Here is a 99,768-nt window from a genome sequence, read left to right as displayed (position 1 = left end):
CTACCTAAAAAAGCCCGGCGCTAAGACAGGCCGGGCTTTTGAGGTCAAAAGATCAGGTTTTCGGGAAGCAACTCAAGACTAGCCGGACATGCGGTTCCGTCGAAGCGCTACTCCATGCCTTGATTGCGCCCGCCGGCACCTAAGTCGGAGGCTTGAGACCTTTCTCTCCCAAACAAAAAAGCGCACCGTTTCCAGTGCGCTTTTTTTTGGGGCAATCTCAAATCTCAAGCCGCCATCATCCCCTTGAGATGCACCCGCGGCTTCGCAGCACCTGCCCGCTCGCGAAACGCCTCGCCGATCATCAGCAAGCTCGGCTGCGACGGATCCAGCCACGCCTGCGCCTCACCCAGCGCCATGCGCGCGAGCGTCAACGTCAGCGTGCGTTCGCGCGGGGTGCTGCACGCCTCGACGATCGCCACCGGCGTGGAACCCGGACGCCCCGCGTCGATCAACTGCTGCGCGATATCCACCGCGCTGTCGCGGCCCATATAAAACACGAGCGAATCCGCCTTCGCCTGCTCGCGGATTTCATCGCTGTCGGCGGCACGGGAGTGCGTCGCCAGCGCGACGCTGCGCGACACGCCGCGCAAGGTCAGCGAGCGCTTGAGCGTCGCCGCGCTCGCGAGCGCCGCCGTGATGCCCGGCACCACCTCGAACTCGATGCCCGCCGCTTCCAGCGCGCGCATTTCCTCGTCGGCGCGGCCGAAGAGCATCGGATCGCCGCCCTTCAGACGCACGACGAGACCATGCTCCAGCGCCGCATCGACGATCTGCTTGTTGATGAAGTGCTGGGCCGTCGAACGCTGTCCGCAGCGCTTGCCGACCGCGATCTTCTTCGCGTCGGGCGCGTAGGCGAGCATCGCCGGTTCGACGAGCGCGTCGTGCAGCACGACATCCGCCTGTTCGAGCAAGCGCATGCCGCGCACGGTGATGAGATCCGCCGCGCCCGGCCCCGCTCCGATCAGATACACCTTACCCATAGCTTTCATCGATCGACTCAGATGGTCAGATGGCTCATGCAGAGATCGCACGAATCATACCGGCCGCGACCGTGTGATGCGTCGCTTCGTCGATCAGCACGAACGCGCCGGTGCCCTGATGCGTATCGTACTCGTCCGCGACGATCGGCTTCTGCAAAGTGAGCGCCACGCGGCCGATATCGTTCATCGCGAGCGTGCTGCGGTCCACCGAATGCGACAGCGTGTGCACGTCCAGCACCTGCTTCACCGCGCCGATGCGCGCGAACACCGTGCTCGTCGTCTGCTTCAGCAGATACTTGCGCTGCGGCGAGAGCGGCTCTTCGTCGAACCAGCAGAGGTCGGCTTCGAGCTTCTTCGCCGGCTCGACGTTGGCAGCGGCCGGCACGAAGGTATCGCCGCGCGACACGTCGACGTCTTCCGTCAGGCGAATCGTCACCGTCTGGCCCGCGAACGCGCGATCCACCGGCGCCACGCCGCCCGGCACCGGCGCGATGATCTCGGCGACCGTCGCTTCGCGATTGGCCGGCAGCACGAGAATCGAATCGCCGACGCGCACTTCGCCGGCTTCGACACGGCCCATGTAGCCGCGGAAATCGTCGGCTTGCGAGCCGTCCTGACGCGCGACCCATTGCACCGGGAAGCGCAGCGCCTGATCGTTCGGCTGCGCGACGGGCAGCGATTCCAGCAGATCGAGCAGCGGCTCGCCCGCGTACCACGGCATGCGCTCGCTCGCCGTGACGATGTTGTCGCCCTTCAGCGCCGACACCGGCACGAAGCGCACATCCGACAGCCCGAGCTGACGCGCGAGCGCGACGTACGCATCGCGAATCTCGTTGAAGCGCGCTTCGCTGTACTCGACCAGATCCATCTTGTTGATCGCGACGATCACGTGTTGCAGGCCGAGCAGCTTGACGATCGCGCTGTGACGCTTCGTCTGCGGCAAGAGCTGCGCTTCACCGTTCTCGAACGTTACGCGCGTCGGGTCGACGAGAATGATCGCGGCATGCGCCGTCGATGCGCCCGTCACCATGTTGCGCGTGTACTGCTCGTGGCCCGGCGTATCGGCGATGATGAACTTGCGCTTGGCGGTGGCGAAGTAGCGGTACGCGACGTCGATGGTGATGCCCTGCTCGCGCTCGGCCTCGAGACCGTCGGTCAGGAGCGACAGATCGATTTCGTCGCCGACCGTGCGCTTGTTCTTCGCGCGCGAGATCGCGGACAACTGGTCCGACAGCACGGCCTTGCTGTCGTACAGCAGGCGGCCGATCAGCGTGCTCTTGCCGTCGTCGACGGAACCCGCCGTGATGAAGCGCAACACGCCCAGGTCTTCAGCTTGATAGATGCTCATGATTCTCTCGTTCCTCGGGGCGTGTTGCTTAGAAATAACCTTGTTTCTTGCGCTGTTCCATCGCGGCTTCGGACGCTTGGTCGTCCATGCGCGTCGCGCCGCGCTCCGTGATTTCCGTCACGGCCGTTTCGGCGATGATCTTCTCGACGTCATCGGCATCGCTCGCGACCGGGCACGTGCAGCTGATGTCGCCGACGGTGCGGAAGCGCACCTGCGCGATCTCGGCGGTTTCGCCCTCGCGCACCGGCGTGAGCGGCGTGACCGGCACGAGCAGGCCGTTGCGGCGCACGATCTCGCGGTCATGCGCGTAGTAGATATTCGGCAGTTCGAGCTTCTCGCGCGCGATGTACTGCCACACGTCGAGCTCGGTCCAGTTCGAGATCGGGAACACGCGCAGATGCTCACCGTTGTGCAGGCGCGCGTTGTAGATGCTCCACAGTTCCGGACGCTGGGCCTTCGGGTCCCACTGGCCGAATTCGTCGCGGAACGAGAAGATACGTTCCTTCGCGCGCGCCTTTTCTTCATCGCGGCGCGCACCGCCGATCATCGCGGTATAGCCGTATTCCTCGATGGTTTCGAGCAGCGTCACCGCTTGCGCGGCGTTGCGCGAATCGGTCTCGCGGCGCAGACGCACCGTGCCCTTCTTGATCGAATCCTCGACGTGACCGACGACCAGTTGCGCGCCGATTTCAGCCGCGCGGCGATCGCGGAAGTCGATCACTTCCTGGAAGTTATGACCCGTGTCGATGTGCACGAGCGGGAACGGCAGCGTCGTCTTGCGGTTGCCGCCGAGCCCGAACGCCTTGAGCGCGAGCGCCAGCACGACGACCGAATCCTTGCCGCCCGAAAACAGCAGCGCGGGCTTGCTGCACTCCGCGACGAGTTCGCGAATGATGTGGATCGACTCGGCTTCGAGCCAATCCAGGTGATCCATCCGGGTCGCCTTGTTGACGATCGGTGCGGTGACGGTAGAGTCGAGCGTCGTGCTCATGTTCGTCGATCCTTTTTTATGCAACGTCATGCGTTTTTCGCGGTGATGCTGCGTTCAATGACAGGGTTTTGAAGAAGCGTCTGGCGCGCCTCGTTCAGATCGCGGAGCTGGGTGCTTCCTCGACGATCTTGATATTCGTGATGTGCAGGCCGCATTCCTTCGTATCGCGCGACTCCCACCACCAGCGTCCGGCCCGGCTGTCTTCGCCGGGACGCACCGCGCGCGTACAAGGCTCGCAGCCGATGCTCGGATAACCGCGCGCATGCAGCGGATTCACCGGCACGTCGAAGGCCTTCAGGTAATCCCACACATCGGTTTCCGTCCAGTCCGCGAGCGGATTGAACTTCGCGATGTTGCGCGGCTCGTCGCGCTCTTCCTCGTGCAGTTCGGCGCGCGTCACCGATTGCTCGCGACGCTGGCCCGTGACCCACGCGGACACATCCGACAGCGCGCGATTCAACGGCTCGACCTTGCGGATATGGCAGCAGCTCTTGCGCAAATCAATACTTTCGTAGAACGCGTTCAGGCCGTGATCGCGCACGTAGGCATCGACCGCGTCCTGCTGCGGATGAAACTGCTCGATGTCGTAGCCGTAGCGTGCTTTCACGGTGTCGAGCATGCCGAGCGTTTCCGCATGCAGGCGGCCCGTGTTCAACGAGAAGATGCCGATCTTCACACCGCGCGAAAGAATGGCGTGCGTCAGAACCATGTCTTCGGCGGCGAGGCTGCTGGCTAGCTTGACGTTCTGGTGGCGCGCCGCGATCGAATCGAGCAGCGCGTCCAGGCGTTCAACCTTGGCTTGCAATTCAGGCGTCATGCGTCAGGCTCCGAGAGCTGCGATCAGCGCCGCGCGACGGCGGAACAGCGGTTCCGGATTGTCGGTCGCGCCCTGGTACAGCTCGGTGAATTCGTTGAACGCGTTGAGCGCGTCGTTGATGTCCTTGTCCGCGCGCACCGCGAATGCGTCGAAGCCGCAGCGCGCATGGAACGCGACCTGATCGCGCAGCACGTCGCCGATCGCGCGCAGTTCGCCCGTCCACTGATAACGCTCACGCAGCAGGCGGCCGATGGAGAAACCGCGGCCATCGCGGAACACGGGGAAGTCGACGGCGATCACGGCGACCTTGTCGAAGTCCGGCACGATGTCGGCGGGTTCGTCGTCCGGCGCGAGCCACACGCCGATGTCGTCCTTCGCACGCGATGCGACGATCGCGTCCTTGTTGTCCTTCCACAGCGCGAACGGCACGATGATCTTGCCGGCGGGCAACGCATCGACAGCGGGCAACGCGCCGTCTTCGGCGGCACGCACGACGGTGAAACTGTCTTCGACAACGGCGCGGTTCTTGATAATCAACGTCATTTGCAGATCCTTAAGCGTGAGCCTGGCGCGATGCGTACACGCGCTCCTTGAACGGCGCCATGCCGATGCGGCCGAACGTCTCGATGAAACGCTCGCCTTCGATGCGGTTATCGACGAAGGTATCGATCACTTGCGAGATCACGTCGGGCATTTCTTCCGCCGAGAACGACGGGCCGATCACCTTGCCGAGATGCGCGCCCGTTTCGCCCGAGCTTTGCTCGCCGCCGAGCGTCACCTGATACCACTCCGAGCCGTCCTTATCGACGCCCAGAATGCCGATGTTGCCGACGTGGTGATGACCGCACGCGTTGATGCAGCCCGAGATGTTCAGCGACATGTCGCCCAGGTCGTACACGTAGTCGAGATCGTTGAAGCGGTCCTGAAGCGCCAGCGCGATGGGGATCGACTTCGCATTCGCGAGCGAGCAGAAATCGCCGCCCGGGCACGCGATGATGTCCGTCAGCAAACCGATGTTCGCCGTCGCGAAGCCGAGCGCCTTCGCGCGCTCCCACACGGCGTACAGATCGCGCTTCTTCACGTTCGCGAGAATCAGGTTCTGCTCGTGCGACACGCGGATTTCGCCGAACGAGAACTCGTCGGCCATGGCTGCGACGTCGTCCATCTGCTTGTCGGTGGCGTCGCCCGGCGCGATCTCGCGCTGCTTCAGCGACAGCGTCACCGCAGCGTAGCCCGGCACCTTGTGCGGACGCACGTTGCGCTCGACCCAGCGCGCGAACGGCTTGCTGTCGATCAGATGCTTTTCATACGAAGCATCCGTGTCCGCGAGCTTTTCGTAGGCGGGCGGCGCGAAGAACTTCGACACGCGATCGACCTCTTCCTGCGTGATCGTCGACGGACCGTCCTTCAGATGCTGCCACTCTTCCTCGACCTGCTTGCTGAACTTCTCCGCCGACAGCGCCTTCACGAGAATCTTGATGCGCGCCTTGTACATGTTGTCGCGACGGCCGTAGCGGTTATACACGCGCAGCACGGCTTCGCAATAGGTGATGAGGTGCTGCCACGGCAGATCGCGCTTGATGATCGCGCCGACGATCGGCGTGCGGCCGAGACCGCCGCCCGCGAGAATGTCCATCACGACTTCGCCCTGCGCGTTCTTCTTCAGATACACGCCGAGATCGTGGATCTGCACGGCCGCGCGGTCTTCCGCCGAGCCGTTCACCGCGATCTTGAACTTGCGCGGCAGCCACGCGAATTCCGGATGGAACGTCGACCATTGACGCAGGATTTCCGACCACGGACGCGGATCGACGACTTCATCCGGCGCGACGCCCGCGAACTGATCGGCGGTGATGTTGCGGATGCAGTTGCCCGACGTCTGGATCGCGTGCATCTGCACCGAAGCCAGCTTGCGCAGGATTTCCGGCGTCTCTTCGAGCTCGACCCAGTTGAACTGGATGTTGGTGCGCGTCGAGAAGTGGCCGTAGCCGCGATCGTGTTCGCGCGCGATCGTCGCCAGCACGCGAAGCTGGTCGCTGCGCAGGTTGCCGTACGGAATCGCGATGCGGTGCATGTACGCGTGACGCTGCATGTACAGGCCATTCTGCAGACGCAGCGGACGGAATTCCTCTTCGGTCAATTCGCCCGACAGACGGCGGCGGACCTGGTCAGCGTACTGAGCGACACGTTCGTCGACGATGCGTTGGTCGATCTGATCGTATTGGTACATTCGGGGGCCCCAAGTTCTTGTAAAAAGCGCGGCGTCCTAGCTTACGTCGCGCGTCTCATCCAATCGAATATCCATTGAGTGCCTGTCGCGCGAGGCGTTCAGACGAAACGCTCATTTGCTTATGACAGATAGAGATATGGATATCGGAAAAATTGGACTGATAGTAAAGAACCTGCTATATATTGCAAACGACTGAAAAATTACTTTGATATGCGGCTGAGTTATAAATGAACCTGCATCAGTTCCGCTTCGTGCGCGAGGCCGTCCGGCAGAACTTCAATCTGACGGAAGCCGCAAAGGCGCTGTATACGTCGCAGCCGGGTGTGTCCAAGGCGATCATCGAGCTGGAGGACGAACTGGGCGTCGAGATCTTCACGCGGCACGGGAAGCGCGTGAGATCGCTGACCGAGCCGGGGCGGATCATCCTCGCATCGGTCGAGAAAATATTGCAGGAAGTCGAGAGTCTGAAGCGCGTCGGTAAAGATTACGCGGCACAGGATCAGGGCAATCTCGTCATCGCCGCGACGCATACGCAAGCGCGCTACTCGCTGCCGGCGGCGATCGCCGAGTTCAAGAAGCGTTTTCCGAAGGTTCACCTTTCTATTCTGCAAGGCAGCCCGACGCAGGTCGCGGAAATGGTCATCCACGATCAGGCGGATATCGCCATCGCGACCGAGGCCATCGCCAACTATAAGGAACTGGTGTCGCTGCCCTGCTTCCAGTGGCAGCACCTCGCCGTCATGCTGCCGGATCATCCGCTGCTGGAGCGCAAGACGCTCACGCTCGACGATCTCGCGCAGTACCCGATCATCACCTACGAGGCGTCGTTCGCCGGGCGCACGAAGATCAATCAGGCGTTCGCCCTGCGCAATCTGACGCCCGACATCGTCCTCGAAGCCATCGACGCGGACGTGATCAAGACGTACGTCGAGCTCGGGCTGGGCGTCGGCATCCTTGCGGATATCGCGTTCAATCCGGAGCGCGACCGGCATCTGCGCGCGATGCCCGTCGGCCATCTGTTCGGCACCAACGTCACGCGGCTCGCGCTGAAACAGGGCGCGTATCTGCGCAGCTATGTGTATACGCTCGTCGAGCTGCTGTCGCCGTCGCTGAATCGCAAGCTGATCGAACAGGCCCTTTCCGGCGAGCACGAAAGCTACGAGCTTTGAAAAACGGGCGGCGCACGCTGCCTCGAAAAAGAAAACCTTCCCCTGGAGACCTCCCTGATGACGTTGCCGAAGTTCACGCGCCGGCTCGCTGCCGGCGTCGCGCTGTCCGTTATTGCTGCCGCTGCGCACGCGCAATTGAAAGTTGGCATCGATCTGTCGAGCACCGGCCCCGCCGCCGCGATCGGCATCACCAGCAAGAACGCGATGCTCATGTGGCCGAAGACCATCGCCGGACAGAACGCGGAGTACATCATCCTCGACGACGGCTCGGACCCGGGCGCGGCAGTGCGCAACATTCGCAAGCTCATCAGCGAGGACCACGTCGACGTGATCGTCGGGCCGAACATCACGCCGGCGGCGCTCGCCGCGCTCGATCCCGTCGCCGAATCCGAAACGCCGATGATCACGCTGATCGGCTCGGCATCGGTCGTGGAGCCGCAGGAAGGCAAGAAGGTGTGGGCGTTCAAGATGGCCCAGACCGACCGCGCGATGGCCGACGTGATGACGCGCTACATGGCGAATCACGGCGTGAAGACGGTGGGCTTCATCGGCTTCGCGGACAGCTACGGCGATAGCTGGCTCAACGAGTTCACCAAGTTCGCGGATCTCCGGCATATCAGGATTGTCGCGAGCGAGCGCTTCAACCGCACGGATGCGAGCGTCACCGGCCAGATCCTCAAGCTGATGGCCGCGAAGCCGGACGCGGTGCTGATCGCGGGTGCGGGCACGCCGACGGTGCTGCCGCAGCGCACGCTCGTCGAGCGCGGCTACAAGGGCGCGATCTACCAGACGCACGGCATCGCGACGCCGGAGTTCATCAAGCTCGGCGGCAAGGACGTGGAAGGCACGCTCTTCCCGACGCAGCCGGTGGTCGTCGCGCGCACGCTGCCGGCGGATCATCCGTCGAAGAAGGCGGCGCTTGCGTTCGTGAACGCGTACGAGGAGAAATACGGCAAAGGCACGGTCACGCAATTCGCGGGCGATGCGGCGGGCGTGTACCCGCGCCTTCAGGACGCCGTGGCGCGCGCGCTCAAGACGGCCAGGCCGGGCACGAAGGCGTTTCGCGTGGCGCTGAGATCGGAACTGGAGCACGCGCATGAGCTCGTCGTGCCGAACGGCGTGGTGAATACGAGCGCGACGGATCACGTCGGTCTGGATCAGCGCGCGAGCGTGATGGGCGTGATCAAAAACGGCCAGTTCACCTATCTCGCCCAGTAATTTCCGACGTTGCGGTATTAGCGCCGTTGTCGCTTGCCGGCGACGGCGTTTTCGGTCATAATCGCCGACTCGATTGGTTCGTTGCTGTGCTTTATCCGGTACGAGCCAGTTCAGGCCCAGGTGGTGAAATTGGTAGACGCAGGGGACTCAAAATCGGACGCCCAACGGCCAACCCGAAAAGATAGAAGCCCAAAGCAATAAGGCTCTCCGCTCTTCACCACCCAAACCGCGCTCTCACTTTTCCGCGATTTTTCCGTAAAGCTTCTACGGAACGCCCGAATCCTACCCTGCCGTTACTGCGAAGAAAAGCCGCGCCTACTCCCGGTCGAGAGTCCAGCGCGGCCCGTTCTACGCCGTGCGCAAACAGCCCTTCCCTACCCCTTCCGTTCAGCCTCCTTCCGCGCGGCTTCAATCTCCCTCGCCTCCTTCAGCTTTGCCTTAAGCCACTCCCTGTGCATGCGGTAGGCGTCCTCCAGCGAATACCACTCTTGCAACTCGCGCCAACTCGCCTTCCCCTCCATGTACAGCCGCGCCAGAATCGGGTTCTCTCCGTCCGGGTCGTCTGGTTCCTCGCCCTTTGAACGGAAACGCCTGCTCACGTACAGCTGCGGCACCTTGAACCCGAAGTTGTACTGCTTCACGAGTCCCATGATCGATGCGAGCGCCTCGTGCGGCCGCAGGACTCCGCATACGTCGCGCACAAACCGGTCGATAGCGGAAGGCGCGGCGAGCGATACCCACGAATCCCCGTCCTTCACTTCGGTAAGCGCCAGCAATTCTGTCGGATGAATCTCGTCCAACTTCTCGAATATCTGTGCGGCGTAATATGCCGCGAAGTGCTTTGTACGGTAGTTGACGCCAAACGCGTTGAAGCTAGATTGTTCTCTCATATCCGTCTCCTTACGCTGGCGGGCACGCGAGCACGTGGCAATAGAACGCCGCGTCGCGGCTGGTCAATTCGTAGTCAATCGACATGACGATCCACTGACCGTCATTCATACTCTTATTCAGAACCGTATTGAGAGTCGCGGCTTGCGCACACTTGATGCTCGAATCGAAAAACGTCGTGAATTCCACGCCCCATTCGTTCCAGCAAGGCATGCCGATAAAGTCGCTGAGGTGAACGGTATCGGACGGATTCAGAACCTTGTATCGGTCCTTAACGATTAGGAAGTTATCGTCAATGTATGCCGCTACGTCTGGGTAAAAGTATTGTTCGAGATACAGCGGCAAGTCGCCTGCCGTATAGATCGAACGCGCGGCATTGTTGATGCTGTCGTTGTCATGACTCGTGTCGCAAGTCACGTGCGCCCGGTCGAATCCCATCTTATCTCCCGCCCAGTACACCAGTTCTTTGAAGTTCATTTCGAAGGGAGGCGCTTGGTCGAAGTAGCTGACCTTATCAACTTGGTGCGTATAGCAGGTGATCCGAACGACCATGTTGGGCGGCGAGGACATAATTCCGCACTCTACGACTTGCCCGTGGTAGATGACTGTGGACGTATCCTTGCCGTCCGTCTCGATGTAACCTGCGGTAATCTCCATGTCCAGATAGGCAGGCGATTTCTGCCCGGTGGCCGTCTTGCGGCGATTAAACGCCGTGAACTCTGAAAGGAGTTCTTGCCGCACAGATTCGGTCATGTTGCCGATTTCGATAACCGCGCGGTTTTGGGACGACATGCAATCCTTCTTGACGTGAACCTTAAGGTTGGTACTTTCGTCAAAAACCACATCGCCAGCCGGCATATGGAATGTAACCTTGAGAATGCGCTTTCTGAGTGCCATTGTTCATTACCTTTTAATATTTGATGCCGGTGGCCATCGAGTTGCCGAGCGTGCGATAAGCCTGCCCGTTCATTTGTTTAACTTCGGTGCGGACGTGCTTCAAGAAGTCGCTGTTAACGTCTACGACCACATGAACGGCCTGCTGACCGATTGTGTTTTCTCGACCGCCAGCTTGTGTAGTTCCCAGAATCTGCGGCATGTAGCGCGACATATTCAGAATCTGAAGATCGGTCGTCTTGAGATTCGCCATAAGGTTGCCGCGCTGAATATCGGTCAACCCTGCCGCGCCCAGACCCTGATTAATCGCGAATCGGCTGTTTGCGAGTTCAGACATATAGTTCTGCGCGGCGAAATTCACGTCACCGAACTTCGCGCCGCGATTCTGAAGCTGCGACAAGGAGACGCCCGCACGCGCGGCGATGGTCTTCTGAATATCGAGAAGCTGAATGCTTTCGAAGGACTCGCCCTTACCCGCCGCCAAACCGGACGGCCCGCTGAACTTCCACGGCCCTTTGTAGTTCGGGTCCATAGCGATAGCCTGCGGCCCGGTAAGGTTGTTCACGCCCAATACACGGCCCGGATACGCGGCGTTCTGCGCGCCCCATTTACTACGGTCGAATCCACCGTTGTAATACCGGAGCGCCAGAGTTTGATCGCCCTTCGCCTTCTTCAACATGTCGCGATAGATGGCCGCGCCCGCGTCAATGTTCTTGTCCGGGTCGGTCCAATTCGACTCGTTCAGGCCGTAGGCTTTCCAGTTGACTTTGTTGATGCCAGCGAGACCATAGGAACTGCCGCTGTGAGCGTTCGGATCGAAGGTGCTTTCCGCGCCCACGATGCCGCGCAGGACGTTCTCCGGGATGCCGTATTTGGCGGCCTTTGCCTTAATGATGGAGCCGTATTGGCCGCTGTCCGCGACACCCTTGTAAGCCGCGTTTGCGGCGTTCGAATCGAAGTTGATCGTGCCGGGAGTCTCGCCCACTCCGAGTTGCTTATGGCCGCTGGTCGAGATACCGCCCGCTAATCCGACCGTACCTGCCCACGCGGCTCTGACCTGCTGTTCGCTGACCGAGTGCCCGAATTGACCAACGAACGAGCCAAAAGCATTGATGGCGAGTGTCATCTCACCGACCGTTCCTTGGAAGTCGGAGTTGCTTTGATCCTCCTGTTTCGCCAATTCTTGCTTCTGGCGATTTTCTTCTGCGGCTTCCCGTTCCTTTTGTTTCTGCGCTTCCCGCTCCCAGCGCGCAGTCTCGTTCGCGGTTTGGGTTTCCTTCTTGGTCGCGGCTTCGCGGTTTGCTTTGTCTTCGATGAGCGCTGCGGCGATACCGCTGCCCGCGTCCTCTCCTGCGCCTAGCTGGTGATCCATGCTGGCCGCCGCGCCGCCCGTAGTCGTGGGCAGGTGCGCGTCATTGATCAGCTTCAGGAGCGTGGTAACGCTCGACAGAACCGGACCTGCGAACTTCTCGCCAAGCTGCGTGATCTGCTCGTTGAAAACGGCCAACTCGTCATTCAACTTGTGAACGTTCTTCGCCACGTCCAGATAGTTCTTCATCTGTTCGAGCGACATTCCGATCTCACCGAACGCCGCGCCCATCTCCTTCATCTTCAGGGCCACGTCCTTGTTAATTCCGACCATCTGTGCTTCCGCGCTCACGGTCGAATCGTTCTGGCCGTGCCACCTCGTCGCGAGGCGCGTGAGGAAGTCCGTATTGCTGATCGGAGCGCCGCCCGCTGCCGGGTTAATACCGAGCATGCCCAGGAGCCGGTTAGCCGGTCCTAGCCGCGAGGGATCAGCGTACGCGCCCCGAAGAAACGACTGCGACCCGGTAACGGCGTTCGCTACCATGCCGCGCGAGACGTTACCGGACGCCATGCGGCGTTGCCAGTCCTCCAGTCGTACCGCCCCTACACCCGCGTCGCGGCTTTGTACGCGCTGCTCGTTAATCTGCGTACGGACGCGCCACATGTTCGCCAGCGCGGCAGTCAGAGCCGTAGCGCCTGCCGTCATGAACCCGAGTTCGGAGGTGATCGCCTTAAGTCCGGTCTGGAGCCGCCCAAGTCCCGGAATCGCACCGCTCAGACCGTTCGCCAGCGCTTCGCCCAACTCCTTCGCGCCCTTCTCAGAGGCCATGAACGATTTGTTGGTCTTGGTCGTTTCCGCGTTCAGCTTCGCCAGATTTTGGAGCGCGGCATTGACCTGAATTTTGTAGTTGATCGTGAATTGGTCGAGTTCGCTCATTTTGTTTCTGCTCCTTCTTGTTCAGCCATCTTCCTGAGGGGGTCCAGAATCCGGTCGACAGACGTCACAAATGTCCTACCCATTTGGATGCCGAGAACGTGGATTTCATTCGACAGCGCGAAAGCCACGTTCATTTCGATTCCGTTGTGCTCCAGAACCGCGTCGAATACGGCTTGAACGTTCTGCCACTTCTCCAGTTGCTCGTTCTGAATCGCCGCGCTATCGAGCGCCACGCCGCCAATCGAAGCGTGCGAAAGGACGGCGTTTGTGAAAGCGTTGAACTTGTCGCGGTCAGGGCTGTAGAACTCCTTCGCGTAGCTCCGCAACTCCCAGCCGGTGAGCGCGCTGAACGTCCGAATGATCACTTCCACCGTGCCGCGCGAAGTTGTGATAACGGTCGTGGTCGTTTGCTCTTTGTCGAACAACTTCTGCGGTTCCGGTTCCGGCACTTCGGGCAGTCCGCTTCCAAAAATCTTGTTGAGCATGATTAATAGTTATCCTATGTATTAGCGGCGTGAAAGAATCACCCGCCCACACGATGAAGGTTGATAACAATACGCGCGGCAGTATCCGACTCTTCCAGAAGCCGCGTGGCCGCGCGAGCGATGAGCGGCCCTGCCTTTTCCAGATCATCCTCAGATGTGACGTCGAATACGCGTACCCTGTCTTCTGCCGGGTCAACGTACGTTGCGTAGTCTGTGGAGTTGTTCAGGTTGATGATCATGATGGTCAGTCCTTCTTTCTCAGCGAGTTGACTTGAGCGATAACAAACTTGTTCACGCTAAAGTGAATGTCTTGAGTCTCCACAATCAAGTTGTACAAAGCGTCAACATCAGAAATCCCTTCCGCTTCAGCCGCCAATTTCCTGTAGAACTCAGCGGCCTTGGTCTGACCTTCCGCGACTTGGTGTAGATACGCTTTCAAATATTCAAGGCTTTGTTCTCTGCTCAATCCGTCGCTCATTTCCAGTCCCGTTCTTGTTCGTGATATCTAGTAAATGAAACTGGCGGCCTTATCCGATATTCATGACTCTTGCTTTCGTTACTCAGCAGCCGATAGCAAATGTCGATGATTATCAATAAGCGAATGAATAGCCGCCAGTTCAATCGCTATTACTCGCTGGCTTCCGCAAGGCCGTCCGCTTTGGCCTTAACCGAGTCTGCGTAGGCCTGCGCTTCGTCCGCTTCCTTTTGGGTTGCGGTTGCGTTCGCTTCCAGCGCCTTCTGAACCGATTCGACCTTGGAAGCGTCCGCCTTCGCCTGAGCCTCGTCCGCTGCCGCTTGGGCGACTGCCGCCCGGTCTTGCGCGGCCTTGATACGGGCGTTGGTCAACATGCTAGAAAAGCCTGCGGTCGATTCAAGATTGGCCGCTGCCGCGATGTAGTCCGTCACGTCGTGATCCGCGATGAAGTACGGCTTGAAAGCCTGAGCGAACGAGTCGAGCAGGTTGTGACCGCTTGCGCGCAACGCGAAGTATTGCTCCACTGCTTCCTGCGAGGTTTCCGCGATTACGAACGCCGCGCCGTCATGCCCTTCGCGTGCCGGTACAGCTTCACGACCGTTGATTGCGGGTTCTTCGACAGTGGCATCACGATCCGCAAACATTTCGATGTTGATGCGGCGGTTGTAGCCGTTGTCCAGACCGATTTTCGAGAGAAGGGAATTCATTTTCAACGTACTCCTAAGCTATTTGATTAAGGGTGAAACTCTGGGAAGGTGAGATGCTCAATACTCGAAACGAATGTCGGGCACTCCCACGCCGTCAATTTGAAGTTCCGATCCGGTGGACGGAATGGAGAATCCGTTTCCGTGATCCTTCTGAGGTTTGAAGCCGCTGACGCGTTGGCGCTCGCTTCTTTCTTCGTCATCAACTTCGGGCGTGTGTTCGACTTTCTGATTCATGGCTTACTCCTTACAGTGGTGAGATTGATAAAACGATTTAGGCCAAAACGTACTGCCGCAGGCCCTTGTCCCAGACGGTACGGACGGGCGTGTACAAGCCGGTCTGCTTTTCCATATCTGCGGCAGCGTCCATCGCCGCGAGCAGCCTGCTCTTTTCGGTCGCTGCGTCCTGTGCCCGGATACCCTTCACCGTCACGTCTCCACGCTTCACAGACGGATTCAGGCGGTGGATAAGCGCGTCCAGCGCCTTCCCGAGCTTCGGCAGGAGGCTATCGAGGCCCGGAGCCGAACGAGCGCCGCGCTGGCCTTCTGCGGACGAAATCAGACCAGCCGCCACGAGCGGATCACCCTCTTGGCCGCGATTCAGGTCAAGACCCGTCTTGTCCATCGGAGTCGCTTCCATGCCGCGCGGCATCCAGCCGTCTGCGGTCTTGACTTGTCGAGTCTTCAGATTCGCGGTCTGGTGAAACTTCGGAACATTCGCTTTCGGTACGTTGAGCTCACCCGTCACAACTGCGGAGTCTGCCGCGCGGCTCGATGCGGCGGGCGTCTTTCCGTTCAGGGCGTTGCTCGCGGTCGTATTCGCATGAGCGGCTTTGAGTTGCGGATGCTTGGCGCGCAGAACCTTCCCCCACTTCTGTTCAAACGCGGGATTCTTGAGCGCTTCCTTCATCGACTCGATTGTGGTCATGTCGTCCGGATTGCCGGTCAGCACTCGATTCGGATACATCGGCGCGAAGGCTTCGATGGGCTTGCCGCTGGTGATGTTCATCTTCTGTTACTCCTGTTTAATCAGACTTCCGTTCCGCACGTTCGCGGTCGATCATGAATCCGAGCTTGCCGCGCGATTCGTACAGCGCGCGCAGGTCGTCCGGTTTGTTGGTGCGCTTAAGCTGGCGGTCAATCCAATCGATCCAAGTTTGATACTTGGCTTCTGCCGGTGCCGTTTCGACCAGCCGCGCGTACTCCGTCTTGAAGAAACGCGTGCCGTTGATGAAGTCTGCGCCGCGCTTCGCCCGGTCGATCAGTTCCGCGTTCCGCTCCGACTCGTCCGCAAAGGTCACGATATAGGCGACTTGCGGCATTACGCCTTGGACGCGGAGCATCGTGTAACTGAGCAATAGCGCGCGGTGAAGTTCGATATGCGCGTCCTTCAGTTTCGACAACTCGTCCTTGTTCGCCTTGAACGGGAATCGGATTTGATCATTCGACATTTCGCCGCGCGGCAGGTAGTAAGCGGCGGGTGACGACTTAACCTTCTGGACCTGATCGAAAAGGATTGCGTGGGCTTGTTTTCCGTATGCGAGTGTGAACTCTTCTGCGGTGTACGTGACGGACGGATCGTTGATCACGTTGATACGTCCTTTCTTGTCTGTGGTGAAAATAGCGGTCATGATTTAAACAGTTTCCTTTGCGGCCTGCCGCGCATCGTGCTCCGCTTTATTCAAGACCGCTTGCGGACGCGCTTTAACCAAATCGTGCTTGCTCTGAACGAGAAGCCAAACGTCAGCCGTCCAATCGCCGCACCACAATTCGAGTTGCGCGGCCACTTCAGGCGTAATCGCGGATTTGGCGTTGATAATGTTGTAGAGCATCACGTGGCTGATACCGATTTCCAAAGCGGCCTGCTTGACGGTGATGCCCTTTCCGTCAATCAACCGCTTTAGATTACTGCCGGGATGGTTATCGAACATTTTGATTTATCCGGGAAGGGATTTGGCGCGGGATTAAATCGCCGCTTTACAAGAAGTATACGCCGCGCCTGTATTCGACGGTACAAGAATTTTGTCCCGGCTTAAATAATCTAATGTCCGTGTTTAAGAGTTAGTTAAACTCTAGTTAAGTCGTGGTTAAATGGACCGCGATATTAACTCGGAGTTAAATCATAATGCCGCGCGATTATTTACTCGCCCACCCTCTCGTTCTTTTAATTCTGGCTAAGCTGTTTCCCGGCCAATTCGGATTATGTGTAATCGTGTACGGTTTATTGGTCGCGACTGCTTTGGCCGTAGCCATTAATCGGAATAGAATCGGGCGTACTAAATTTGGAGTCTTTAAATATGGACGCGCTCGATATTAATTCAGTTTGGTTCGGAATTGCGCCGGATAGCCGCGCGGCGATTATTGACGAATGCTCAATCGGCAAAGGCCGTACTTGGGTCCACGCGGACGGGAGTGCGGAAGCGTTACCGGAAGTTGAAGCGAGGCAGATTGAGCTTGACCCAGAGGTGAAAGCCTTACGCGCCGCATCGCTCGCTTATACGTCACCCGAATGCGTGCGCAAGGTTATGAGGCGCTTAGGGCCGCAACAACTCGCGACCGCTGGACCTACGGATGCCGAGAGGTGGGAACAGCGAGTCAGGGCCAAAGCCGCGCGTCTGGCGCAGAAGGCGAAAGAGGAAGCCGCGCAAAACGAACGTGCCGCCCAACGCGCTCAACGTCAGGCCGATATCGCCCGCTGCAAAGCAGACAAGAATATGTACCGCGCCATTCAATTCGGGCCTGTGATCGCCACTATTGAAGGCGAGACAATACGATTCAGCAGCCTACGCGCGGCCTTTCACCATGTCGGGATGGACGGAATGACGCGCTACTACTCTCCCGTCTTAGCGGAAAAGCGCCGATTCGATGTGGAGTGGCTGGGGAAAATGTACACCTTTGAAACCGGAGTGGAAATTGAAGAACAAAGCGCATAACGCGGACCGAATCGCACCAGTAATTAAGCCGCTGGAACACAAGCCGTATCCGTTGAATCCTGCCGAATCACCCCTGCCGCGCTACGGTGTTTACAAGATTAGCTTTCCGAATGGGGATTGCGTCGTTTATGGGTCTTGGCAGTATAAGCGCGATATTGAGCGGCACTTAGAGAAAGGCGATCAACAGAGCTTCAAGAATGCGTGGTTCCGAAAGGCGTATCAACACTTCGGACGCGCTAAAGCTGAGTTACTGTGCCAGCCGCTCCACTTCGATTATCTACATGACTTAGAAACGTTGCTGGCCGCCGAGCACAACGCGACACTAAACTTCAGGCCGCACACGTTCAAGATTAAATTGTGGCTGTTCTGCCGCAGGATGGCGCAGGAAGGTGTGCGCTATGAAGGGTTTGTGGGGAGTGAGGTTCAGGCGGTCGAGGCGTTTTAGTGAAAAAATGCCCGCTAGACTCCTGACAAATCTAGCGGGCGAACGCCCTTCATCAACCTACAACCAATCTATCCGTATTCTAGCCGGTCGTTTGTGCAGCGCAAAATAGCAGAATTCTCGAATTCGACAATTTCGAAATCCCACCAGCGAACGTTTGCGGTCTACTGTTACACATCGTTGCACTTCTCAGAAATGCGCTAGGAAGTGTCCTGTGGGCCTGCTACGGGCGTCGAGAGGCCGCGAGGACTCCTGCGGCGCGGCGGCAAAGGACATTCCCTAGTGCGAACGCGGTGCGGTTTCGTGGGCGTTTGCTGCGCAGGACCGTGCTTATCCCATCTTTGGGCGGGTGTGGGACGGGTATTGCGTCCGTATGTCGTTTTCTCCGATCATTCGATCTAACGCAGCGCGGCGTAACTCACTCGGATTAACAAATTCACGAATCGGAGAATCACAATCATGGAAACGAATACCGTTGTTCACCCTGGCTTCATCCTTCGCCAACTCTTGAAGAAGCGCAACATTAGCTCGAAGGACTTCGCGACAGAATTGGGCGAATCGCCCGCCGCTATCTCAAACATTATGACCGGCAAGAAGTCGATCAGCGTAGGACTCGCGCGCAAGTTATCCGGGTTCTTTGCGGATGAGGAGAATGCCGCAGACTACACGCCGTTGGCTTGGCTTACCGCTCAAGCGAAATTCGATATTGAACAACACGAACGCGAGCACGCTATTGAAGTTGCGGCGGACGAAAACCGGTTCGGTATGGCAGCGTGCGAAGGCGCTAGGGAGGCGCGATTTAACGGCTGATAATCGCTGGCGGACATATTAATACTGCTTATTTGCGGACAGGGCCGGTACGCGTAAAATTATTACGCGTAACTTCTAATTCGTTCAAGGAGAACGGAAATGTCCAGATATCAAGAAGTCTCGACTTCGATTGATCCGGCATTAAAAGCGAGTGCGTATGAGGTTCTGGCGGAAATGGATATTAAGGTCAGCGACTTCTTGCGCTCCGCGATGATTCATTTGGTCGAAAAGCGCGCCGTGCCTTTCGATATTAAGCGTGTGCGGCCCAGCACTCGCCGCGAGGAAGTGGCTGTTTGATTTTGATTTTGGGCGTTGCCGCAAGACCGAAGCTTGTTCATCCGGTAATAGGCAAAGAAAAGCCCGCAAGACCTGTTCTACTCTCTGGCGAGGGGGTGGGATGGTCAGTGCGGGCCGGATACAACGACAACTAGGTCTATATTACTATGAATCACCCGGAAAAGTCGAGCGAAATCAACGGTGTAGCACAGGACGATCAGGATAACGAAGAGTTGTTCGAGGAATTCGAAGAGGGGAAGGATTACGGCACGCCTTGGCCGGAAGTAGTTTCGAGTGACGCCCCCGCGACCGAAGTGACGCGCGGCAGGAGTCGCGGCCCGAAACCTGATGCGGGCAGTGGCGCCTCTGAGGTGGTAATCGACGACCCATACAAGGGCATGAGCTTCGCCGAGAGGAACGCCGCACGTAAGAAAGAGGCGCTTGAGACTGCCCTGCGACAAGGCACGGCCCGAATCCTTCAAGCGAAGGAAGGCGATAAGCGAGCGCCGGAAGGCTTCGTGATCGCGCCGAACGGTGACGACATTGTGCCGAATGGGACGATTCTGAACGGCGTTGTATATCACCTGCCGGACGGGGGCGGAACGTTGCTGGTTGACTCGTGGCCGTCCATCAAAAAGAGCCACGGAATCGGGATGCTGTCGCAGGGAATCCCGCCGCGCGAGAAGGCGTTTGTGACGGCGGGCGGCTGGAAGTCGATTGGCCACGGCTTCGAGTACACGAGCGATATGGCGGCTGAAGACCATAAGCTGGATATGAATGCGTTGGCGAATGCGTTCACAAGGGTTGAGCTTCAAAGCAGGTTCGAAGCCCTTATGGACCTTCGCCGCAACCAACGCCCTTTCACTTCTCACGAGCAAGCCCTGTTCGACAAGATTTGCGAAGCCGCCAAAACACGCGGCGAAATCGAAGCGAATCGAGACAAGGGGAAAGGCGCGATGAACGGTTATGCGCGATCCATGAAGATGGAGACGCTGCCTGAGGATTGGGTTTGGATGCCGAACAAGTCACAAAGCGGCGTGGCCTACTTCCATCTTGAAAGCCCGTTCACCTCCTACCAAGCTAAGGTTATGAACGCGCGAATCCCGATGAATCTTTGGGAGGATCAGCTTGATTCAAACGGCAAGCCCATCTATGGCCGCAACGGTGCGCCGGTCAAGGTTCAGCCTTCGGATTCGCACTTGAGTCGCCCGGACTACGAAATCCAGAAGCTGACGATGGACCCGTCGAAGGGCCGCATATATCGCGACTCGACAGGCGAAAGATGCCTTAACCACTGGCGCGACATCAAATTCCCGGCACGCCCCGAAGAGAAGTATTTCAAGGTCGTGAAGATTGTGAAGAACTGGCTCGAATTCATTTATCCGGGCCGCGCGGAATGGATGCTCGACTACTGGGCGCACGCGCTCCAACGCATGACCGAGAAGCCGTCCGTGGCGATGGTACTTGGCGGCGGGCAAGGTATCGGCAAGGACACGCTTCTGACGATTGCTAACTGGACCTTTCTCCAGCAAGGCAAGGTCGCCACGATCATGACGTCCCAACTCGCGGAACGTTTCAATGAGTTCCTGTTCTTTCCTATCGTGATCGTCAACGAATTGGATATCAAGCGTTCGGACAAGTCCTTTAATAAGCTGAAGCGCGACTACAAAACGTATACGGGCGGCTTGCCTTCACAATTGACGGTCGATCCGAAGGGTCTGCCGCTGCAACACGTCGCGAATATTCACCGCTTCTATACCACCACCAACTATGAAGACGAATTCCCGCGCGATCCGGACGACCGCCGCTACATGATCCTGCGCTCGCATGCCGTTCTCGCTGAGGTTCAAGCGAAGCGCCGCGAGTGGTTTGCCGATTGCCAAACGGAAGATGGCGAGCGATTCGACATTATGAAATGGCTCGCGGAAGGCTATGGTGACGCTTTCACCTGCTTCCTTCTGGATCGCGATATTTCCGCTTTCGACCCGTACAACCTGCCGGCCGATTTGATGAAGGACTATGACGAACTGAAGAAGGGCATCGACATCGAGCCGGTTATTGGCGCGGCGTTGAACGAGATTGCTTTGACGTTTGGCCGCTGGACGCACGACGATAGCTGCATGATCGAATGGCCTTCTGATGAAGCGGAAGTTTCGATGGAGCATTGGCCGGACTTCGTCACCTCGCAACAGTTGCTGTTCAGCCGCGCATCGTTTGATCCTGAGCTCGAAGGCGAGAAGGTCCAGCGCACGAAACAGCAGCGCGGCCACCTGGACGTTCTTATGAGGACCGCCGGTTACATTCCGGTGACGAGGCCGGAAGGGAAAATCCAATGGGTCGGAGCGAAGCCGCGCAAAAGTGATGTCGGCGTGACTCGCGTTCAATCTTCAACGTTGTACATTCGCAGAAGCAAGATTGACCACGGCGAGACTGTGGCCAAGAGGCAGGCGAGAGCGAAGGATTTCATCGAAACGCTGACCGAATTTCTGCGCACGACAGAGGGGAAAGAGGCGGTTTGGACGCAGCTTAGGTGGGATGACCAGATGTGATTTGATGTTTGTTGTTGGTCGTTTGACGATCTGAGGCCGGGAATTCGCCTTCTATTGGTGGATTTTCGGCCTTTGACGTTTGTTTTTCGCAGAGGGATTAGCGAAAGGGATTAAAAGGCTGTTTTGACTAATCCCTCGTAACTCGTTGATTATTAACGGTTTTTCGCCGCATTTTTCGCAGCGGGATTACGGGATTAACGCCGCACAAAACCAGAGCCGGTATCGCTGCAATTCTTCCTATTACAGTTTCGCTAATCCTGTTAATCCCTTAATCCCTCTTTGGTTTTATTCACGCGTAAGAGATAATAGAATCAAGGACTTAGAATGTGCGGCAGACGGGTTTAAGCACCTCGCGGCTGATAATCCCACGTAATCCCTGCGGCGACACCGAATAATCAAAGGTTGAAAAATAAAATGGCGCTCACCTCAAAAGATATGGCGAACTTCGATCCTGCTCTGCGGCAGGCATACGACAAGTACGTCGATAACCTCATGCGCGGCGCGGACAAAGGTGAAGCTGCTATGCGGGCGGGCGTCTCTATGAACGGCTGGCAAGAATGGGTGCGCGGCGCGGAGACTGACCCGTATGTCATTCAGCTTATGAAGGAGCGTTTGGAGGCTCTGAACGTTCACGAATTGTGGAACGACAAACTCGCCGTTTTGACTTTGCGGCGTATTGTCGAAAACGCTGTGAAGAGTTCCGACCAACTGAACGCGGCGAAAGAGTTGAACGTGCTTCTGAATATCACGGAAGTGGACGAAGCTGGCCGCACGCGCAAGGTGCCGACTCTGGAAGACTTGTACCCGGATTCGAAGCCGGAAGGCTCGGACGCGTAACTCGCGCGCCTCCCTGTTAGAACGTGTACGGCGGGCCTCCCGCCCCATCGGAGATAGTAGGACCCAAGGCCCGGAAACGGGCCTTTTCTACGCCTAGGGCGGCGCTAAAACGGTCGGTTGCGCGCCCCTACCAATGGCGCGGCGCTAAATACTGCGACTCGCTATTTAGCTCCGGGCGCTTTAATATCGAACTATCGCGCCGTCCGGTTCGATGCAAATAATCAATCCACTTAGGACTACCAAGCTATGTCTCGCATCTTTATGTATGCCCGCGTAAGCACGACCGAACAGACGACCGACAATCAAATAACGGAAGTCAAAAGCAGCGGCTTCGCTATCGAACCGCATCGCATCTTTAGCGAACAAGTCAGCGGCTCAACCCTCGCGAGTAAGCGCCCGGTATTCAAGGCTATGCGCGACAAGATGGAGAAAGGCGATGTACTCGTCATAACGAAGATGGACCGCCTAGGGCGCGATGCGATAGACGTAAGTTCAACCGTCAAACAACTCGCGGCAGACGGCATCCGCGTTCACTGCCTCCAGCTAGGCGGAACTGACCTTACCAGCGCGGCGGGCAAGATGGTAATGGACATAATCAATACGATGGCCGAGTTCGAACGTAACCTGATCATCGAGCGTACTAACGCAGGCCTTAAAACGGCCAAGGAGCGCGGCGCGTTGCCCGGACGTCCTCCTGCCTTCACCGACCAACAGAAGGCTGACCTGCGGGCCGCTCACGCCTCCGGGACGCCCATTCGTGAGCTCGCGCGGCAGACCGGCAAAGACAGGGCCATCGTCCAGCGCGCCATCCGGCCCACACAGCAAAAGTGATTTCGTTCAGAAGAGAATTTTGACCAGCCCCGACCGACTTTAAGTTTCAGGTCCAAATATTTGATACCCAGATCGAAAATTTTTCGTAGCTGTTTAAATTGCCTCTCACTTTTAGGAGTCCGACATCATGAAACGCCAAACGATCATCGCCGCAGCACTTCTCGCCTTCTCTACGTTAGCGAGCGCTCAAACCGCAGAGGACGCGGCGTGGGCATCGCGGATTCATATTCCGAAAACGACTACCACCTGTTCCACGAACGCCGAGTGCGCGTGGCTGCGGCAACCCGGACAACCGGCTGATAGCCATGACGTTCCAGTATCGGCTTGCGCGGCGGACAGATACGCGCTACTGGATAACTCTCCTGCAGCGGTGGCCTCTCGAAACAAATGCGCGGCAGAATCCGCCGCTCTTGTCGCTGAGGAAGCCAGGGTCAGCAGCACGGTCTTTTCCGCAGTTATGAAGATCAAGCTTAAGCCTGTGACATACATAGACCACTACGTGTATCGAACCGTATGCAATACCAATGGCTGGCAGACATTCTGCGAGTCCGGAAACGCTCCCGTATATAGGACGCGCACTGTTGACGTCCCGACTTACTTCGGCCAGTTCGCGGTGAATAACGGCCATGACAGCGCCCAGAACGTCTATTACCACTTTGACCGCTACGGATATCAGAAGACAGTCGTGCTTCCGCTCTGGATGGCCTTGGCACTCGACTACGACAAGACCGCTCGCGCGGCAGCTATGAAGAAACTGGGCGTCTACAACGCTCCGAAGCAGCCGCCCTTGCCCGAGGACGCGGCGCACGGTCGGATTGAACCGTGGGAAATGTGGTAATCGATTTCAACTCATCACTTAGGATTCCGACATGAAACCGACTACCACTAGCGTCTGTTTATTCGGCGCGGCTTTGCTGTTTATTTTCTTCTTGATCACCGGAGCATACGCATGAACAGGCAAGAGAGGGAAGCAAAACGCATCGCGGCGTGCCGGACAGACGAGTTCAGACGTAAGCAAGCGGAACTTGCTAGGGCGCAAATGAGCGATCCGGCCATGCGCACCTTGATCGCGGCGAACACACGCGCGGCGTACCGGCACAACACGGAGTTTCAAGCGAAACGTGCGGCAATCGAGTCCGACCCGGAATGGCTATCGAAGGTGACTGAAGGCGCGGCGAGAACGTGGGCCGATCCAGACGTGAAACGCGACCGTATGACGCGCGTATTCCCGAAGGTCACGGTGGACGGTGAGACTACAGGCCATAGAACAGTCCTCCTAGCCTTCGAAGCGCATGGCCTGCCCGTAGGCTCGCACAAGGGCGTCCGAAAGCGCCTGAAGCGCACCGGTCGCGATGTGTTTGTATTCGAGGGGAGGGAGTACGTTTTTGAGATGGCCGACTAGATGTGAAAACGCCCGCCCTAGATCACTCTAGCGGCGGGCGTTCAGTCCTACTGCGCGGCGTTAAATTTTGATCGCATCGTCCCCTTCCTCGCGGCGCTCACCCGCAATCTCGAACATATAGACCTTCCCGTCCGGCGCGGCGAACGCTTCGCGGAGACTCTTTTTCAGGACGCCGCGAAACTTGATATGTTTCTGGATCGGAAGGCGAAGCGCGGTGAAAGCCTCCTTAACGCTTCGGTACTCCTTCGTAGAGCCATCGAACGTCACGCGCACGCCGTTCTTGGTCGTCCGAGCGATACGAACGGCAGCGTCATTCCAGCTAGCCGACACCCCAGCGGCGTTACCAAATTTCGGCATTTTGAAGGCCGGAAGGACCAGCGGCTCAAGGCCAAAGTCCTCGCCACGCGGAAAGCGTTCCCACGCAGCGGCCATCACGACGGGCGACACGGTAGCAGCGGCTTTAGCGGTCAAAGTTTTGCGGGCCATTTTCAACACTCCTAATCAGTTCTTTCGGTTATCGGGTTCCGACTCAACGAGCCGGTAAGTTGATATTAGGGGACAGAACCAGCAGCGCAAACAACTTTCTGGACGACCGTTCAGATTTCTGAGGACAGTCCCGCGCGACGCAACTTCGCGGCTGTCTCATCGCTCATCCGCCGCTCCCCGACTAGCTCCAAAAGGACGCCCGCAGCCTCGTTCGATATAGCGCGGAGTGTGGCTAATTCGGTCTGTATATAACGGGCCGTAATAGCGCCGCGCGATACCGTCATGCCCTTCTCGTTAGTCGCCCAGTTATGGCCGAGTAGGACGGCAACCTTCGAATGGTCACTGCCGAAAGCGAGCGAACCGACCGTGGCCTTAGTCCGTCTCAGGTCATGCGCAGTGATCCGCTCGATGCCGGCCGCGTCACAAACCTTCGCGAGAGAATCGCCTACGCGAGTCATGTGCGGCGCGTCGCCCGTCCGAGCCGGAAACACCCACTCCTTACACTTCCGTCGCACATACCGTTCGCGTAGCAGGTCCGTCACGTAGTCGCTCAGCGGCATGACGCCCGAAAATCCCTTCCAGCCTTCCGTGCCCGGCTCGATGTACGCGAAGCCTCGCGCAAGATCGAGTTGTGACCACTTCAGCCCTAGCGCCGCGTTGAGCCGGAATCCGGTCATGAATATCAACCGTACCGCCTCGCGGCTGTCGCGGCGCTTGAGCGTCCTCCCGATGGCCGCCCAAAAGGGCTTAAGGTCCGCAGTTTCGATGTGCGACTCGCGCGGCGCAGGAGCGATAAATTGCCGCCCAAGCCTGACCTTCATGATCGGGTTCGTGTCGATCAGGTCAAGCGACATCAGGTAGGTGTACACGGCTGAGACGATATTGGACGCATACAGCGCCTTCGAAGCACCGTGCTTCTCGCGTACCGTCCGAAAGAACGCAACCCACTCCGCGACGCGCGAGGTGGCCAGCGACCAGTCTTTCACGGGAGCGAGCGCATACGCGTACAACTTCGCGTAATCGGCCTTCGTGCTCGCGGCGAGGGGCTGACCGCGTTTAGTGCGCCGGTTCTCTAGGAAATCGGTCCAGACGCTCCCGAGGGAAACGCCCGGAACGGGTGCGCGCTCGTGCGGCGCGGCTTCGGTCGGTATCGGTCTAGGCTCCGGGTTCGGCGCGGCGTTCCGAGCCGCTAGAACACTCTCGACCGCCCACGCCCGAGCGTGCTCATACGAATAGCTCAGCCGCCCGTCCCCATCCGGCGCGGCCACTCCGAGCGTATCGCGCTGCTCTACACCGTTCGCCCGGAACCGGATGAACCAGACCGCTTTGAGTTTTGGGGAGACTTGTAAACAGAGTGCCGGGAAGTCCCGGTCAACGTAGCGGCCCGGTACGCGCGAGACGGCCATAAATACTGCCTTGCGCACTAGCGCCTGACGGTTGCTTTCTGCTATACTCATTTTCCGCGATTTTTCCGTTCTAATGATTTAGAAATACGGAAAAGTAGGCGTTTTTCCGCAGGACTCTCTAACGTGTGTCGATAGAAAAGTACTGAGAAATCAACGCCCTACGCGCAGCCCAGGTGGTGAAATTGGTAGACGCAGGGGACTCAAAATCCCCCGCCGCAAGGCGTGCCGGTTCGATTCCGGCCCTGGGCACCAGGATTGTTCGAAAGCCGCTCCTTCGGGAGCGGCTTTTGCGTTTGGGGCGGGCGAAATTCACTGCGCACCCAGAAGCCTCGTCGCACCGACGGGTCGCGGCAGCCCATTTTCACTCGGCGCCAGAACCGGGTTTCGTTCCGCCCTGAGGCGCCTCCTTGGCGACGTTACGACATAACCAGTCCGCCAGAACCGGAGCGCCGAATCTTGCAAATGCGCAAGCTACGACGACCGGCCAATACTCCCGAAAGAAACCCAGTACGAAGTTCAACATCTTGACACCCCAGCCTTCCATTCATTCAACACGATTGATAACCCGTAGTACACCAAAGCATCCCTCAGAGGGTGCGACGGCAGGAGCCCGCGTACTTCCTGACTAAATGAAGCGACAAGCAAGTATATCCACAGAAGCATTCCAATCAGGGAGGCGAAAATTCCCAGATTTGCGATAAGGATCGCCTGACTGGTTCCTTGTCTCGAAGTCCACCGAGGGAAACCGCTGCGAAGCTCGGCCGGCAGCACTGCCAGTGCAGCATTCAGACTGACGCTCGAGGCAACGAGTGAAATCGGGAAGAAATCGTCCTTTCCGGGCTGGTTCAGCGCGACCCGCAGAATATATTCGATCGCGCCCATGAACAGCGGCAGCCCGACGATCAATTGCCGCGCCGTCGTGTCGAAGCCTTTCGTTTGCATGGTCATCATCCTTTCGTGCGTGATGCCACGCACTTTCGCCGATGGCGTGAAGGCACGGAAGTCGTCCGGTTGGCTACCCTCCTCCTTGCATTCTCCTGGTCCGTTCATCATCCAAATGTGCGCAATCGCGTAGACGCCCGTCACCGCGCGCCGCAAAAATGACCTCCGATCGGCATTCAGAACCCCGGCGCCCGGATCATCACGAGGATGCTCGCGCGCGCGGCAGCCGCATGTCGGGTTGCTCAGGACACGCCTGATGTCGTGACCCGCTCGCGCGACGCGGCGAGCCATAAATCGAACAAGGGTGCGAGATGAATCGACCTGAATATTCGCTGTCGCTCGACTCCGTGATTTGCCATCGTTGCAACACGGTATCCCTGGCTGAGGAAGACACCTGTCCGTCATGCGGATCGGATCGGCAAGGCGCGATTTTCACGAGCGGCGCCGATACGGCCGCGCCCGCGCCCATGCCCGGCGAACTCGACATCGTCGACTTGCGCGCCAGCGGCTGGCTGCAGCGCCTCGTGCGCCGCAAGATGCTAACGTCCTACCCGAGCCTCGCCGAGCCCGGCGACCTTCCGCCGGCTGAGCAGCGCAAGCCCGCGCGCAGGGGCATCGCGGTGCTGGTCGGCGGTGTCGTGGCCGGTATCGCGGCCGGCGCCTATTTCTATGCCGATCCGAACACCGCCCCCGGCGCGATGAGCGCGCGCCCCGCCGTCAGCGTGGCAGGCGCGGTTCACGATGGCGCCTCCGAGGCACCGCGCGCGAGCGATGCGCGGCATGCATCGTCGACGCGATCGAGTGCGAACGGGCACACGCCGGAGAAGGCAAGCCCCACGCGCGAAGCCCAGACATCGGAAGCGCTCGCCCGGAACGCCGGCGCCAAGGGCTCGCCGGCGCAGACTGCGATCACGTCGATGCACGCGGCGCCGAGTGTTCCGGTCGCAGCGCGGGCGGCGGCGGAAACCGCCTCGGTGACGGCGAGCGGCACGGTCGCGGCAAGCGTGTCCGCGAAGCCGCCGGTGCCCGCTGTGCCAACCGCAGTCGCGGCGCGGGCGTCGGCGGAAACCGCTTCGGTGACGGCGAGCGGCACGGTCGCGGCAAGCGTGTCCGCGAAGCCGCCAGCGTCCGCTGTATCGACCATGGTCGCGACGCGAGCAACGGCGGAAACCGCTTCGCCCGCATCGATCAGCACGCTCGCGGCAAGCACGTCCGCAAAGCCGCCGGTGCCCGCTGTGCCAACCGCAGTCGCGTCGCGAGCGCCGGCGGCAACCGCATCGGCTACGGCGAGCGGCACCGTCGCCGCAGTCGCGTCCGCGAAGCCGCCAGTGTTCGCTGCGTCAGCCACGGTCGCGGCGCGAACGCCGATGGAAACCGCTTCGGCGAGATCAAACAGCACGGTCGCGACGAGCGCGCCGGCAAAGCCGCCAGTGTCCGCCGCGTCAACCACGGTCGTGGCGCAATCGACGGCAAAGCCCACATCAGTCACAACGGGCACGCCCGCATCCAGTGCGCCCACGGCAGTCGCCGCAGCGAACGCGCCTTCGCACGCCGTCGCGACATCGGCTGCAATCGTCGCGACGAAGCCATCGACGACAGCCACGACGACGATCAACGCCGCCGCAGCGACAGCCGCGTCCGTAGCCGCCGCGACGCCTTCGATCAAACCCGCCATCGCATCGACGCAAAAACCGGAGCCGCGCGAAAACGCGACGCTGACGCTCGCAGCGCCGATTCCGGCAAAGCCCGTGACGCGCCCATCCGAACCGCCGCGCGGCGCGGCAGCGATCACGAACAAGGACAAGCCCGCCATTACACCGACGATCGCCGCGATCGAAAAACCCGCCCAGGAGCCGCTTCCCGCTTCCGTGGCGCACGACATCGCCGCGGTCCAGCAGGCGCTCGCCAATCGCGATCTCACGTCCGCGCGACGTCACATGCGCGGCCTCTATGCGAGCCAGCCACGCAGTCCGGAAATCCAGCAGCTTGCAGCCGAATTGTCGCGGCAGGAACGCGCGCGCGACGGCGCGATCACCAGCGCCCGCTCCTGCGCCGTGAAACAGGATCCGGCGTGCGCGCTGCGCAATGCCCGCCGCGCAGTGGCCCTCGACCCGCGCAATGCGCAGACCCACGCGACCTTGCGTCGCGCGCTCGCCGTGCAGAACGAATCCAATGCGGACTACTTCCGCCAGGCCAGCGCGATACCGAAGCCGATCGTCCCGGCCATGACCTTCGACGGCCGCTGGAGCGTGAATCCGAAGCACGGCGCGAAGGCGGGCGATCAGGACGACGCCCGCTTCACGCTTCTCGGCCTGGGCGTGCCGATGGTCGCAAAGGGACGTGGCGACGCGCACTGACGCGCATCGAAACAATCACGCGATTGCGAACGGAATAAGCCTCCGGGCCCATCCGTTTAGAGGTGACGAACGAACTGACGGCGCGCCGCTGCCGAAGGAGTCACCATCATGCAAACCGGATTGTGGAGCCGCCTCGTGGCTTCCGCCGCCGCGATCGTGACGTTGACGGGCCTCACCTCCTGCGGCGGCGGCTCGAGCGACAGCATGCCGTCGGCGACGCGCTTCAACATGACGATCGTCGTATCCGATGGCGCCGTCGCCGCGCCGCACACGGACCCGAACCTGAAAAACGGCTGGGGTGTCGCGTTCAATCCGAACGGCTTCGTGTGGGTCGCCGATAACGGCACGCAGAAGGCCACGCTCTACGACGGCAACGGCGTGGTTCAATCGCTCGTCGTAGCGATTCCGCCCACCGCGACGGGCCCCGCGAACCCGACCGGCATCGTCTTCAACAAGGGACCGGATCTGACGATCTCCCGCAACGGCAAGTCCGGCGTCGCGGCGTTCATCTTCGCGGGCGAAGGCGGTTCGATCACCGCGTGGGCGCCGGCCGTCGACACGACGCACGCGTTCACCGCCGTCGATTCGAGCGCGTCGGGCGCGATCTACAAGGGACTCGCGATCGCCACGACGGCGGCGGGCGGGCATCGGCTCTACGCGACCGATTTCCACAACAACAAGGTCGATGTCTTCGACGGCACGTTCACGCGGATCGTCGTGCCCGGCGGCTTCAAGGACACGCAGATTCCCGCGGGCTTCGCGCCCTTCGGCATCCAGGCGATCGGCTCGAAGATCTTCGTCACCTACGCGCAGCAGGACAGCGACGCCGAGGACGACGTGGCGGGCGCCGGCCAGGGCTTCGTCGACGTGTTCGACATCGACGGCAACCTGATGCAGCGCTTCGCCGCGAACGGCCCGCTGAATGCGCCGTGGGGCATGGCTCAGGCGCCCGGCAACTTCGGCACCTTCAGCAACGACATCCTCGTCGGCAATTTCGGCGACGGCACGATCAACGCGTTCGATCCGAATACCGGCGCGTTCGTCGGGCAATTCATGAACGCCGACGGCAAGCCGCTCGTGCAGCCCGGCCTCTGGGGCATCGCGTTCGGCAACAACCTGAACGCGCAGCCGTCGAACACGCTGTTCTTCGCCGCCGGTCCGAATGACGAGGCCGATGGCGTGTACGGACGCATCGATATGCAATGAAGCGCGCGCCGCTTTTCCCTGGGCGATGACGCCGGCCACGGACACCTCCTCGTCCGAAGTGCGCATCGCCACTCCGGGCGTCGTCCGTGGTTCGGGCGGCGCCCTTTTTATCGATGACGCGAGACGAGCGCACGAGCGCTGATCCGAAGCGCGGCTTGCTAGAATGCGCGCTTCAACTCCGCTCATCCGATGGACCTCGAAACCCTCCTCTTCTCCCAAGGCTTCGGGTCGCGCCGCCAGTGCCGCGGCATCGTCGCCGAAGGACGCGTGCGCATCGCGGGCGTCGTGCGCGACGATCCGCATGCCGATCTTCCCGTCGCGCCCGGTCTCGAATTCGAAGTCGACGATCATCGCTGGACGTATCGCGAGAAGGCGTACATCGCGCTCAACAAGCCCGCAGGTTACGAATGCTCGCGCGATCCGCAGCATCATCTGAGCATCTTTCATCTGCTGCCGCCGCAGCTTGCCGAGCGCGGCGTGCAGGCGGTCGGCCGGCTCGATCAGGACACGACCGGCCTGCTCCTGCTCTCCGACGACGGTGCGTTCGTGCACGCGTTCACATCGCCCAAACGCAAGGTGCCGAAGGTCTATCTCGCGACGGTGCGTCATCCGCTCGATGACGCGCAGCTCACGAAACTGCGCGAAGGCGTGCTGCTGCACGGCGAGTCGAAGCCGAACGCCGCGCTCGCGGCGAACCGGCGCGACGAGCGGCTGCTCGAACTCACCGTGCTCGAAGGCAAATACCATCAGGTGAAGCGCATGGTCGCGGCGGCGGGCAATCGCGTGGAGCAACTGCATCGCGAGCGCGTCGGCGGCTATGCGTTGCCTGAAACGCTTGCCGAAGGTGCATGGCGCTGGCTCGACGAAGCCGATCTCGCCGCGCTGCGCGACACGCCGCACAAAAACGCCTGACATCGCCGCGCCGACTGCGTTGCGCACGCACGACGATGACAGGTCGGACTGTCGGAGGCGCAGCGCACGATTTCGCCGATGTTCGCGGCCGTCATTGCATCGATCGACACGCATTCAGCATGCGAATCGGTAAAAGCCCTGAACAGCCGGCGCTGCGGCGCAGCATGCCTTCCGTGATCCGCCCTCATATACTGGTCTAACGGATACCGATAACGACTATCAAAAAAGCAGGAGGGCATCATGGTCCCCCACTCGACCGCCGCGCTGGTTGCGTTCGTTGCGCTGAGCGCTGTCCTCATCGGGGTGTTGGCCGTCGTCATGCACGTGCGTCACAAGGATTCGCCGAATCTCATCGGCGCATTGATCGGCGCGTTGATGTGCTTCGTCCTGCTCGAAACGATTCCCGCGCTGATCTAGCGCCGCGCGTTCGTCCGTAGGAAATCGTCGACCGTCGGATGGCGCAGCTCGTAGGCCAGCTCGCGCTTCAGGCGCGCGTTGGAGAGTCGCCGCGACTCGCGCATGAACGACAGCGTGATGGGTTCGAGGCGCGTTTGGGCCTCCGCTCGCGAAATGCGCGGCACGCGCGGGAGGCCGTACGCGTCCGCCACGCGGTCGAAATAGTCCGCCATGCGCAAATCGGTGTCGTCGGAGGCGTTGATGACGCGCTGCGGACGGCCGCGCGCGAGCGCGCGCACGAGAATTCCGGCGAGATCGTCGGCGTGAATGTGGTTCGTGTAGACATCGTCGGATTCGATGAGCGCCGGTTGCGCCCGCTCGATGCGCGCGAGCGGCAGGCGGTTGCCCGCGTAGATGCCCGGAATGCGCGCGATCGACACGCGCCAGCCGCTCTCCACGCCCGCCGCGCGAAGCTGCCGCTCCGCCGACACGCGCCGCCGCGCCCGCTCGTTCTCCGGCCGCGCGGGCCGCGTTTCGTCGATCCACGCGCCGCCGCAATCGCCGTAGACGCCCGTCGTGCTCGCATAGACCAAACGCAGGCCGGGGCGGAAGCTCGTTTGCCGGATGCTGGTCGGGAAAGGGCCGTCGGGTACAATGAAAGATGTTTTCGCGAACGAACTCGGGCGTTGGCCGGGCCGGCGCGAAGGCGCGCGTGACGGATCGCGCAACACATGCCGCGTTCGTGTATCGAAGGCCCGCATGTAGCCGCGTATCAGCCGCTGCGCCATGACCGGCGATTGCACTGCGCGCGCAATCGAACGGCGCGGCGCGCGCAAGGTGGCGATCAGGGCACGCGTGCGGCGGTCGTCGAGGCCATCGCGCGGCGGCGGGGCGAGATGCAGCACGCTTCGCGCAATGCCCGCGAGCCGTTTGAGGCTCTTGCGTGCATCGAGATCGCCGGGAATGGGCGTCGCGCCCGCCGCGCGCAACTCGCCCGCGCGCTCGGGATGATGCGTGAGCGCGATTACGCGGGGCGCCGCGGCGCGCGCCTGAAAGAGCGGCAGCGCGCGCATGCCGACATCGCCGCATCCGACGATCAGGACTCGCGCGCGACGAAGGTTTCGAGTGGCGATCATCCGGGCATTCTATCCGCCGCTCGAAACGGGCGTGCAGCGTCGAAAGAAACAACCCAAGAGACAACTCCACCCATCGCAGAATCGATCTATGGCTTTCAACGTAACGCTCCGGCAAAGCGGCCGGCAGTTTCAAGTAGAACCCGACGAACCGGTGCTCACCGCCGCGCTGCGTCAGGGCATCGGCCTGCCGTACGGCTGCAAGAACGGCGCGTGCGGCTCCTGCAAGGGCGCCGTCGTGAGCGGCGAAGTCGAGCAGGCGCCGCATTCGTCGTCGGCTTTGTCGAACGATGAAAAGACGCGCGGCATGGCCCTCTTCTGCTGCGCGACCGCGCAGACCGACCTCGAAATCGACGTGCGCGAAGTCGCGGGCGTCGGCGACGTGCAGGTGAAGAAGCTGCCGTGCCGCGTGAACGCGCTGGAACGCAAGGCGGACGACGTCATCGAGCTGAAACTGCAGTTGCCCGCGAACGAGCGCCTGCAATATCTTGCGGGCCAGTACATCGAATTCATCCTGAAGGACGGCAAGCGCCGCAGCTACTCGATGGCCAGCCCGCCGCATCACGAAGGCCCGCTCGAGCTGCATATCCGCCACATGGCGGGCGGCACGTTCACGGATCACGTGTTCGGCGCGATGAAGGAGCGCGACATCCTGCGCTTCGAAGGCCCGCTCGGCACGTTCTTCCTGCGCGACGAATCCGAGAAGCCCATCGTGCTGCTCGCGTCGGGCACGGGCTTCGCGCCGATCAAGGCGATCATCGAACATGCGGTGTTCAAGAATCTGAACCGCCCGATGACGCTCTACTGGGGCGGCCGCCGCAAGAAGGACCTCTACATGATGGACCTCGCCGCACAGTGGGCGAAGGACATCCCGAACTTCCGGTTCGTGCCGGTCCTCTCCGAACCCGATGCGAACGACAACTGGACGGGGCGCACGGGTTTCGTTCATCGCGCTGTCATCGAGGATCTGCCGGACTTGAGCGGCTATCAAGTGTACGCATGCGGCGCGCCCGTGATGGTGGAATCCGCGCAGCGCGATTTCACGCAGCATCATCGCCTGCCGGAAGACGAGTTCTACGCGGATTCGTTCACGAGCGCGGCGGATCTGGCGCATCCGGTCTGATGTTGCAGACAACCTGCACGCGGACAAAAAATCCGCGTGCACGGTTTACAGGCAGCAACCGCTTAACGTATCCTTCGCGAATGATCAAAACCCTGAACGCACTTCGACGTCGCCGCTCGCCGCTCCCCTAGGGATGCCGCTGGCTCGTCATGCATTTGCGCTCACGGTTCGGTTTGTTCAAGCGCACGAAATGAAGCCACGGCAATCCGTGGCTTTTGTTTTTTCCGCACCGTTTTCATCTTTCTCTCGCACTAGCCCTCGTGGAGCCCGCTGTCATGAATTTCAATGAGTACCCCGTTGATTCGCTGATGTACATCACGAACCGTCCCGAGATCGTGTTCACGCACGGCAAGGGTTCCTGGCTCTACGACAACACGGGCAAGCGCTATCTCGACTTCATCCAGGGCTGGGCCGTGAACGCACTCGGCCACTGCAACGAAGGCATGATCGAAGCGATCGAGAAGCAGGCGCGCACGCTGATCAATCCGTCGCCGGCGTTCTACAACGGACCGATGGCGCAGCTCGCGGACCTGCTCACCGCGAACAGCTGCTTCGACAAGGTGTTCTTCGCGAACAGCGGCGCCGAAGCGAACGAAGGCGCGATCAAGCTCGCGCGCAAGTGGGGCAGGAAGTTCAGGAACGGCGCGTACGAGATCATCACGTTCGACCACAGCTTCCACGGCCGCACTATCGCGACGATGTCCGCGAGCGGCAAGGCCGGCTGGGACACCATCTATGCGCCGCAGGTGCCGGGCTTCCCGAAGGCCGATCTGAACGATATCGCGTCGGTCGAGAAGCTCATCAACGAGAAGACCGTCGGCGTGATGCTCGAGCCGATTCAGGGCGAAGGCGGCGTGATCCCCGCGACGCGCGAGTTCATGCAGCAGCTGCGCGAGCTGACGAAGAAACACAACCTGCTGTTGATCGTCGATGAAGTGCAAAGCGGTTGCGGGCGCGCCGGGACCTTGTTCGCGTACGAGCTCTCGGGGATCGAACCGGACATCATGACGCTCGGAAAGGGCATCGGCGGTGGCGTGCCGCTCGCGGCGCTGCTCTCGAAGGCGGAAGTCGCGTGCTTCGAAGCAGGCGATCAGGGCGGCACCTATAACGGCAATCCGCTGATGACGGCGGCCGGGCATTCGGTGATTTCGCAGCTCGTCGCACCGGGCTTCCTCGAAAGCGTGCGCGAGAAAGGCGAGTATCTGAAGCAGGCACTGCTGAAGCTGTCGGCGGAGCGCGGCTTCAAGGGCGAGCGCGGCGAAGGCCTGCTGCGCGCGCTGCTGCTCGACAGCGACAAGGGTCCGCAGATCGTCGAAAAGGCGCGTCTGATGCAGCCCGACGGCCTGCTGCTCAACGCGGCGCGCCCGAACCTGCTGCGCTTCATGCCCGCGCTCAACGTGACCACGGACGAGATCGACCAGATGATGTCGATGCTGCGTTCGGTGCTCGATTCGCTGTGATCATCCGCGAGTTCGATGCAGGCGATCGCGATGCCGTGATCGCCCTGTGGCGCGATGTGTTTCCGGAATACGCGGATGCATCGCGGCCGCAGCGGGATCCTTCGTTATCGATCGATAACAAGATGAAGATGCAGCCGGAGCTGTTCTTCGTCGGCGCCCTCGACGGCAACGTGATCGGTACGGTCATGGCCGGCTACGACGGGCATCGCGGCTGGGTGTATTCGCTCGCGGTCGCGCCATCGCTGCGCGGACGCGGCTTTGGCAGCGCGTTGATGAAGCACGCGGAAGCCGCGTTGACGAAGCTCGGTTGTCCGAAGGTGAATCTGCAGATTCTGTCGTTCAGGACTGAATTGCGCGGGTTCTATGAAAAGCTCGGTTATCGGATGGATGAGGTCGTGAGCCTCGGCAAGCGGCTATGAAAAAAGCCGGCTGTCTTGCGACAGCCGGCTTTCTTCTTTCAGCAACCCGCGAACTTACTCGCCAAGATAGGCCGCGCGAACCTTCGGATCATCTAGCATGACCTTCGCGTCGCCGGACATCGTGACCATGCCCGAATCCATCACATAACCGCGATTCGCCGCCTGCAACGCGAGACGCGCGTTCTGCTCCACGAGCAGCACCGTCAGGCCTTCCTTCGAGATTTCACGCACCACTTCGAAGATCTTCTCGACCATGATCGGCGAGAGACCCATCGACGGTTCATCGAGCAGCAAGAGCTTCGGACGCGACAGCAGCGCGCGCGCCATGGCCAGCATCTGCTGCTCGCCGCCCGACAACGTGCCCGCATACTGCGACGCACGCTCCTTCAAACGCGGAAAGAAGCCGAACATGCGCTCGGTGTCCTTCTGGATGCCGTCCGAATCGTTGCGCAGGTACGCGCCCATCTGCATGTTCTCGAGAATCGACATGCGCGCGAAGATGCCGCGACCTTCCGGCACCATCGCCAAACCGCGCTTGAGCAGCTCGTGCGTCGGCACGCCCTTGATCGACTGGCCCATATACTCGATATCGCCGCCCGAGTAAGGCTTGAGACCGGTGATGGCCTTCATCGTCGTGGTCTTGCCCGCACCGTTCGCGCCGATCAGCGTGACGAGTTCGCCCTGCCCGACTTCCAGATCGACACCCTTCACCGCCTGGATGCCGCCGTAGTTCACCTGCAGACCCTTGACCTTCAACATTGCGCTTGTGGTCGCCATTTAGTGCACCCCCGCACCCAGATATGCCTCGATCACCTTCGGGTCCTTCTGCACGTCCTGCGGCAGACCTTCGGCGATCACCTTGCCGTAATCGAGCACCGTCATGCGGTTGCACAATCCCATCACGAGTTTCACGTCGTGTTCGATCAGGAGAATCGTCTTGCCGTCCGCGCGGATCTTGTCGAGCAGACGCGTGAGCTCGACCTTTTCCGTCGCATTCATGCCGGCGGCCGGTTCGTCGAGCGCGAGCAGCTTCGGATCGGTCGCCAGCGCGCGCGCGATCTCCAGACGACGCTGGTGACCGTACGACAGATTGCGCGACGTGTAGTCCGCGTATTGCAGCACGCCGACGTACTCGAGCAGTTCGAGCGCGCGTTCCTTGATCTCGCGCTCCTCGCGGCGCTCGGCCGGCGTCTGGAACACCGCGCCCAGCAGTCCGTGCTTCGTGCGGACGTGACGGCCGACCATCACGTTTTCGAGCGCGGTCATGCCGCCGAAGAGACGAATGTTCTGGAACGTGCGCGCGATGCCCGCCTTCGCCACCTGATACACGGCGGTCGGCGTGTACGCCTGACCGTCGAGACGGAACTCGCCCGAATCCGGCGTGTAGAGGCCGGTGATCACGTTGAAGAACGTCGTCTTGCCGGCACCGTTCGGGCCGATCAGACCGTAGATCGTGCCTTCCTGGATTTCGAGGCCGACATCCGACAACGCCTGCAGGCCGCCGAAGCGCTTGTTGACGCCCTTGACGGAAAGTCGTGTTTGTTTATCGCTCATGTTCTGAATCTCCGCCTTATGCGCGCACCGGCTTCTTGCCGCTGCGCTTTGCGATCTTCGCGATCTTGTCTTCGTGTTTCGCGGCCGGCCACAGACCTTCCGAGCGATACAGCATGATCAGCACCATCGCCAGGCCGTACAGCAGCTGACGGATGACTTCGGTATCCACGATCTGATGGCCGAAGATGGCGTGTTGCAGCGGACCCATCGTCGAGCGCAGGAATTCGGGGAACACGGCGAGCAGCACCGCGCCGAGAATCACGCCGGGGATGTGGCCCATGCCGCCGAGCACCACGCACGCCAGCACGACGATCGATTCCCAGAACGTGAACGATTCCGGCGACACGAAGCCCTGGAACGCGCCGAACATCGCGCCCGACAGACCGCCGAACGATGCGCCCATCGCGAACGCGAGCAGCTTCACGTTGCGGGTGTTGATGCCCATGGCCTTCGCGGCGATTTCGTCTTCACGAATGGCGGCCCATGCGCGGCCGATACGCGAATGCTGCAGACGCGTACAGACCCAGATCACGAACAACGCGCACAGCACGAACAGGTAGTAGTACAGGTAGACGGACGGGAATTTGAAGCCCAGGAACTCGTGCGTCTGCGCGAGGCTGAAGTCACCGACGTGCACCGGAGAGATGCCCGTGATGCCCTTCGGACCGTTCGTGATGTTGATCGGACGATCGAGGTTGTTCATGAAGATCCGGACGATTTCCCCGAAGCCCAACGTCACGATCGCGAGATAGTCGCCGCGCAGACGCAGCGTCGGTGCGCCGAGCAGCACGCCGAAGGTCGCCGCGAGCGCCATCGCGATCGGCACGATGATGAAGAACGGGAAGTGAAGCCCGGTCGGCGCGAGCGCCGCGATCCATTCGAACTGCGTCGAAAGCTGCGGCGACGACAACAGCGCGGCGGTATACGCGCCGACCGCGTAGAACGCGATGTAGCCCAGGTCGAGCAGGCCGGCGAAGCCGACCACCACATTCAGGCCCAGCGCGAGCATCACGTAGAGCATCGCGAAGTCGAGCACGCGGACCCAGTAGTTGCCGCCCGCTGCGCCGATGACCATCGGCGCGGCAATGACGAACACGGCGGTGAGAATGCCCACGACGAGCGTTTTCGTCATGTTCTTCTCGGGGATGAGCGTCGTGGACGGCTCGATCGGTTGAATCGAAGTCATTTTTATGAGCTCCTCTCAGTCTTTAAGCGCGGTCCGCGACACGTTCGCCGAGCAGACCCGACGGACGGAACACGAGCACGATGATCAGCACGATGAAGGCGAACACGTCCTGGTAGTTGGAACCGAAGACGCCGCCCGTCAGGTTGCCGATATAGCCGGCGCCCAACTGTTCGATGAGACCGAGCAGCACGCCGCCGACCATCGCGCCGCCGAGGTTGCCGATACCGCCCAGCACCGCCGCCGTGAACGCCTTCAGGCCGGGAATGAAGCCCATGTAGAAGTGTGCGTTGCCGTATTCCGAGGCGATCATCACGCCCGCCAGCGCCGCCAGCGCCGAGCCGATCATGAAGGTCGCGGAAATCACGAAGTTCGGGTTCACGCCCATGAGCGAGGCGTTAGCCGGATTCTCGGCGATCGCGCGCATCGCTCGGCCGAGCTTGGTCTTGTGCACGAGGAGCAGCAGGCCCGCCATCACGATGAACGCAACGACGATGATCACGATTTCGGTCATCGAAATAACCGCGCCCGGACGGGTTTCGTCGGCAGCGATCACGTTGATCGGATCGGTCGGCAGAAGCTGCGGGAACGCGAGAGGATTGCGGCCCCAGATCATCATCGCGATGGTCTGAAGCAGAATGGACACACCGATTGCGGTGATCAGCGGGGCGAGACGCGGCGCCTTGCGCAGCGGCCGGTACGCGACTTTTTCGATCGTGTAGCCGACGATCGCGCAGACGATTGCGGCAACGATGAGCGCGATCGTCAACATGATCGGCCCGGGCAGACCCGGGAAGTGGTTCTGCATGACGCCGATGGCCGAGAGCGCAACCATCGCGCCGACCATCAGCACGTCACCGTGCGCGAAGTTGATGATGCCGAGAATGCCGTACACCATCGTATAGCCTAGTGCGATGATGGCGTAGACGCTGCCAAGCACCAGACCGTTGAGGATCTGCTGGATGAAAATATCCATTTAAAGCTCCTTAGCCCCGTGCGATTCGATAACGCTTTATCACCGGCCGATAAACCGGTGTGAAGCGAAATCTGAAGCGGCACTGCGCGTACTTTTTAAAAAACCGGTAAGGGTCAATCGTCCGATCGTCCGCTCGCCGCCGGATGAGGCCGCGAGCGTTTCCCGGACGGATACGAAAACGGCGCTGTCGGTTTGGCGCCGCTGGCTTGCTGCTACTTACTGCCTGACGACGTCGAGCACGTCCTTCTTCTTGTCCTTGAAGTCGTAAAGCGTAATCGTCCCCGCCTTCAGGTCGCCCTTGTCGTCGAATGCGATATGCCCCGTCAGACCGTTGAAGTCGGTCGTGGCGATCGCAGCGAGCACCTTGGGCGCCTCGATGGAATTCGCGCGCTTCATTGCATCGACGATCACGTACATCGCGTCATACGTGAACGGCGCGTAAATCTGCACCGGCTGGTGAAAGCGAGCCTCGTACTTCTTTTCGAAGTCCGCTCCCTTGTCCATCTTCGAAAGCGCGAGTCCCGCCTCCGAGCAAACGATGTTCTGCACCGCGTCGCCCGCGAGTTCGGCCAGCTTTTCTGTGCAGACGCCATCGCCTGCGAGAATCTTCGATTTGATGCCGAGCGCCGCCGCTTCTTTCGCGAACGGGCCGCCCGTCACGTCCATGCCGCCGTACATCACGACATCCGGCTGAATGCGCTTGATCTTCGTCAGGATCGCCTTGAAATTGCGAGCCTTCTCGGTGGTCTGCTCGCGGCCGACGATCTTCACGCCGCCCGCCTGCACGGTCTTGGCGAACTCATCGGCCAGTCCCCGGCCGTAGGCGGTGGCGTCGTCCACCACGACGACCTTCTTCGCATGCAGCGTCTTCATCGCGTAGCCGGCCAGCACGGGGCCTTGCAGCGCGTCCGTGGCCACGACGCGAAACGTCGTCTTGTAACCTTGCTTCGTGTACTCCGGATTCGTCGTCGATGGCGAAATCTGCGCGATGCCCGCATCGCTGTAAATCTTCGACGCCGGTATCGACACGCCCGAATTCAGGTGGCCGATCACGGCGACCACATGGTCGTCGACGAGCTTCTGCGCCGCCTCCGTACCGACGCGCGGATCGGCCGCGTCGTCCTGGCTGTCGAGCTGGAGGCGAATGGAACGCCCGTCGATCGTCAGACCTTGCGCGCTGATCTCCTCCAGTGCGAGACGCGCGCCGTTTTCATTGTCCTGGCCGAGGTGGGCCTGCAAGCCCGTCAAAGGCGCCACATGACCGATCTTCACGACAGTTGCCTCACTCGCCGGCGCAGGCGCGGACGCGGCCGGCGCGGAAGCGGAACTCGCCGCCGACGCTGCCGTGCTCGCCCCGCTTTCGTCCTTCTTGCCGCATGCGGTCGTCATTGCAACCGCAGCCGCGATCGACACGGCGTGAGCAAACTTGAATCGCATCAAATAGGTCTCCTGCGCCCCTAAAAACTGTCGTCGTGAACCCTTCTGGCCTCAAGACGCGCGAATTGTAACGCTAAATATGAGACGAGCAATATTCTTGCGTGGCGGGGTTTTCCTGCATTGCAACCACCATTTTCCGGCGATTTTCCCGCGAAAGCGCAACCGGGTTGCGATTCGATTTTGTGCAGTAGTTGCACCATAACGGGAACAGGTTTAATCGCCGGGGTTCGAAGGGTTACGTTTGCTTATCGGATTTACGGGGAAACCCTGAAGTTTTTTAGAAGAAAATACTCAAACCGGCGAGTGCACCAAGACGGTGTTCACGCTTGGTTTCGTCTCGCGCGCCAGGGTTCCGCCGGGTGTCGCAAGGTCCTGTCGACGGGCGAAAAAAAAGCGCCCGGAGGCGCTTTTCGAGGAAGCCGACTAACTTATTGCGGCAGCGACAGCCCGCGCGGCAGCGGAAAGGAGATCGTCTCCTCGATGCCTTCGAGCGAACGCACGTTGCGCACGCCGAGCTCGCGCAAACGTCCGATGACGGCCTGAGCCAGCACTTCCGGCGCCGATGCGCCCGCCGTCACCCCGATGCGCTTCTTGCCCTCGACCCACGCCGGGTCGATCTGCGTCGGCGAGTCCACCATATAGGAAGGGATGCCGCGCTTCTCGGCCACTTCACGCAAGCGGCTCGAATTCGAGCTGTTCGGGCTGCCCACGACGATCACGACATCGCATTGCGGCGCAAGGAATTTCACCGCGTCCTGGCGGTTCTGCGTCGCGTAGCAGATGTCCTGCTTCTTCGGCTCCTTGATCTGCGGATACTTCGCCTTCAGCGCGTCGATGATCGCGGAGGCGTCGTCGACCGAAAGCGTGGTCTGCGTGACGTACGCGATGCGCTCGGGATCCTGCAGATCGAGCTTCAGCACGTCGTCGATATCCTCGACGAGATGCATGCCTTCGCCCGACTGGCCCATCGTGCCCTCCACTTCCGGATGGCCCTTGTGCCCGATCATCACGATGTCGAACCCTTCCTGGCGCATCTTCGCCACTTCGATATGCACCTTGGTCACGAGCGGGCAGGTCGCGTCGAACACGCGCAGGCCGCGCGCTTCCGCTTCGCCGCGTACCGCCTTCGAGACGCCGTGCGCGCTGAAGATCAGCGTGGCGCCTTCGGGCACGTCGGCCAGATCTTCGATGAAGATCGCGCCCTTCTTGCGCAGATCCGCGACGACATAGGCGTTGTGGACGATCTCGTGGCGCACGTAAATGGGCGCGCCGAAGAGCTTGATCGCGCGCTCGACGATTTCGATCGCGCGATCGACGCCGGCGCAAAACCCGCGCGGCTGCGCGAGCAGGATTTCGACGTCGGTCTGAACTTCGTTGAGGCTTTCAATCATGGTTACAGAATTCCGATGATTTTCACTTCGAAGACGAGCGCCTGGCCCGCGAGCGGGTGGTTGAAGTCGAACAGCGCCGCGGTTTCGCCGACTTCCTTCAGCACGCCCGCATAGCGGCCGCCGTTCGGCGCGTTGAATTCGACGAGATCGCCGGGAGAAAAATCCTCGCCGATCATGCTGTTTTCGCGCAGCGTCGCGAGCGACACCCACTGGACGAGCTCCGGATTGCGCGGCCCGAACGCCTGATCCGGCGTTAGCTGAAAGGTCGAATGGTGGCCGACCTTCAGGCCCAGCAGAATCTCTTCCAACGGCGGCGCGAGCTGGCCTGCGCCGAGCAGGAGGGTCGCGGGCTTGTCGGTGAACGTGTTGACGATGTCAGCACCATCGGCAAGCGCGAGCCGGTAATGAAGCGTGACGTGCGAACCGGGTTTCACCTCGGAGATATCGATGATGCTCATGAGTATTGGATGTGGCCGTTCATTTGAAGGCGGGGCGCGGGCCCCGCATGGGGCGGCTCTTCGGCGCGAGGCAGCGAACCGCGCGGCGCCGGTGCGAACCGGACGCCAAAACCGCTATTGTAAGACAGAGTTGTGTCGGGACGTGCCACACGGCTCAGTCCCGTGTGCTCTCGCGCGCGCGACAAGACGTCCCGGGAGGCTCAAATGAGTGCCGATCTGCGGCTCGTGCAGCCGCCCGATGCGCCCGACGCGCCCGACGTGATCGACGTGATCGACGCGCCCGAATCCGCACTCAGGTTGCCCATCCGCAAATGGGCGCGTACCGAGCGTCCGCGCGAGCGTCTCCTCGATGCGGGCCCCGCGACGCTATCGGACGCGGAGTTGTTCGCCTTGTTCCTGCGCACCGGCGTGTCGGGCGTGAGCGCGATCGATGTCGCGCGCCAGTTGTTGCGGCGTTTCGGCTCCCTGCGCGGCGTGCTCGATGCCTCCGAGCTGGAGTTGCGAGAGCAGCGCGGCATCGGGCCGGCGCGCGCGGCGACGCTGCTCGCCGTGTCGGAACTGTGCCGGCGCGCGCTCGCGGAAAAGGCGCGCGGCCGCGAACTGATGAACGCGCCGGGCGCGGTCGAGGATTATCTGCGGCTTCTGATCGGTACGCGGCCCTACGAAGTGTTCGTCTGCCTGTATCTCGACGCGCGCCATCAGTTGCTCCTCGCCGAGGAGTCCGCCCGCGGTTCGCTCACGCGCGTGGCCGTGTATCCGCGCGAAATCGTGCGGCGGGCGCTCACACTCAACGCGGCCGGGCTGATCGTCGCGCATAATCATCCGTCCGGTGGCGTCGAGCCGAGCGCGAACGACCGACGGCTGACCAAAACGCTCCAGGACGCGCTGACGCTCATCGACGTGCGGCTGCTGGATCATGTCGTCGTCGCGGCAAACGAAGTGTTTTCGTTTGCACGACAAGGCTGGCTGTGATACTGCCGAGCCATAAATGGTTTGATATTGCAGCGTTTTTCCTGCTACAATCCACGTTTGCTTTTCTCAACCCGCCTGCTCTGAGCTTACGCGGCCCTCATTGGCATAACCGTGCTGCCAAGTCCCCGATCGGCAAATTGGGCGATAAGAGGCATCGAACCGGAAGCGAGTGCTTTCATTCGAGCGTTCGACTCAGACTAAACGTGTATTAGGAGTGTCCTCATGGCACGCGTATGCCAAGTAACTGGGAAAGGCCCGATGTCGGGCAACAACGTTTCCCACGCAAACAACAAGACCAAGCGTCGTTTCCTGCCGAACCTGCAGAACCGCCGTTTCTTCGTTGAAAGTGAAAATCGCTGGGTGCGTCTGCGCGTCTCGAACGCCGGCCTGCGCCTGATCGACAAGAACGGTATTGACGCCGTGCTCGCAGACTTGCGCGCACGCGGTGAAATCTAAGGAGCACGCACATGGCCAAGGGCGCACGCGACAAGATCAAGCTGGAATCGACCGCAGGCACGGGTCACTTCTACACGACGACCAAGAACAAGCGCAACATGCCGGAAAAGATGGCGATCAAGAAGTTCGATCCCGTCGTCCGCAAGCACGTTGAGTACAAGGAAACCAAGATCAAGTAAGCCGCTTGATATTGAGTAGCCTGACGAAGACAGCAGAGAGCCCCGCAATCGCGGGGCTTTTTGTTTTTCGGCGCCGGATTTCACGCGATTTACACACGACCGTACGGGTGTTTTCGCTGTCACACAGGGTTCATGCGGGGTATGCTTGCCGGCTATCGACGGGCATACGGACGGAGAACGGGCAGCATGAATTTCGATGTAGCGATCGTGGGAAGCGGCCTTGCAGGCTTGAGCGTCGCGCTGAATCTGGCTGAAACGCGGCGTGTCGCGATTCTGGCGAAGCGCGCGGCGAGCGTCGGCGCAAGCGACTGGGCGCAAGGCGGCATCGCGGCCGTGCTGGACTCGGCCGACAGCGTCGACAATCACGTCGACGATACGCTCGTTGCGGGCGGCGGCCTGTGCGACGAAGCGGCGACGCGCTTCATCGTCGAGAACGGGCGCGCGGCGATCGAATGGCTCATCGACGAGGGCGTGCCCTTCACGCGCGATGTCTCCGCCGAGCTCGGCTTCCATCTGACGCGCGAAGGCGGCCATAGCCATCGCCGCATCATTCACGCAGCCGACGCCACCGGTCACGCGGTCGTCACCACGCTGAGCGAGCGCGTGCGCAACCATCCGAACATCACCGTTCTCGAAGATCACTACGCGATCGACCTGATCACGTCCGGTCGTCTCGGGCTGCCAGGACAACGCTGTCACGGCCTTTACGCGCTCGATCTCCACTCGGGCCGCACGGTGACGATTCAGGCGCCTCACACCGTGCTCGCGACGGGCGGCGCGGGCAAGGTCTATCTCTACACGACGAATCCCGACACCGCGACCGGCGACGGCATCGCGATGGCGTGGCGCGCGGGCTGCCGCGTCGCGAACATGGAGTTCATCCAGTTCCATCCGACGTGCCTGTTTCACCCCTACGCGAAGTCGTTCCTCATTTCCGAAGCGGTGCGCGGCGAAGGCGGCATTCTGCGCCTGCCGGACGGCACGCGCTTCATGCCCGCGCACGACGAGCGCGCAGAACTCGCGCCGCGCGATATCGTCGCGCGCGCGATCGACTTCGAAATCAAGAAGCGCGGCATCGATTGCGTGTATCTCGACATCAGCCATCAGCCGCGCGCGTTTCTCGAAGAGCACTTTCCGACGATCCTCGCTCGCTGCCGCGAATTCGGCATCGATATCGCGAAGGAGCCGATTCCCGTCGTGCCTGCCGCGCATTACACGTGCGGCGGCGTCGTCACGGATCTCGCGGGGCGCACGGATCGCCCCGGACTGTATGCGGTCGGCGAAACCTCGTACACCGGTCTGCACGGCGCGAACCGGCTCGCGAGCAACTCGCTGCTCGAATGCCTCGTGATCGGCCGCGCGGCGGCGCAGGCGATCGAAGCGGACGGGTTTTCGAACGGCTGTCACGCCGAATTGCCCGACTGGGACGAGAGCCGCGTGTCCGATCCGGACGAGGAAGTGGTCGTCGCGCACAACTGGGACGAGCTGCGGCGGCTGATGTGGAATTACGTCGGCATCGTGCGCACGGACAAGCGTCTCGCGCGCGCGCAGCATCGGCTCGCGCTCCTGCGCGACGAGATCCACGAGTACTACGCGAACTTCAAGGTGAGCCGCGACCTGCTGGAATTGCGCAATCTTGTGGATGTGGCGTCGCTGATCGTGGAAAGCGCGTGCTCGCGGCGCGAGAGCCGCGGCCTGCACTACAGCCGCGACTGGCCCGAGACCTTGCCGAAGGCGCTGCCGACGGTGTTGATGCCGCCGGCCGCGCGCCGCACGAGCCTTTAGAGAATACGCATCGAGAAGTCGGTCGCGCGCACGTCCTTCGTGAGCGCGCCGATGGAGATGCGGTCCACGCCGGTTTCCGCGATGGCGCGGACGGTGTCGAAATTCACGCCGCCGGACACTTCGAGCAACGCACGGCCGGCCGTGATGCGCACGGCATCGCGCATCATGTCGGGCGTGAAGTTGTCGAGCAGGATCGATTCCGCGCGATGGGCCAGCGCCGTTTCGAGCTGCTCCAGCGTTTCCACCTCGATCTGAATCGGCACGCCTGCGTTCAAGGCGAGCGCCGCATTCATCGCTGCGCCCACACCGCCCGCCGCCGCGATGTGGTTTTCCTTGATCAGCATGCCGTCGTAGAGCGCGAGACGCTGGTTCGCGCCGCCGCCCACCCGCACCGCGTATTTCTGCGCGAGCCGCAAGCCCGGCAGCGTCTTGCGCGTATCGAGGATACGCGCGCGGGTTCCTTCGATCGCATCGACATAGCGGCGCGTCGCCGTTGCGACACCCGACAGCAGTTGCAGGAAGTTCAGGCCATTGCGCTCCGCGGTGAGCAGCGAGCGCGACGGCCCGTGCAGCAGCACGACGGGCGAATTCGCCGCCATGCGATCGCCTTCGCGGTATTGCCATTCGACTTCGATCGTCGGATCGACGCGGCGCATCACTTCGTCGAACCACGGCACGCCGCACAGCACCGCCTCCTCGCGCACGATGATGCGCGCCGTGCGCCGCGAATCCGCGGGCACGAGACGGCCGGTGACGTCGCCGCTGCCGACGTCTTCATCGAGCGCATCGACGACATTGCGCGCGAGCGCTACGTCGAACGCTTCGCCGTATTGGGCGCGGACTTCTTCGAAGATCGGCGAGACAGCCATCACGCGGCTCCCACATTGGTGAACAGCGCGGTGTCCTTGGCCAGGTCGCCGCTCGTCTGCACGCGCTTCTTGTGACGCGCGGCGAAGTCGAGCATGCGGTCGATCGGCACGCGCGCGCGCAGCCCGATGGCCGGATCGACGTGAATCTCGTTGTGACCACGCTCCAGGACATCGGCGAGATTGGCGAGGCCGTTCATCGCCATCCACGGGCAATGCGCGCAGCTCTTGCAGGTCGCGCTGTTGCCGGCGGTCGGCGCTTCGATGAAGGTCTTGCCGGGCGCGGCGAGCCGCATCTTGTGCAGAATGCCGAGATCCGTAGCGACGATGAAGTGCTTTGCGTCCATGCGCACGGCGGCGTCGATGAGCTGCGTGGTCGAGCCGACCACGTCCGCGAGCGCGACGACGCCTTCCGGCGATTCCGGGTGCACGAGAATCTTCGCGTCGGGATACTCGTTGCGCAGCAGATCGAGTTCGACGCCCTTGAATTCGTCGTGGACGAGACACGAGCCCTGCCACAGCAGCATGTCCGCGCCGGTCTTCTTCTGAATGTAGTTGCCGAGGTGCCGGTCCGGCGCCCACAAAATCTTTTCGCCGCGCGCGTGGAGATCGGCGACGATTTCCAGACCGATCGACGATGTGACCATCCAGTCCGCGCGCGCTTTCACGGCCGCGCTCGTGTTCGCATACACGACGACCGTGCGGTCCGGATGCGCGTCGCAGAACGCGGAGAACTCGTCAGCGGGGCAGCCGAGGTCGAGCGAGCACGTCGCGTCGAGATCGGGCATCAGCACGCGCTTGTCCGGGCTCAGGATCTTGGCCGTCTCGCCCATGAAGCGCACGCCCGCCACTACGAGTGTCTTCGCCGCATGATCGCGGCCGAAGCGCGCCATTTCGAGCGAATCGGCGACGCAGCCGCCGGTTTCGTCGGCAAGCTCCTGGAGTTCGGCATCGACATAATAATGCGCCACCAATACCGCCTCTTCCCGCTTCAGCAGCGCGCGAATGCGCTCCTTCAGCTCGCGCTTCTCTTCCGGCGACGGCGCGCTCGGCACCCTCGCCCACGCCTCGCCAACTCCACACGTGAGGCCTTGCGGCCGGTCGTACTCGACGCTCCTGATCGCTTCCATGTCCCTGTCCCCTGCTCCATACCAACAACGTGACGCGAAAATTCGGCCGCCAAAAACAAAGACCCCGCCAGAGCGGGGTCTTGTGACGTCCATAAATTTTAACGGATATCGCGCGTCAGGCGTAGCGGCGCAGGCGCAAAGCGAAATCCTGCAGAGCCTTGATGCCGCTCTGTTCCGCGCGATGGCACCAGTCCTGCAATTGCGTGGCCAGTTGCTCGCGCGAGGCGTTGGAGCGGTCCCACATCGACGAAAGGTCCTTGCGCAGCTCGATGAAGGTGCGCAGCTTCTGATTGTCCGACGTGAGTTCCGGCAGTTGCTTGAGCTGCGGCTCGTTCAGGCCGTCCTCTTCCTTGTGGAACCACTTCCGCGCGCCGCGCATCAGCTGATACTTTTCGCGCGCGCCGGCTTCCTTCAGTTTCGCAAGTTCCTGCGCGTAGGCGCGCTTGAGCGCCTTGCCGTAACGCGCCATCACTTCGTAGCGGTTCGACAGCACGGCCTGCAGCGTGTCCTGATCCACGACGGCCTTGCTCGCGGCGAGCTTCGGCGTGGGCGCGACCTTCTTCACTTTCGCGAGGCCGACCATCGACATCATGCGGATGTACATCCAACCGATATCGAACTCGTACCACTTGCTCGACAGCTTCGCGGACGTCGCGAACGTGTGGTGATTGTTATGCAGCTCCTCGCCGCCGATCAGGATGCCGAGCGGGAAGATGTTCGTCGATGCATCGGACGAATTGAAGTTGCGGTAGCCCCACCAGTGCGCGAGACCGTTGACCACGCCCGCCGCCCAGAACGGAATCCAGATCATCTGCACGGCCCACACCGACAGACCGACGATGCCGAACAGCGCGACGTCGATCACCATCATGACGCTGATGCCGAGAATCGGATAACGCGTGTAGATGTTGCGCTCCATCCAGTCGTTCGGCGTGCCGTGACTGAATTTGCGCATGGTTTCTTCGTTTTTCGCTTCGGCGCGATAAAGCTCCGCGCCCTCGAGCAGCACCTTCCAGATGCCGCGCGTCTGCGGGCTGTGCGGATCTTCCTCGGTTTCGCACTTGGCGTGGTGCTTGCGGTGGATCGCCGCCCACTGGCCGGTCAGCATGCCTGTGGTCATCCACAGCCAGAAGCGGAAGAAATGGCTCGCGACGGGATGCAGGTCAAGCGCGCGGTGCGCCTGGCAGCGGTGCAGATAGATCGTGACGCCGGCGATGGTGACGTGAGTCATCGCGAGCGTGAACAGCAGAATCTGCCACCAGGAAAAGTCCAGCAATCCGTTGGCGAGAAATTCGAGGGAAGAATTCAGCAAGGCGGTTTACCTGTGTAGCTGTGAAATTCGGGAAAAATGGCCGGTCAAACTGGCTTCGGGCAACTTGTTGTGCGCATGAAAGGAACGTGCGCAAGTTCGATCGCATTCTACTGCATGCGTTCCAAGTCTTTGTACTAAAGGTGAAATTTTTTGAATCGTAGCAAAACGAGGAAAAACTGACGCCTCGAAATGGTGCTGATTCTCTTGCCAAATCGAAAGATTGCGCCTCCGCAGCCAATCAGGCCGCGGGTGCCGCACCGCGATCATCGATTTCGGCATTTAGTACCGATTCGCCGCCCGTTCGGGCGACGCCATCGATAATCCTTATCTCGCGCTGAGCGTACGGGATTTCAATGCCATGTTCCGAGAATAACCGCCAAACGGCACGATTCACGTGCGACTTTACGCCGCCCGTGCCCTTCGCGGCTTCCTCGATCCAGAAACTCAGCTCCAGATTGATGCCGTCGGCGCCGAAGCTCGCGAGCAGCGCGGCGGGCGCCGGGTCCTGCAGCACGCGCTCGACGCCTTGCGTCGCCTCGACGAGCAGTTGCATCGCGCGTTCGACGTCGCAGCGGTAGCTCACCTGCACCGCGATCTTGGCATTGCCGCGCGTGAGGTACGACGAATGGTTCTGCACCACGTCGGTGATGAGCTTTTCGTTCGGAATCAGGGTCTCGATTCCGTCCAGCCCGCGCACGACGGTGTAGCGCGTGCGGATCTGCGTGACGGTGCCCTGACTGCCGGCGACATTGATCATGTCGCCGAGGCGCAAGGAGCGGTCGAGCAGGATGATGAAGCCCGATACGTAATTGCTCGCGATCTTCTGCAAGCCAAAGCCGAGCCCGACGCCGAGCGCGCCGCCGAACACGCCGAGCACGGTGATGTCGATGCCGACGATCGACAGGCTCACGAGAATCGCGGCGAGGATCATCAGCGCCCGTCCGACGCGCGCGAGCACGACCTTCAGGTTCGCATCGAGGGAACGGGCGCGCATCAGGCGGTCGTCTAGCAGCGCGCCCGCCCACATCGCGACGATCAGCGTCACGCACACCCACAGCACGCCCGACGCGAGCGAGAGCAGCGTCATGTGCGCGTTCGCGAAGTTGAAGCGCACGCTCGCCATCCAGTGAACGACATCGTCCTGGATGCCCATCACGGTGAGCAGCATCGCGACCCAGACGATCGCCGTCACGAGCTTCTCGAAGAGATAGAGCAGCGCGTTCGCCTCGTGCTCCGCCTGGCCGCGGCTGAACACGCGCCGCGCGACGTAGAGCATCGTGTAGATGACGGTGATGCCGCACAGCGGCACGAGCGCGAGACGCAGGAACGACGTGTGGATGAACGGCGTGAGCGCCACCTGCGCGATCGACACGAACACCGTGCCGAGCAGCGGAAAGAGCGCCTTGTTGAGACTTTCCGCGCTGAAGCGCACCGCTTCGAAACGCGACTGGCGACGCGCGTCGAGCTTCTTGCGAAGCAGACGCGCGCACCACCAGGCGACCACGAGCAGGCCGAGCAGCACCGCGACCTGCCAGATCATCTCCGACTCGCCGAAATCGCGAAAAAGCCGTGTGGAGAGCTCGGTCAGGAAGCGGTTCTGCATTGCTTACGCGGTTTCTTCAGCCGCTTTGGGCGCTTTCGCGGCGTCCGGCACGCGCTCCAGCACCGCCGCGAAGAAGCCATCGGTGCCGTGCTTGTGCGGCCACAACGACAGAAATTCGCCCGTGTCGAGGTCGATGCGCTGTTCCGCGAGCACGTCGCGCGCGGGCACCACGCGGAAGTTCGGATGCGCCTCGAGGAACTGCTTCACGACGCCTTCGTTCTCCGCTTCGAGCATCGAGCAGGTCGCGTAGACGAGACGCCCGCCGGTTTTCACGAGGCGCGCGGCGCTCGTGAGGATCGAGAGCTGCTTCGGCGTGAGTTCCGCGACGGTCGCGGGCGACTGGCGCCACTTGAGGTCCGGATTGCGGCGCAGCGTGCCCAGGCCCGAGCACGGCGCATCGACCAGCACGCGGTCGATCTTGCCCGCGAGGCGCTTGATCTTCGCGTCGTGCTCGCTGTCGATCAGCACGGGATTCACGTTCGACAGCCCGCTGCGCGCGAGGCGCGGCTTCAGCTTGGCGAGACGCCGGTCGGAGACATCGAACGCGTAGAGGCGGCCGGTCGAGCGCATCATCGCGCCGAGGGCGAGCGTTTTGCCGCCCGCGCCCGCGCAGAAATCGACGATCATCTCGCCGCGGCGCGGGGCGATCAGCGAGCAGAGGAGCTGGCTGCCCTCGTCCTGCACTTCGATCCAGCCTTCCTGGAACGGCGCGAGACGCGTCAGCGCCGGTTTGCCGTCCACGCGGATGCCGAACGGCGCGAAAGGCATTTCGCCCGCGTCGATGCCCGCGCCGGTCAGCGCCTTCAGCACATCGTCGCGGCTCGCCTTGATCGGATTCGCGCGCAGGTCGAGCGGCGCCGGATAGTTCAGCGCGGCGGCCAGTTGCGCGAGTTCCTCGGGCTCGAAACGCTTGCCCATCGCGTCGTAGATCCACTGCGGCAGGTTCGTGCGCACGCGCACGGGCAGGCTCGCCGGATCGATCTTCGAGACTTGAGCGAGCCACTGGTGCTCGTCGGCGGAAACGAAGGGCTTGAGCGCCGACAGACCGGCTGTCTGCATCAGCCCGAGCAGCGCGAGACGGCGTGCCTGGTTGCCGCTGCCGCTTTCCGCGAGGTGCGAAAACTCCATCTTCCGGCGCAGCACCGCGAACACGGCTTCGGCGATCACGCCGCGCTCGCTGTGTCCGAGCTTCGGATGCGCGCGGAAAAAGCGGCTCGTCGCGGCATCGGCGGGGCCGGCGAAGCGCAGCACGTCCGCCAGCAATGTTTCGGTTTGTCCGATCAAAAATCCATGCAGCCTCATACGCCCTCCCCGGCAATGTCGGCAAAGAGCCATTGCGGCTCAGACGGCGTGAGCGCGACGCGCTCCCCTTCGATAGAAAGACGCCCTTCGATGAACCAGCGCACCGCGCGCGGGTAAATGACGTGCTCGACCTTCAGCACGCGCGCGGCCAGCGCCGCGGCATCGTCGCCGGCGATGACCGGCACCGCGCCTTGGGCCACGATCGGCCCGTGATCCAGCGTGGGCGTGACGAAATGCACGCTCGCGCCGTGCACGCGCACGCCGGCGTCGAGCGCCTGCTGATGCGTGCGCAGGCCCGGAAAACACGGCAGCAGCGACGGATGGATGTTGAGCATGCGCCCGGCATATTTCCCGACGAAGGCGTCGGTCAACACGCGCATGAAGCCCGCCAGCACGACGAGATCGGGCTCGAAGCCATCGATTTCACGCGCGAGCGCGGCATCGAACGATTCGCGCCCGTCGAACTGACGATGATCGACCACAGCGGTTGCGATGCCGTTCGCTTGCGCGAAGCCTAGCCCGGCGGCATCGGGCCGGTTGGAAATGACCGCGCAGATGCGGGCCGGCCAGCCTTCGCGCGCGCATGCACGCACGACGGCCTCCATGTTGCTCCCGCGTCCGGAGATCAGAATGACGATTTTTTTCATCCGCGGATTTTATCATTCGCGAGGTGCGAAAATCGTGCCAAACGGGATCGGCGCGGGCACCGGCCTGCCCGCGCGCGCCCGTCGGTCCGTGCGAGCGTTTATAATCTAACGCTTTGCGGCATCAGCCCCTCCCACCGACCAACGCCTATCGTGAGAGTCTTTCGCGGCCTCCCCAATGCCGAAAGCCGGGCGCCCTGCGCACTGACCATCGGCAACTTCGACGGTGTCCATCGCGGTCACCAGGCGCTGCTCGCGCACGTGCGGGCCGCGGCCGACGCGCGCGGCCTGCCGGTCTGCGTGATGACCTTCGAGCCGCATCCGCGCGAGTTCTTCAATCCGTCGGGCGCGCCGCCGCGCATCGCGATGCTGCGTGACAAGCTCGAAGCGCTGCGCACCAACGGCGTCGATCGCGTGGTGGTCGAGCATTTCAACAAGACGTTCGCGAGCCAGTCGCCGGATACGTTCGTGAAGAACGTCATCGTCGACGGCCTGCACGCGCGCTGGGTGATGGTCGGCGACGACTTCTGCTACGGCGCGAAACGCGCGGGCAATTTCGCTTCGCTGAAGGCCGCCGGCGAACAGCACGGCTTCGAAGTCGAGCAGATGGCCACCGTCGCGCATCCGAACGGCGCGCGCATTTCGTCGTCGTCGGTGCGGACGTCGCTCGTCGCGGGCGATCTCGACGCGGCGCAGGTCGCGCTCGGGCGTCCGTACATCATCAGCGGGCACGTCGTGCACGGCGCGAAGCTCGGCCGCGATCTCGGCTTTCCCACGCTGAACCTGCCGATCGCGCACAAGCGCCCGGCGCTCGCGGGCATTTTCGTCGTGCGCGTGCACGGTCTCGCCGATGAACCGCTGCCCGCCGTGGCGAGTCTCGGCCTGCGGCCGACCGTCGACGATTCCGGCCGCGTGCTGCTCGAAGTCTTCGTGCTCGACTGGCACGGCGACGCCTACGGCAAGCTCGTGCGCGTCGAGTTCCTCAAGAAGCTGCGCGACGAAGAAAAGTACGTCGACCTCGAAACGCTCGGCGCCGCCATCGCGAAGGACGTCGACAACGCGCGCGCGTACTTCGGCCTGCCGCCCGCGAGCAACGCCGGCAGCCGCGCCACGGGCTTCGCCATTTCGGCCACCGATCGAATTAGGTGAGCGCGCGGCGCTTCATGCGCCGCTCGCTGCCCCGCTTACCGATCATCGCGCGCCCAGACAAGCGCCGTCTCACCGAATTCACTGAGTCACCCATGAGCGACAAGAAAGAGAAAGCCTCCTCGAAGTACCCCGTCAACCTGCTCGACACGCCCTTCCCGATGCGCGGCGACCTGCCCAAGCGCGAGCCCGCGTGGGTCAAGGAATGGCAGGAAAACAAGCTCTACGAGAAGATCCGCGCGGCCTCGAAGGGCCGCAAGAAGTTCATCCTGCACGACGGCCCCCCGTATGCGAACGGTGACATCCACCTCGGCCACGCCGTCAACAAGATCCTGAAGGACATGATCGTCAAGGCGCGCAATCTCGCGGGCTTCGACGCCGTCTACGTGCCGGGCTGGGACTGCCACGGCATGCCGATCGAAATCCAGATCGAAAAGCAGTTCGGCAAGTCGCTGCCCGCCGCCGAAGTGATGCAGAAGGCGCGCGCGTACGCGGGCGAGCAGATCGAGAAGCAGAAAGTCGGGTTCCGGCGTCTGGGCGTGCTCGGCGACTGGGACAATCCGTACAAGACGATGAACTTCGCCAACGAAGCGGGCGAAATCCGCGCGCTCGGCAAGATCATGGAAAAGGGCTTCGTGTTCCGCGGCCTCAAGCCGGTGAACTGGTGCTTCGACTGCGGCTCGGCGCTGGCGGAAGCGGAAGTCGAGTACAAGGACAAGACCGATCCGACCATCGACGTGATGTTCGCGTTCGCGGAACCGGAGAAGACCGCGCAGGCGTTCGGACTGAACGCGCTGCCGAAGGCGGAAGGCGGCATCGTCATCTGGACGACGACGCCCTGGACCATCCCCGCCAACCAGGCGCTCAACGTGCATCCGGAGATCGTGTACGCGCTCGTCGATACGCCGCGCGGCCTGCTGATCCTGGCTCAGGAGCGCGTCGAGGCATGCCTGCAGACCTACGGCCTGACCGGTGAAGTCCTCGCGACGGCGGCCGGCGAGAAGCTCGCCAACCTGCGCTTCCATCATCCGCTCGCGGCCGCGCATCCGGGCTACAAGCGCACGTCGCCGGTCTATCTCGGCGACTACGTGACGACCGAAAGCGGCACGGGCATCGTGCACTCGTCGCCGGCGTACGGCGTCGAGGACTTCGTGTCGTGCAAGGCTCACGGCATGGCCGATTCCGACATCATCAATCCGGTGATGGGCGATGGCCGTTACATCGAATCGCTGCCGCTCTTCGGCGGCCTGTCGATCTGGAAGGCGAATCCGCAGATCGTCGAGGCGCTCGAAGGCGCGGGCTCGCTGCTCAAGAGCGAAAAGTACACGCACAGCTACATGCACTGCTGGCGCCACAAGACGCCGATCATCTATCGCGCGACCTCGCAATGGTTCGCCGGCATGGATGTGAAACCGAAGGACGGCGGCCGCACGCTGCGCGAGATCGCGCTCGAAGGCGTCGAGAACACGGCGTTCTATCCGTCGTGGGGCAAACAGCGTCTTTACAGCATGATCGCGAACCGCCCGGACTGGACGCTGTCGCGTCAGCGTCAATGGGGCGTGCCGATGGCGTTCTTCGTGCACAAGGAAACCGGCGAGCTGCATCCGCGCACGCTGGAGCTGCTGGAGGAAGTGGCGAAGCGCGTCGAGGAAGGCGGCATCGAGACGTGGCAGAAGCTCGATCCGCGCGAGCTGATCGGCGACGACGCCAACATGTACGAAAAGAACCGCGACACGCTCGACGTGTGGTTCGACTCCGGCACGACGCACTGGCACGTGCTGCGCGGCTCGCACAAGGATTCGCTGCAATTCCCAGCGGACCTGTACCTCGAAGGCTCTGACCAGCATCGCGGCTGGTTCCATTCGTCGCTCTTGACGGCATCGATGCTCGACGGCCGGCCGCCCTACGACGCGCTCCTCACGCACGGCTTCACCGTCGATGGCGAAGGCCGCAAGATGTCGAAGTCGCTCGGCAACGGCATCGATCCGCATGAAGTGTCGAACCGGCTGGGCGCGGAAATCATCCGCTTGTGGATCGCATCGACGGATTATTCGGGCGAACTCGCGATCTCCGAGGAAATCCTGAAGCGCGTGACGGAAACGTATCGCCGTATCCGCAACACGCTGCGCTTCCTGCTCGCGAACCTCTCAGACTTCGATTTCGACAAGAACGCGGTGCCGGTCCAGGACTGGCTCGAAATCGATCGCTACGCGGTCGCGCTCACGCGCAACCTGCAGGACGACGCCCTCTCGCACTACGAGAAGTACGAGTTCCATCCGGTCGTCGCGAAGATCGCGACGTTCTGCTCGGAAGATCTCGGCGGCTTCTATCTCGACGTGCTGAAGGATCGTCTCTACACGACGAAGCCCGATTCGCGCGAGCGCCGCAGCGCGCAGACGGCGCTGTTCCATATCGCGCACGGCTTGCTGCGTCTCGTCGCGCCGTATCTGTCGTTCACGGCGGAAGAAGCGTACAAGGTGCTCAAGCCGGGTCAGGAGACGATCTTCACCGAAGTGTTCGCAAGCTATCCGGACATCGCGAACGGCGGCGATCTGCTCGACAAGTGGACGCTCATCCGCAACGCGCGCGGCGACGTGACCAAGGCCCTCGAAGAAGCGCGCACGGCGAACCAGATCGGTTCGTCGCTGCAGGCGGAAGTCGTGGTGCGCGCGAGCGGCGCGCGTTACGACGCGCTGGCGAGCCTCGACGATGCACTGCGCTTCGTGCTGATCACTTCGTCCGCGAAGATCGAGAAGGTGGCGAGCGAAGCCGATGAAGGCGTGGACGTGACGGCATCGAGCTACATGAAGTGCGAGCGCTGCTGGCACTACTGCGCGGACGTCGGCTCGCACGCGGAGCATCCCGGCCTGTGCGGCCGCTGCTTCTCCAACCTCTTCGGCGCCGGCGAATCGCGAGGCGCAGCATAATGGCTCGAACGATGGCGAAACAAACTACCGGTAAAGCCGCGAGCAGCGGATCGCTCGCGCCGTGGCTCGGCGTCGCGCTGATCGTGATTCTGTTCGACCAGCTGACGAAGATCGCCGTGCAGCGCGTGTTCGCCTACGGCGATCCCCACGCGCTCACGCCGTTCTTCAACCTGCTGCTCGTCTACAACCGCGGCGCGGCGTTCAGCTTCCTCGCGATGGCGGGCGGCTGGCAGCGCTGGGCGTTCACGGCGCTGGGCGTGGTCGCGGCCGTGGTGATCTGCTACCTGCTCAAGAAGCACGCGACGCAGCGGCTCTTCTGTCTCGCGCTGTCGCTCATCATGGGCGGCGCGATCGGCAACGTGATCGACCGGATCGCGTACGGGCATGTCATCGACTTTCTGGACTTTCACGTGAACGCGTGGCACTGGCCCGCGTTCAACCTCGCCGACAGCGCGATCACCGTCGGCGCGGTGCTGCTCGTGTTCGACGAATTGCGGCGTGTGCGCGGTTCGCGTTGATGTTCACGATACGGCTCCGTCCCCCGAGCCGTATCCTTTTGCGACGGAGGCAAGTTGGAACTCGCAGGCAAACATCTCGTTTTGGGGCTGACCGGCGGCATCGCCTGCTACAAGATCGCTGAGTTGACGCGCTTGCTCATCAAGGCGGGCGCGACCGTGCAGATCGCGATGACCGAAGCGGCCACGCAGTTCATCACGCCCGTCACGATGCAGGCGCTCTCCGGCCGTCCCGTCTACACGTCGCAATGGGATGCGCGCATGCCGAACAACATGCCGCATATCGATCTCTCGCGCGAGGCCGATGCCATCGTCATCGCGCCCGCCTCCACCGACTTCATGGCCAAGCTCGCGCACGGCATGTGCGACGACCTGCTTTCCACGCTATGCATCGCGCGCGATTGTCCGCTGCTCGTCGTGCCCGCGATGAACCGGCAGATGTGGCAGAACCCGGCGACGCAGCGCAACGTGACGCAGCTTCGCGCGGACGGCGTCGAAGTACTCGGCCCTGACTCGGGTTCTCAGGCCTGCGGTGAAGTCGGCGATGGCCGCATGATCGAACCCGAAGCCGCGTTCGAAGCGATCTGCGCGTTCTTCCAGCCGAAGATCCTGCGCGGCCAGCGCGTCTTGATCACCGCCGGCCCGACCTTCGAGCCGCTCGATCCGGTGCGCGGCATCACCAATCGCTCGTCGGGGAAAATGGGTTTCGCGCTCGCGCGCGCGGCGGCGCAGGCTGGCGCGGACGTGCATCTCGTCGCGGGTCCCGTTTCGTTGCCGACGCCCTGGGGCGTGTATCGCGAAGACGTGCAGACCGCGCAGCAGATGCACGACGCCGTCATGGCCGCCACGCCCGATGCCGATATCTTCATTGCGGTCGCCGCGGTCGCGGACTGGCGCGTCGATCACGTCAGCGAGCAGAAGATCAAAAAGACCGCCGATACCTTGCCGGCGTTCAACTTCGTCGAGAATCCGGACATTCTCGCGTCGGTGGCGAAGCTGCCGAACCCGCCTTATTGCGTCGGCTTCGCGGCCGAAAGCGGCGATCTCGACGTGCACGGCGCGGAGAAGCGCAAGCGCAAAGGCGTGCCGTTGCTCATCGGCAATATCGGACAACTCACCTTCGGACGCGACGATAACGAAGTCGTGCTCTTCGAAGAAAGCGGCACGACACCGCTGCCCCGCGCCGACAAGCAGCAGCTCGCGCGCACGTTGATCGCGGAAATCGCCCGGCGTGCGCCGAAGACCGGCGGCCCGCTGCTCTCATGACACGATGACGAAACTCTCAGTTCTCGATCAGACGCCGGTCATCCACGGCCACACGACCGCCGACGCAATCGCCGCCACGCTCGATCTCGCACAGCTCGCCGACGATCTCGGCTACACGCGCTACTGGTGCGCGGAGCATCACGGTTTGTACGGCGTGTCGAACCCGTGCCCCGAGGTGATGCTCGCGCGCATCGGCAGCCTGACGAAGCACATCCGCATCGGCTCGGGCGGCGTGATGCTGCCGTATTACTCGTCGTTCAAGGTCGCCGAGCAGTTTCTGATGCTCGAAGCGCTGTTTCCGAATCGCGTGGATCTGGGCGTCGGACGCGCGCCCGGCGGCGACATGCGCACGGCACAGGCGGTCGCGGCCGGTTCGTACAATCGCGGCGACATCTTCCCGCAGCAGGTCGCGGAACTGGTCGCGCTCTTCAGTGGCACTCTTCCCGACGACTCGCTCGCCAAAGGCGTGCTGCTTCAACCGCAGATCGACACACGCCCCGAACTGTGGATGCTCGGCTCCAGCGATTTCGGCGGGATGCTCGCCGCGCAGCTCGGCATCCGCTTCGCGTTCGCGCATTTCATCAACGCGCAGTATGGGCATCGCGTGGCGGAGGCGTATCGCGAGCGCTTCACGCCGGGTCACGAAGAGAAGCCCTATCTCGCCGCGGCGGTGTTCGTCATCTGCGCGGATACCGATCGCGAAGCCGAGGCGCTCGAACGCGCCGTCGATCTGCGCCGCGTGCAGATGGCGTATGGGATCAATCAACCGATTCCATCCATCGCGCAAGGCATCTCGCAGGTTTACGGCGAACGCGAGCTCGCGGTGATCGCGCATGAGAAGGCGCGCAGCATCATCGGCACGCCGGAGCGCGTCACGGAAAAACTGCACGCACTGCAGGAACAATTCAACGCCGACGAACTGATCGTGCTCACGGTCTCCGGCAGCTACGCCGCGCGCACGCGGTCCTATCAACTCCTGGCCGAAGCCTTCGAGCTCGGCCGCTGAAGCCTCGATCCATGAAACTCGACGTCAAGATTCTCGACGCGCGCATGCGCGACTACATGCCCGCTTACGCCACGCCCGGCAGCGCGGGTCTCGATCTGCGCGCGTGTCTCGATGCGCCGCTCGTCATCGAGCCGCATCAGACGGTGCTCGTGCCAACGGGCCTCGCCATCCATCTCGCCGACGCCGGCTACGCCGCGATGATCCTGCCGCGCTCCGGTCTCGGCCACAAGCACGGCATCGTGCTCGGCAATCTGGTGGGCCTGATCGATTCGGATTACCAGGGCCAGCTGATGGTCTCGACGTGGAATCGCGGCGACACCGCGTTCACGCTCAATCCGATGGAGCGTCTCGCGCAAATGGTCATCGTGCCGGTCGTGCAGGCGCAGTTCAATATCGTCGACGACTTCGAGGCGAGCGAGCGTGGCGCGGGCGGTTTCGGCAGCACCGGCAAGCATTAATCCCCCAGGTTCCGACATTTTTAAGTGAGGCCGGGCTGCAATAGTCCGGCCTTATTATTTCTCGCCGTGTTTCAGCGCATCTCCGTTTTCACCTTTCAGATCTATCCTCATAATATTACGATGGCGCTAATTTTTCATGTTATTCTCATTTCTCCATCCATCAATCCAGGAGCGAATACACAAACAGATTTATTTCCAGAATCCATCGAATAGTTTTTTCGACATAAACGCTGAAATATCACCGATCTTCAGCGGATAATCGCGCGCATTACGTTCCGGGCAATAATCTGGGCATGCCCTCCCCGCAAGGCTACAGCTTCTCGCCACGCCTGGAGAGCAGCTCTTCCGCAACGCGCATTTTTCACCGGCATTCAAAAGAGGAAGCAATAGCGATATTTAATCTAAATTACTTAGCAATCCGAAATATATCTGTTTTTGTGAATCATTTATTTGTATCGTAATTCGACTTCACCTAAATATATTCAAGCCTCATCTCATATTAAGGTGATCGGATTCGACGGAATAAGATCAGGGAATCAATATATGAAGATCAGTTATGATGCAGTCGTTGGAGCGGGCGCCAATGAGTATTACGGCACGATCATCGTTTCCAACCTTCGCTATGAAGACAACAGCAAAGTCACCGTCAACGAGTACCTCGCATTCAATTTTAATTCGCCTGCGAACCTCGACTCCACGGCCATCCAGCCCAGTTATACCTCTTGGGTGACCGGCGGCATCACTGTGGAAACGTCGCAGCTTTCCGATGGCGTGTACAACGCCACGGCGACGCTCAGCTACACGCAGCCATACACGATGCAGCCAGCCGACCAGATCACGATCGGCATCAACGGCGATGTCGTCTCGAGTCCCGACACCTGGCTGAACTCATTCGTGTTTGCCGCAGATCAGCCTCCCGCCATCGAAGGGACGCTTACATGCACATGCCCGCCCGCGCCTAACCCCGCGCTCTCCAGCGTCACGCCCACGCTCACGCTCCAGCAGGGCAGCAACATCGTGACGATCCCGCTGCAATACGGCAAGACCAGCAACACACAAGTGGCGCAAGGCACCTACTCGGTGACCGCCAATCCCGTCAGCACGAGCGACCAGACCGTCATCGCGCCGCTTGTTGCTGACCCGAGCACGGTTACGATGGTGGCAGGCCAGACCACTTATCTCACTCTGGCTTTCGGCGCGGTCGAAACTTATTGCGCGCTCGACATCTCCATCGCATCGCTGACCGGGCTGGCCACGGAAACGCTGCAAGTCACCGTGACCGACATCCAAACGAGCCAGACGCTCGCGAGCTTCGCCGCGCGAACCAACAGTCTCACCTCGCTGCGCGAACTGCCTGCCTCGGGCAAGGCGCGTGTGACGATCAAGAACGTTGCCCTCAACGATGTCAACTACTCGTTCGAGATTCCGAACGTCAAGCTGGAGAATACGCTGTTGACTTTGACCATCGACGATTCGATGGTCACGTCGGCCGGCGTTCCCACTTCGGGGTACGTCAAGTTGCCTATCGATGTCACCGCGGCACAGGCCGTCGATCGGGACATCGAGCTACGGCTGATCGGCGACTCGATGAACTATGTTCAAACCGTTGCAGCGAAGACTGGAAAGACATCGTTCCCGGCACTCGTTCAGCCTGGGAACTACAGCGTGACGGCAAGCGATTTCATCAACTCGAGCGTCGTCTATGTCGTCGACGTGCCGTCGCAATTGAGCGTGGCAAAGGACGGCAGTACCCGGCTCGAGATGACCATCTCGCCGTCGGCGAATCTCGCGGTACGCGGCTTTCCGAACTATCTGTGCTTTGGCGGCTGCACGGACCTCGTCCCGAGCAATGAGGCGGACTTCGTGGAGGCGCGCACGACGTCGCTCTTCGACTATGCGGGGACGGACGGTGCTGGCGACGCGAACGTCTATCTGACCGACGATATGCAAACGCGAGCGACGATTTCGCTTGCCCGTTCGGTCGAAGCGGACCTGGGCAACGTTCAACCGGTACTCCCCGTACTCGTCTCCTATACCTGCAATCTGTCGCTCGGAGACACCCCAACCCAGCTCGCGAACGCCGATGCCCACGCGCACAGCTTCGCAAACTACATCCTCGCGCTGAACATCGCCAATGAGGCAATCGACCATAAGCATCCGGTGCCGGCGGGATTCATCGTGAACCCGGACTTCCTCGGCGCATGCCAGCAGGGCAACTATGGGCCGACTTACGCCATGCCGGTTCGCGCACCGCTACAGACCGCGCTCGACCACTGGTCGATCAGCGCGGCCATTCCCAGCGACATCACTGACACCATCGCCGGGTATGTGCTGGCGGTGAACTGGCTGACGCGCACCGTCGCGCCCGCCGTCACCTTCGGATGGCAGATCAATCTCTGGGGCGTCGGCTATTCGGAGTGGATCTATCAGGACGATATCGACCCGGCCCAAATGGCTCAGCAGACCGCCGACTACGTGGTGGACCTCGGCGTGTATTCGGGTCCCTACACGCCGGATTTCCTGGCCATCGACCGCTACGAAGCCGACGACTTCACGCAACGCGCCTACGTCAACGGATATTGCTACGGACCGCGGGAGTGGAACCGCTACTTCGACTTCTGCAAGGCGGTGAGCCGCGCGCTCAAGTTGCCGGTGATGCCCTGGCAGATTCCAGCGAGCCGCATACCCACGACGACCGACCCCGTGGCGGCGGATTTCGATTCGCAGCACTGGGGCACGGGGGGCAGCTGTCTGCTGGGCGATCCGGCGATCGGTTCGGATTACCACAATGTCAATCCGACGATTCTCGCGCTGCAGTTTCCCTCAGCGTTCCAGCAATACATGGGCAAGTCCGTGACGGATATGTTCATTCGCTCCGAGCCGTTCGACATCTCGAATCCGCTCTACGGCGACTTTCCGTTGCGCGGCATCTTCACGATATTGCTGGGCGGGGGCGCGACGACCGGCATCGTAGCCGCCATCGGCAATCCGGAACCATGGGTCAGACAGAAGCTGAACGCTTACATGAATAACCCGATCTCGTTCAACCAGTAAGCCCGTCGAAACCGCTGGCGTCCGCCCATGCCGGGCGCACCACAAAAAAAAACGGCGCGGTCGAAACCGCGCCGTTTTTGCTTCTGCAGACCCCTTCGGTCAATCCACTTCGATTGCTTCCGGATTCGGATTGCGCGGCGGTGCCGAGTTCTCGTCGAACGTGAGCTGCACCTTGTCGTCCGCGTCGACATCCACCGTCACGCGGCCGCCGTTGACCAGCTTGCCGAAGAGCAGCTCGTCGGCCAACGCACGACGGATCGTGTCCTGGATCAGACGCTGCATTGGCCGCGCGCCCATCAGCGGATCGAAACCGTGCTTCGCGAGATGCTTGCGCAGCGCATCGGTGAAGACCGCATCGACCTTCTTCTCGTGCAGCTGATCTTCGAGCTGCATGAGGAACTTGTCGACCACGCGCAGGATGATTTCCTCGTCCAGCGAGCGGAAGCTGATGATCGCATCCAGGCGGTTGCGGAACTCCGGCGTGAACATGCGCTTGATGTCGGCCATTTCGTCGCCCGACTCGCGGCGCGATGTGAAGCCGATCACCGCCTTGCCCATCGCCTCGGCGCCCGCGTTCGTCGTCATGATGATGATGACGTTGCGGAAATCCGCCTTGCGTCCGTTGTTGTCCGTCAGCGTGCCGTGGTCCATGACCTGCAGCAGCACGTTGTAGATGTCCGGATGCGCCTTCTCGATTTCATCGAGCAGCAGCACGCAGTGCGGCTTCTTCGTGACGGCTTCGGTCAGGAGACCGCCCTGATCGAACCCGACATAGCCCGGCGGCGCGCCGATCAGACGGCTCACCGCGTGACGCTCCATGTACTCCGACATGTCGAAGCGCAGCAGTTCGATGCCGAGCGTGAACGCCAGCTGCTTCGCGACCTCGGTCTTGCCGACGCCAGTCGGGCCGGAGAACAGGAACGCGCCGATCGGCTTGTCCAGCTTGCCGAGACCCGCGCGCGCCATCTTGATCGATGCCGACAGCGCGTCGATGGCCGGATCCTGTCCGAACACGACAGCCTTGAGATCGCGATCGAGCGTCTGGAGCTTGCTGCGGTCATCCTGCGACACGCTCTGCGCCGGCACGCGCGCGATCTTCGAGATGATCTCTTCGATCTCCGCCTTGCCGATGGTCTTCTTCTGCTTCGACTTCGGCAGGATGCGTTGCGCCGCGCCCGCTTCGTCGATCACGTCGATGGCCTTGTCCGGCAGATGACGATCCGTGATGAAGCGCGCCGACAGTTCCGCCGCCGCCGACAGCGCCCCCGACGAGTACTTCACGCCGTGATGCTCTTCGAAGCGCGTCTTGAGGCCGCGCAGGATCGCAACCGTCTGCTCGACCGTCGGTTCGGTGACATCGACCTTCTGGAAACGCCGCGACAGCGCCGCATCCTTCTCGAAGATGCCGCGATATTCCGTGAACGTGGTCGCGCCGATGCACTTCAGCTGCCCCGACGACAACGCCGGCTTCAGCAGGTTCGATGCATCGAGCGTGCCGCCCGATGCCGCGCCCGCGCCGATCAGCGTGTGGATTTCGTCGATGAACAGAATGGCGTGCGGACGCTCCTTCAGTTCCTTCAGCACCGTCTTCAGACGTTGCTCGAAATCGCCGCGATATTTCGTGCCCGCGAGCAGCGCGCCCATGTCGAGCGAATACACCTGCGCGTCGGCCAGAATGTCCGGCACTTCGCCGCGCGTGATGCGCCACGCGAGACCTTCGGCGATCGCGGTCTTGCCGACGCCAGCTTCACCGACGAGCAGCGGATTGTTCTTGCGGCGGCGGCACAGGACCTGCACCACGCGCTCGACTTCCATCTCGCGGCCGATCAGCGGATCGATCTTGCCGTCCTTCGCGAGCTGGTTGAGATTCTGTGTGAACTGGGCGAGCGGTGTTTCTTTCTGCGCGGCGGCGTCTTCCGATTCCGGATTGGTTTCGCTGTTCGCCTTCGCGGCATCGCCGCTGTTGGTCTTCGCAATCCCGTGCGAAATGAAATTCACGACATCCAGACGCGTCACGCCCTGCTGCTGCAGGTAGTACACCGCGTGCGAGTCCTTCTCGCCGAAGATCGCGACCAGCACGTTTGCGCCGGTCACTTCCTTCTTGCCGTTCGAGGTCGATTGCACGTGCATGATCGCGCGCTGGATCACGCGCTGGAAACCAAGCGTCGGCTGAGTATCGACGTCGTCCGTGCCCGGCACGGTCGGCGTGTTGTCATGAATGAAATTGCGCAGGTTCTGACGCAAATCTTCGATATTGGCTGCGCAGGCGCGCAACACCTCAGCCGCGGTCGGATTGTCCAACAGGGCGAGCAGCAGATGCTCGACCGTTATGAACTCATGCCGCGCCTGACGTGCTTCCATAAACGCCATGTGCAGACTGACTTCCAGTTCCTGGGCAATCATGCTTCCTCCATCACGCACTGCAGCGGGTGCCCCGCTTGCCGTGCATGGCTAACGACTTGCTCAACTTTGGTCGACGCAATATCTCGCGTGTAGACCCCACAAACTCCCCTGCCTTCGCGATGAACCTTCAGCATGATCTGCGTCGCAGTCTCACGATCCTTATTGAAGTATTCCTGCACGATCATCACGACGAATTCCATCGGCGTGAAGTCGTCATTCAGCAGCACCACCTTGTACATGGCCGGCTTCTTGAGCTTCTGCTCCTGCCGCTCCAGTACCGTGCCATCCTGCTTGTTGGGATTGATCGCCATACACCCATTCTAAACAACACGGACGCCCTCGCAATTGCCGCTCCAGCACCGACCATCCGGTCGGAATGAAACACTGAAAGTGCGTATGCGCAGCTGTCGTCCATCGAATCCTGCCGCTGCCCAACGTTTTGGCGCGGCCCGCTTGCACCTCGTCGAATCCAGTATCGCACAGCTTCAAAAAAAACAAACCGAACACCAAGGCGTCGCGGGCCGCCGGGTATCACACAAGTGAGTCGATTATGCGACTTTTCAAGATGACGTGCTTGGACGGCAGCGCACACGCAAAGCAGGAATTACCCTACAAATGCGGTCCATGCAACGAGCTTAACGGCTGTCCCAAAAATTCCTTGACACCCGATTTAAGAGATTTAACAATCAAACTGGCACTTTTTTCCGGGGGCCAACCGCGGACGAAAAAAGAGGCCGAGGTGAGCTTGTGAGGAGGGGGCGGTCACATTGTGGGGTGGCCGTTGAGCTTTTCGAGCGTGCTCAGGTCGCGACGAGAGTTAGAGGGGAAGTACGAATGTCTACTGGTACGGTCAAGTGGTTCAACGACGCGAAAGGCTACGGATTCATCACGCCCGATGAAGGCGGCGAGGATCTGTTTGCACATTTCTCGGCGATTCAAATGAACGGTTTCAAGACGCTCAAAGAAGGCCAGAAGGTCAGCTTCGAGATCGTCCAGGGACCGAAAGGCAAACAGGCATCGAACATCCAGGACGCTGTCTGACCGTTCGATCGAACTTTGCCTCGTAAAACCCGGCCTTCGCGCCGGGTTTTTTTCGCTCCGTATCCTGCACATATATGAGGCAGGCGCGCCGAATAAAAACCCCGGAAAGCGTAGGCCTTCCGGGGTTTTTATTTAACACGTCGAATCGAGGTGAGTCCTCACATATTCTCGATCATCACCTGTCCGAAGCCCGAACACGACACCTGGGTCGCGCCTTCCATCAGCCGTGCAAAGTCGTAGGTGACGCGCTTCGACAGAATGGACTGCTCCATCGACGAAATGATCCGGTCGGCCGCCTCCACCCAGCCGAGATGGCGCAGCATCATTTCAGCCGAGAGAATCTCCGAGCCGGGGTTCACGTAATCCTTGCCCGCGTATTTCGGCGCCGTGCCGTGCGTCGCTTCGAACATCGCGACGGAATCCGACATGTTCGCGCCCGGCGCGATGCCGATGCCGCCGACCTGCGCCGCGAGCGCGTCCGAGATGTAGTCGCCGTTGAGATTCAGCGTTGCGATGACATCGTATTCGGCGGGACGCAGCAGAATTTGCTGGAGAAACGCATCGGCGATCACGTCCTTCACGACGATGTCATTGCCCGACTTCGGATTCTTCACTTTCATCCACGGGCCGCCGTCGATCAGCTCCGCGTTGAATTCCCTCTGGGCGAGCGCATAGCCGTAGTCGCGGAACGCGCCTTCGGTGAACTTCATGATGTTGCCCTTGTGCACGAGCGTCACCGAGCGGCGGTCGTTGTCGATCGCGTACTGGATCGCCTTGCGCACGAGCCGCTCCGTGCCCTCGCGCGACACCGGCTTGACGCCGATTCCCGACGATTCCGGAAAGCGGATTTTCGTCACGCCCATTTCCTCGCGCAGGAACTTGATGACCTTCTTCGCCTCCGGGGAATCCGCCGCCCACTCGACACCCGCGTAGATGTCCTCCGAGTTCTCGCGGAAGATCACCATGTCGATTTTCTCCGGCTCGCGCACCGGCGACGGCACGCCCTTGAAGTAGCGCACCGGCCGCAGGCACACATAAAGATCGAGTTGTTGACGAAGCGCAACGTTTAGCGATCGGATGCCGCCGCCGACGGGCGTCGTGAGCGGCCCCTTGATCGACACCACATAGTCCTTCACCGCTTCGAGCGACTCGTCGGGCAGCCATACGTCGGGGCCGTAGACGCGCGTCGCCTTTTCGCCCGCGAAGATTTCCATCCATTGAATCTTGCGCTTGCCGCCGTAGGCTCTTTCCACTGCGGCATCGACGACCTTGAGCATCACCGGCGTGATGTCGACGCCCGTGCCGTCGCCCTCGATATACGGGATGATCGGCCGATCAGAGACGTTGAGCGAGTTATCCGCGTTGACGGTGATCTTGTCACCGTCCGCCGGAACCTTGATGTGCTGATACGGCATGGTCGACTCCAGATAAGTCCGGGCTTGTATGGAAGCAAACTGATTAGAGAAGCAACGCGATGCAGCATGCGCGGGCGTTGCGGCACGCGATGATGGTCACAACACCATTTTAACCATGCTGGCCTGCCCCGGCGCGCCCGGAACGGCCGTGCGCATGCATTAAGATGCCGCATTCGATCAAAGCGCCCCGCTCAGAGTTTTCGATGCCGCTCCTCGCCCTCAACAAGCCCTTCGGCACCATCTGCCAGTTTTCCGCGCATGAGACGCGCGCCTCGCTCGGCGACTGGGTGAAGACGCCGGGCGTGTATCCTGCCGGCCGGCTCGACGCGGACAGCGAAGGCCTGCTCCTGCTCACCGACGACGGCGCGCTGCAGGCGCGCATCGCGGAGCCGCGTCACAAGCTCGTGAAGCGCTATTGGGCGCAAGTAGAAGGCGCACCCGACGATGCCGCGCTTGCGCGTCTCGCGAAAGGCGTCGATCTCGGCGACTTCGTGACGCAGCCCTGCCGCACCGCGTACGTCGCTCAAGATGACATCGATGCGCTCTGGCCGCGCACGCCGCCGATCCGCTATCGCGCCGCCATCCCGACGACGTGGATCGAGCTCGCCATCACCGAAGGCAAGAACCGGCAGGTCAGGCGCATGACGGCGGCCATCGGTTATCCGACCTTGCGGCTCGTGCGCGTCGCGATCGGCGCCCTCGATATCTTCGCGCTCGGCATCGCGCCCGGCGAGAGCGTGGAGGTCGCACCTCGCGCACCGTGGCAACGCGTTCGTTGAATCGCATTCAACTATCTCGCAAATAAGAAACGTCAAAGCGTGAATTGCGGCGCGCTTAAACAATGTGTCATCAAGTTCGAGTAGTGCGTGTCGCGCATCGAATATTTTTTTGGTCTGCTGCGCAATTCTCTGTAAATCACGTCAACCGACTCCGCGCACGACGCGTTAAGGGCCTCAGATGCCGCGTAAAGCTATCCGGCATGAGCGAACAACCGATTACAACAACCTGTGTGCTCCAGGGTGTTTGAAAGGTTCAAGCGTTCACGGCCATATCGAAAATCAATTTGTCGATATGACTGTCAACCGAAAGGTAGGTGGCTCGTTTACCGACATGACTCAATGACCGGGTCGTTTGGTTAATTTACTCAAGCTGAGGATTCACAAGATGAACAAACTGATCGCTGCTCTCGTCGCTGGCCTGTTCGCAACGGCTGCATTCGCACAAGAAGCTTCGGCTCCGGCTGCTGCTGCTCCGGCTGCTGCTTCGGCACCGGCTCACAAGGCGCACAAGTCGTCGACGCACAAGACGTCGCACCATAAGTCGACGCACAAGAAGGCCGCTGCTTCGGCACCGGAAGCCGCTTCGGCAGCTCAGTAAGTTCGTTGTAAGAGGCGGTATAGCGAAGTCAAGAACGAGTTGTACCGCCGTTCTTACGGCGTTGAAGGGCAGATGGCCGCGAGGCATCTGCCCTTTTGTTTTGGGTTTGGTGTACTGCGGCTGCGCATCGAGTAACATGCGCGGGGCCGCCGGATTTCCGGCGCAATGATCGTCTTGAGAGGAGCATCGTCGTGAAGCTGTTGTTGCGTGCCCTGGTGTCCCCATTCCGTTCCACGGCTTCGGCCCGCCGCTCGCGCATCGCCGCGCTCGTCCGCGCGTGCGTGATCGCGTCGATGCTGCCGTTCGCCGCGCTGCCGCTCGCGCAGGCGCAGACGATGCCCCCGGGCGCGAAGCAGCCGTCCGATTTCCCGCGTGCGAAACTCACCGCGGGCATGTACGTGATCGACGCCGCCGTCGCCGCGAGCGATGCCGACCGCGAGCAGGGACTCATGTATCGCACGAAGCTCGCACCGAACGAAGGCATGCTCTTCGTGTTCAATGAAAATGCCGTCCACTGCTTCTGGATGAAGAACACGTTGATCCCGCTGTCGATCGCGTTCATTCGCGCGGACGGCACGATCACCGACATCGACGAGATGCAGGCGGAGACGGAGAACAATCACTGTCCGCGCAACAACGGCGTGTACGCGCTCGAAATGTCGAAGGGCTGGTTCGCCGCGAAGGGCATCAAGCCCGGCATGCAGATCAAGGGCCTGCCACGCGCGCAGTGAGCGCGCAGTGAGCGCACATCGAGCATCGCATCGAACATGAAAACCGGCGAGTCATCGCCGGTTTTTTTTCGCCTGCGCGCGGCGTGCAAGCGCCTCTGCAAGAGCTGGCAAGAATCCTGCAAAGACCCTGCCGACGCGCTATCCTAAAAAGATTCAGCGCGACGCTCTCGCGTTGGCTACACACGCCGCGCTGACTCTATCAACAGGAGGTTCACGTGCCCCGCAAGACTCCCATCGAGCGCTATCGGAACATCGGGATCAGCGCTCACATCGATGCCGGCAAAACGACTACTACCGAGCGCATCCTTTTCTACACCGGCGTGACGCACAAGATCGGCGAAGTGCACGACGGCGCGGCCACGATGGACTGGATGGAGCAGGAGCAGGAACGCGGCATCACGATCACCTCGGCAGCAACGACCGCCTTCTGGAAAGGCATGGCCGGCAATTATCCGGAACACCGCATCAATATCATCGACACGCCGGGGCACGTCGACTTCACCATCGAAGTCGAGCGCTCGATGCGCGTGCTCGACGGCGCGTGCATGGTCTACGACTCCGTCGGCGGCGTGCAGCCGCAGTCGGAAACCGTGTGGCGTCAGGCGAACAAGTACAAGGTGCCGCGCATCGCGTTCGTCAACAAGATGGATCGCGTCGGCGCGGACTTCTTCCGCGTGCAGCGTCAGATCGGCGAGCGCCTCAAAGGCGTCGCGGTGCCGATCCAGATTCCGATCGGCGCGGAAGATCATTTTCAGGGCGTCGTCGATCTCGTGAAGATGAAGGCGATCGTCTGGGACGACGACAGCCAGGGCATCAAGTTCACCTACGAGGAGATTCCCGACAACCTCAAGGCGCTCGCGCACGAGTGGCGCGAGAAGATGGTCGAGGCGGCGGCAGAAGCGAGCGAGGACCTGCTCGAAAAATATCTCGAAGACCACGAGAGCCTGACCGAGGACGAGATCAAGGCGGCGATCCGCAAGCGCACCATCGCCAATGAAATCGTGCCGATGCTCTGCGGCAGCGCCTTCAAGAACAAGGGCGTGCAGGCGATGCTCGACGCGGTGATCGACTATCTGCCCTCGCCCGTCGACGTGCCCGCGATTCTCGGCCACACCGAGGACGACAAGGAAGCGGAGCGTCATCCGAGCGACGACGAGCCGTTCTCCGCGCTCGCGTTCAAGATCATGACCGACCCGTTCGTCGGCCAGCTGATCTTCTTCCGCGTGTATTCGGGCGTGGTCGAATCGGGCGACACGGTCTACAACCCGGTGAAGGAAAAGAAGGAGCGGCTCGGGCGCATCCTGCAGATGCACGCGAACGAGCGCAAGGAAATCAAGGAAGTGCGCGCGGGCGACATCGCGGCGGCGGTCGGCCTGAAGGAAGCGACGACCGGCGACACGCTGTGCGATCCGGCTCACATCATCATCCTCGAGCGGATGATCTTCCCCGATCCGGTGATCTCGCAGGCCGTCGAGCCGAAGACCAAGGCGGACCAGGAAAAGATGGGCATCGCGCTCAATCGTCTCGCGCAGGAAGACCCGTCGTTCCGCGTGGCGACCGACGAGGAATCCGGCCAGACGATCATCTCCGGCATGGGCGAGCTGCACCTCGAAATTCTCGTCGACCGGATGAAGCGCGAGTTCGGCGTCGAGGCGACGGTCGGCAAGCCGCAGGTCGCGTATCGCGAAACGGTGCGCAACAAGGTCGAGGATGTCGAAGGCAAGTTCGTCAAGCAGTCGGGCGGACGCGGCCAGTACGGTCATGCGGTGATCGCGCTGGAGCCGGATCCGGGCAAGGGCTACGAGTTCGTCGACCAGATCAAGGGCGGCGTGATTCCGCGCGAATTCATTCCGGCGGTCGACAAGGGTATTCAGGAGACGTTGAAGGCCGGCGTGCTCGCGGGTTATCCGGTCGTCGACGTGAAGGTGCGGCTGACCTTCGGCTCGTATCACGATGTCGATTCGAACGAAAACGCGTTCCGCATGGCCGGCTCGATTGCGTTCAAAGAAGCGATGCGCAAGGCGAAGCCCGTGCTCCTCGAACCGATGATGGCCGTCGAAGTGGAAACACCCGAAGAGTTCATGGGCAACGTGATGGGCGATCTCTCGGGACGGCGCGGCATCGTGCAGGGCATGGAGGACATCGCGGGCGGCGGCGGCAAGCTCGTGCGCGCGGAAGTGCCGCTCGCCGAGATGTTCGGCTACTCCACGTCGCTGCGATCGCTCACGCAAGGCCGCGCGACCTACACGATGGAGTTCAAGCACTACGCGGAGACGCCGTCGAACGTGTCGGAGGCGATCATCAACTCGAAAGCGAAATGATCGCGGCCTAAACGTGTAGTATCGGAAGTCCGTTGCCCGCTCCGTTGGTGGCGGCAACGGACTTTTCATATCCGTAGACGAAAACGACATGAGCGACGCACATCAGCATATCGATTGGCGCGAACACGGCGTCAAGGTCATCAGGGGCGATCAGCTCGACACCAACACGCCGCAGACGCCCGGCATGAACCGCGCGGCGGCGATCAACGCGGCGCGCGTCGGCGCGCAGAAGATCTGGGCCGGCACGGTCACGATCCATCCGAATGCGAAGACGGGCGCGCATCATCATGGCGCGCTCGAAAGCGTCATCTATGTCGTGCGCGGCCAGGCGCGCATGCGCTGGGGCGAGCACCTCGAATTCACCGCCGAGGCCGGTCCCGGCGACTTCATCTTCGTGCCGCCCTACGTGCCGCATCAGGAAATCAACGCCAGCACCGACGATCCGCTCGAATGCGTGCTCGTGCGCAGCGACAACGAAGCGGTGGTGGTGAATCTGAACATCGATGCCGTGGAGAAGCCCGAGGAAGTCTATTGGGTCGATCCGATTCACAAGCATCCTCACGATCACTGAAGCGGGCACGGCGCGCGCCATGAGGACGATGCGGCGCGCTCCTTGCTATCTGCGCCTGAATGCGCCGCGCAATCAACGCAAGCGGCGCGGTCGAGCCGTACGCGCGTGGCGACGGCAGCGAACAACTACAACGGAAAAGCACCGATGAAGAAATCTTCGACCGACGCGCATCTCCTCGAACAGGCGCGCGCGCACGCGGGCGAGCTGGGCAATCACGCGATCGACGAATTCATGGCCGGGCGGCTCACGCGCCGCGAGCTGCTGCGCCATGCGAGCGTACTCGGCTTCGCGCTGACGGCGGGCGGCATCTTCGGCATGACGGGCGCGCGTGCGCAAGGCGCGGGCAAGCCCGGCGGCACGATCCGCGTCGCGCATCTGATGCCCGCGGGCGCCGTCGATCCGCTCACGGTGACGGATGCATCCGGTCTCGCGCTCATCAATCAGACGGGCGAATTCCTGATCGACGACGACAGCGAGCATCTCACCTTGCGCCCCGCGCTCGCGCTGTCGTGGTCGTCGAATGCGAAGGGCGACGTGTGGACCTTCAAGCTGCGCCCGAACGTGAAGTTCCACGACGGCCAGCCGATGACCGCGAAGGACGTCGTCGCGACCTTCAACCGCCTGTCCGATCCGAACGCGGGCTCGGCGGCGCTTTCCGTGTTGAAGGGCGTGCTGTCGAAGGACTCGGCGAAGGCCGTCGACGATCACACCGTCGAGTTCCATCTCGATGCCCCCAACGGCAATTTCCCGTATTACGTTTCCTCGAACACGTATAACGCCGTGATTCTCCCGGCGAATTTCGCCGGGCCCTACGAGAAGTCGTTCATGGGCACGGGCGCGTTCAAGCTGGAGAAATACACGCCGAAGGTCGGTGCGTCGTTCGTGCGCAATCCCGACTACTGGGGCGAAAAGGCGCTGCCCGATCGCGTGCAGTTTTCCTTCTACGCGGACCAGCAGGCGCAACTCCTCTCGATGCAAGGCCGCCAGGCCGACGTGATGAGCGACTTCACCGTGCAGGGCGGCGTCGCGATGCTCAGCAATCCGCAATTCAAGGTGCTCGGCACGAAGTCGAGCTCGCATCGGCAGATGCACATGCGCTGCGACACGGGCGCGTTCAAGGACAAGCGCGTGCGTCAGGCGCTCGCGCTCGCGATCGATCGCGAAGTCATCGTGAAGGGCCTGTTCCGCGGCCGCGCGCAGGTCGGCAACGACAGCCCGTTCGCGCCCGTGTTTCCGTCGAGCGATCTGACCGTGCCGCAACGCAAGATCGACGTCGCGCAAGCCAAGAAGTTGATGAGCGAAGCAGGCGTCGCGAACGGTTTCGACGTCACGCTCACGACCGAAAAGTACATGGAGATTCCCGATCTCGCGGTCGTCGTGCAGAACGCGGCGAAGGCGATCGGCATCCGCATCCAGTTGAAGGTCGAAAGCCAGGATCTGTATTACGGCTCCGGCACCTTCGGCAAGTCGGACTGGCTGGATTCGCCGCTCGGCATCACGGATTACGGGCATCGCGGCGTGCCGAACGTGTTCCTCAACGCGCCCCTGACGAGCGGCGGCACCTGGAACGCGGCGCACTTCAAGAATCCCGAATACGACAAGCTCGTCGCGCAGTTCGTCGCTGCGTTGGATGTCGCGTCGCAGAAGAAGCTGTCGGGCCAGATCCAGCGCCTGCTGCTCGACGAAACGCCGGTCGTGATCCCCTACTTCTACGACCAGTTGATCGTCACGCGCGCAAACGTCTCCGGCGTGCGTTTCAACGCCATTTCGCAGATGTGGTTCGACCGCGCGACGGTCACGGCGTAGATGAGCACGATCACGCCAACGGCACGCGTCACTGATTTCGCGAGAATGCGGCGCGTCGTGCGCTTCATCGGCGTGCGGCTCCTGCTCGCGCTCGTCACGCTGTGGCTTCTGTCGATGATCGTCTTCGCGGGCGGCCAGCTTTTGCCCGGCGACGTCGGCCGCGCGATTCTCGGCCCGCTCGCCGATGCGCGCGCGGTCGCGGCGCTCAATCATCAACTGGGCGTGGACCGGCCGCTCCTCACGCAATACACGAGCTGGATCAGCCACTTCCTGCGCGGCGACATGGGCGAGTCGTACGCGTTTCGCGCGCCGGTCGCGCCGTTCATCGGCAGCGCGCTGTGGAACTCGGCGAAGCTCGGCGCGCTCGCGTTCGTCGTGGTGGTGCCGCTCGGCATCGCGGGCGGCGTGTATGCGGCGCTGCATTCCGGGCGCTGGATCGATCGCGTGATCAGCATCGGCGGCCTGACGGCGACGGTCGTGCCCGAGTTCGTGTCGTCGATCGTGCTGATCCTGATCTTCGGCGTGTGGCTGCAATGGCTGCCGATCGAGGCGACCGCGCCCGCCGACGCGAACATCCTCGTGCAACTGAAACATCTGATCCTGCCGGTGCTGCCGCTCGTGTTCGTGTTCTTCGGCTATATCGCGCGGATGGCGCGTGCGGGCACCGTCGAGGCGCTCGATGCCGACTACACGCGCACCGCGATTCTCAAGGGCCTGCCGCAGCGCGTCGTGATCGTGCGGCACGTGCTGCGCAATGCGCTCCTGCCGACCGTGACCGTCGCCGCGACGCAGCTCGGCTACATGATCGGCGGGCTCGTCGTCGTGGAGACGCTGTTTCACTATCAGGGCATCGGCTCGCTGATCTACAACGCAGCGAAGGCGAAGGACTTTCCGATGCTCGAAGCGGGCGTGCTGACCATCGGCGTGATCTATACGGCGGCGAATCTGATCGCGGATGCGCTCTATGTCGTGCTGAATCCGCGCCTGCGCACGGGAGCCTCGCGATGAGCACGGCCACCGCCACGCCGCCGTCGAAGGCGCGCCGATACGAAGCGCTCGGCGCGCTGCTGCGCTCGGCGACTTTCGATCTCGGCGTGCTGATCCTGCTCTTCTGGGTCGCGTGCGCGCTCTTCGGCCACTGGCTCGTGCCGCAGGACCCCTACGCGTCCGATCCGCTCAACTCGCTCGGCGCGCCGTCCGCCGATCACTGGTTCGGCACCGATCAACTCGGCCGCGACGTATTCGCGCGCGTGATCGTCGGCTCGCGCGACATCCTGACGATCGCGCCGCTCGCGACGCTGCTCGGCACGGCCGCGGGCACGGCGATCGGCCTCGTCGTCGGCTATTTCGACGGCTGGGTCGATGCCGCCATCGGCCGCGTGATCGACGCGCTCCTCGCCCTGCCGCTCGTGATCGTCGCGCTGCTCGCGCTGGCGGCGGTCGGCGCGAGCAACACGACGGTGATTCTCGTGATCGGCCTGACCTTCGCGCCGATCACCGCGCGCACCGTGCGCGCCGCCGTGCTGAGCGAGCGCCATCTCGACTACGTGCTCGCGGCGCAATTGCGCGGCGAGAACGCGCTCTACATCATGTTCGCGGAGATCCTGCCGAACGTGCTGCCGCCGATCATCGTGGAAGCGACCGTGCGGCTCGGCTACGCGATCTTCGCCGTCGCGACGCTCTCGTTCCTCGGCTTCGGCATCCAGCCGCCATCGGCCGACTGGGGCCTCGCGCTGTCCGAAAGCTACACGCTGATGGCGGGCGGCGCGTGGTGGACCGTCGTCTTCGATGCCGCCGCGATCGCATCGCTGGTCGTCGCGGTGAACCTCGTCGCGGATGCCGTGCAGGGAGTGCTCGACCGATGAACGGACCGCCGCCATCGGCCTTCCCCACGTTCGGCGCCGCGAAAGGCGATCAGGCCGACGCGCTCACGATCATCGGGCTCACCGTCGCCTATCGCTCGCGCGGACGCGAGCGCGAAGTGCTGCAGGACGTAACGCTGCGCGTGCAGCGCGGCGAGGCGTACGGGCTCGTCGGCGAATCGGGTTGCGGCAAATCGACGGCCGCGCTCGCCGTGCTGCGCTACCTGCCGCGCAACGGGCGCGTGAAGGCGGGCCGCATCGCGATCGCGGGGCGAGACGTCGCCTCGCTCGATGCCGACGCGCTGCGCGGCATGCGCGCCAATGCCGTGTCGATGGTCTATCAGGATCCGGGACGCGCGCTGAATCCGTCGCTGACGATCGCGCGGCAAGTGTCCGAAGCGTTCGAGGTCACGGGCGCCTCCGCCGACGAAGCGCTGTCCCGCACCGCCGAGATGCTCAGGCGCGTGCGCATCGCCTCGCCCGAACGCGTGATGGAGAGTTATCCGCATCAACTCTCGGGCGGCATGCAGCAGCGCGTCGTCATCGCGATGGCGCTCGCGTGCAATCCCGAACTGCTGATTCTCGACGAGCCGACCACCGGCCTCGACGCCACGGTCGAAGCCGAAGTGCTCGACCTCATCGCGCAATTGCGTGCCGAGCTCGGCACGGCCGTGCTCTTCATCAGCCACAACCTCGCGGTGATCGGACGCATGTGCGATCGCGTCGGCGTGCTGTACGCGGGCAAGCTCGTCGAGGAAGGCGCGACCGCCGATGTGTTCGCGAAGCCGCGCCATCCGTACACGGTCGGCCTGCTGCGCTGCCTGCCGCGCGAAGGCCGCGGCAAGGAGACGGGGCGTCTCGACACGATTCCCGGCTCGCTTCCGCTGCCGGGCTCGATCGCGCAGGGCTGCATCTTCGCGCCGCGCTGCAAGCTCGCCGACGAACGCTGCCTGAAGGACGCGCCGCCGCCGTATCGCGTCGCGTCGGCGCACGGCGGCCAGATGGCGCGCTGTCACTATCACGAGCGCGCGGAAACGCTGCCGCGCTCCGCCGACGACGCCCCGATGCCGATGACCGATGGCGGACATCGGCCGCTCGCGCTATCGGCGCGCAATCTGTCGAAGACCTTCCGCGTCGGCGATGAAGACGTGCGCGCCGTTCAGGATGTCTCGCTCGATCTCGTGCAAGGCGAAACGCTCGGCCTCGTCGGCGAATCGGGCAGCGGCAAGACCACGCTCGCGAAACTGCTGCTCGGCCTCGTGTCGCCGGACAAGGGCGCGTCGCTCGAACTCGACGGCGCGACCCTGCCCGAGCGCGTGACCCGGCGCAGCGAGGAACAGGTGAAGTCGCTGCAGATCGTCTTCCAGAATCCCGATTCCGCGCTGAACCGCGCGCATTCGGTGCGGCGCCTGATCGCGCGTTCCTTGTCGAAGCTCGCGGCGCTGCGCGGCGAAGCGAAAGAGGAACGCCTGCATACGCTGACCGAAGCCGTGCGCCTGCCGGAGCGCTATCTCGGCGCGCGCACGCGGCAACTGTCGGGCGGGCTGAAGCAGCGTGTCGCGATCGCGCGGGCGTTCGCGGGCGACCCGCGCGTCGTCGTCTGCGACGAACCGACATCGGCGCTCGACGTCTCCGTGCAGGCCGCGATCCTCAACCTGCTCGCGGACTTGCAGCGCGAACGGCGCGTGAGCTACGTGTTCATCTCGCACGATCTGCATGTGGTGCGCTATCTGTCGGATCGCATCGCGGTGCTGTACCTCGGGCGCATCATGGAAATCGGGCGCGCGGCCGCGGTCTTCGACGGCCCGCAGCATCCGTACACGGAAGCGTTGCTGTCGTCGGTGCCATCGATCGACGGAACGCATGCGAAGCGCATCCGGCTGTCGGGCGAATTGCCGAGCGCGGCGAATCCGCCATCGGGATGCGTGTTTCATACGCGCTGCCCGCGCAAAATCGGCGAGATCTGCGAGACCGAGACGCCGCCGTGCCGCGACGCCGGCGACGGCCACGCGATTCACTGCCACATTCCCGTCGACGAACTGCGCGCGCTGCAGCGGCAGGCAAGCTGAGCTCGCGCAAGGCGAAGCGGCGTTTCATCGGAACCAAAGCGGCGCCGCGCGTCTCTCATCGGTTCATGTCCAAAACAACGAGGATTCAATCGATGAAACCCGCCCTTTCCGTCGCGCTCTGCGCACTCACCTTCGGCGCCGCGATGGCCGCGCACGCGCAAACCGCGCCGCAAACCCCGGCGCCCGGCGCGGCCGATCCCACTTTCTCCGCCTACGCGCTCGCGCAGCAATGCGCCGCGAAGTCCGACAACACGGCGCAAGGACAATGCGTGGGCGCGGTGCGCGGCATCGTGCGCGGCTATCAGTACGGCGTGCTGTTCCTGTCGCAGCGCGCGTCGCTGCCCGATTCCGAGACGAAGCGCGTGTCGCTGTGCCTGACGGACACGAAGGTCTCGTCGATCGTCGACGATTTCCTCGCCGACGCGAAGCAGGTCAACGAAACCGATCTGAAACGCACGCCCGCCGAAGTCGCCGTGCTCGGTTCGGTGCATGCGCATCACGCGTGCACGTGATCCGCAGCAACCTCAAAGCATCTCCAGCGAGCGCTTCGCCTTCGGCGGTTTGAACTGCGAATCGATGTCCGCGAGTTCGTCGGCGGACAACCGAAGGTCGAGCGCCGCGCGGTTCTCGCGCACGTGGGCGGCGTCGGCCGCTTTCGGTATCGCGAACACCTGGGGCTGTTGCAACACCCACGCGAGCGCGACCTGAAATGCCGACACGCCGCGCGCCGCCGCAATCCTTTCCAGCGCTCCGCCGCGCGGCAGACGCGCATGATCGACGGGGCTGTAGGCCATCGCGGGCATGCGGCGCTCGCGCAGCCACGGCAAGAGATCGAACTCCGGCCCGCGTCGCGCGACGTTGAAGAGAATCTGATCGGTCGCGCAGGCGTCGCCGCCATCGAGCGAAAAGAGCTCTTCCATGTCGTCGGTGTCGAAGTTGGAGACGCCCCAGTGACGAATCTTGCCGTCGCGCTTCAGCTTGTCGAAGCCCGCGACCACGCCTTCCAGATCCTCGCCGCCGCGCCAGTGCAGCAGATAAAGATCGATGCGATCGGTCTTCAGGCGCTTCAGGCTGCGCTCGCACGCGGCCTGCACGCCGCGCTCGCTGCCGTTGTGCGGATACACCTTGCTGACGATGAACAACGCGTCGCGCCGGTCTCCGAGCGCCTCGGCGATGAGCTTTTCGCTTTCGCCGTCGCCGTACATCTCGGCGGTATCTATTAGCGTCATGCCGAGCTCCACGCCCTCGCGCAGCGCCGCGATTTCGCTCTTGCGTGCGTTCGGGCGCTCGCCCATTTCCCAGGTGCCCTGGCCGAGCTTCGGGATGGTTTCGCCGTTGGGAAGCGTGACGGTCGTCGGACTGGATTGCGCCATGAAAGAGCCTCCTTGTGTGTCCGCCGATTATGGCGCAAGGAGCACGCCATCGTTTCGCGCCGGCCAGCCCGCCAGCCGCGCGACGAAGACGCCGTGCGCAACGGCGGGTGCCGCGCGCGGAGCATCACGTCCGCCCGCTTGACCTGGACATTCGGCGGGCCGCCGACTTCGACGATGACCAGCGCAGCCGTAGCCGCCAGCCGAGTCCGATGTTCGCGAACAATTGCGGTGCGGTGAACCGGCGCAAAGACGAAAAGCGTGATTGCAATCTCTTTCAGGTCAGGCAAACGCGTGCGGCGCTTCGTCGAAAAGTCACCGCGATGATGTGCGCGCCGCAAACGCCTTTGGCCGAAACGACCGCGTTTGAACGAACCGATGAAATAACCAATTGCGAGACTCGAAAAGGGTGCAATCCAGGGTTGTAATCAAACAGATTCCATAACGCTGTGTCGACAATTCTTTTTTAATGCGCGGCGATTCAGAGCACTTAACTGCAATAAATCCTCGCCTAAACTTCGAATTGATCACAAGGACCGTTATCAGAACTTCAAATCAATAAAAAAAATCTTCAATTGATTTTGCTGATATATGAAGTTCGACTCTGCCATCTTCGTGACAGAAAGTTCGACCTATTAAGTGGTCACGTGATATATCATAAGAAATTCAATGACCGTCGCCGCCTTTTCGCGCCGCAAAACATATATCGACGGGTTGGCACGAGTCCAGCGGTCGCATTAGGAATGACGCTAAGCAGCAACGCTGGAAGCCACGCTTTATAAGGACGTGGGGATAATCGCCCGCACCAAGGGAACCTGTTTCTGCAAAAATTTCTCGATTTAGTCATTGCAATATTTTCATCATGTCAATATTATCAATTCACACGTCGGTCAATAACTGGACACACGTCTGACACCGGGCGATGGGTCTGGAAACTGTGGCACAACTGAGAGGGCAACAAGATGAACCAGATCCATGCAATGCGCGTCTTCGTGCGCGTGGCGGATACGGAAAGTTTTCGCCGCGCGGCTCAACAACTCGATGTCTCGAATGCGCTCGTCACACGGGCAATTGCGATGCTCGAAGCGCACCTCCGAACGCGTCTCATCAACCGCACTACCCGCAATCTGTCTCTCACCGAAGCCGGCACCCGTTATCTGGAGGGCTGCCGCGCGCTGCTCGAAGAGCTTGACCATCTGGAATCCACGGTCACGCATACCGAAGGCGAACCGAGCGGCACGTTGCGCGTCGTCGCGTCGAGCGCGCTCTCGCTTCTCACGCTGACGCCGCTCATCGACGGCTTTCGCCATCTCTATCCGAAGGTCAACGTTCGCCTGACGCTCGCCGAGCGTCATGTCGATCTTGTCGAGGACGGATATGACGTCGGTATCGTGACGGCGTTCATGGTGACGAGCACGGCGCTCATCGAACGGCCGGTCGGCACCAACGCGCTCGTCCCGGTCGCCACGCCCGCGTTTATCGCCGAGTACGGCATGCCCGCTTCGCCCACGGATCTGCAAACGTTGGCATCGGTCGGACTGCCGAGCGAAATGCGCAGTCAGACCTGGCACTTCCGCCATCGTCTCGGTTCCGCCGAACAGGTGACGCTCGCGCCCGTGTACACGGTCAACAACGGCTTGATGGTCCGCCTCGCGACGCTGCGGAGCATGGGCGTCTCGATTCTGCCCGAAGGGATCGTGCACGCGGATCTGGAGGACGGCACGCTCGTTCGCATGCTGCCCGAGTACACGATCGACGACCCGGACATGAAAGTGTCGATCGTCTATCCGGGACGGCAATATCTGCCCGCCAAGACGCGTTTTTTCATCGACTATGCACTGGACTATCTGAGTCGCGAGTTCACCGGCAACGGCGCGCGCCCCGACGACGTGGTCCGGCAGTCCATGCCGCCGTCAATCATGCCCGTGCAAACGATGCGCAACGCATCGGCCACCGCGAACTGAAGACGCACGCGGGCCGGCACGGCAACCTTGCCGTCCGGCCCGCTTCGATGACGAGCACCGCGCTATCCAGCACGGCGCACGCAACGCTCAAATTTCCCCGTACTCCGAACTCGATGCATCCGGTGCCGCGCACATCGCGCGCAGCAAGGGCGCCTCGCGTTCGTGCACTTCGACCGGCATGCAGAGCGCCCCGGCATAAGCCATGTAGCGCGCCCGATGCTGTCCGTTGCGGAACGCGACGACCCCATCCCTATGCACGCCGAGCAGCCCGAGCAGACCCGGCGCGCGGCGCACGCTGATGGTCACGTAGGGCATTTCCGGCACGCGGGGATTATCCGGGTCGAGAAACTCGCGGATGCCGCGCACCTTGCCCGCGTGCCAGTCGTCCACGGCCTTGAGCACGTAGTCGGTGTCATCGCGATCGGCGCATTCGAGGAGTTTTCTCACGTCGACGAGCACGACCTGATGGCGCGAACCGTACTCGCTGAAAACCCGTTTCAGGCGCACGAAGTCATACTGCGGATGGCTCTGGAGCCTGACGATCCAGACCGCTTCTGCGGCGGTCGGCGCAACCATCGTGTCCATGTTCGGCAATAAGAAGAAGACTGCGGAGCGCGCCCCGTGCGCGCGTGCCTCGCTGACAACGGCTCGAACGAACATCGCTGAACAGGCGCTCGAACAAGATAAACTTTTACACCCTAGACGCGATTCATGAAAGCGCCATGACGGGCACGCGGCGTGCTTTTGTTGCCAGAATCGAACACTCCCGCATGGCGCGGCGGCATGCATGTCATCCGGATGCCTTGCATGCATCGCGCGCGCATCGCTCAACGATCAGTGGACACTTCTTCCGACCTCATCGTCGCGCGGCCCGAGGGACTTTTCTGCGTGCCGGGCAACTTTCATATCGATCCGTGGCGGCCCGTCGAACGCGCTGTCATCACGCACGCGCACGCGGATCATGCGCGCTTCGGTCACGCGCATTACCTCGCTGCCGAGCCGGGCGTCGGCGTGTTGCTGTCGCGGCTTCCGGGCATCGATGTGCAGGGGCTCGCCTACGGGGAAGCAATCGTCGTGAACGGTGTGCGCGTGTCGCTGCATCCCGCCGGACACGTGCTCGGCTCGGCGCAGGTGCGCGTCGAGCACAAGGGACGCGTGTGGGTCGCATCCGGCGATTACAAGGTCGAGCCCGATCCGACCTGCGCGCCCTTCGAGCCCGTGCGCTGCGATACGTTCATCACCGAATCGACGTTCGGCCTGCCGATCTATCGATGGGACAGCTCGCGCGATGTCTTCGACGGCATCGATTCATGGTGGCGGCACAACGCGGCGCAAGGGCGCGCGTCGGTGCTCTTCAGCTATTCGTTCGGCAAGGCGCAGCGCATTCTCGCGGGCGTCGATGCCGCCATCGGTCCGATCTTCTGTCACGGCGCGGTCGAGCCGCTCAATCGCGCGTATCGCGACGCGGGCATCGCGTTGCCGCACACGCGCCTCGTCAGCGAGATCGCCGCGAAGGACAAGGCGGCGTTCAAGGGCGCGCTGATCGTCGCGCCGCCGTCCGCGCAGGGCAGCACGTGGATGCGCCGCTTCGGCGATTACAGCGACGCCTTCGCGTCCGGCTGGATGCGTCTGCGCGGCACGCGAAGGCGCAAGGGCGTCGATCGCGGTTTTGTGCTCTCCGATCACGCCGACTGGCCCGGCCTGCAACTCGCGATCGGCGCGACGGGCGCTGAGCGCGTGATCGTCACGCACGGACAGATCGAGCCGATGGTGCGCTGGCTCTGCGAGCAGGGGCTCGATGCGGGCGCCTTCAAGACCGAATACGGCGACGACGCCATCGAAGCCGACACCGCGCAGCCCGAGACCGCCGCGACATGAAACGCTTCGCGACGCTCTACGCCGCGCTCGACGCGACGACCTCGACCAACGAAAAGCTCGAAGCGCTGATCGCCTATTTCTCGGCCGCGGAGCCTGAAGATGCCGCGTGGGCATCGTACTTTCTCGCGGGCGGCAAGCCGCGCCAGTCGGTGCCGACGCGCCTGCTGACCGAGTTCGCGCGCGAACGCGCGGGCTTGCCGGAATGGCTCTTCGAAGAGTCGTATCAGGCGGTCGGCGATCTCGCCGAAACCATCGCGCATGTGCTGCCGCCGGCGTCGGGCGAATCGTCGCTCGGGCTCGCGCAATGGATCGAGGAGCGCGTGCTGACGCTGCGCGGCGCGAACCCTTCGGAATTGCGTGAACGGCTGTTGAGCTACTGGGACGAGCTGAACTGGAGCGAGCGCTTTCTGCTGACGAAGCTGATCGGCGGCGGTTTCCGCGTGGGCGTCGCGCGGCAGCTCGTCGTGCGCGCGCTCGCGGAAGTCGCGGGCGTCGATCACAAGCGCATCGCGCAGCGCATGGTCGGCTGGACCGATTCGCGGCAGGCGCCGAGCGCGGCGCGCTATCTTCGGCTCGTCGCACCCGCAGCCGAAGGCGACGACGTCGACACACCGCACGAAAGCGATATCGGCCTGCCCTATCCGTTCTTTCTCGCGCATCCGCTGCAGGCCGATCCCGCGACGCTCGGCTCGCCCGATGACTGGATCGCCGAATGGAAGTGGGACGGCATACGCGCGCAGCTCGTGAAGCGCGCGGGCCGCGTGTGGATCTGGTCGCGCGGCGAGGATCTCGTCACGGAGCGCTTTCCGGAGCTCGCGTCGCTCGGTGCGGCGCTGCCCGACGGCACGGTGATCGACGGCGAAATTCTCGCGTGGGAGCCGGGCGCGAGCGCGCCGCTGCCGTTCGCGCGACTGCAGCCGCGCATCACGCGCAAGTCGCTCACGAAGAAAGTGCTCGCCGATTCGCCCGCCGCGCTGCTCGCCTACGATCTGCTCGAAGCCAACGGCCGCGATCTGCGCACCGAGCCGCTCCATGCGCGACGCGCGCAGCTCGATGCGCTCGCGCACGCGCTCTCCACCTCGCTCGCGATGGATCTGCTGCGCGTATCCCCGATGGTCGTCGCACCGGACTGGCCGGCGCTTTCCGCGTTGCGCGACGAGAGCCGCGCGCGCGGCGTCGAAGGCCTGATGCTGAAGGAGCGCGCGTCGATGTACGGCGTCGGGCGCACGAAGGCATCGGGCACGTGGTGGAAGTGGAAGATCGATCCGTATTCCATCGACGCGGTGCTGCTCTATGCGCAACGCGGCCACGGACGGCGCGCGAGCCTCTACACGGATTTCACCTTCGCCGTCTGGGACGAAGCCGACGGCACGCGCACGCTCGTGCCCTTCGCGAAGGCCTATTCCGGACTCACCGACGAGGAAATGCGCCAGGTCGATGCAATCGTGCGCAAGACGACCATCGAAAAGTTCGGGCCGGTGAGAAGCGTGACGCCGACGCTCGTCTTCGAGATCGGCTTCGAAGGCATACAGGCGAGCCCGCGCCACAAGTCGGGCATCGCGGTGCGCTTTCCGCGCATGCTGCGCTGGCGCACCGACAAGAAGATCGAAGACGCCGATACGCTCGATATCCTCAAGGGCTTTCTGAACGAGGCGACGGCATGAGCGCGCCCGAATCGGCGGACGAGCGCAAGCGCCGCGCCCCGCGACCGCGCCGCGTGCCGCGCACGCGCGCCGCCCAGGCGAAGCTCGATGCCGCCGCCGAGCTTTTCACGCCCGCGCCTTTCGCCTACGACGAAACGCAAGCCGCAAAGCCTGTCGATGAACGCATCGCGCGCTGGTTCGACGAACGCGGCTGGCAGCCGTTCGAGTTTCAGCGCGACGCGTGGCGCGAGATCGGGCGCGGCGCGAGCGGCCTGCTTCACGCGACGACCGGCGCCGGCAAAACCTGGGCCGTGTGGCTCGGCGCGCTCGCCGCGTATGCGGACAAAGCGCCGAAGCCGAACGCCCTGCCCGCGCCGCTCACCGTGCTCTGGATCACGCCGATGCGCGCGCTCGCCGCCGACACCGCCCGCGCGCTGCAGGCCGCCGTGAGCGCGCTGTCCGTGCCGTGGACGATCGGGCTGCGCACCGGCGATACGTCGTCGACCGAACGCGCGCGCCAAAGCCGGCGCATGCCGTCCGCGCTCGTGACGACGCCCGAAAGCCTCACGCTGACGCTGACGCGCACCAATGCTCGCGACGAGCTGAAGCATCTGCGCATGATCGTCGTCGACGAATGGCATGAACTGCTCGGCAACAAGCGCGGCACGCAGACGCAACTCGCGATCGCCCGGCTCGCGCGCTGGCGGCCCCATCTGCAAATCTGGGGACTGTCGGCGACGCTCGGCAATCTCGCGCTCGCGCACGATGCGCTGCTTCATCCCGTGAAGACGCCGCGCGTCGTCGTGCGCGGCGCGCACCCGAAAACGCTCGTCGTCGATACGCTGATTCCCGAGACCATCGAGCGCTTTCCGTGGGGCGGGCATCTAGGCGTGCGGCAAGTCGGTCCCGTCGCCGATGAGATCGATCGCGCGCAAAGCTCGCTCGTCTTCACCAACACGCGCTCGCAATCGGAAATCTGGTATCGCGCGCTGCTCGAATTGCGGCCCGAATGGGCGGGCCTGCTCGCGCTGCATCACGGCTCGCTCGACAAGGAAGTGCGCGACTGGGTCGAGCTCGGGCTCAAGAACGGGCAACTGAAGGCGGTCGTGTGCACGTCGAGTCTCGATCTCGGCGTGGACTTTCTGCCGGTCGATCGCGTGTTTCAGATCGGCTCGCCGAAGGGCGTCGCGCGACTGATGCAGCGCGCCGGACGCTCGGGCCACGCGCCGGGCCGCGTATCGCGCGTGTCGATCGTGCCGACGCACGCGCTCGAGCTCGTCGAAGCGGCCGCGGCGCGCTGGGCGATCGGCGAGCATCGCATCGAAGGACGCGACATGCCGTTGAAGCCGCTCGACGTGCTCGTGCAGCATCTCGTGACGGTCGCGATCGGCGGCGGCTTCACGCCCGATGACATGCTGGACGAAGTGCGCAGCGCCTATGCGTATCGCGACCTGACGCAAGCCGAGTTCGACTGGGCGCTCGCGTTCGTCGAGCGCGGCGGCACGTCGCTCGCGGCGTATCCGGATTTTCATCGCGTCGTGAAAGGCGATGACGGCGTGTATCGCGTGCCGCGCGACGATCTCGTGCGCAGACATCGCAACAACGTCGGGACGATAGTTGCGAACGCAACCATCAGCGTCGCGTATATGACGGGCGGGCGCATCGGCGCGATGGAGGAATCGTTCATCTCGCGTCTCAAGCCCGGCGATGTCTTCACCTTCGGCGGACGCGCGCTCGAACTCGTGCGCGTGCGCGACATGACCGCCTACGTGAAGCGCGCGACCTCATCGCGCGGTGCGATGCCGCAATGGGCGGGCAGCAAGATGCCGCTGTCGTCCGAGTTGGCCGACGCCGCGCTCGTGATGCTCGCGCGCGCCAACGACGGCATCTACGACGAGCCCGAGATGCGCGCCGTCAAGCCACTGCTCGACTTGCAGGCGAAGTGGTCGGCGCTGCCGGGGCCGGGCGTGCTGGTCGTCGAACTGGTGCGCTCGCGCGAAGGGCATCACTTCTTCTGCTATCCGTTCGCGGGGCGCATGGCGCATATCGGGCTCGGGTCGCTGCTCGGCTGGCGCGCATCGCGCGACCGGCCGGGCACCTTCTCCATTTCGATGAACGACTACGGCTTCGAATTGCTGTCGGCACGGCCGTTCGATTGGGAGACACTCATCGCGGAAGGCCTGTTTTCACCGGAGCATCTGGAGCACGACATTCTCGCGAGCCTGAACGCATCGGAGCTGTCGGCGCGGCGCTTTCGCGAGATCGCGCGGGTGTCGGGGCTCATCTATCAAGGTCATCCGGGGCAGCAGAAAAGCGCGCGGCAACTGCAGGCGTCGAGCGGCCTCTTCTACGAAGTCTTTCGCAAGCACGACAGCGGCAATCTGCTGCTCGCGCAGGCGGATCAGGAAGTGATGCTGCAGGAGCTCGAGCTCGGCCGCATCCGCGCGGCGCTGCAGCGCATGAGCGAAAGCCGGCTCGCCCTGACGCATCCGAAGAAGCCGACGCCTTTCGCGTTTCCGCTGATCGTCGCGCGCTTGCGGGAGAAGGTGAGCACGGAGAAGCTGTCGGATCGCGTCGAGCGCATGCTCGCGGATCTGGAGAAGGCGGCGAAGGCATAAATGACGACCGAGGCATTGACCATCGATGTGAACGGCCATGCGCTTCTGCTCTCCGCGGACCGCGCGGCCTTCGATCCGCTCCTGAAGACCCTTTTCATCGCCGATGCCCACTTCGGCAAGGATGCCGTGTTTCGCGCGCGCGGCATTCCGGTGCCCATCGGCACGACGGGCGAAAGTCTCGCGCGGCTCGATGCGCTCGTCACGGCGCATCGTCCGGAATCGATCGTCTTTCTCGGCGACCTGCTGCACGCGCGCGAGTCCCATGCCGACGAAACGCTCGACGCGCTCGCCGCCTGGCGCGCGAGACATCGCGCGCTGAGGCTCGTGCTCGTCGAAGGCAATCACGACAAGCATGCGGGCGCGCTGCCCGCGCTGTTCGGCGTCGAGGTCGTGAAGGAGCCGCACGTGCTCGGGCCGTGGGCGCTTTGCCATCATCCGCAGACGGTCGATGGCGCCTACGCGCTCGCCGGCCACGAGCATCCGGTGTATCGGCTCGCGACGCGCGTCGACAGCGTGCGTCTGCCGTGCTTTCGCATCGGCCCGAACGCGGGCGTGCTGCCCGCGTTCGGCGCGTTCACGGGTGGCTTCGAAGTGAATGGCGAGGTGCGCCGCGAAGCGGTCTACGTGATCGCCGGCGAACGCGTGTTTCCGCTCAGCGATAGACCGAGGTCGACGATTGCAGCTTCGTGAGCTTGCCACGCTGGAATCCGTACCAGCCGAGATTCGATTGCATCACCACCTCCTCGCCCTGCCAGAACACACGCTTGACCGTCATGCGCTGATTCACGCGCTGCACGAGCGGCGGATTGCGGCGGAAGTCGTAGAGCACCGGTCCGGTGTCGGATTGCACGAGCATGCGCGTGACGGTGTCGCTCGTGCCGGACGTTTCGTCGAAGTGCGCGATGCGTTTCGCGTCGAAGCGATCGAACACTTGAGTCTCGATGAGCGCGGCCATGCCGGATTCATCGCGCAGGAAATTCAGCGCGCCCGCCTTCGTGGCGATGGGGCCGGCGGCGTCGCTCTGGGCGTGTGCGAGCGTGGCGAAGAGCATCGCGGATGCGATGGCGGTGCGGATAAGGGCTTTGATCGTTGACATCTTCATCGAGTAGTTGCTGCGTTTTTCCAACACTCACCGGCGAGCGGCGCGCGCAACGAATGCGTGCCCGCGCGTGTGTTACCGGGAACATCTGACGCATGGTGGCGCGGCGTCGGCAAGACTCATGCGCCGGCGCCGCGTCCGTAAGAATATCCGTTCAGGCCGAAGCATGGCCCGGGCCGATCGGCATCAGGGTTTATACCAGCATCAAAAAATCCCTTTCGGTACAATTCGAGCCTTCCATTCCGCCTCGACGCCTGCATCGCTCAATCCGACGATGCGCGCCGAAAGCGTGACACTTGCGCCGCCCCCCGCCATGCCTCTGCCTCTTTTCGCTCTCGCCATTGCCGCGTTCGGCATCGGCACGACCGAATTCGTCATCATGGGCCTGTTGCCCAACGTCGCGCGCGATCTCGGCGTGACGATTCCGGCGGCGGGCATGCTCGTGTCCGGCTATGCGCTCGGCGTGACGGTGGGCGCGCCGATCCTCGCCGTCGTCACCGCGAAGATGCCGCGCAAGAAGGCGCTGATGAACCTGATCGGCGTATTCATCGTCGGCAATCTGCTGTGCGCGCTCGCGCCGAACTACTGGGTGCTGATGGGCGCGCGCATCGTCACCGCGTTCTGTCACGGCGCGTTCTTCGGCATCGGCTCGGTGGTCGCCGCCGATCTCGTCGCGCCGAACCGCCGCGCGCAGGCCATCGCGCTGATGTTCACCGGGCTCACGCTCGCGAACGTGCTCGGCGTGCCGCTCGGCACCGCGCTCGGCCAGGCGGCGGGCTGGCGCTCGACGTTCTGGGTCGTCACGCTGATCGGCATCGCGGCGGCGGGCGCGCTCGCCGTCTGCCTGCCGAAGCACATCGAGATGCGCGAGACCAGCATCCTGCGCGAATTCGACGTGCTCAAGAATCCGCAAGTGCTGATGGTGCTCGGCATCAGCGTGCTCGCATCGGCCAGTCTTTTCTCGGTGTTCACGTATATCACGCCTATCCTCGAGGACGTGACGGGCTTTTCGCCGCACGCGGTCACGTATGTGCTGCTGCTGTTCGGCCTCGGACTCACGGTGGGCAGCACGCTCGGCGGCAAGCTCGCGGACTGGAAGCTGCTGCGTTCGCTGCTGTCGTTCCTTCTGGCGATCGTCGTGATTCTGACGATCTTCGCGGGCACGATGCACGAGCCCGTCTCGGCGATGATCACGATCTTCTTCTGGGGTGTGCTCGCGTTCGCGATCGTGCCGCCGCTGCAAATGCTGATCGTGAACCGCGCGAGCGATGCGCCGAATCTCGCATCGACGCTGAATCAGGGCGCGTTCAACCTCGGCAACGCGACGGGCGCGTGGCTCGGCGGCTGCGTGATCAGCGCGGGTGCGCCGCTCACGTCGCTGCCGTGGGTCGGCATTCTGATGGCGGCAAGCGCGTTCGGCCTCACGTTGCTCTCGGCGACGCTCGACAAGCGCGCGCGCCGTCTTTCGATCGGACAAGCTGCCTGATTTCCGTCGGGTGGCACGGTGAATGAAGGGCATTCTCTCGCGTGACTTTCTCGCGCTGATCCTGAGCGTGGCGGTGGTCGGCTTAGGCCTCGGCGCGACGCTGCCGCTGACCGCGCTCGCGCTCACGCAAGCGGGCCACGGCACCGATATCGTCGGCCTGATGACGGCGATGCAGGCGGGCGGCGGCCTCGCCATCGCACCGTTCGCGAGCCGCGTCGCCGCGCGTCTGGGCGCGCGCGAGACGATCGTCGGCACGGTGGTCGTCGCGGCGCTGTCCACCATCGCGATGCAGTTCACCGCGAACCTGTGGCTGTGGGCCGTGCTGCGCTTTCTGTGCGGCGCGGCGCTGATGCTGCTCTTCACCATCGGCGAGGCGTGGGTCACGCAGCTCGCCGACGATTCCACGCGCGGGCGCGTCGTCGCGATCTACGCGACCAACTTCACGCTCTTTCAGATGACGGGCCCGGTGCTCATCACCGCGATAGGCGGCCTGCCGTCGATGCGCTTCGCGATCTGCGGCGCGATCTTCCTGCTGGCGCTGCCCGCGCTCGCCTCCATTCGCGGCACGCCGCACGCGCTGGCGTCCGAAGAGGGCGAGCACGGCGACTGGCGGCAGGTGTTGCCGCGCATGCCGGCGCTCGTGATCGGCACCGGCTTCTTCGCGCTTTTCGATACGCTCGCGCTTTCGCTGATGCCGCTCTTCGCGATGTCGCATGGCATCGGCGAGGATATCGGCGTGCTGTTCGCGTCCGCGATCCTGTTCGGCGATACCACGATGCAGTTCCCGATCGGCTGGCTCGCCGATCGCATCGGGCGCGCGAAGGTGCACGCGGGCGCGGGTGTCGTCGTGGCGCTGCTGTTGCCGCTTTTGCCGTGGGCGGTCGCGTATCCGTGGATCTGCTGGCCGCTGCTCTTCGTGATCGGCGCGGCGGCGGGCAGCGTCTATACGCTGTCGATCGTCGCGTGCGGCGAGCGCTTTCGCGGCCCGACGCTGGTATCGGCGACGGCGATCGTCGGGGCGTCGTGGAGCGTGGCGAGTTTTGGCGGACCGATCGTCGCGGGAACATTGATGCAGCGTATCGGCGCGGATGCGTTGATCGGCGTGCTGACGGTCGCGGCGGTGGCGTTCGTGGCGGCGGCGTGGTGGGAAGGGCGCATGTCCGCGAGTCGTTCCGTTTAGGCCTTCGACATTCGCCCGAAAGCCGGCGGCCGCCGTATGCCAATGCACATCGCGCGACTTGCGTTTGCGACTGGCATTCGCCGGTGTCTACCGGCTACCCTGGCGCTGCTTCGGACCCAATGGACCTGATCGAAAGCGCGTCGAATTCGATTGCGAGTTCGGCGCCCAAGGTCGAGTACATGAAGACCGTCTGCCCTCCGCTTCTGTCCGAGAGGCGCTCTCCCTTTTCGAGAGCGGCTCTGACCCGCGCGTGGTTCTCGTCGGTCGGCTCGATCACCTCGATGGCGTAGACGATGTTCAACAGCCCCAGTCCGTCCAGTACGAGACACGTTACGCCGCTGAAATCGATCGTCACGCGCGCCTCTTGCCGATGCAAACCGAGCACGACGCGTCTCGGCTCCGAGTTCGGACCGATGGTTATGCTGTCGAGATACCAATCGTGGAAGTTGTTCCATTCGTCTAGCAGTGTGATCGACATGGCGAGTCACCAAGGGAGCAAGGAGACGGGCGCGCCTTCATCGCGCGCTCCGTTGCTCCAATTATGCGCATGGGGATTCGGATTGCCATGATGCGCTTCCAGATCGAAGTCGGTCAGTGGTCGCCCGTCCGCGCCGTACTGCCGCAATTGCAGCATCTTGCCTGGCATGCTGGATGCCCACGCTCCTGGCGCACCGTTGAATGGCATTCCGGCGACTTGCTCGGCGTCGGTGCCGACGCCTTCTTCCGTGTATTCGAACGGCTTCCCGTCCAGCGATGCATGCGCCGGGCGCCTGACTTCGTCCGGTCGAAGCTTCTGTCGCTGGCTGATCTCCTCGGCGGACGCGATCGGTGATGTATGTGGCCACTCATACTCGATCGCGATTAGCTTACGACGCTCCAATTCACGCACGAAGGCTGGAATCAGTTGATCATCCGGAAACTGCTCTCCAACCGGGCCGTGCCATTCGCTTCCGCTCACGATGCGGCCGTGCAGAAGTTGTCGCACGTCGTCGAGCTCGATGCGTGGATCGATATAGTCGGGGGTTCGGCCAACGCATTCGAGAAAGTCGATGGTATCGGCCTCGACTTTCGCGGCGTGCACTTCAAACGGGTCCAACTGCGCTTGAAAGAAGAAAGACTCGCAGATCACATATGTCTTGTCATCCCAGCGATTCTTCGTCATGGTCAGGCTTCGCTGAAAGTATTGATATATGCGGCCCGATATGGACAGGACAGTGGTGTTCTTGAACATCCGCCTCGTCGAGCGCCGCCCGAGTTCGCTGAATTTACAATGAGAAAACCCTACTCGATAAATAATTCGATATGCGTAATAAATATTGAATGCCCCGCGTCTGCTTCATTGAACGCGAGGCATCCGTCGGGGCGTTTCCTTTCTTACACGCACCGTCACGCGAGGAATAACCAAGCAACGGAACCAGCCTAGTCCGTCGAATTCAACAACAAGTTACTCATAACATCGTCGCTGATCAGCTGCGTTCTCAGTATCGGACCAGGCGCGCTCCCCTCGAAACCGCGTCAAGCCGCCTGCACGGCCCCGCCCTTCTCGCGCCGCACGAATGCCAGCACGGCCACCAGAGCAGTCGAGCACAACACCGGCAGGGCCGCCGCGTGGAACAGTGCGACATTGCTCCATCCGAGCGCGATCATCTGCCCGCCGACGAGCGGCCCGATCACCGAGCCCACGCGCCCGATGCCCAGGCTCCAGCCGATGCCGGTCGAACGCAGCGCCGTCGGATAGTAGTGACCCGCGAGCGCGTTGACCGCCGGCTGTCCGCCGACGATGCAAAAGCCGCTCGCGAACACCGTCACGAAGAGCCACAGCTGCACATGCGCGACGCCGCCGATCAATCCGACGCACACTGCGCCCAGCCCGAAGCACGCGAGCAGCACGCGCACGAAGCCGAAGCGCTCGATGAACCAGCCGAGCGACAACGTCCCGAGCACGCCACCGGTCTGCAACAAGGTGCCGACGAGCACCGCCATGCCTTGCGTGTAGCCCGCGTCGCGCATCACGGTCGGCAGCCAGTTCGACAGGAAATACAGGTCGATGAGATTCATGAAGCTGATCGCCCACAGGATCAGCGTGACCGGCCCGCGGCCCGCGCGGAACAGCTCGGCCACCGGCGCGCCGCCGCTCGCCTTCTCGCGCACGACGAGACGCGTGGATGCATCGATCGGCAGCGCCGGATCGAACTTCGCGAGCCATGCCTTCGCGCGCGCCTCGCGCCCCCTCAGCACCAGAAACTGCAGCGATTCCGGCAGCGCGGCGATCATCGCCAGCGCGAGCAGCAGCGGCACCGCGCCGCCGATCCAGAACACCGAGCGCCAGCCGAACGCGGGAATCAGCGCCGCGCTCAGGAAGCCGCCGAGCGCGGCGCCGAGCGTGAAGCCGCATGACACGAGCATCATCCGCTTCACGCGATGCTCCGCCGTCGAGAACTCGCCGACGAGCGCCATCGCATTCGGCATGATGCAGCCGAGCCCGAGGCCCGTGATGAAGCGCAGCGCGGTGAGCACGGTCAGGTCGCGGGTCCAGGCGGTAGCGATCATCGACAGGCCAAAGAACAGCGTCGCGCCGATCAGCACCGGACGCCGCCCGATGCGGTCCGCCAGCACCGAAAGTCCGAGCGCGCCGAGCAGCATGCCGAAGAGGCTCGCGCTGAACACCGGCCCGAGCGCGGCTTTCGACACGTGCCAGTCGGCGATGACGGCGGGCGCGACGTAGCCCATCGCCTGCGCGTCGAAACCGTCGATCACGAGGCACAGCCCGCACAGCGCGAGCAGCATGAACTGGAACGCGGGCCGATGCGCGTCGCCCAGCGCGCGCTCGACATCGATCACGTTGCCGTGCGCGGTCGTCTCTCTCACCATGTCTGTCTCCTTTGCTCAAAAGAGAAGCGGCCCGCGCCGGGGCCGCTTCGTGGATCAGGCACGGGCCGCCACGATCTCGCCCACACACTCCCCGAACCCCACGCGATACCCGTCACCCTGACACCATCCGCGCAAGGTGACTTCATCGCCGTCCTGCAGGAACACGCGCTCGCCGCCCTCTTCCAGCTTCAACGGCCGCTGCCCGTTCCACGTGCTTTCGAGCAGGCTGCCGCACGATTCCGGCGTCGGGCCGCTGATCGTGCCGGAGCCCATCAGATCGCCGACACGCGTATTGCAGCCGCCGACGGTGTGATGCGCGAGCTGCTGCGCCATCGACCAGTACATCAGCTTGAAGTTGGTGCGCGAAAGGGTCGTCGGCTTTTGCGCGCCTTCGGGACGCAGCGTCACTTGCAGTTCGATATCGAACGCGTGATCGCCTTCGTGACGCAGATACGCGAGCGGCTGCGGCTCCTGCGCGGGCGTCGCGGTGCGGAACGGCTCGAGCGCATCGAGCGTGACGATCCACGGCGAGATGGTCGTCGCGAAGCCCTTCGAGTTGAACGGCCCGAGCGGGACGTATTCCCACTGCTGGATATCGCGCGCGCTCCAGTCGTTGAGCAGCACCATGCCGAAGATATGCGCCTCGGCCTCCTCGCACGCGATCGGCTCGCCGAGCGTATTGCCGCGGCCGATGATGAAGCCCGTCTCCAGTTCGATATCCAGCTTGCGGCACGCGCTGAACACCGGCCGGTCTTCATTCGGCAGCTTGATCTGGCCGTTCGGGCGGCGCACCGGCGTGCCGCTCACCACCACCGACGACGCGCGCCCGTTATAACCCACCGGCAACTCCGACCAGTTCGGCAACAGCGCGTTCTTCGGATCGCGGAACATCGAGCCGACATTGGTCGCGTGCTCCTTCGACGAATAGAAATCCGTGTAGCCGGGAATGTCGACGGGCAGATGCATCGTCGCGTCGGAGCGCGGCACGAGCGCGCGGCGGCGCAGCGTTTCATCGTCGCGCAACGTCGCGTTGCCCTGCGCGAGCAACGCCGAAAGCGCGATGCGGACTTCACGCGACTTCTCGCGTCCGAGCGCGATGAAATCGTTCAGGCGCGGTTTGTCGAACGTGCCTTGCGCGTCGAGAAGACCCGCCCGTTCGAGCACCGCGAGATCGACGATCCAGTCGCCGATCGCGATGCCCGCGCGCGGCGCGACGTTCACCGCGTCGCTGAAAATGCCGAACGGCAGGTTCTGGATCGGGAAGTCGCTCGCGGGATCGTTCGCGGATTCGATCCAGCTCTTCAGCGTGGGCGCGAGTGTGGCTTTGAGCGCGTCGTTCATCGTTGCTCCGGGTTGAAGTGTTTCGTGAGGCCTTGCCAGCACTCGTAGTAATTCGCCTGAAGTTGCGCGGTTTCGAGCGCGAACTGCGTCGGCTTGATGAGATTGCGCGTCTCGAACATGAAGGCCATCGTGGCGTCGACCTTGGCGGGCTTCGTCGTATCGCTATTCGATGCCTTCTCGAACGTCTCCGCGTCCGGCCCGTGTCCCGACATGCAGTTGTGCAGGCTCGCGCCGCCTGGCACGAAGCCTTCGGCCTTCGCGTCGTAGACGCCGTGCACGAGACCCATGAACTCGCTCGCGACATTGCGATGGAACCAGGGCGGACGGAACGTATCCTCGGCGGCGAGCCAGCGCGGCGGGAAGATCACGAAGTCGATCGTATCGACGCCCGGCGTGTCGCTCGGCGACTGCAGCACGAGAAAGATGGACGGATCCGGATGGTCGTAGCTGATCGAGCCGATGGTATTGAAGTGGCGCAGGTCGTACTTGTACGGCGCATAGTTGCCGTGCCACGCGACGACATCGAGCGGCGAATGACCGATATCCGCGCGCCACAGCACGCCGTTCAACTTCGTGACGAGTTCGAACCTGCCTTCGCGGTCTTCATACGCGGCGTTCGGCGTGAGGAAGTCGCGCGGGTTCGCGAGCCCGTTCGAGCCGATCGGCCCGAGATCCGGCAGTTGCAAGAGCGCGCCGAAGTTCTCGCAGATGTAGCCGCGCGCTTCGCCATCGGGCAGCGCGACCGAGAAGCGCACGCCGCGCGGAATCACCGCGATCTCATACGGTTCGACATCCACCTTGCCCAGCTCCGTCCAGATCGCGAGCCGCCCTTGCTGCGGCACGATCAGCAGTTCGCCGTCGGAGTTGTAGAAGAAGCGGTCCTGCATCGAGCGGTTCGCGGCGTAGAGATGAATCGCGCATCCGGTCATCGATTCGGCGGCGCCGTTGCCGGCCATCGTCACCCAGCCGTCGATGAAATCGGTCGGCGCGGCGGGCATCGGCAGCGGGTCCCAACGAAGCTGGTTCGGCGGCGTCGCGGGAACGTCGGCGAAATTGGCGACGAGCTTCGCCCGCAGCATCTCGGCGGGTATGCGCGTGAACGGCTTGTGCACCGCGCCTGGCCGAATGCGATACAGCCACGAACGGCGGTTGTGGGAGCGCGGCGCGGTGAACGCCGTGCCCGAAAGCTGCTCGGCGTAGAGCCCGTAAGCCGCGCGCTGCGGCGAGTTGCGGCCGATCGGCAGCGCGCCCGGCAGCGCCTCCGTGGCGAAATCATTGGCGAAACCGGACTGGTAGTGCTGGTTCGCGTCCGTGTGCGTCTCGAACGTTGGCATGGTCGAAATCCTCGGCGGGTGATCGGCGATGCAGACGATGGAAACCGTGCGGCCTTCCGTCGCTGCGTTTTACGCATAGTAAAACCAATTACGATTAGTGAAATTCATCGTAAACCCTTAATCGACGCGCTCTTGCCGGCATATCAATATGTGAATTTGGTGCTGGACGCGGTGTTGCGCGCTGATACCATCGACCATTCGAATGAAAATCGCCCGGTACGGCACGCCTCACGAACTCGAACGCTCCATCCATGATCGCCCCGTCCTTGCCTGAACTCGTCGCCCGCGCCGCGCGGCATCCGTTTCTTGGCGCGCATATCGTGCTCGGAGAGAGCGAGCATGCCGGGCAGGCGATCGCGCATTACGGCGATCTGTGCATCTCGAGTGCGTACGAGCCGATCTTCGATGTCGGCACGCATAGTTTTCCGCAGACATTGAGTGCATCGCCGGAGAGTGCCGAGCGTTTCGGCGATGAACTCGGCGTGCAGGCGATGACGCTGATCCAGGGCGATGCGCCGCGCGATCCGTTCGGTCAGCTGGAGCATGATCGCGAGCTGGTCGCGCTGGACCGGTTATCGCGGGCGCTCCATGCGTTCAATTTCTTCGGGCCGCATCGGCCGGGGTTGCTGTTCCTGCGCGTGCATGAGCGGCTTCTGAAGAGCGTGAAGTACGACCACGGGCTGCACTTCTCTTCCGTGCTGATGGAGTTCGGCATGAGCCCATCGCGTGTGGTGATCGAGCTGCCCGCGGCGGCGGTCGCGCACAAGACGTTTCTCGGGTATCTCACCAAGAGCTATCAGCATTACGGGTTCAAAGTCGCCGGGAATTTGCCCAATGCCGGGCAGATCATGTCAGTGTCGGATATGGCGCGGCTCGACTTCATCAAGATGGATGCCGGCGCGGCTTTGCGTGATTCCGTGGTGAAGCATCTCGTGGCTTATGCGCATCGGTTGAAGATTCCGCTCATCTTTTCGAATGTTTCGGATGAGGCCATGTTCAACGCGCTGCAGCAGTTCGATGTGCATTTTGTGCAGGGGCCGGTGTTTGATGCACATCCTGTGCATGGGAGATAGGGGTTTGGGTTTGCAGGCGCTTTCGTGAAATCCTGTTTTCGTGTCGGTCTATTAGCGTTGCCCCTGTGCGGGGCGGCAGTCACTTTCTTCGCTGCTGCTAACTTTGCGTTCGGCTTCTATGGACTTCCTGTTTTCGCGTCGGTCTATTTGCACTGCCCCTGTGCGGGGCGGCAGTCACTTTCTTTGCTGCTGCAAAGAAAGTAACCAAAGAAACAGCTATCCCCATCCAAAGTACTTCACACCGGCCCCGGCACAGAAGCACTCTCGTGGTCCGGCAGTAGCGAGTGCCCTCATAGGCCTTACCGGGCTTGGATCGCGCACGGTCTGTCAC

Annotated in this window: 94 protein-coding genes and 1 tRNA gene; 49 read left to right on the top strand and 46 right to left on the bottom strand. The window is 62.4% G+C overall.

What is annotated here, in order from left to right; all coding sequences use genetic code 11:
- Positions 1-224: 224 nt before the first annotated feature.
- The 6 genes from cobA to AWB78_RS26180 all read right to left on the bottom strand — a co-directional run bounded on the left by cobA (position 225) and on the right by AWB78_RS26180 (position 6,366).
- Complete coding sequence (gene cobA, locus AWB78_RS26205) at positions 225-980, bottom strand: uroporphyrinogen-III C-methyltransferase (RefSeq protein WP_062608871.1); 756 nt, start codon at positions 978-980, stop codon at positions 225-227.
- Positions 981-1,014: 34 nt separating this feature from the next.
- Complete coding sequence (locus AWB78_RS26200; protein WP_062608870.1) at positions 1,015-2,328, bottom strand: sulfate adenylyltransferase subunit 1; 1,314 nt, start codon at positions 2,326-2,328, stop codon at positions 1,015-1,017.
- A 28-nt stretch (positions 2,329-2,356) separates the two neighbouring features.
- The gene (gene cysD / locus AWB78_RS26195; RefSeq protein WP_062608881.1) at positions 2,357-3,319 is read right to left on the bottom strand and encodes a sulfate adenylyltransferase subunit CysD; all 963 of its coding nucleotides are present in this window, start codon (positions 3,317-3,319) and stop codon (positions 2,357-2,359) included.
- Between the two features lie 94 nt (positions 3,320-3,413).
- Entirely contained in the window at positions 3,414-4,136 is a 723-nt protein-coding gene (locus AWB78_RS26190; RefSeq protein WP_062608869.1) for a phosphoadenylyl-sulfate reductase, read from the bottom strand.
- 3 nt (positions 4,137-4,139) lie between these two features.
- Positions 4,140-4,679 (bottom strand): DUF934 domain-containing protein, encoded by a 540-nt coding sequence (locus AWB78_RS26185; protein WP_062608868.1) that lies wholly within the window; start codon positions 4,677-4,679, stop codon positions 4,140-4,142.
- Between the two features lie 10 nt (positions 4,680-4,689).
- The gene (locus AWB78_RS26180; protein WP_062608867.1) at positions 4,690-6,366 is read right to left on the bottom strand and encodes a nitrite/sulfite reductase; all 1,677 of its coding nucleotides are present in this window, start codon (positions 6,364-6,366) and stop codon (positions 4,690-4,692) included.
- A gap of 227 nt (positions 6,367-6,593) precedes the next feature.
- Between AWB78_RS26180 and AWB78_RS26175 the strand changes: the two genes are divergently transcribed.
- A complete protein-coding gene (locus AWB78_RS26175) occupies positions 6,594-7,535 on the top strand; it encodes a CysB family HTH-type transcriptional regulator (protein ID WP_062608866.1) in 942 nt (313 codons plus the stop codon).
- 57 nt (positions 7,536-7,592) lie between these two features.
- A complete protein-coding gene (locus AWB78_RS26170) occupies positions 7,593-8,753 on the top strand; it encodes an ABC transporter substrate-binding protein (protein WP_062608865.1) in 1,161 nt (386 codons plus the stop codon).
- A gap of 374 nt (positions 8,754-9,127) precedes the next feature.
- Here the strand turns inward: AWB78_RS26170 and AWB78_RS26165 are convergent, their stop codons facing one another.
- From AWB78_RS26165 to AWB78_RS26120, 11 genes are all read right to left on the bottom strand, one after another.
- Positions 9,128-9,643: a hypothetical protein gene (locus tag AWB78_RS26165; RefSeq protein WP_062608864.1), complete on the bottom strand. Its 516-nt coding sequence runs from the start codon at positions 9,641-9,643 to the stop codon at positions 9,128-9,130.
- Positions 9,644-9,653: 10 nt separating this feature from the next.
- A complete protein-coding gene (locus tag AWB78_RS26160; protein ID WP_062608863.1) occupies positions 9,654-10,538 on the bottom strand; it encodes a baseplate hub protein in 885 nt (294 codons plus the stop codon).
- Positions 10,539-10,551: 13 nt separating this feature from the next.
- On the bottom strand, positions 10,552-12,780 hold the full coding sequence (locus tag AWB78_RS26155) for a transglycosylase SLT domain-containing protein (protein WP_062608862.1): 2,229 nt from the start codon (positions 12,778-12,780) through the stop codon (positions 10,552-10,554).
- On the bottom strand, positions 12,777-13,265 hold the full coding sequence (locus AWB78_RS26150; RefSeq protein ID WP_062608861.1) for a hypothetical protein: 489 nt from the start codon (positions 13,263-13,265) through the stop codon (positions 12,777-12,779). The genes AWB78_RS26155 and AWB78_RS26150 overlap by 4 nt, the downstream gene beginning before the upstream one ends.
- 38 nt (positions 13,266-13,303) lie before the next feature.
- The gene (locus tag AWB78_RS26145; protein ID WP_062608860.1) at positions 13,304-13,504 is read right to left on the bottom strand and encodes a hypothetical protein; all 201 of its coding nucleotides are present in this window, start codon (positions 13,502-13,504) and stop codon (positions 13,304-13,306) included.
- 5 nt (positions 13,505-13,509) lie between these two features.
- Positions 13,510-13,743 (bottom strand): hypothetical protein, encoded by a 234-nt coding sequence (locus AWB78_RS26140; protein WP_062608859.1) that lies wholly within the window; start codon positions 13,741-13,743, stop codon positions 13,510-13,512.
- Between the two features lie 149 nt (positions 13,744-13,892).
- Positions 13,893-14,453, bottom strand: coding sequence for a hypothetical protein (locus tag AWB78_RS26135; protein WP_157697624.1), 561 nt, complete (start codon positions 14,451-14,453; stop codon positions 13,893-13,895).
- Positions 14,454-14,504: 51 nt separating this feature from the next.
- A complete protein-coding gene (locus tag AWB78_RS46735) occupies positions 14,505-14,681 on the bottom strand; it encodes a hypothetical protein (protein WP_157697623.1) in 177 nt (58 codons plus the stop codon).
- A 37-nt stretch (positions 14,682-14,718) separates the two neighbouring features.
- Complete coding sequence (locus tag AWB78_RS26130; RefSeq protein WP_062608857.1) at positions 14,719-15,453, bottom strand: hypothetical protein; 735 nt, start codon at positions 15,451-15,453, stop codon at positions 14,719-14,721.
- A gap of 16 nt (positions 15,454-15,469) precedes the next feature.
- Positions 15,470-16,075 carry a hypothetical protein gene (locus AWB78_RS26125; protein ID WP_062608856.1) on the bottom strand — a complete coding sequence of 202 codons (606 nt, stop codon included), beginning with the start codon at positions 16,073-16,075 and terminating at the stop codon, positions 15,470-15,472.
- A gap of 3 nt (positions 16,076-16,078) precedes the next feature.
- On the bottom strand, positions 16,079-16,375 hold the full coding sequence (locus AWB78_RS26120; protein WP_062608855.1) for a HigA family addiction module antitoxin: 297 nt from the start codon (positions 16,373-16,375) through the stop codon (positions 16,079-16,081).
- A gap of 366 nt (positions 16,376-16,741) precedes the next feature.
- On the opposite strand from AWB78_RS26120, the gene AWB78_RS26115 reads away from it, so the two are divergent.
- The 9 genes from AWB78_RS26115 (at position 16,742) to AWB78_RS26075 (ending at position 24,524) form a co-directional block, all read left to right on the top strand.
- Positions 16,742-17,377 carry a hypothetical protein gene (locus AWB78_RS26115; protein WP_062608854.1) on the top strand — a complete coding sequence of 212 codons (636 nt, stop codon included), beginning with the start codon at positions 16,742-16,744 and terminating at the stop codon, positions 17,375-17,377.
- Positions 17,358-17,822 (top strand): hypothetical protein, encoded by a 465-nt coding sequence (locus AWB78_RS26110; protein WP_157697622.1) that lies wholly within the window; start codon positions 17,358-17,360, stop codon positions 17,820-17,822. The genes AWB78_RS26115 and AWB78_RS26110 overlap by 20 nt, the downstream gene beginning before the upstream one ends.
- A gap of 456 nt (positions 17,823-18,278) precedes the next feature.
- The gene (locus tag AWB78_RS26105; protein ID WP_062608852.1) at positions 18,279-18,629 is read left to right on the top strand and encodes a helix-turn-helix transcriptional regulator; all 351 of its coding nucleotides are present in this window, start codon (positions 18,279-18,281) and stop codon (positions 18,627-18,629) included.
- Positions 18,630-18,728: 99 nt separating this feature from the next.
- A complete protein-coding gene (locus AWB78_RS26100; protein WP_062608851.1) occupies positions 18,729-18,926 on the top strand; it encodes a type II toxin-antitoxin system RelB/DinJ family antitoxin in 198 nt (65 codons plus the stop codon).
- Between the two features lie 146 nt (positions 18,927-19,072).
- Entirely contained in the window at positions 19,073-21,454 is a 2,382-nt protein-coding gene (locus AWB78_RS26095) for a primase-helicase family protein (protein WP_062608850.1), read from the top strand.
- A gap of 414 nt (positions 21,455-21,868) precedes the next feature.
- The gene (locus AWB78_RS26090; RefSeq protein ID WP_157697621.1) at positions 21,869-22,291 is read left to right on the top strand and encodes a hypothetical protein; all 423 of its coding nucleotides are present in this window, start codon (positions 21,869-21,871) and stop codon (positions 22,289-22,291) included.
- 246 nt (positions 22,292-22,537) lie between these two features.
- On the top strand, positions 22,538-23,122 hold the full coding sequence (locus tag AWB78_RS26085; RefSeq protein ID WP_062608848.1) for a recombinase family protein: 585 nt from the start codon (positions 22,538-22,540) through the stop codon (positions 23,120-23,122).
- A 127-nt stretch (positions 23,123-23,249) separates the two neighbouring features.
- The gene (locus AWB78_RS26080) at positions 23,250-23,960 is read left to right on the top strand and encodes a hypothetical protein (protein WP_062608847.1); all 711 of its coding nucleotides are present in this window, start codon (positions 23,250-23,252) and stop codon (positions 23,958-23,960) included.
- A gap of 111 nt (positions 23,961-24,071) precedes the next feature.
- Complete coding sequence (locus AWB78_RS26075) at positions 24,072-24,524, top strand: hypothetical protein (RefSeq protein ID WP_062608846.1); 453 nt, start codon at positions 24,072-24,074, stop codon at positions 24,522-24,524.
- Positions 24,525-24,584: 60 nt separating this feature from the next.
- Here AWB78_RS26075 and AWB78_RS26070 read toward each other — a convergent pair whose 3' ends face one another.
- Both AWB78_RS26070 and AWB78_RS26065 read right to left on the bottom strand, forming a co-directional pair.
- A complete protein-coding gene (locus AWB78_RS26070; RefSeq protein WP_062608845.1) occupies positions 24,585-25,010 on the bottom strand; it encodes a hypothetical protein in 426 nt (141 codons plus the stop codon).
- A 110-nt stretch (positions 25,011-25,120) separates the two neighbouring features.
- Entirely contained in the window at positions 25,121-26,467 is a 1,347-nt protein-coding gene (locus AWB78_RS26065; protein ID WP_082883423.1) for a tyrosine-type recombinase/integrase, read from the bottom strand.
- 116 nt (positions 26,468-26,583) lie between these two features.
- Here AWB78_RS26065 and AWB78_RS26060 point away from each other — a divergent pair.
- Positions 26,584-26,668 (top strand) — tRNA-Leu (locus AWB78_RS26060).
- Positions 26,669-26,932: 264 nt separating this feature from the next.
- On the opposite strand, the gene AWB78_RS48500 is transcribed toward AWB78_RS26060, so the two are convergent.
- Both AWB78_RS48500 and AWB78_RS26050 read right to left on the bottom strand, forming a co-directional pair.
- A complete protein-coding gene (locus AWB78_RS48500; RefSeq protein ID WP_232477881.1) occupies positions 26,933-27,649 on the bottom strand; it encodes a hypothetical protein in 717 nt (238 codons plus the stop codon).
- 445 nt (positions 27,650-28,094) lie between these two features.
- The gene (locus AWB78_RS26050) at positions 28,095-29,240 is read right to left on the bottom strand and encodes a hypothetical protein (RefSeq protein ID WP_198399351.1); all 1,146 of its coding nucleotides are present in this window, start codon (positions 29,238-29,240) and stop codon (positions 28,095-28,097) included.
- Between AWB78_RS26050 and AWB78_RS26045 the strand changes: the two genes are divergently transcribed.
- From AWB78_RS26045 to AWB78_RS47740, 4 genes are all read left to right on the top strand, one after another.
- The gene (locus AWB78_RS26045) at positions 29,227-29,715 is read left to right on the top strand and encodes a hypothetical protein (protein WP_198399350.1); all 489 of its coding nucleotides are present in this window, start codon (positions 29,227-29,229) and stop codon (positions 29,713-29,715) included. The two genes, AWB78_RS26050 and AWB78_RS26045, sit on opposite strands and share 14 nt — an antisense overlap.
- A gap of 108 nt (positions 29,716-29,823) precedes the next feature.
- Positions 29,824-30,921, top strand: coding sequence for a TIGR03118 family protein (locus AWB78_RS26040; RefSeq protein WP_062608841.1), 1,098 nt, complete (start codon positions 29,824-29,826; stop codon positions 30,919-30,921).
- A 189-nt stretch (positions 30,922-31,110) separates the two neighbouring features.
- The gene (locus tag AWB78_RS26035; protein WP_062608840.1) at positions 31,111-31,833 is read left to right on the top strand and encodes a pseudouridine synthase; all 723 of its coding nucleotides are present in this window, start codon (positions 31,111-31,113) and stop codon (positions 31,831-31,833) included.
- 240 nt (positions 31,834-32,073) lie between these two features.
- Entirely contained in the window at positions 32,074-32,250 is a 177-nt protein-coding gene (locus AWB78_RS47740) for a hypothetical protein (RefSeq protein ID WP_198399349.1), read from the top strand.
- Here AWB78_RS47740 and AWB78_RS26030 read toward each other — a convergent pair.
- The gene (locus AWB78_RS26030; RefSeq protein WP_062608839.1) at positions 32,247-33,365 is read right to left on the bottom strand and encodes an NAD-dependent epimerase/dehydratase family protein; all 1,119 of its coding nucleotides are present in this window, start codon (positions 33,363-33,365) and stop codon (positions 32,247-32,249) included. The genes AWB78_RS47740 and AWB78_RS26030 overlap by 4 nt on opposite strands.
- 88 nt (positions 33,366-33,453) lie before the next feature.
- Between AWB78_RS26030 and AWB78_RS26025 the strand changes: the two genes are divergently transcribed.
- The 3 genes from AWB78_RS26025 to AWB78_RS26015 all read left to right on the top strand — a co-directional run bounded on the left by AWB78_RS26025 (position 33,454) and on the right by AWB78_RS26015 (position 36,364).
- Positions 33,454-34,485, top strand: coding sequence for a CDP-6-deoxy-delta-3,4-glucoseen reductase (locus AWB78_RS26025; RefSeq protein ID WP_062608838.1), 1,032 nt, complete (start codon positions 33,454-33,456; stop codon positions 34,483-34,485).
- Between the two features lie 275 nt (positions 34,486-34,760).
- Positions 34,761-35,945 carry an acetylornithine transaminase gene (locus tag AWB78_RS26020; RefSeq protein ID WP_062608837.1) on the top strand — a complete coding sequence of 395 codons (1,185 nt, stop codon included), beginning with the start codon at positions 34,761-34,763 and terminating at the stop codon, positions 35,943-35,945.
- A complete protein-coding gene (locus AWB78_RS26015) occupies positions 35,942-36,364 on the top strand; it encodes a GNAT family acetyltransferase (RefSeq protein ID WP_062608836.1) in 423 nt (140 codons plus the stop codon). Before AWB78_RS26020 ends, AWB78_RS26015 begins: the two co-directional genes overlap by 4 nt.
- 54 nt (positions 36,365-36,418) lie before the next feature.
- On the opposite strand, the gene AWB78_RS26010 is transcribed toward AWB78_RS26015, so the two are convergent.
- The 7 genes from AWB78_RS26010 to AWB78_RS25980 all read right to left on the bottom strand — a co-directional run bounded on the left by AWB78_RS26010 (position 36,419) and on the right by AWB78_RS25980 (position 43,363).
- The gene (locus tag AWB78_RS26010) at positions 36,419-37,123 is read right to left on the bottom strand and encodes an ABC transporter ATP-binding protein (protein ID WP_096031846.1); all 705 of its coding nucleotides are present in this window, start codon (positions 37,121-37,123) and stop codon (positions 36,419-36,421) included.
- An 18-nt stretch (positions 37,124-37,141) separates the two neighbouring features.
- On the bottom strand, positions 37,142-37,918 hold the full coding sequence (locus AWB78_RS26005; RefSeq protein ID WP_062608834.1) for an ABC transporter ATP-binding protein: 777 nt from the start codon (positions 37,916-37,918) through the stop codon (positions 37,142-37,144).
- Between the two features lie 16 nt (positions 37,919-37,934).
- Positions 37,935-39,104 (bottom strand): ABC transporter permease subunit, encoded by a 1,170-nt coding sequence (locus AWB78_RS26000; protein ID WP_062608833.1) that lies wholly within the window; start codon positions 39,102-39,104, stop codon positions 37,935-37,937.
- 22 nt (positions 39,105-39,126) lie between these two features.
- Positions 39,127-40,077, bottom strand: a complete 951-nt coding sequence (locus AWB78_RS25995; protein ID WP_062608832.1) for a branched-chain amino acid ABC transporter permease — start codon at positions 40,075-40,077, stop codon at positions 39,127-39,129.
- 216 nt (positions 40,078-40,293) lie between these two features.
- Positions 40,294-41,514, bottom strand: a complete 1,221-nt coding sequence (locus tag AWB78_RS25990; protein ID WP_062608831.1) for a branched-chain amino acid ABC transporter substrate-binding protein — start codon at positions 41,512-41,514, stop codon at positions 40,294-40,296.
- Between the two features lie 428 nt (positions 41,515-41,942).
- The gene (gene ispH, locus AWB78_RS25985; RefSeq protein ID WP_062608830.1) at positions 41,943-42,905 is read right to left on the bottom strand and encodes a 4-hydroxy-3-methylbut-2-enyl diphosphate reductase; all 963 of its coding nucleotides are present in this window, start codon (positions 42,903-42,905) and stop codon (positions 41,943-41,945) included.
- Positions 42,906-42,907: 2 nt separating this feature from the next.
- The gene (locus tag AWB78_RS25980; RefSeq protein ID WP_062608829.1) at positions 42,908-43,363 is read right to left on the bottom strand and encodes an FKBP-type peptidyl-prolyl cis-trans isomerase; all 456 of its coding nucleotides are present in this window, start codon (positions 43,361-43,363) and stop codon (positions 42,908-42,910) included.
- A 204-nt stretch (positions 43,364-43,567) separates the two neighbouring features.
- Between AWB78_RS25980 and radC the strand changes: the two genes are divergently transcribed.
- The 4 genes from radC (at position 43,568) to nadB (ending at position 46,755) form a co-directional block, all read left to right on the top strand.
- Entirely contained in the window at positions 43,568-44,335 is a 768-nt protein-coding gene (gene radC, locus AWB78_RS25975; protein ID WP_062608828.1) for a RadC family protein, read from the top strand.
- A 222-nt stretch (positions 44,336-44,557) separates the two neighbouring features.
- Positions 44,558-44,791, top strand: coding sequence for a 50S ribosomal protein L28 (rpmB, locus tag AWB78_RS25970; protein ID WP_008351171.1), 234 nt, complete (start codon positions 44,558-44,560; stop codon positions 44,789-44,791).
- An 11-nt stretch (positions 44,792-44,802) separates the two neighbouring features.
- Positions 44,803-44,970: a 50S ribosomal protein L33 gene (gene rpmG / locus AWB78_RS25965; protein WP_006478046.1), complete on the top strand. Its 168-nt coding sequence runs from the start codon at positions 44,803-44,805 to the stop codon at positions 44,968-44,970.
- Between the two features lie 186 nt (positions 44,971-45,156).
- A complete protein-coding gene (gene nadB / locus AWB78_RS25960) occupies positions 45,157-46,755 on the top strand; it encodes an L-aspartate oxidase (RefSeq protein ID WP_062608827.1) in 1,599 nt (532 codons plus the stop codon).
- Here the strand turns inward: nadB and nadC are convergent.
- The 6 genes from nadC to purN form a co-directional block, all read right to left on the bottom strand.
- Positions 46,752-47,624 (bottom strand): carboxylating nicotinate-nucleotide diphosphorylase, encoded by an 873-nt coding sequence (nadC, locus tag AWB78_RS25955; protein ID WP_062608826.1) that lies wholly within the window; start codon positions 47,622-47,624, stop codon positions 46,752-46,754. The two genes, nadB and nadC, sit on opposite strands and share 4 nt — an antisense overlap.
- Positions 47,624-48,751, bottom strand: a complete 1,128-nt coding sequence (gene nadA / locus AWB78_RS25950; protein ID WP_062608825.1) for a quinolinate synthase NadA — start codon at positions 48,749-48,751, stop codon at positions 47,624-47,626. Before nadA ends, nadC begins: the two co-directional genes overlap by 1 nt.
- Positions 48,752-48,866: 115 nt before the next feature.
- Positions 48,867-50,063, bottom strand: a complete 1,197-nt coding sequence (locus AWB78_RS25945) for a DesA family fatty acid desaturase (RefSeq protein ID WP_062608824.1) — start codon at positions 50,061-50,063, stop codon at positions 48,867-48,869.
- Positions 50,064-50,301: 238 nt separating this feature from the next.
- Positions 50,302-51,666, bottom strand: coding sequence for a mechanosensitive ion channel family protein (locus tag AWB78_RS25940; RefSeq protein ID WP_062608823.1), 1,365 nt, complete (start codon positions 51,664-51,666; stop codon positions 50,302-50,304).
- Positions 51,667-51,669: 3 nt separating this feature from the next.
- A complete protein-coding gene (locus AWB78_RS25935) occupies positions 51,670-52,968 on the bottom strand; it encodes an RsmB/NOP family class I SAM-dependent RNA methyltransferase (RefSeq protein ID WP_062608822.1) in 1,299 nt (432 codons plus the stop codon).
- Positions 52,965-53,615, bottom strand: a complete 651-nt coding sequence (gene purN / locus AWB78_RS25930; RefSeq protein ID WP_062608821.1) for a phosphoribosylglycinamide formyltransferase — start codon at positions 53,613-53,615, stop codon at positions 52,965-52,967. The genes AWB78_RS25935 and purN overlap by 4 nt, the downstream gene beginning before the upstream one ends.
- Positions 53,616-53,765: 150 nt before the next feature.
- Here purN and AWB78_RS25925 point away from each other — a divergent pair, with 150 nt between their 5' ends.
- From AWB78_RS25925 to AWB78_RS25895, 7 genes are all read left to right on the top strand, one after another.
- Positions 53,766-54,761: a bifunctional riboflavin kinase/FAD synthetase gene (locus AWB78_RS25925; RefSeq protein WP_062608820.1), complete on the top strand. Its 996-nt coding sequence runs from the start codon at positions 53,766-53,768 to the stop codon at positions 54,759-54,761.
- Positions 54,762-54,853: 92 nt separating this feature from the next.
- A complete protein-coding gene (gene ileS / locus AWB78_RS25920) occupies positions 54,854-57,685 on the top strand; it encodes an isoleucine--tRNA ligase (RefSeq protein WP_062608879.1) in 2,832 nt (943 codons plus the stop codon).
- Entirely contained in the window at positions 57,685-58,203 is a 519-nt protein-coding gene (lspA, locus tag AWB78_RS25915) for a signal peptidase II (RefSeq protein WP_062608819.1), read from the top strand. The genes ileS and lspA overlap by 1 nt, the downstream gene beginning before the upstream one ends.
- A gap of 54 nt (positions 58,204-58,257) precedes the next feature.
- Complete coding sequence (coaBC, locus tag AWB78_RS25910; RefSeq protein ID WP_062608818.1) at positions 58,258-59,466, top strand: bifunctional phosphopantothenoylcysteine decarboxylase/phosphopantothenate--cysteine ligase CoaBC; 1,209 nt, start codon at positions 58,258-58,260, stop codon at positions 59,464-59,466.
- 4 nt (positions 59,467-59,470) lie between these two features.
- Entirely contained in the window at positions 59,471-60,472 is a 1,002-nt protein-coding gene (locus AWB78_RS25905) for an LLM class flavin-dependent oxidoreductase (RefSeq protein ID WP_062608817.1), read from the top strand.
- Positions 60,473-60,483: 11 nt separating this feature from the next.
- Positions 60,484-60,930: a dUTP diphosphatase gene (dut, locus tag AWB78_RS25900; RefSeq protein WP_062608816.1), complete on the top strand. Its 447-nt coding sequence runs from the start codon at positions 60,484-60,486 to the stop codon at positions 60,928-60,930.
- Between the two features lie 543 nt (positions 60,931-61,473).
- Complete coding sequence (locus tag AWB78_RS25895) at positions 61,474-63,984, top strand: hypothetical protein (RefSeq protein ID WP_062608815.1); 2,511 nt, start codon at positions 61,474-61,476, stop codon at positions 63,982-63,984.
- 99 nt (positions 63,985-64,083) lie between these two features.
- Here the strand turns inward: AWB78_RS25895 and clpA are convergent, their stop codons facing one another.
- Both clpA and clpS read right to left on the bottom strand, forming a co-directional pair.
- Positions 64,084-66,387 carry an ATP-dependent Clp protease ATP-binding subunit ClpA gene (gene clpA / locus AWB78_RS25890; protein ID WP_062608814.1) on the bottom strand — a complete coding sequence of 768 codons (2,304 nt, stop codon included), beginning with the start codon at positions 66,385-66,387 and terminating at the stop codon, positions 64,084-64,086.
- Entirely contained in the window at positions 66,384-66,698 is a 315-nt protein-coding gene (gene clpS / locus AWB78_RS25885; RefSeq protein ID WP_008351199.1) for an ATP-dependent Clp protease adapter ClpS, read from the bottom strand. Before clpS ends, clpA begins: the two co-directional genes overlap by 4 nt.
- A gap of 523 nt (positions 66,699-67,221) precedes the next feature.
- Here clpS and AWB78_RS25880 point away from each other — a divergent pair.
- Positions 67,222-67,428: a cold-shock protein gene (locus AWB78_RS25880; RefSeq protein ID WP_041730164.1), complete on the top strand. Its 207-nt coding sequence runs from the start codon at positions 67,222-67,224 to the stop codon at positions 67,426-67,428.
- A 158-nt stretch (positions 67,429-67,586) separates the two neighbouring features.
- Here the strand turns inward: AWB78_RS25880 and icd are convergent, their stop codons facing one another.
- Positions 67,587-68,843, bottom strand: coding sequence for an NADP-dependent isocitrate dehydrogenase (gene icd / locus AWB78_RS25875; RefSeq protein ID WP_062608813.1), 1,257 nt, complete (start codon positions 68,841-68,843; stop codon positions 67,587-67,589).
- A 203-nt stretch (positions 68,844-69,046) separates the two neighbouring features.
- Here icd and AWB78_RS25870 point away from each other — a divergent pair, with 203 nt between their 5' ends.
- The 10 genes from AWB78_RS25870 (at position 69,047) to AWB78_RS25830 (ending at position 80,092) form a co-directional block, all read left to right on the top strand.
- Complete coding sequence (locus tag AWB78_RS25870) at positions 69,047-69,622, top strand: pseudouridine synthase (RefSeq protein WP_062608878.1); 576 nt, start codon at positions 69,047-69,049, stop codon at positions 69,620-69,622.
- A gap of 385 nt (positions 69,623-70,007) precedes the next feature.
- On the top strand, positions 70,008-70,220 hold the full coding sequence (locus AWB78_RS43850; protein WP_074173537.1) for a hypothetical protein: 213 nt from the start codon (positions 70,008-70,010) through the stop codon (positions 70,218-70,220).
- Positions 70,221-70,513: 293 nt separating this feature from the next.
- Positions 70,514-70,951: a DUF192 domain-containing protein gene (locus AWB78_RS25865; RefSeq protein WP_062608877.1), complete on the top strand. Its 438-nt coding sequence runs from the start codon at positions 70,514-70,516 to the stop codon at positions 70,949-70,951.
- 215 nt (positions 70,952-71,166) lie between these two features.
- A complete protein-coding gene (gene fusA, locus AWB78_RS25860) occupies positions 71,167-73,272 on the top strand; it encodes an elongation factor G (RefSeq protein ID WP_062608812.1) in 2,106 nt (701 codons plus the stop codon).
- Positions 73,273-73,360: 88 nt separating this feature from the next.
- Positions 73,361-73,843, top strand: a complete 483-nt coding sequence (locus AWB78_RS25855) for a cupin domain-containing protein (protein WP_062608811.1) — start codon at positions 73,361-73,363, stop codon at positions 73,841-73,843.
- Between the two features lie 144 nt (positions 73,844-73,987).
- Complete coding sequence (locus AWB78_RS25850; protein ID WP_062608876.1) at positions 73,988-75,649, top strand: ABC transporter substrate-binding protein; 1,662 nt, start codon at positions 73,988-73,990, stop codon at positions 75,647-75,649.
- Positions 75,650-76,657, top strand: coding sequence for an ABC transporter permease (locus AWB78_RS25845; protein ID WP_062608810.1), 1,008 nt, complete (start codon positions 75,650-75,652; stop codon positions 76,655-76,657). It abuts the gene before it with no gap.
- Positions 76,654-77,514 carry an ABC transporter permease gene (locus AWB78_RS25840; protein ID WP_062608809.1) on the top strand — a complete coding sequence of 287 codons (861 nt, stop codon included), beginning with the start codon at positions 76,654-76,656 and terminating at the stop codon, positions 77,512-77,514. Before AWB78_RS25845 ends, AWB78_RS25840 begins: the two co-directional genes overlap by 4 nt.
- Positions 77,511-79,580 (top strand): ABC transporter ATP-binding protein, encoded by a 2,070-nt coding sequence (locus AWB78_RS25835; protein WP_062608808.1) that lies wholly within the window; start codon positions 77,511-77,513, stop codon positions 79,578-79,580. Before AWB78_RS25840 ends, AWB78_RS25835 begins: the two co-directional genes overlap by 4 nt.
- A gap of 92 nt (positions 79,581-79,672) precedes the next feature.
- Positions 79,673-80,092, top strand: a complete 420-nt coding sequence (locus AWB78_RS25830) for a hypothetical protein (protein WP_062608807.1) — start codon at positions 79,673-79,675, stop codon at positions 80,090-80,092.
- Positions 80,093-80,104: 12 nt separating this feature from the next.
- On the opposite strand, the gene AWB78_RS25825 is transcribed toward AWB78_RS25830, so the two are convergent.
- The gene (locus AWB78_RS25825) at positions 80,105-80,953 is read right to left on the bottom strand and encodes an aldo/keto reductase (protein WP_062608806.1); all 849 of its coding nucleotides are present in this window, start codon (positions 80,951-80,953) and stop codon (positions 80,105-80,107) included.
- Between the two features lie 959 nt (positions 80,954-81,912).
- Here AWB78_RS25825 and AWB78_RS25820 point away from each other — a divergent pair.
- Positions 81,913-82,914: a LysR family transcriptional regulator gene (locus AWB78_RS25820; RefSeq protein WP_062608805.1), complete on the top strand. Its 1,002-nt coding sequence runs from the start codon at positions 81,913-81,915 to the stop codon at positions 82,912-82,914.
- A gap of 87 nt (positions 82,915-83,001) precedes the next feature.
- Here AWB78_RS25820 and AWB78_RS25815 read toward each other — a convergent pair whose 3' ends face one another.
- Positions 83,002-83,499 carry a plasmid fertility inhibition factor family protein gene (locus AWB78_RS25815; protein ID WP_232477880.1) on the bottom strand — a complete coding sequence of 166 codons (498 nt, stop codon included), beginning with the start codon at positions 83,497-83,499 and terminating at the stop codon, positions 83,002-83,004.
- A 222-nt stretch (positions 83,500-83,721) separates the two neighbouring features.
- Here AWB78_RS25815 and AWB78_RS25810 point away from each other — a divergent pair, with 222 nt between their 5' ends.
- The 4 genes from AWB78_RS25810 to pdeM are packed head-to-tail and all read left to right on the top strand — an operon-like array spanning position 83,722 to position 89,743.
- Positions 83,722-84,792 (top strand): ligase-associated DNA damage response exonuclease, encoded by a 1,071-nt coding sequence (locus tag AWB78_RS25810; RefSeq protein WP_374729491.1) that lies wholly within the window; start codon positions 83,722-83,724, stop codon positions 84,790-84,792.
- Positions 84,789-86,456, top strand: a complete 1,668-nt coding sequence (locus tag AWB78_RS25805; protein WP_062608803.1) for an ATP-dependent DNA ligase — start codon at positions 84,789-84,791, stop codon at positions 86,454-86,456. The genes AWB78_RS25810 and AWB78_RS25805 overlap by 4 nt, the downstream gene beginning before the upstream one ends.
- Positions 86,453-89,053, top strand: a complete 2,601-nt coding sequence (locus AWB78_RS25800) for a ligase-associated DNA damage response DEXH box helicase (RefSeq protein WP_062608802.1) — start codon at positions 86,453-86,455, stop codon at positions 89,051-89,053. Before AWB78_RS25805 ends, AWB78_RS25800 begins: the two co-directional genes overlap by 4 nt.
- Positions 89,054-89,743 carry a ligase-associated DNA damage response endonuclease PdeM gene (gene pdeM / locus AWB78_RS25795; protein WP_062608801.1) on the top strand — a complete coding sequence of 230 codons (690 nt, stop codon included), beginning with the start codon at positions 89,054-89,056 and terminating at the stop codon, positions 89,741-89,743.
- Here pdeM and AWB78_RS25790 read toward each other — a convergent pair.
- Entirely contained in the window at positions 89,706-90,149 is a 444-nt protein-coding gene (locus AWB78_RS25790; protein ID WP_082883424.1) for a hypothetical protein, read from the bottom strand. The genes pdeM and AWB78_RS25790 overlap by 38 nt on opposite strands.
- Positions 90,150-90,465: 316 nt before the next feature.
- Between AWB78_RS25790 and AWB78_RS25785 the strand changes: the two genes are divergently transcribed.
- Both AWB78_RS25785 and AWB78_RS25780 read left to right on the top strand, forming a co-directional pair.
- Positions 90,466-91,638: an MFS transporter gene (locus tag AWB78_RS25785; RefSeq protein WP_062608873.1), complete on the top strand. Its 1,173-nt coding sequence runs from the start codon at positions 90,466-90,468 to the stop codon at positions 91,636-91,638.
- Between the two features lie 22 nt (positions 91,639-91,660).
- Positions 91,661-92,818, top strand: a complete 1,158-nt coding sequence (locus AWB78_RS25780) for an MFS transporter (protein WP_062608800.1) — start codon at positions 91,661-91,663, stop codon at positions 92,816-92,818.
- 94 nt (positions 92,819-92,912) lie between these two features.
- On the opposite strand, the gene AWB78_RS25775 is transcribed toward AWB78_RS25780, so the two are convergent.
- The 5 genes from AWB78_RS25775 to hmgA all read right to left on the bottom strand — a co-directional run bounded on the left by AWB78_RS25775 (position 92,913) and on the right by hmgA (position 98,364).
- Positions 92,913-93,296 carry a hypothetical protein gene (locus AWB78_RS25775; RefSeq protein ID WP_232477879.1) on the bottom strand — a complete coding sequence of 128 codons (384 nt, stop codon included), beginning with the start codon at positions 93,294-93,296 and terminating at the stop codon, positions 92,913-92,915.
- Positions 93,297-93,302: 6 nt separating this feature from the next.
- Positions 93,303-94,049, bottom strand: coding sequence for a hypothetical protein (locus tag AWB78_RS25770; RefSeq protein WP_062608799.1), 747 nt, complete (start codon positions 94,047-94,049; stop codon positions 93,303-93,305).
- Between the two features lie 284 nt (positions 94,050-94,333).
- Positions 94,334-95,689: an MFS transporter gene (locus tag AWB78_RS25765; RefSeq protein WP_062608798.1), complete on the bottom strand. Its 1,356-nt coding sequence runs from the start codon at positions 95,687-95,689 to the stop codon at positions 94,334-94,336.
- A 54-nt stretch (positions 95,690-95,743) separates the two neighbouring features.
- Positions 95,744-97,030 (bottom strand): fumarylacetoacetase, encoded by a 1,287-nt coding sequence (gene fahA, locus AWB78_RS25760; RefSeq protein WP_062608797.1) that lies wholly within the window; start codon positions 97,028-97,030, stop codon positions 95,744-95,746.
- Positions 97,027-98,364: a homogentisate 1,2-dioxygenase gene (hmgA, locus tag AWB78_RS25755; protein WP_062608796.1), complete on the bottom strand. Its 1,338-nt coding sequence runs from the start codon at positions 98,362-98,364 to the stop codon at positions 97,027-97,029. Before hmgA ends, fahA begins: the two co-directional genes overlap by 4 nt.
- A 251-nt stretch (positions 98,365-98,615) precedes the next feature.
- Here hmgA and AWB78_RS25750 point away from each other — a divergent pair, with 251 nt between their 5' ends.
- Positions 98,616-99,437: an EAL domain-containing protein gene (locus AWB78_RS25750; protein WP_062608795.1), complete on the top strand. Its 822-nt coding sequence runs from the start codon at positions 98,616-98,618 to the stop codon at positions 99,435-99,437.
- Positions 99,438-99,768: the final 331 nt, after the last annotated feature.

The sequence above is a fragment of the Caballeronia calidae genome (assembly GCF_900044055.2).
GTDB lineage: Bacteria > Pseudomonadota > Gammaproteobacteria > Burkholderiales > Burkholderiaceae > Caballeronia > Caballeronia calidae.
This window is presented reverse-complemented; position numbering and strand designations above follow the sequence as displayed.

Bases quoted from the DNA above. Each gene is read 5' to 3' on its own strand.
- AWB78_RS25855 (WP_062608811.1), top strand. From the start codon at position 73,361: ATGAGCGACGCACATCAGCATATCGATTGGCGCGAACACGGCGTCAAG.
- nadC (WP_062608826.1), bottom strand. From the start codon at position 47,624: ATGGCTGTCTCGCCGATCTTCGAAGAAGTCCGCGCCCAATACGGCGAA.
- AWB78_RS26120 (WP_062608855.1), bottom strand. From the start codon at position 16,375: ATGTTCGATAACCATCCCGGCAGTAATCTAAAGCGGTTGATTGACGGA.
- AWB78_RS48500 (WP_232477881.1), bottom strand. From the start codon at position 27,649: ATGGCTCGCCGCGTCGCGCGAGCGGGTCACGACATCAGGCGTGTCCTG.
- AWB78_RS26065 (WP_082883423.1), bottom strand. From the start codon at position 26,467: ATGAGTATAGCAGAAAGCAACCGTCAGGCGCTAGTGCGCAAGGCAGTA.
- clpA (WP_062608814.1), bottom strand. From the start codon at position 66,387: ATGATTGCCCAGGAACTGGAAGTCAGTCTGCACATGGCGTTTATGGAA.
- AWB78_RS25785 (WP_062608873.1), top strand. From the start codon at position 90,466: ATGCCTCTGCCTCTTTTCGCTCTCGCCATTGCCGCGTTCGGCATCGGC.
- AWB78_RS25770 (WP_062608799.1), bottom strand. From the start codon at position 94,049: ATGTTCAAGAACACCACTGTCCTGTCCATATCGGGCCGCATATATCAA.
- AWB78_RS25815 (WP_232477880.1), bottom strand. From the start codon at position 83,499: ATGGACACGATGGTTGCGCCGACCGCCGCAGAAGCGGTCTGGATCGTC.
- ispH (WP_062608830.1), bottom strand. From the start codon at position 42,905: ATGATTGAAAGCCTCAACGAAGTTCAGACCGACGTCGAAATCCTGCTC.
- AWB78_RS25805 (WP_062608803.1), top strand. From the start codon at position 84,789: ATGAAACGCTTCGCGACGCTCTACGCCGCGCTCGACGCGACGACCTCG.
- dut (WP_062608816.1), top strand. From the start codon at position 60,484: ATGAAACTCGACGTCAAGATTCTCGACGCGCGCATGCGCGACTACATG.
- AWB78_RS43850 (WP_074173537.1), top strand. From the start codon at position 70,008: ATGAACAAACTGATCGCTGCTCTCGTCGCTGGCCTGTTCGCAACGGCT.
- AWB78_RS25880 (WP_041730164.1), top strand. From the start codon at position 67,222: ATGTCTACTGGTACGGTCAAGTGGTTCAACGACGCGAAAGGCTACGGA.
- AWB78_RS25790 (WP_082883424.1), bottom strand. From the start codon at position 90,149: ATGTCAACGATCAAAGCCCTTATCCGCACCGCCATCGCATCCGCGATG.
- AWB78_RS25825 (WP_062608806.1), bottom strand. From the start codon at position 80,953: ATGGCGCAATCCAGTCCGACGACCGTCACGCTTCCCAACGGCGAAACC.
- AWB78_RS46735 (WP_157697623.1), bottom strand. From the start codon at position 14,681: ATGAATCAGAAAGTCGAACACACGCCCGAAGTTGATGACGAAGAAAGA.
- AWB78_RS26130 (WP_062608857.1), bottom strand. From the start codon at position 15,453: ATGAACATCACCAGCGGCAAGCCCATCGAAGCCTTCGCGCCGATGTAT.
- AWB78_RS25750 (WP_062608795.1), top strand. From the start codon at position 98,616: ATGATCGCCCCGTCCTTGCCTGAACTCGTCGCCCGCGCCGCGCGGCAT.
- rpmG (WP_006478046.1), top strand. From the start codon at position 44,803: ATGGCCAAGGGCGCACGCGACAAGATCAAGCTGGAATCGACCGCAGGC.
- AWB78_RS26100 (WP_062608851.1), top strand. From the start codon at position 18,729: ATGTCCAGATATCAAGAAGTCTCGACTTCGATTGATCCGGCATTAAAA.
- ileS (WP_062608879.1), top strand. From the start codon at position 54,854: ATGAGCGACAAGAAAGAGAAAGCCTCCTCGAAGTACCCCGTCAACCTG.
- AWB78_RS25820 (WP_062608805.1), top strand. From the start codon at position 81,913: ATGAACCAGATCCATGCAATGCGCGTCTTCGTGCGCGTGGCGGATACG.
- AWB78_RS26095 (WP_062608850.1), top strand. From the start codon at position 19,073: ATGAATCACCCGGAAAAGTCGAGCGAAATCAACGGTGTAGCACAGGAC.
- rpmB (WP_008351171.1), top strand. From the start codon at position 44,558: ATGGCACGCGTATGCCAAGTAACTGGGAAAGGCCCGATGTCGGGCAAC.
- AWB78_RS26025 (WP_062608838.1), top strand. From the start codon at position 33,454: ATGGCTTTCAACGTAACGCTCCGGCAAAGCGGCCGGCAGTTTCAAGTA.
- AWB78_RS26140 (WP_062608859.1), bottom strand. From the start codon at position 13,743: ATGAGCGACGGATTGAGCAGAGAACAAAGCCTTGAATATTTGAAAGCG.
- AWB78_RS26085 (WP_062608848.1), top strand. From the start codon at position 22,538: ATGTCTCGCATCTTTATGTATGCCCGCGTAAGCACGACCGAACAGACG.
- AWB78_RS25845 (WP_062608810.1), top strand. From the start codon at position 75,650: ATGAGCACGATCACGCCAACGGCACGCGTCACTGATTTCGCGAGAATG.
- AWB78_RS26030 (WP_062608839.1), bottom strand. From the start codon at position 33,365: ATGATCGCCACTCGAAACCTTCGTCGCGCGCGAGTCCTGATCGTCGGA.
- AWB78_RS26070 (WP_062608845.1), bottom strand. From the start codon at position 25,010: ATGGCCCGCAAAACTTTGACCGCTAAAGCCGCTGCTACCGTGTCGCCC.
- AWB78_RS26105 (WP_062608852.1), top strand. From the start codon at position 18,279: ATGGAAACGAATACCGTTGTTCACCCTGGCTTCATCCTTCGCCAACTC.
- pdeM (WP_062608801.1), top strand. From the start codon at position 89,054: ATGACGACCGAGGCATTGACCATCGATGTGAACGGCCATGCGCTTCTG.
- nadA (WP_062608825.1), bottom strand. From the start codon at position 48,751: ATGGAAGCGATCAGGAGCGTCGAGTACGACCGGCCGCAAGGCCTCACG.
- AWB78_RS26190 (WP_062608869.1), bottom strand. From the start codon at position 4,136: ATGACGCCTGAATTGCAAGCCAAGGTTGAACGCCTGGACGCGCTGCTC.
- clpS (WP_008351199.1), bottom strand. From the start codon at position 66,698: ATGGCGATCAATCCCAACAAGCAGGATGGCACGGTACTGGAGCGGCAG.
- AWB78_RS26125 (WP_062608856.1), bottom strand. From the start codon at position 16,075: ATGACCGCTATTTTCACCACAGACAAGAAAGGACGTATCAACGTGATC.
- AWB78_RS25840 (WP_062608809.1), top strand. From the start codon at position 76,654: ATGAGCACGGCCACCGCCACGCCGCCGTCGAAGGCGCGCCGATACGAA.
- AWB78_RS26150 (WP_062608861.1), bottom strand. From the start codon at position 13,265: ATGCTCAACAAGATTTTTGGAAGCGGACTGCCCGAAGTGCCGGAACCG.
- cobA (WP_062608871.1), bottom strand. From the start codon at position 980: ATGGGTAAGGTGTATCTGATCGGAGCGGGGCCGGGCGCGGCGGATCTC.
- AWB78_RS25905 (WP_062608817.1), top strand. From the start codon at position 59,471: ATGACGAAACTCTCAGTTCTCGATCAGACGCCGGTCATCCACGGCCAC.
- AWB78_RS26155 (WP_062608862.1), bottom strand. From the start codon at position 12,780: ATGAGCGAACTCGACCAATTCACGATCAACTACAAAATTCAGGTCAAT.
- AWB78_RS26200 (WP_062608870.1), bottom strand. From the start codon at position 2,328: ATGAGCATCTATCAAGCTGAAGACCTGGGCGTGTTGCGCTTCATCACG.
- AWB78_RS25775 (WP_232477879.1), bottom strand. From the start codon at position 93,296: ATGTCGATCACACTGCTAGACGAATGGAACAACTTCCACGATTGGTAT.
- AWB78_RS26185 (WP_062608868.1), bottom strand. From the start codon at position 4,679: ATGACGTTGATTATCAAGAACCGCGCCGTTGTCGAAGACAGTTTCACC.
- fahA (WP_062608797.1), bottom strand. From the start codon at position 97,030: ATGAACGACGCGCTCAAAGCCACACTCGCGCCCACGCTGAAGAGCTGG.
- AWB78_RS26040 (WP_062608841.1), top strand. From the start codon at position 29,824: ATGCAAACCGGATTGTGGAGCCGCCTCGTGGCTTCCGCCGCCGCGATC.
- AWB78_RS26050 (WP_198399351.1), bottom strand. From the start codon at position 29,240: ATGTCGTGCGCCACGGAAGCGGGAAGCGGCTCCTGGGCGGGTTTTTCG.
- AWB78_RS25895 (WP_062608815.1), top strand. From the start codon at position 61,474: ATGAAGATCAGTTATGATGCAGTCGTTGGAGCGGGCGCCAATGAGTAT.
- AWB78_RS25765 (WP_062608798.1), bottom strand. From the start codon at position 95,689: ATGGTGAGAGAGACGACCGCGCACGGCAACGTGATCGATGTCGAGCGC.
- hmgA (WP_062608796.1), bottom strand. From the start codon at position 98,364: ATGCCAACGTTCGAGACGCACACGGACGCGAACCAGCACTACCAGTCC.
- AWB78_RS25800 (WP_062608802.1), top strand. From the start codon at position 86,453: ATGAGCGCGCCCGAATCGGCGGACGAGCGCAAGCGCCGCGCCCCGCGA.
- AWB78_RS25940 (WP_062608823.1), bottom strand. From the start codon at position 51,666: ATGCAGAACCGCTTCCTGACCGAGCTCTCCACACGGCTTTTTCGCGAT.
- purN (WP_062608821.1), bottom strand. From the start codon at position 53,615: ATGAAAAAAATCGTCATTCTGATCTCCGGACGCGGGAGCAACATGGAG.
- AWB78_RS25835 (WP_062608808.1), top strand. From the start codon at position 77,511: ATGAACGGACCGCCGCCATCGGCCTTCCCCACGTTCGGCGCCGCGAAA.
- AWB78_RS25850 (WP_062608876.1), top strand. From the start codon at position 73,988: ATGAAGAAATCTTCGACCGACGCGCATCTCCTCGAACAGGCGCGCGCG.
- AWB78_RS47740 (WP_198399349.1), top strand. From the start codon at position 32,074: ATGGTCCCCCACTCGACCGCCGCGCTGGTTGCGTTCGTTGCGCTGAGC.
- nadB (WP_062608827.1), top strand. From the start codon at position 45,157: ATGAATTTCGATGTAGCGATCGTGGGAAGCGGCCTTGCAGGCTTGAGC.
- AWB78_RS25830 (WP_062608807.1), top strand. From the start codon at position 79,673: ATGAAACCCGCCCTTTCCGTCGCGCTCTGCGCACTCACCTTCGGCGCC.
- AWB78_RS26145 (WP_062608860.1), bottom strand. From the start codon at position 13,504: ATGATCATCAACCTGAACAACTCCACAGACTACGCAACGTACGTTGAC.
- AWB78_RS25995 (WP_062608832.1), bottom strand. From the start codon at position 40,077: ATGGATATTTTCATCCAGCAGATCCTCAACGGTCTGGTGCTTGGCAGC.
- AWB78_RS26165 (WP_062608864.1), bottom strand. From the start codon at position 9,643: ATGAGAGAACAATCTAGCTTCAACGCGTTTGGCGTCAACTACCGTACA.
- AWB78_RS26170 (WP_062608865.1), top strand. From the start codon at position 7,593: ATGACGTTGCCGAAGTTCACGCGCCGGCTCGCTGCCGGCGTCGCGCTG.
- AWB78_RS25870 (WP_062608878.1), top strand. From the start codon at position 69,047: ATGCCGCTCCTCGCCCTCAACAAGCCCTTCGGCACCATCTGCCAGTTT.
- AWB78_RS26180 (WP_062608867.1), bottom strand. From the start codon at position 6,366: ATGTACCAATACGATCAGATCGACCAACGCATCGTCGACGAACGTGTC.
- AWB78_RS26005 (WP_062608834.1), bottom strand. From the start codon at position 37,918: ATGAGCGATAAACAAACACGACTTTCCGTCAAGGGCGTCAACAAGCGC.
- AWB78_RS25865 (WP_062608877.1), top strand. From the start codon at position 70,514: ATGCTGCCGTTCGCCGCGCTGCCGCTCGCGCAGGCGCAGACGATGCCC.
- AWB78_RS26075 (WP_062608846.1), top strand. From the start codon at position 24,072: ATGAACAGGCAAGAGAGGGAAGCAAAACGCATCGCGGCGTGCCGGACA.
- AWB78_RS25810 (WP_374729491.1), top strand. From the start codon at position 83,722: ATGCATCGCGCGCGCATCGCTCAACGATCAGTGGACACTTCTTCCGAC.
- AWB78_RS26175 (WP_062608866.1), top strand. From the start codon at position 6,594: ATGAACCTGCATCAGTTCCGCTTCGTGCGCGAGGCCGTCCGGCAGAAC.
- AWB78_RS26020 (WP_062608837.1), top strand. From the start codon at position 34,761: ATGAATTTCAATGAGTACCCCGTTGATTCGCTGATGTACATCACGAAC.
- AWB78_RS26035 (WP_062608840.1), top strand. From the start codon at position 31,111: ATGGACCTCGAAACCCTCCTCTTCTCCCAAGGCTTCGGGTCGCGCCGC.
- AWB78_RS25980 (WP_062608829.1), bottom strand. From the start codon at position 43,363: ATGAGCATCATCGATATCTCCGAGGTGAAACCCGGTTCGCACGTCACG.
- AWB78_RS26115 (WP_062608854.1), top strand. From the start codon at position 16,742: ATGGACGCGCTCGATATTAATTCAGTTTGGTTCGGAATTGCGCCGGAT.
- AWB78_RS26080 (WP_062608847.1), top strand. From the start codon at position 23,250: ATGAAACGCCAAACGATCATCGCCGCAGCACTTCTCGCCTTCTCTACG.
- cysD (WP_062608881.1), bottom strand. From the start codon at position 3,319: ATGAGCACGACGCTCGACTCTACCGTCACCGCACCGATCGTCAACAAG.
- AWB78_RS25935 (WP_062608822.1), bottom strand. From the start codon at position 52,968: ATGAGGCTGCATGGATTTTTGATCGGACAAACCGAAACATTGCTGGCG.
- AWB78_RS25780 (WP_062608800.1), top strand. From the start codon at position 91,661: ATGAAGGGCATTCTCTCGCGTGACTTTCTCGCGCTGATCCTGAGCGTG.
- radC (WP_062608828.1), top strand. From the start codon at position 43,568: ATGAGTGCCGATCTGCGGCTCGTGCAGCCGCCCGATGCGCCCGACGCG.
- icd (WP_062608813.1), bottom strand. From the start codon at position 68,843: ATGCCGTATCAGCACATCAAGGTTCCGGCGGACGGTGACAAGATCACC.
- lspA (WP_062608819.1), top strand. From the start codon at position 57,685: ATGGCTCGAACGATGGCGAAACAAACTACCGGTAAAGCCGCGAGCAGC.
- AWB78_RS26010 (WP_096031846.1), bottom strand. From the start codon at position 37,123: ATGTTGAAGGTCAAGGGTCTGCAGGTGAACTACGGCGGCATCCAGGCG.
- AWB78_RS26160 (WP_062608863.1), bottom strand. From the start codon at position 10,538: ATGGCACTCAGAAAGCGCATTCTCAAGGTTACATTCCATATGCCGGCT.
- AWB78_RS25990 (WP_062608831.1), bottom strand. From the start codon at position 41,514: ATGCGATTCAAGTTTGCTCACGCCGTGTCGATCGCGGCTGCGGTTGCA.
- AWB78_RS26090 (WP_157697621.1), top strand. From the start codon at position 21,869: ATGGCGCTCACCTCAAAAGATATGGCGAACTTCGATCCTGCTCTGCGG.
- AWB78_RS26000 (WP_062608833.1), bottom strand. From the start codon at position 39,104: ATGACTTCGATTCAACCGATCGAGCCGTCCACGACGCTCATCCCCGAG.